This window comes from Paenibacillus sp. J22P51, assembly GCF_059692215.1.
In genome coordinates this window covers 1-115,343 of sequence record NZ_JCAUAZ010000003.1, presented here as the reverse complement: position 1 = coordinate 115,343, position 115,343 = coordinate 1, and the positions used below count along the sequence as shown (strand labels likewise).

Annotated in this window: 110 protein-coding genes and 1 other annotated feature (1 of these 111 running past the window's edge); of the genes, 26 read left to right on the top strand and 84 right to left on the bottom strand. The window is 45.5% G+C overall.

Features of this window, described 5'->3' with window-relative positions; translation table 11 throughout:
• From dnaK to gpr, 10 genes are all read right to left on the bottom strand, one after another.
• A protein-coding gene (gene dnaK / locus AC58QC_RS08690) for a molecular chaperone DnaK (RefSeq protein WP_497414798.1) crosses the window boundary here: on the bottom strand, positions 1-27 show its 5' end (the start). The gene continues 1,812 nt to the left of window position 1, outside the view; 27 of the gene's 1,839 nt are visible here — the first part of the coding sequence; it begins with the start codon at positions 25-27; the stop codon falls past the left edge of the window.
• A 63-nt stretch (positions 28-90) separates the two neighbouring features.
• A complete protein-coding gene (gene grpE / locus AC58QC_RS08685; RefSeq protein ID WP_497414797.1) occupies positions 91-666 on the bottom strand; it encodes a nucleotide exchange factor GrpE in 576 nt (191 codons plus the stop codon).
• Positions 667-723: 57 nt separating this feature from the next.
• Positions 724-2,247, bottom strand: a complete 1,524-nt coding sequence (locus AC58QC_RS08680; protein WP_497414796.1) for a TCP-1/cpn60 chaperonin family protein — start codon at positions 2,245-2,247, stop codon at positions 724-726.
• Positions 2,248-2,261: 14 nt separating this feature from the next.
• Positions 2,262-3,290, bottom strand: a complete 1,029-nt coding sequence (hrcA, locus tag AC58QC_RS08675; RefSeq protein ID WP_497414795.1) for a heat-inducible transcriptional repressor HrcA — start codon at positions 3,288-3,290, stop codon at positions 2,262-2,264.
• A gap of 109 nt (positions 3,291-3,399) precedes the next feature.
• Positions 3,400-3,873 (bottom strand): N-acetyltransferase, encoded by a 474-nt coding sequence (locus AC58QC_RS08670; RefSeq protein ID WP_497414794.1) that lies wholly within the window; start codon positions 3,871-3,873, stop codon positions 3,400-3,402.
• Positions 3,874-4,017: 144 nt separating this feature from the next.
• Complete coding sequence (hemW, locus tag AC58QC_RS08665) at positions 4,018-5,169, bottom strand: radical SAM family heme chaperone HemW (protein WP_497414793.1); 1,152 nt, start codon at positions 5,167-5,169, stop codon at positions 4,018-4,020.
• Positions 5,170-5,253: 84 nt separating this feature from the next.
• The gene (gene lepA, locus AC58QC_RS08660) at positions 5,254-7,068 is read right to left on the bottom strand and encodes a translation elongation factor 4 (protein WP_497414792.1); all 1,815 of its coding nucleotides are present in this window, start codon (positions 7,066-7,068) and stop codon (positions 5,254-5,256) included.
• A 73-nt stretch (positions 7,069-7,141) separates the two neighbouring features.
• Positions 7,142-7,558, bottom strand: a complete 417-nt coding sequence (locus AC58QC_RS08655) for a DUF3679 domain-containing protein (protein WP_497414791.1) — start codon at positions 7,556-7,558, stop codon at positions 7,142-7,144.
• 74 nt (positions 7,559-7,632) lie between these two features.
• Positions 7,633-8,862 carry a stage II sporulation protein P gene (gene spoIIP / locus AC58QC_RS08650; protein ID WP_497414790.1) on the bottom strand — a complete coding sequence of 410 codons (1,230 nt, stop codon included), beginning with the start codon at positions 8,860-8,862 and terminating at the stop codon, positions 7,633-7,635.
• A gap of 200 nt (positions 8,863-9,062) precedes the next feature.
• On the bottom strand, positions 9,063-10,067 hold the full coding sequence (gene gpr, locus AC58QC_RS08645; protein ID WP_497415157.1) for a GPR endopeptidase: 1,005 nt from the start codon (positions 10,065-10,067) through the stop codon (positions 9,063-9,065).
• Positions 10,068-10,261: 194 nt separating this feature from the next.
• Here gpr and rpsT point away from each other — a divergent pair, with 194 nt between their 5' ends.
• Positions 10,262-10,513: a 30S ribosomal protein S20 gene (gene rpsT, locus AC58QC_RS08640; RefSeq protein WP_065850436.1), complete on the top strand. Its 252-nt coding sequence runs from the start codon at positions 10,262-10,264 to the stop codon at positions 10,511-10,513.
• A 63-nt stretch (positions 10,514-10,576) separates the two neighbouring features.
• Here the strand turns inward: rpsT and holA are convergent, their stop codons facing one another.
• From holA to AC58QC_RS08605, 7 genes are all read right to left on the bottom strand, one after another.
• Positions 10,577-11,596: a DNA polymerase III subunit delta gene (gene holA / locus AC58QC_RS08635; RefSeq protein ID WP_497414789.1), complete on the bottom strand. Its 1,020-nt coding sequence runs from the start codon at positions 11,594-11,596 to the stop codon at positions 10,577-10,579.
• A 208-nt stretch (positions 11,597-11,804) separates the two neighbouring features.
• Positions 11,805-13,019 (bottom strand): anti-sigma factor, encoded by a 1,215-nt coding sequence (locus AC58QC_RS08630; RefSeq protein WP_497414788.1) that lies wholly within the window; start codon positions 13,017-13,019, stop codon positions 11,805-11,807.
• Positions 13,016-13,564, bottom strand: a complete 549-nt coding sequence (locus AC58QC_RS08625) for an RNA polymerase sigma factor (RefSeq protein WP_497254948.1) — start codon at positions 13,562-13,564, stop codon at positions 13,016-13,018. Before AC58QC_RS08625 ends, AC58QC_RS08630 begins: the two co-directional genes overlap by 4 nt.
• Before the next feature lie 243 nt (positions 13,565-13,807).
• Complete coding sequence (locus tag AC58QC_RS08620) at positions 13,808-15,901, bottom strand: methyl-accepting chemotaxis protein (RefSeq protein ID WP_497414787.1); 2,094 nt, start codon at positions 15,899-15,901, stop codon at positions 13,808-13,810.
• Positions 15,902-16,080: 179 nt separating this feature from the next.
• Positions 16,081-18,696, bottom strand: coding sequence for a DNA internalization-related competence protein ComEC/Rec2 (locus tag AC58QC_RS08615; RefSeq protein WP_497414786.1), 2,616 nt, complete (start codon positions 18,694-18,696; stop codon positions 16,081-16,083).
• A gap of 205 nt (positions 18,697-18,901) precedes the next feature.
• Positions 18,902-19,414 (bottom strand): deoxycytidylate deaminase, encoded by a 513-nt coding sequence (locus AC58QC_RS08610; RefSeq protein WP_497414785.1) that lies wholly within the window; start codon positions 19,412-19,414, stop codon positions 18,902-18,904.
• 116 nt (positions 19,415-19,530) lie between these two features.
• On the bottom strand, positions 19,531-20,175 hold the full coding sequence (locus tag AC58QC_RS08605) for a ComEA family DNA-binding protein (protein WP_497414784.1): 645 nt from the start codon (positions 20,173-20,175) through the stop codon (positions 19,531-19,533).
• Positions 20,176-20,370: 195 nt separating this feature from the next.
• On the opposite strand from AC58QC_RS08605, the gene comER reads away from it, so the two are divergent.
• Positions 20,371-21,204, top strand: coding sequence for a late competence protein ComER (comER, locus tag AC58QC_RS08600; RefSeq protein ID WP_497241897.1), 834 nt, complete (start codon positions 20,371-20,373; stop codon positions 21,202-21,204).
• Positions 21,205-21,231: 27 nt separating this feature from the next.
• On the opposite strand, the gene leuS is transcribed toward comER, so the two are convergent.
• From leuS to AC58QC_RS08510, 18 genes are all read right to left on the bottom strand, one after another.
• On the bottom strand, positions 21,232-23,691 hold the full coding sequence (gene leuS, locus AC58QC_RS08595) for a leucine--tRNA ligase (RefSeq protein WP_497414783.1): 2,460 nt from the start codon (positions 23,689-23,691) through the stop codon (positions 21,232-21,234).
• Between the two features lie 82 nt (positions 23,692-23,773).
• Positions 23,774-24,011, bottom strand: a binding site (T-box leader).
• Between the two features lie 71 nt (positions 24,012-24,082).
• Positions 24,083-24,844, bottom strand: coding sequence for a class I SAM-dependent DNA methyltransferase (locus AC58QC_RS08590; protein WP_497414782.1), 762 nt, complete (start codon positions 24,842-24,844; stop codon positions 24,083-24,085).
• Between the two features lies 1 nt (position 24,845).
• Positions 24,846-25,742 carry a CvfB family protein gene (locus tag AC58QC_RS08585; RefSeq protein ID WP_497414781.1) on the bottom strand — a complete coding sequence of 299 codons (897 nt, stop codon included), beginning with the start codon at positions 25,740-25,742 and terminating at the stop codon, positions 24,846-24,848.
• Entirely contained in the window at positions 25,739-26,086 is a 348-nt protein-coding gene (gene rsfS, locus AC58QC_RS08580) for a ribosome silencing factor (protein WP_028557974.1), read from the bottom strand. The genes AC58QC_RS08585 and rsfS overlap by 4 nt, the downstream gene beginning before the upstream one ends.
• Before the next feature lie 19 nt (positions 26,087-26,105).
• A complete protein-coding gene (gene yqeK, locus AC58QC_RS08575) occupies positions 26,106-26,678 on the bottom strand; it encodes a bis(5'-nucleosyl)-tetraphosphatase (symmetrical) YqeK (protein ID WP_497414780.1) in 573 nt (190 codons plus the stop codon).
• Complete coding sequence (gene nadD, locus AC58QC_RS08570) at positions 26,668-27,255, bottom strand: nicotinate-nucleotide adenylyltransferase (RefSeq protein ID WP_497414779.1); 588 nt, start codon at positions 27,253-27,255, stop codon at positions 26,668-26,670. Before nadD ends, yqeK begins: the two co-directional genes overlap by 11 nt.
• A 13-nt stretch (positions 27,256-27,268) precedes the next feature.
• A complete protein-coding gene (gene yhbY, locus AC58QC_RS08565; protein WP_497263838.1) occupies positions 27,269-27,562 on the bottom strand; it encodes a ribosome assembly RNA-binding protein YhbY in 294 nt (97 codons plus the stop codon).
• A gap of 20 nt (positions 27,563-27,582) precedes the next feature.
• A complete protein-coding gene (locus tag AC58QC_RS08560; RefSeq protein ID WP_497414778.1) occupies positions 27,583-28,443 on the bottom strand; it encodes a shikimate dehydrogenase in 861 nt (286 codons plus the stop codon).
• A gap of 108 nt (positions 28,444-28,551) precedes the next feature.
• Complete coding sequence (yqeH, locus tag AC58QC_RS08555; RefSeq protein ID WP_497414777.1) at positions 28,552-29,667, bottom strand: ribosome biogenesis GTPase YqeH; 1,116 nt, start codon at positions 29,665-29,667, stop codon at positions 28,552-28,554.
• An 8-nt stretch (positions 29,668-29,675) separates the two neighbouring features.
• Positions 29,676-30,170, bottom strand: a complete 495-nt coding sequence (locus AC58QC_RS08550) for a YqeG family HAD IIIA-type phosphatase (protein WP_497414776.1) — start codon at positions 30,168-30,170, stop codon at positions 29,676-29,678.
• Positions 30,171-30,261: 91 nt separating this feature from the next.
• The gene (locus tag AC58QC_RS08545) at positions 30,262-31,038 is read right to left on the bottom strand and encodes an alpha/beta hydrolase (protein WP_497414775.1); all 777 of its coding nucleotides are present in this window, start codon (positions 31,036-31,038) and stop codon (positions 30,262-30,264) included.
• 59 nt (positions 31,039-31,097) lie between these two features.
• On the bottom strand, positions 31,098-33,329 hold the full coding sequence (locus tag AC58QC_RS08540) for a transglutaminase TgpA family protein (RefSeq protein WP_497414774.1): 2,232 nt from the start codon (positions 33,327-33,329) through the stop codon (positions 31,098-31,100).
• On the bottom strand, positions 33,322-34,608 hold the full coding sequence (locus tag AC58QC_RS08535; RefSeq protein ID WP_497414773.1) for a DUF58 domain-containing protein: 1,287 nt from the start codon (positions 34,606-34,608) through the stop codon (positions 33,322-33,324). The genes AC58QC_RS08540 and AC58QC_RS08535 overlap by 8 nt, the downstream gene beginning before the upstream one ends.
• Before the next feature lie 4 nt (positions 34,609-34,612).
• On the bottom strand, positions 34,613-35,572 hold the full coding sequence (locus tag AC58QC_RS08530) for an AAA family ATPase (protein WP_497414772.1): 960 nt from the start codon (positions 35,570-35,572) through the stop codon (positions 34,613-34,615).
• Positions 35,573-36,419: 847 nt separating this feature from the next.
• Positions 36,420-36,770: a stage V sporulation protein AE gene (gene spoVAE, locus AC58QC_RS08525; protein WP_497414771.1), complete on the bottom strand. Its 351-nt coding sequence runs from the start codon at positions 36,768-36,770 to the stop codon at positions 36,420-36,422.
• Complete coding sequence (gene spoVAD / locus AC58QC_RS08520; RefSeq protein WP_497414770.1) at positions 36,767-37,786, bottom strand: stage V sporulation protein AD; 1,020 nt, start codon at positions 37,784-37,786, stop codon at positions 36,767-36,769. Before spoVAD ends, spoVAE begins: the two co-directional genes overlap by 4 nt.
• Positions 37,787-37,790: 4 nt before the next feature.
• The gene (spoVAC, locus tag AC58QC_RS08515; protein WP_497414769.1) at positions 37,791-38,261 is read right to left on the bottom strand and encodes a stage V sporulation protein AC; all 471 of its coding nucleotides are present in this window, start codon (positions 38,259-38,261) and stop codon (positions 37,791-37,793) included.
• A 24-nt stretch (positions 38,262-38,285) separates the two neighbouring features.
• Positions 38,286-39,194, bottom strand: coding sequence for a DUF421 domain-containing protein (locus tag AC58QC_RS08510; RefSeq protein ID WP_497414768.1), 909 nt, complete (start codon positions 39,192-39,194; stop codon positions 38,286-38,288).
• Between the two features lie 148 nt (positions 39,195-39,342).
• On the opposite strand from AC58QC_RS08510, the gene AC58QC_RS08505 reads away from it, so the two are divergent.
• Positions 39,343-39,549 (top strand): DUF1657 domain-containing protein, encoded by a 207-nt coding sequence (locus AC58QC_RS08505; protein ID WP_310226800.1) that lies wholly within the window; start codon positions 39,343-39,345, stop codon positions 39,547-39,549.
• A 176-nt stretch (positions 39,550-39,725) separates the two neighbouring features.
• Here AC58QC_RS08505 and AC58QC_RS08500 read toward each other — a convergent pair whose 3' ends face one another.
• From AC58QC_RS08500 to AC58QC_RS08470, 7 genes are all read right to left on the bottom strand, one after another.
• Complete coding sequence (locus AC58QC_RS08500; RefSeq protein WP_497241912.1) at positions 39,726-39,866, bottom strand: N-acetylmuramoyl-L-alanine amidase; 141 nt, start codon at positions 39,864-39,866, stop codon at positions 39,726-39,728.
• Positions 39,867-39,894: 28 nt separating this feature from the next.
• Complete coding sequence (locus AC58QC_RS08495; RefSeq protein ID WP_497414767.1) at positions 39,895-40,653, bottom strand: C1 family peptidase; 759 nt, start codon at positions 40,651-40,653, stop codon at positions 39,895-39,897.
• 121 nt (positions 40,654-40,774) lie between these two features.
• On the bottom strand, positions 40,775-41,503 hold the full coding sequence (locus tag AC58QC_RS08490; protein ID WP_497414766.1) for a DUF6081 family protein: 729 nt from the start codon (positions 41,501-41,503) through the stop codon (positions 40,775-40,777).
• A 28-nt stretch (positions 41,504-41,531) separates the two neighbouring features.
• A complete protein-coding gene (locus tag AC58QC_RS08485; RefSeq protein WP_497414765.1) occupies positions 41,532-42,461 on the bottom strand; it encodes a prenyltransferase in 930 nt (309 codons plus the stop codon).
• Between the two features lie 169 nt (positions 42,462-42,630).
• Positions 42,631-42,957, bottom strand: a complete 327-nt coding sequence (locus tag AC58QC_RS08480; protein WP_497414764.1) for an L-rhamnose mutarotase — start codon at positions 42,955-42,957, stop codon at positions 42,631-42,633.
• A 75-nt stretch (positions 42,958-43,032) separates the two neighbouring features.
• The gene (locus AC58QC_RS08475) at positions 43,033-43,680 is read right to left on the bottom strand and encodes a ThuA domain-containing protein (RefSeq protein WP_497414763.1); all 648 of its coding nucleotides are present in this window, start codon (positions 43,678-43,680) and stop codon (positions 43,033-43,035) included.
• A gap of 26 nt (positions 43,681-43,706) precedes the next feature.
• On the bottom strand, positions 43,707-44,450 hold the full coding sequence (locus AC58QC_RS08470; RefSeq protein WP_497414762.1) for an SDR family NAD(P)-dependent oxidoreductase: 744 nt from the start codon (positions 44,448-44,450) through the stop codon (positions 43,707-43,709).
• A gap of 148 nt (positions 44,451-44,598) precedes the next feature.
• Here AC58QC_RS08470 and AC58QC_RS08465 point away from each other — a divergent pair, with 148 nt between their 5' ends.
• Genes AC58QC_RS08465 through AC58QC_RS08455 form a run of 3 tightly spaced genes read left to right on the top strand, consistent with a single transcriptional unit; the run spans position 44,599 to position 47,468 of the window.
• A complete protein-coding gene (locus AC58QC_RS08465) occupies positions 44,599-45,102 on the top strand; it encodes a TRAP transporter small permease (protein WP_497414761.1) in 504 nt (167 codons plus the stop codon).
• The gene (locus AC58QC_RS08460) at positions 45,102-46,394 is read left to right on the top strand and encodes a TRAP transporter large permease (RefSeq protein ID WP_497414760.1); all 1,293 of its coding nucleotides are present in this window, start codon (positions 45,102-45,104) and stop codon (positions 46,392-46,394) included. The genes AC58QC_RS08465 and AC58QC_RS08460 overlap by 1 nt, the downstream gene beginning before the upstream one ends.
• Before the next feature lie 45 nt (positions 46,395-46,439).
• A complete protein-coding gene (locus AC58QC_RS08455; RefSeq protein WP_497414759.1) occupies positions 46,440-47,468 on the top strand; it encodes a TRAP transporter substrate-binding protein in 1,029 nt (342 codons plus the stop codon).
• A gap of 33 nt (positions 47,469-47,501) precedes the next feature.
• Here AC58QC_RS08455 and AC58QC_RS08450 read toward each other — a convergent pair whose 3' ends face one another.
• The 7 genes from AC58QC_RS08450 to AC58QC_RS08420 all read right to left on the bottom strand — a co-directional run bounded on the left by AC58QC_RS08450 (position 47,502) and on the right by AC58QC_RS08420 (position 53,441).
• Positions 47,502-47,783 (bottom strand): helix-turn-helix domain-containing protein, encoded by a 282-nt coding sequence (locus tag AC58QC_RS08450; protein WP_497414758.1) that lies wholly within the window; start codon positions 47,781-47,783, stop codon positions 47,502-47,504.
• 10 nt (positions 47,784-47,793) lie between these two features.
• Entirely contained in the window at positions 47,794-48,261 is a 468-nt protein-coding gene (locus AC58QC_RS08445; protein ID WP_497414757.1) for a response regulator, read from the bottom strand.
• Positions 48,254-50,107 carry a sensor histidine kinase gene (locus AC58QC_RS08440; protein WP_497414756.1) on the bottom strand — a complete coding sequence of 618 codons (1,854 nt, stop codon included), beginning with the start codon at positions 50,105-50,107 and terminating at the stop codon, positions 48,254-48,256. Before AC58QC_RS08440 ends, AC58QC_RS08445 begins: the two co-directional genes overlap by 8 nt.
• Before the next feature lie 72 nt (positions 50,108-50,179).
• Positions 50,180-50,497, bottom strand: a complete 318-nt coding sequence (locus tag AC58QC_RS08435; protein WP_056609861.1) for a cupin domain-containing protein — start codon at positions 50,495-50,497, stop codon at positions 50,180-50,182.
• A gap of 129 nt (positions 50,498-50,626) precedes the next feature.
• Positions 50,627-52,132, bottom strand: coding sequence for an alpha-glucosidase/alpha-galactosidase (locus AC58QC_RS08430; RefSeq protein WP_497414755.1), 1,506 nt, complete (start codon positions 52,130-52,132; stop codon positions 50,627-50,629).
• A 107-nt stretch (positions 52,133-52,239) separates the two neighbouring features.
• The gene (locus AC58QC_RS08425; protein WP_497414754.1) at positions 52,240-53,151 is read right to left on the bottom strand and encodes an AraC family transcriptional regulator; all 912 of its coding nucleotides are present in this window, start codon (positions 53,149-53,151) and stop codon (positions 52,240-52,242) included.
• Positions 53,152-53,276: 125 nt separating this feature from the next.
• Entirely contained in the window at positions 53,277-53,441 is a 165-nt protein-coding gene (locus tag AC58QC_RS08420; RefSeq protein ID WP_497414753.1) for a hypothetical protein, read from the bottom strand.
• A 206-nt stretch (positions 53,442-53,647) separates the two neighbouring features.
• Between AC58QC_RS08420 and kduI the strand changes: the two genes are divergently transcribed.
• The 4 genes from kduI to AC58QC_RS08400 are packed head-to-tail and all read left to right on the top strand — an operon-like array spanning position 53,648 to position 56,916.
• Positions 53,648-54,481 (top strand): 5-dehydro-4-deoxy-D-glucuronate isomerase, encoded by an 834-nt coding sequence (kduI, locus tag AC58QC_RS08415; RefSeq protein WP_497287853.1) that lies wholly within the window; start codon positions 53,648-53,650, stop codon positions 54,479-54,481.
• A 35-nt stretch (positions 54,482-54,516) separates the two neighbouring features.
• The gene (locus tag AC58QC_RS08410; RefSeq protein WP_497414752.1) at positions 54,517-55,272 is read left to right on the top strand and encodes a DeoR/GlpR family DNA-binding transcription regulator; all 756 of its coding nucleotides are present in this window, start codon (positions 54,517-54,519) and stop codon (positions 55,270-55,272) included.
• Positions 55,273-55,329: 57 nt separating this feature from the next.
• Positions 55,330-56,082, top strand: a complete 753-nt coding sequence (kduD, locus tag AC58QC_RS08405) for a 2-dehydro-3-deoxy-D-gluconate 5-dehydrogenase KduD (protein ID WP_276574892.1) — start codon at positions 55,330-55,332, stop codon at positions 56,080-56,082.
• On the top strand, positions 56,083-56,916 hold the full coding sequence (locus AC58QC_RS08400; RefSeq protein WP_497414751.1) for a sugar phosphate isomerase/epimerase family protein: 834 nt from the start codon (positions 56,083-56,085) through the stop codon (positions 56,914-56,916).
• Positions 56,917-56,960: 44 nt separating this feature from the next.
• Here AC58QC_RS08400 and AC58QC_RS08395 read toward each other — a convergent pair whose 3' ends face one another.
• The 3 genes from AC58QC_RS08395 to AC58QC_RS08385 form a co-directional block, all read right to left on the bottom strand.
• Positions 56,961-57,434 carry a GlcG/HbpS family heme-binding protein gene (locus AC58QC_RS08395; RefSeq protein ID WP_497414750.1) on the bottom strand — a complete coding sequence of 158 codons (474 nt, stop codon included), beginning with the start codon at positions 57,432-57,434 and terminating at the stop codon, positions 56,961-56,963.
• Between the two features lie 187 nt (positions 57,435-57,621).
• Positions 57,622-57,837, bottom strand: coding sequence for a hypothetical protein (locus AC58QC_RS08390; RefSeq protein ID WP_497414749.1), 216 nt, complete (start codon positions 57,835-57,837; stop codon positions 57,622-57,624).
• A gap of 371 nt (positions 57,838-58,208) precedes the next feature.
• Positions 58,209-59,210, bottom strand: coding sequence for an LLM class flavin-dependent oxidoreductase (locus tag AC58QC_RS08385; protein WP_497414748.1), 1,002 nt, complete (start codon positions 59,208-59,210; stop codon positions 58,209-58,211).
• A 212-nt stretch (positions 59,211-59,422) separates the two neighbouring features.
• Here AC58QC_RS08385 and AC58QC_RS08380 point away from each other — a divergent pair, with 212 nt between their 5' ends.
• The gene (locus AC58QC_RS08380) at positions 59,423-59,617 is read left to right on the top strand and encodes a hypothetical protein (protein WP_497414747.1); all 195 of its coding nucleotides are present in this window, start codon (positions 59,423-59,425) and stop codon (positions 59,615-59,617) included.
• A gap of 476 nt (positions 59,618-60,093) precedes the next feature.
• On the opposite strand, the gene AC58QC_RS08375 is transcribed toward AC58QC_RS08380, so the two are convergent.
• Positions 60,094-60,327, bottom strand: coding sequence for a hypothetical protein (locus AC58QC_RS08375; RefSeq protein ID WP_497414746.1), 234 nt, complete (start codon positions 60,325-60,327; stop codon positions 60,094-60,096).
• 195 nt (positions 60,328-60,522) lie between these two features.
• Between AC58QC_RS08375 and AC58QC_RS08370 the strand changes: the two genes are divergently transcribed.
• Together AC58QC_RS08370 and AC58QC_RS08365 are read left to right on the top strand one after the other, a co-directional pair.
• Positions 60,523-61,038 (top strand): AraC family ligand binding domain-containing protein, encoded by a 516-nt coding sequence (locus AC58QC_RS08370; protein ID WP_497415156.1) that lies wholly within the window; start codon positions 60,523-60,525, stop codon positions 61,036-61,038.
• A gap of 24 nt (positions 61,039-61,062) precedes the next feature.
• The gene (locus AC58QC_RS08365) at positions 61,063-61,323 is read left to right on the top strand and encodes a helix-turn-helix transcriptional regulator (protein WP_497414745.1); all 261 of its coding nucleotides are present in this window, start codon (positions 61,063-61,065) and stop codon (positions 61,321-61,323) included.
• Positions 61,324-61,372: 49 nt separating this feature from the next.
• On the opposite strand, the gene AC58QC_RS08360 is transcribed toward AC58QC_RS08365, so the two are convergent.
• The 7 genes from AC58QC_RS08360 to AC58QC_RS08330 all read right to left on the bottom strand — a co-directional run bounded on the left by AC58QC_RS08360 (position 61,373) and on the right by AC58QC_RS08330 (position 69,723).
• Positions 61,373-63,145 (bottom strand): cache domain-containing sensor histidine kinase, encoded by a 1,773-nt coding sequence (locus tag AC58QC_RS08360; protein ID WP_497414744.1) that lies wholly within the window; start codon positions 63,143-63,145, stop codon positions 61,373-61,375.
• 155 nt (positions 63,146-63,300) lie between these two features.
• Complete coding sequence (locus AC58QC_RS08355; protein ID WP_497414743.1) at positions 63,301-64,182, bottom strand: carbohydrate ABC transporter permease; 882 nt, start codon at positions 64,180-64,182, stop codon at positions 63,301-63,303.
• The gene (locus tag AC58QC_RS08350) at positions 64,179-65,090 is read right to left on the bottom strand and encodes a carbohydrate ABC transporter permease (RefSeq protein ID WP_497414742.1); all 912 of its coding nucleotides are present in this window, start codon (positions 65,088-65,090) and stop codon (positions 64,179-64,181) included. Before AC58QC_RS08350 ends, AC58QC_RS08355 begins: the two co-directional genes overlap by 4 nt.
• Before the next feature lie 68 nt (positions 65,091-65,158).
• Complete coding sequence (locus AC58QC_RS08345) at positions 65,159-66,586, bottom strand: ABC transporter substrate-binding protein (RefSeq protein WP_497414741.1); 1,428 nt, start codon at positions 66,584-66,586, stop codon at positions 65,159-65,161.
• Positions 66,587-66,695: 109 nt separating this feature from the next.
• Entirely contained in the window at positions 66,696-68,018 is a 1,323-nt protein-coding gene (locus AC58QC_RS08340) for a response regulator (protein ID WP_497414740.1), read from the bottom strand.
• Positions 68,019-68,463: 445 nt separating this feature from the next.
• Positions 68,464-69,132: a hypothetical protein gene (locus AC58QC_RS08335; protein WP_497414739.1), complete on the bottom strand. Its 669-nt coding sequence runs from the start codon at positions 69,130-69,132 to the stop codon at positions 68,464-68,466.
• Positions 69,133-69,270: 138 nt separating this feature from the next.
• A complete protein-coding gene (locus AC58QC_RS08330) occupies positions 69,271-69,723 on the bottom strand; it encodes a cupin domain-containing protein (protein WP_436239523.1) in 453 nt (150 codons plus the stop codon).
• Between the two features lie 158 nt (positions 69,724-69,881).
• On the opposite strand from AC58QC_RS08330, the gene AC58QC_RS08325 reads away from it, so the two are divergent.
• Entirely contained in the window at positions 69,882-70,832 is a 951-nt protein-coding gene (locus tag AC58QC_RS08325; protein WP_497414738.1) for a hypothetical protein, read from the top strand.
• Positions 70,833-70,969: 137 nt separating this feature from the next.
• Here AC58QC_RS08325 and AC58QC_RS08320 read toward each other — a convergent pair whose 3' ends face one another.
• From AC58QC_RS08320 to fucU, 3 genes are all read right to left on the bottom strand, one after another.
• Positions 70,970-73,672: a UxaA family hydrolase gene (locus AC58QC_RS08320; RefSeq protein ID WP_497414737.1), complete on the bottom strand. Its 2,703-nt coding sequence runs from the start codon at positions 73,670-73,672 to the stop codon at positions 70,970-70,972.
• Between the two features lie 32 nt (positions 73,673-73,704).
• Positions 73,705-74,673, bottom strand: coding sequence for an aldo/keto reductase (locus AC58QC_RS08315; protein ID WP_497414736.1), 969 nt, complete (start codon positions 74,671-74,673; stop codon positions 73,705-73,707).
• Between the two features lie 92 nt (positions 74,674-74,765).
• Positions 74,766-75,191, bottom strand: a complete 426-nt coding sequence (gene fucU / locus AC58QC_RS08310) for an L-fucose mutarotase (RefSeq protein WP_497414735.1) — start codon at positions 75,189-75,191, stop codon at positions 74,766-74,768.
• Between the two features lie 222 nt (positions 75,192-75,413).
• Between fucU and AC58QC_RS08305 the strand changes: the two genes are divergently transcribed.
• On the top strand, positions 75,414-76,433 hold the full coding sequence (locus AC58QC_RS08305) for a LacI family DNA-binding transcriptional regulator (RefSeq protein WP_497414734.1): 1,020 nt from the start codon (positions 75,414-75,416) through the stop codon (positions 76,431-76,433).
• A gap of 10 nt (positions 76,434-76,443) precedes the next feature.
• Here AC58QC_RS08305 and AC58QC_RS08300 read toward each other — a convergent pair whose 3' ends face one another.
• Complete coding sequence (locus AC58QC_RS08300) at positions 76,444-77,031, bottom strand: hypothetical protein (protein ID WP_497414733.1); 588 nt, start codon at positions 77,029-77,031, stop codon at positions 76,444-76,446.
• Positions 77,032-77,487: 456 nt separating this feature from the next.
• On the opposite strand from AC58QC_RS08300, the gene AC58QC_RS08295 reads away from it, so the two are divergent.
• The gene (locus AC58QC_RS08295) at positions 77,488-78,558 is read left to right on the top strand and encodes a bifunctional 3-deoxy-7-phosphoheptulonate synthase/chorismate mutase (protein ID WP_497414732.1); all 1,071 of its coding nucleotides are present in this window, start codon (positions 77,488-77,490) and stop codon (positions 78,556-78,558) included.
• Positions 78,559-78,687: 129 nt separating this feature from the next.
• Here the strand turns inward: AC58QC_RS08295 and AC58QC_RS08290 are convergent, their stop codons facing one another.
• From AC58QC_RS08290 to AC58QC_RS08265, 6 genes are all read right to left on the bottom strand, one after another.
• Complete coding sequence (locus AC58QC_RS08290) at positions 78,688-79,197, bottom strand: hypothetical protein (RefSeq protein ID WP_497414731.1); 510 nt, start codon at positions 79,195-79,197, stop codon at positions 78,688-78,690.
• Positions 79,198-79,322: 125 nt separating this feature from the next.
• Positions 79,323-81,122: a CBM96 family carbohydrate-binding protein gene (locus AC58QC_RS08285; protein WP_497414730.1), complete on the bottom strand. Its 1,800-nt coding sequence runs from the start codon at positions 81,120-81,122 to the stop codon at positions 79,323-79,325.
• Positions 81,123-81,234: 112 nt separating this feature from the next.
• Positions 81,235-82,080 carry a helix-turn-helix domain-containing protein gene (locus AC58QC_RS08280; protein WP_497414729.1) on the bottom strand — a complete coding sequence of 282 codons (846 nt, stop codon included), beginning with the start codon at positions 82,078-82,080 and terminating at the stop codon, positions 81,235-81,237.
• Positions 82,081-82,274: 194 nt separating this feature from the next.
• A complete protein-coding gene (gene tatA, locus AC58QC_RS08275) occupies positions 82,275-82,487 on the bottom strand; it encodes a twin-arginine translocase TatA/TatE family subunit (protein ID WP_497414728.1) in 213 nt (70 codons plus the stop codon).
• Positions 82,488-82,508: 21 nt separating this feature from the next.
• Entirely contained in the window at positions 82,509-83,072 is a 564-nt protein-coding gene (locus AC58QC_RS08270) for a RidA family protein (protein WP_497414727.1), read from the bottom strand.
• Positions 83,073-83,089: 17 nt separating this feature from the next.
• Complete coding sequence (locus AC58QC_RS08265) at positions 83,090-84,697, bottom strand: flavin monoamine oxidase family protein (protein ID WP_497414726.1); 1,608 nt, start codon at positions 84,695-84,697, stop codon at positions 83,090-83,092.
• A 220-nt stretch (positions 84,698-84,917) separates the two neighbouring features.
• Between AC58QC_RS08265 and AC58QC_RS08260 the strand changes: the two genes are divergently transcribed.
• The 4 genes from AC58QC_RS08260 (at position 84,918) to AC58QC_RS08245 (ending at position 87,840) form a co-directional block, all read left to right on the top strand.
• A complete protein-coding gene (locus AC58QC_RS08260; protein WP_497414725.1) occupies positions 84,918-85,148 on the top strand; it encodes a MerR family transcriptional regulator in 231 nt (76 codons plus the stop codon).
• A gap of 31 nt (positions 85,149-85,179) precedes the next feature.
• Positions 85,180-85,938 (top strand): twin-arginine translocase subunit TatC, encoded by a 759-nt coding sequence (gene tatC / locus AC58QC_RS08255; RefSeq protein WP_497414724.1) that lies wholly within the window; start codon positions 85,180-85,182, stop codon positions 85,936-85,938.
• 80 nt (positions 85,939-86,018) lie between these two features.
• Positions 86,019-86,906, top strand: coding sequence for a LysR family transcriptional regulator (locus AC58QC_RS08250; RefSeq protein ID WP_497414723.1), 888 nt, complete (start codon positions 86,019-86,021; stop codon positions 86,904-86,906).
• 448 nt (positions 86,907-87,354) lie between these two features.
• Positions 87,355-87,840, top strand: coding sequence for a phage lytic cycle repressor MrpR family protein (locus AC58QC_RS08245; protein WP_497415155.1), 486 nt, complete (start codon positions 87,355-87,357; stop codon positions 87,838-87,840).
• A gap of 87 nt (positions 87,841-87,927) precedes the next feature.
• On the opposite strand, the gene AC58QC_RS08240 is transcribed toward AC58QC_RS08245, so the two are convergent.
• The 4 genes from AC58QC_RS08240 to AC58QC_RS08225 form a co-directional block, all read right to left on the bottom strand.
• A complete protein-coding gene (locus tag AC58QC_RS08240) occupies positions 87,928-88,848 on the bottom strand; it encodes an EamA family transporter (protein ID WP_497414722.1) in 921 nt (306 codons plus the stop codon).
• Positions 88,845-90,014 carry an iron-containing alcohol dehydrogenase gene (locus tag AC58QC_RS08235; protein WP_497414721.1) on the bottom strand — a complete coding sequence of 390 codons (1,170 nt, stop codon included), beginning with the start codon at positions 90,012-90,014 and terminating at the stop codon, positions 88,845-88,847. The genes AC58QC_RS08240 and AC58QC_RS08235 overlap by 4 nt, the downstream gene beginning before the upstream one ends.
• A 146-nt stretch (positions 90,015-90,160) precedes the next feature.
• Entirely contained in the window at positions 90,161-95,350 is a 5,190-nt protein-coding gene (locus AC58QC_RS08230; RefSeq protein ID WP_497414720.1) for an AAA family ATPase, read from the bottom strand.
• Between the two features lie 37 nt (positions 95,351-95,387).
• A complete protein-coding gene (locus AC58QC_RS08225) occupies positions 95,388-97,034 on the bottom strand; it encodes a hydroxysqualene dehydroxylase (protein WP_497414719.1) in 1,647 nt (548 codons plus the stop codon).
• Between the two features lie 560 nt (positions 97,035-97,594).
• Here AC58QC_RS08225 and AC58QC_RS08220 point away from each other — a divergent pair.
• Entirely contained in the window at positions 97,595-98,809 is a 1,215-nt protein-coding gene (locus AC58QC_RS08220) for a PASTA domain-containing protein (protein ID WP_497414718.1), read from the top strand.
• 165 nt (positions 98,810-98,974) lie between these two features.
• On the opposite strand, the gene cysI is transcribed toward AC58QC_RS08220, so the two are convergent.
• The 6 genes from cysI to AC58QC_RS08190 all read right to left on the bottom strand — a co-directional run bounded on the left by cysI (position 98,975) and on the right by AC58QC_RS08190 (position 106,507).
• Entirely contained in the window at positions 98,975-100,696 is a 1,722-nt protein-coding gene (gene cysI, locus AC58QC_RS08215) for an assimilatory sulfite reductase (NADPH) hemoprotein subunit (protein WP_497414717.1), read from the bottom strand.
• Positions 100,697-100,734: 38 nt separating this feature from the next.
• Complete coding sequence (locus AC58QC_RS08210) at positions 100,735-102,561, bottom strand: assimilatory sulfite reductase (NADPH) flavoprotein subunit (RefSeq protein WP_497414716.1); 1,827 nt, start codon at positions 102,559-102,561, stop codon at positions 100,735-100,737.
• A 392-nt stretch (positions 102,562-102,953) separates the two neighbouring features.
• The gene (gene sda / locus AC58QC_RS08205) at positions 102,954-103,124 is read right to left on the bottom strand and encodes a sporulation histidine kinase inhibitor Sda (RefSeq protein WP_082595238.1); all 171 of its coding nucleotides are present in this window, start codon (positions 103,122-103,124) and stop codon (positions 102,954-102,956) included.
• Entirely contained in the window at positions 103,117-103,284 is a 168-nt protein-coding gene (locus AC58QC_RS08200; RefSeq protein ID WP_497263767.1) for a hypothetical protein, read from the bottom strand. Before AC58QC_RS08200 ends, sda begins: the two co-directional genes overlap by 8 nt.
• Before the next feature lie 198 nt (positions 103,285-103,482).
• Positions 103,483-103,752: a late competence development ComFB family protein gene (locus tag AC58QC_RS08195; protein WP_497414715.1), complete on the bottom strand. Its 270-nt coding sequence runs from the start codon at positions 103,750-103,752 to the stop codon at positions 103,483-103,485.
• A gap of 52 nt (positions 103,753-103,804) precedes the next feature.
• Positions 103,805-106,507: a family 78 glycoside hydrolase catalytic domain gene (locus AC58QC_RS08190; RefSeq protein ID WP_497414714.1), complete on the bottom strand. Its 2,703-nt coding sequence runs from the start codon at positions 106,505-106,507 to the stop codon at positions 103,805-103,807.
• Between the two features lie 229 nt (positions 106,508-106,736).
• Between AC58QC_RS08190 and AC58QC_RS08185 the strand changes: the two genes are divergently transcribed.
• Complete coding sequence (locus tag AC58QC_RS08185) at positions 106,737-107,246, top strand: metal-dependent hydrolase (protein ID WP_497414713.1); 510 nt, start codon at positions 106,737-106,739, stop codon at positions 107,244-107,246.
• A gap of 49 nt (positions 107,247-107,295) precedes the next feature.
• On the opposite strand, the gene AC58QC_RS08180 is transcribed toward AC58QC_RS08185, so the two are convergent.
• A complete protein-coding gene (locus AC58QC_RS08180) occupies positions 107,296-109,047 on the bottom strand; it encodes a sensor histidine kinase (RefSeq protein WP_497414712.1) in 1,752 nt (583 codons plus the stop codon).
• Positions 109,048-109,317: 270 nt separating this feature from the next.
• On the opposite strand from AC58QC_RS08180, the gene greA reads away from it, so the two are divergent.
• Positions 109,318-109,788, top strand: a complete 471-nt coding sequence (gene greA / locus AC58QC_RS08175; RefSeq protein ID WP_497414711.1) for a transcription elongation factor GreA — start codon at positions 109,318-109,320, stop codon at positions 109,786-109,788.
• Positions 109,789-109,869: 81 nt separating this feature from the next.
• Here greA and murI read toward each other — a convergent pair whose 3' ends face one another.
• The 3 genes from murI to AC58QC_RS08160 all read right to left on the bottom strand — a co-directional run bounded on the left by murI (position 109,870) and on the right by AC58QC_RS08160 (position 112,101).
• Positions 109,870-110,643: a glutamate racemase gene (gene murI / locus AC58QC_RS08170; protein WP_497414710.1), complete on the bottom strand. Its 774-nt coding sequence runs from the start codon at positions 110,641-110,643 to the stop codon at positions 109,870-109,872.
• Positions 110,644-110,673: 30 nt separating this feature from the next.
• A complete protein-coding gene (locus tag AC58QC_RS08165; protein ID WP_497414709.1) occupies positions 110,674-111,444 on the bottom strand; it encodes a Cof-type HAD-IIB family hydrolase in 771 nt (256 codons plus the stop codon).
• A gap of 126 nt (positions 111,445-111,570) precedes the next feature.
• On the bottom strand, positions 111,571-112,101 hold the full coding sequence (locus AC58QC_RS08160) for an ATP-dependent Clp protease proteolytic subunit (RefSeq protein ID WP_497414708.1): 531 nt from the start codon (positions 112,099-112,101) through the stop codon (positions 111,571-111,573).
• A gap of 556 nt (positions 112,102-112,657) precedes the next feature.
• Here AC58QC_RS08160 and AC58QC_RS08155 point away from each other — a divergent pair.
• From AC58QC_RS08155 to AC58QC_RS08145, 3 genes are all read left to right on the top strand, one after another.
• Positions 112,658-113,749, top strand: a complete 1,092-nt coding sequence (locus AC58QC_RS08155; protein WP_497414707.1) for a lactonase family protein — start codon at positions 112,658-112,660, stop codon at positions 113,747-113,749.
• Entirely contained in the window at positions 113,746-114,060 is a 315-nt protein-coding gene (locus AC58QC_RS08150; RefSeq protein WP_497415154.1) for an MGMT family protein, read from the top strand. The genes AC58QC_RS08155 and AC58QC_RS08150 overlap by 4 nt, the downstream gene beginning before the upstream one ends.
• A 181-nt stretch (positions 114,061-114,241) precedes the next feature.
• The gene (locus AC58QC_RS08145) at positions 114,242-114,886 is read left to right on the top strand and encodes a transcriptional regulator (protein WP_497414706.1); all 645 of its coding nucleotides are present in this window, start codon (positions 114,242-114,244) and stop codon (positions 114,884-114,886) included.
• Positions 114,887-115,343: the final 457 nt, after the last annotated feature.

Here is a 115,343-nt window from a genome sequence, read left to right as displayed (position 1 = left end):
TAAGTCAATACCAATTACTTTACTCATGTAAAGATGCCTCCTTATGTCCCATAGGAACTTCATTAGTTTATTTAAAAAAGATAATATCCCTTATACGCTAACTTTCACCATTGCAGGTCGGATGACCTTGTCTTTCAAGATATAGCCTTTTTGTAATTCTTCAACGACGATACCTTCTTCATGCTCCTCTGATTCCACTTGCATAACAGCTTGATGGAATTCTGGATTGAATGGTTGGCCAACTGCCTCGATAGGCTTAAGCCCTTCAGCAGTTAATAGTTGATCGATGCCGCGGTACGTCATATCTAAGCCTTTCACCAATGCGTCGAAATCCTTCGTCTCTTTGCTTGAAGACAGCGCGCGATCAAAGTTATCCACAATCGGTAATAGCTGTTCAATCAATTTTAGCGAAGCGTATTTCGCGAAATCTTCTTTCTCCGCTCTTGCACGGCGACGGAAGTTGTCGAAGTCCGCTTGAACGCGTAATAAACGCTGATAGTTTTCTTCGGCTTGCATACGCGCCTGTTCCAATTCGCTCGATACAGTAGCTTCCTCGGAAACTTCTACGTTGTCAACAACCTCAGCTTCTCCAGTCGTTGCTTCGTTGTCGGCTGCGTATGTAGTGTTAATGTCTTGTTCGACTGTTTTATTATCTCCAGTACTCAATTGTCCTTCACCTCCTAAACATAATACACGACTTATTTGGGTTTAGTTTGCCCATCTTTAGTTCTCTTCAAAAGGCTGCTTCATCTTAATCACTGTATGGATACGCAGTACCGCGGCAGCTACTTCACCAGCCGCTTGCAGCGCGTGAATTTTCACATCTGTCGGATCCATGATCCCCGCCTCCACGAAATCCGTGATCAGCCCCGTATCGCAATCGATCCCTAGGCTGTCCGTATCCTGTGCAAGCTGGGCTGCTTTCAGCTCTTCAACCTTCTCGAGCGGATTGTAGCCTGCGTTCACGACGATTTGTGACAATGGCTTGCGCAGTGCCCCCGCGACAGCGGCCACACCAAAGCCTTCCATGCCCTTCATCGTCTCGCGCACACGTTCTAGATCGTACGCGACGGCCATCTCCGCTGCGCCGCCGCCGGGCAAGTACCCGCCGCGCACGGCGGCTTGGACGGCTGACGCAGCATCCTTCGCGATGCGCGAGCGCTCATGCGCCGCTTCGCGCGTCGCGGCGCCGACAATCACGGTCACGTGCTGCTCACCGTGACCCTGCGCCACGCGCACGCGCTCTAACCGCTCGTCATACGCGGCATAGCCCGCGTGGCCGAGCGCAGCGCTCAGCTCCGGCGCGCTCTTGCGCAGCGCCGTGCGCCGCACCGGCCTAGCGCCGGTGTGCTCGCTCAGCAGCTGCAGGTCCCTGCGGGACAGCCGCTGCAGCACGAGAATGCCATGGTCGGAGCAGAACTGCTCCGCCTCAGGGTCAACCCCACGGTCTGATGCGATCAGACCGACGCCAAGCTCCAGCAGCGAGCCGAGGCTGCTGCGGAAAAGCTCCCTGAGCTGCATGTAGCGCTGGAAGCCTGCCTCGGTGACCAGCGATTCCTCGCTGACCGCCTCAGGCTCCAGAGCATCATGCAGCACGAGGATGCGAGCATCTCGGCGCTCATGCTCAAGATGCAGGTTCATCGGCTTCTGATTCAGCAGAATGCCGGTCCAGACCTCACTGCTCGCTTCTTCATGAGCGAGCACGCTGTCCGCGAATCGATAGCCTTCTTCGCGAAGTTTCTCTTCACCGACAGCTTCAGCCGCTTTAATGATAAGCTTAGCAATGTCTGTCTGTTCTCTTCCAGCCGTATAAGCAATCCGATGCAGCGCTCGATCCGCTAGGCTCACAATAGCACGACTGCGGTTCTGTAAACTCGCAACAGCTAATTCAATGCCTTGCAGCATGCCTGTGACAACTTTTGCTACTGGAACGCCTCTAGTAACCTGTGCAACGCCTTCCTGCACCATCGCACCGGCAAGGACAGTCGCCGTTGTAGTGCCATCGCCAATCTGGCGTTGTTGACTGCGAGCGACTTGAATCATCAGCCTGGCAGCAGGATGGGTAACATCCATCTTTTCTAATATGGTAACACCATCATTAGTAATAATGACATCGCCTTGGCCGCCGACCAGCATCGTATCTAGTCCTTTAGGACCTAGTGTTCCTTCAACGGCTGAACAGATCGCTCTTACAGCGGCCGCATTATTTACTAATGTGGAATAGCGTTCTTCACCTTCACCGTGCATAGGTTTGACTCCTGTCATTTGCCATACCAACGTCCTAGGACCAATTCCATATGCTTCGATAGATGCTCCATCAAACCGATAACTCTACCGTATTCCATCCGGGTAGGTCCCAAAATACCAATCGTACCAAGCGGCGTACCGCCAATGGAATAGGATGCGGTGATTAAGCTGCAATTCGATATCGCTTCAATACTATTTTCAGCACCAATTTTAATCTCAATGCCTTCATTTGACGGTGTAAATAATTTGATCAGGGTCGGTGCTTCTTCCAGCAGATCAAAAATGCTCTTCACTTTCTCCACATCTTTGAATTCCGGCTGAGTTAACATATTCGTCATCCCACTTAGGAAAACACGGTCCTTCTCATCACTTTGTAGTACACTCTCCACCAAACCAAGCAGCTCTTGATACCCAGTGACATATTTGCTTAATTCATTAGAAATCTCATTGTAAAGCTTCGACTTAAACTGAACTAATGGCACATTCTTAAGTCGTGTGTTCAAAATATTCACGACCTTCTCGATTTCCGACATCGGAATTCCGTCAGGTATCGTTACAGTCTTATTTTCAACATGTCCTGTATTCATCACTAGGATTGCAACAGCTGTTGTATCCGATATCGGGATGATTTGGATATGCTTTAAGGTCGTGCTAAAAACCTCAGGACCGAGCACAATAGACGTGTAATTCGTAAGACTTGATAGCATACCAGCAACGTGCTGGATAACACCTTCCATCTCTTGAATACGTTCTGCAAAAGCACCCTTCATGGAGTCCAAATCATGACTATGCAAGGAGCCGTGCTTCAACAAATGATCGACATAATAGCGATAACCTTTGTGTGAAGGAATACGACCTGCGGACGTATGAGGTTGCTCAAGATAGCCCATTTCTTCGAGATCAGACATTTCGTTACGTATCGTTGCTGGACTAAACCCAACATTCCCACGCTTCGAAATACTTCGCGAACCAATTGGCTCCGCTGAACGAACGTAATCATCAATGATTGCACTTAAAATCATGCGTTGGCGCTCTGTCAACATGAGTACCCCTCCTCCTCACTTCTCACTATTTGCCACTTCGTTAGCACTCGTATTTAGTGAGTGCTAAATCCTAATACAAAAATAACAGACCCTAAGGTCTGTTGTCAAGTCAATCCAAACGTTTAAGTACGGCGATTTCGTCGCAACAATACTGTTTTTTGCAATGCATACAGTCTCTCCAAACCTTCTCCGGAAAAATCTCCTTCGGAACGAGTGTAAAGCCGTTTTTTTGGAAAAATGCAACCTCGTAAGTAAGTGCCATAACTTTAATAATTCCTTGGCTTCTTGCCTCTTCAACTAAGAAATTTACGAGCTTGCCGCCGATTCCTTGACCCTTGTAGCCAGGCGTCATCCCCAGTGAGCGAATCTCAACAAGATCTGGACCCAACCTCGTCAACGAACCGCAGCCAATCAATAAGCCGTCAAATTCAGCGACAACAAAAGTATCAATTTGGTCTTGGAGCATTTCCCTGCTCCGCGGCAGCATGATGCCTTGCTTGGCATACCCCTGTATAATTTCAAAAAGCTTATCGATATCATCCACCGAAGCTTTTCTTACGGACACCGTAGTTGATGTATTCACGCTTCCCCACCCACCATTCGCACAAAAATGCATAAAAGCCACGCTAGCGCCCTGCGGCTTTCCGCTGTTTCGCTTGTGGATTCATGTATAAATATACAACAATACGTATAAATGCACAAGCGTTTTTTGCTCAAAGGTTCCGTCTTATGTCAGGAAAGAAGCGAACACTTCATTACCGAGTAGAATGCCATGTTTAGACAAACGATACCCTTCGTTTGTTTGTTCAAGCAGACCTTTTGTCAACCATCCCTGAAGCGTAGCTCCAAATTGAGATTCAATCGTAATCCCGAACTGATCCATGAAATCCTTATTGCGAACTCCCTCAAGCAAGCGCAAGCCAACCATCATAAAGTCTTCCATAGCTTCTTGCGGCGTAACTTCGAATTGCTCCATGATCGGTAACCCAAGCTTCGTTGCGTCAATGTAAGGTTGAATACCCTTCACATTCACATGGCGCTGACCATTCATATACCCGTGTGCCCCAGCACCTAGTCCATAGTAGGAGCGATTGCGCCAATACATCGTATTGTGTCGGCTCTCGCGACCTGGTTTAGCAAAATTACTGATTTCATATTGCTTATAACCAGCTCCCTCCAACCTACGCATGATGAGCTCATACATATCGACTTCCTCATCTTCACTTGGGAGAGGCAACTGATTTTTATTAAATAAGGTGTGGAACAAAGTGTTTTCTTCTACTTTCAAGCTATAAATTGAATAATGCTGCAAATCGAGTGACAGCGCCTCATCTAAAGTAGCTTGCATAATATCCACCGTTTGCTTCGGAAGCCCGAACATCAGGTCGATGGATAAATTATCGAAGCCTAGCTTCTTTGCATTAGCGATACTTCTGTGAACGTCATCTGTATTGTGAATGCGGCCGATCGCAGCCAGGATGTCATTGTTAAAAGATTGCACCCCAAAGCTTATGCGATTCACGCCGCCAGCTTTCATCACAGCCAGCTTATCTTCGTCCGTTGTCCCCGGATTGGCTTCCATCGAGAATTCGACTTCCGCACTGTCAGCTGGGAAATATGTGCGTACGATTCGCAAGAATCGTTCCATTTGATCGGGAAGCAGCACGGTTGGCGTTCCTCCGCCGACGAATATCGTCTCCACTTTCTGAGGTGGATGGTTACGTACCGTAAGCTCTATTTCGCGCTCAAGTGCGTCTAGATATTCCATAACGGGCTGACCTTTGAGCACGTACGAATTGAAATCGCAATAATGACATTTATTTGTACAAAAGGGGATATGAATGTACACCGCTGTAGGCGTTGTATAAGTTACTAACATAAGGGGTATTCCTTTCTATGGTTCACAATGGAGAAAAAGCCAAGGGACAGCGTACGCTGCCACCCCAGCTTTTCGTTCTAACATCTATTCGTCGATTTTCAGAACAGCCATGAACGCTTCTTGCGGTACTTCTACGCTGCCGACCTGCTTCATGCGTTTCTTACCTTCTTTTTGCTTGTCTAACAATTTACGCTTACGCGATATGTCCCCGCCGTAACACTTGGCAAGTACGTTTTTACGCATCGCTTTAACCGTCTCACGCGCCACAATCTTCTGTCCAATTGCCGCTTGAATCGGCACTTCAAACATTTGCCGCGGGATGAGTTCTTTCAGCTTATCACAAATAATTTTACCACGGTGATAGGCTGTATCTCTGTGAACGATGAAGGAAAGTGCATCCACTTGCTCTGAGTTGAGCAAGATATCCATTTTCACCAGATTGGATTTCTTGTAGCCGCTAACTTCATAGTCAAAGGAAGCATAGCCCTTCGTCCGTGATTTCAACATATCGAAGAAATCGTAGACGATCTCTGATAACGGAATCTCATACGTCAATGTTACGCGATTGGTATCCAAGTATTCCATGTTCAAGTATTCGCCGCGTTTACCTTGGCAAAGCTCCATTATCGTTCCAACATAATCGTTTGGTACGATAACCGAAGCTTTCACATAAGGCTCTTCAACAAAGTCAATACGCTGCGGATCCGGGTAATTCGATGGATTATCAATCTCCATCACATCGCCATTGGTTAATGTAATCCGATAAATAACGCTTGGCGCCGTTGTAATCAACGGAATGTTGAATTCACGCTCGATCCGTTCTTGAATGATCTCCATATGAAGAAGGCCTAAGAATCCACAACGGAAGCCGAAACCAAGAGCAGTTGATGTTTCAGGCTCAAAACGCAAGGATGCGTCATTCAGTTCAAGCTTTTGCAGAGCTTCACGAAGATCGTTGTAATCGGTGGTTTCAATCGGATACAATCCGCAGAACACCATTGGATTAATCCGACGGTAACCTGGCAATGCATCCGGTGAAGGACGGTCCGCTTCCGTAACGGTGTCACCGACACGGGTGTCTCCGACATTTTTAATACCGGCAACAATAAAACCTACATCGCCAACCTCAAGGGATGGAACAGACGACATCCTAGGTTTGAACGCACCAACCTCGATAACTTCAAACACTTTGTTCGTCGCCATCATTTTGATTTTGGAGCCTGCTTTGATCGAACCGTCCACAACACGCACATACACGATTACGCCTTTGTAGCTATCGTAATGGGAGTCGAAAATCAAGGCCTTGAGCGGTCCGTCAGGATTACCTTGAGGAGCCGGTACCTTCAAGCAAATTTGCTCAATGATCTCTTTAATACCAATACCCGCTTTGGCTGAAGCATGCACAGCATCACTAGCGTCAAGTCCGATCACATCTTCGATCTCTTGCTTTACTTTATCCGGGTCTGCACTTGGTAAATCGATTTTATTAATGACAGGTAATATTTCTAAATTATTTTCCAGTGCAAGATACACGTTCGCTAGTGTTTGAGCCTCAATCCCTTGGGCTGCATCTACAACCAATAATGCGCCTTCACAAGCAGCAAGGCTTCGTGATACCTCATAGGTAAAGTCTACGTGTCCTGGTGTATCAATCAAGTTTAGGATATAATCTACACCATCATCTGCGCGGTAAGCCAATCTCACCGCTTGAAGCTTGATGGTAATCCCCCGTTCGCGCTCCAAATCCATCTGGTCGAGAACTTGCTCTTGCATTTCGCGTGAAGACAATGCACCTGTATATTCCAGAATGCGATCAGCTAGTGTTGATTTACCGTGATCGATATGAGCGATAATTGAAAAGTTGCGAATTCTTTGTTGTCTTTCTCGAATGTCCGTCATGCTAAAGACTAACCCCCACTACATGCAAATAATTTTCATTATAGCAGTTGTGGGAAGTCGGAGCAATGCACACCTAGCCTTTGCCTAAAACAGCATCAAACAAGGAAATAAATAATCTAATGCCGTGATGCGCAGTTATCTGTAAAAGCTCGCCCAATTTATTCCCAACACGGTTTAATGAATTATCTTGAATTGCGACAGGATCAGCTTTCTGCTCAGCAGGTGGTTTGGCTTTAACGGTTGTATCTTTAACGGTTGTATCTTTAACAGCAGTGTTTTTCACGGCTGGCACAGGTGTTGCGTTCGCAACAGTTGTAGTTACTTTGCCTGGTGCTTTCGTTGGTGCCACTTGCAGAGTTGCTTTGGAGGAAGGCTGAGGACCTTCTATTCGTTCCATGCCGCTTGATGCCAGACTGACGCCGAATAAGATACAGAACAGCAGCAGTAAACCAAACAAACCAACCTTGATATAAAAGTGTCTCAGCCTCACCTTCCATGCCTCCTTAGCTTTATTCGTAGCTATTCATTAAGTTGCATTCATTTCATGGTTCAACGTAGTTGCCATTATGAATTCTTTGGCGGAACAGCAGGTGCATCTACTTTTTTCGCGTTCAAAATAACTTCCGAGATCGCTTCCGCCAGCCAGTCTGTCGTCCGATAGCATTCCTCTAGGGTGTTGTAAGGACCGCCAACCTCTATCAAAATGCTGTTAGGTGAAATGTTTTGGTTGTACAAGCCATTGCCCTCGCTTGCTTCTTTCGCATGAATCCCCTTCGATACGCCAGGGTGCTTTTCTTCAAGCACTTGGTGAATTTTGCTCGCAAATTCCTCGTTCTTTTTCCAGTTTGGGTTTTTTCCCCCAATTATAAAATACACCTGAGCAACATCTTTGCCATCAATGGTTGCAGTTGTTTTATTACGCGCTGCAGAGTCCCGATGAATATCGAAAAAGTATTGTAAATCCTTATGAGAAGCCATCGCTTCCTGCAGCGTTTTGGCAGAGTATTTGTACGAGTACGGATATTCAAAACCTTTGACAGTGCTAGGATAAACTGTAGAGGAATGCACAGCACCAATGCCGTCCCTTTCGAGGTTTTGAGCCAGCCGTTGACCAACCGAGATGATATTCACTTTATCACTGTAGGCCTTATCTGGGTCTGTCACACCTTTAAGCTCTGGTAGGAATGACTCATTACTATGTGTTTGATAAATAAATGCGATGTTATCTCCTGCTGTTTTCGGTGGTTGACCAGTAACACTTGGAGCTGGAGGTGTACTGCTGATAGGCGTTGGTTCCACAGATGGCGATGGGAGCGGAAATTTGGCTTCTGCCTCCAAATTATTAGATCCTGGATTCAGATCATAAGGAGCACTTGGATTCGAATCGCTGCCTTTCACCAACACCGTCGATTTATTCAAATCCATGCCAGGCACTTCACTTGCGACTAAACTTTTGGGATCACTTGGATTAATATCCGTCATCATTTGAAAAGCGAAGTGAAACACGTTGTGCTGGGAGAATGTGAACTTTTTCTGATCCTTATTTAAATGAGGGACTTCCATACCCAGCATATCGATGAAAAACTGATTCGTGACGGACGCGGCTAGACCTTTCATAGAAGAAACTGGTGAGGTGGTCATTAACTTACTTTGCAGGACGCCACCCAGCCCAATGAGAACGAAAAGAGCTAAGGTCGAGGTGCTGAGAACCATAAACGTTTTCCCGACGGAACTGGCGCTCTGAAAGGTTTTGCGAACTTGGCTGAAATTCCATGTGGCTGATGTCCATTTCATAGTCTCCATGCCTCCTAAACTATCTTAATACAATCTATGAAACGAGCCCGAACGATAGAACTAGTTTCGCTAGCTTTTTTTGATAGAGAAGAAATTAGGAGGATCGTTTGCTATGTTGATGTCTAAAGCTAATCTCGGGCAGGATGCTGAAACGGCAAAAAGAACTGCCCCACTTAGCGGACCAGTTCTGTTCCATGCATTTAATGCGTATAGGCAGCTACGTTATCGACATCCACCGCGTCATGTAAAGCTGCATTCAAGCCGCTGGCAATAATATTCGCTATGTCCTCAATGAACTGGTCGATTTCCTTCGGAGTAACGAGCAGATCGTGTCCTACAGGGTTTAGCACTTCTTTCACTAGCTGTAAACGCTCATCCTCATTGATATTGTCCAGAAGCCCAAATATTTGTCCCGTATTGCTCGTTTGACCGCTGAAATGCTTCTGCATAAGATCAAAAGCATTATTAACAATCGTTGAGGCATACACAACGGTTGGGACGCCAATCGCAATAACTGGAATACCCAGTTGCTCCTTCGTCAAGCCTTTGCGCTTGTTGCCGATACCAGATCCCGGGTGGATGCCCGTATCCGCAATTTGAATGGTCGTGTTAACACGATCCAAGGATCTTGAGGCAAGCGCATCGATGGCGATGATGAAATCAGGCTTAGACTTATCTACAATCCCTTGCACGATATCGCTGCTTTCAATCCCCGTTGTGCCTAGAACACCGGGAGCTACGGCACTCACAGCACGATATCCTGGGCTTACATCCTCAGGAACCAGCTCAAAGTAATGACGTGTCACCATAATATTCTCAACAACTAATGGGCCTAAGGCATCGGGAGTTACATTGCCATTACCCAGTCCAATAATAAGGGCTTTCGCATTCTTCGGAATACCGACTTGCCGCAAAAACTGCTCAAACTCCTGAGCTAACTTTGTCGCAACGCGATCTTGGAGTTGACTGTCTTTCTCCCTCAATGCAGGTACTTCAATGGTTATATAATGACCAAGCATCTTGCCAAGTGCCTTGGACCCTTCTTCGTTTAGGACGTTAATTTTGGTGACGCGGATGCCGTTCTCCCGTGTAAACTCCTGTTCAATCCCCGGAATCGGCTGTCCCTGATTGGCTGCGTGGACCATATCCCTTGCATCAAGTGCAAGATCGGTTTGTGTATTAAATGAGCCTAAGTCCATTGACAGTCCCCTTTCTCCAAATATAGAAATGATTTTGCTTATTGTGTGACAGATTACAACCCCTTATACAGAGAGGAAGACCACTGAAAACCTATTGACAGCTCTTGCATTTTGAAATATTGCGTGGTAGAATACTTAAAGTTGTCAGCAAACATACAAATGTAACGTTGAACGTGTTTTGTAAGTAGGAGGTGAATTTCATGCCAAACATTAAATCCGCTATTAAACGAGTAAAAGTTAGCGAAAAGCGTCGTCTTCGCAACGCTTCCCACAAGTCCGCTTTGCGTACTGCTGTGAAAGCTTTCGAAACAGCTTTAACCCCGGAAGCTCTAGTTTCTGCTTCTAAGAAATTAGACAAAGCTGCTTCTAAAGGTTTAATTCATAAAAATGCCGCTAACCGCAAGAAGTCCCGTCTAGCTAAAAAGCTAAACGCTCTTACGGCTCAAGCGTAATACACGGACATAAAGCAAAAGACTAATCCTCCTTGGAGAATTAGTCTTTTTTCATTTCACTTCTTAGGCAGCCAGCCTAAGAAGGAACAATTCCAACCCTAATACCTTATCGATTTTTCCTGTTTTCATTTGCAAATCGAGATCAGCCAGTTCGCCCATGATCCGGCTCAGCTTCTCCCCATCGTACTTCCGCGCTTGTCCTTCCGCCACTTTAACCGCAAAAGGATGCAAACCAATCTGTGAGGCCATCTGCTGCTGCGAGTAGCCTTGCTTCCCAAGCTCTTTGACCTGCAGCATGATTCTGAACTGTCTCGCAATGAGCGAAGCAATTTTGATCGGCTCCTCACGCTGCTTTAAGAGCTCCTCTAAAATCACGAATGCCCGTTCTAATCGCACATTCACGATATCCTCAATAAGGATAAATACGTTCTGTTCGGTGCTCCGAGCGACCAATTGATCAATAATGTCTGTCGTCGCTTCACCTGCGGCTCCAACATACAATGAAATCTTCTCTAACTCAGCTGATAACGATTGCAAATTTCCACTGGTGTACAGAATCAACTGATCTGCTGCGCCACCAGAGAACGTAAAACCTAGCGTACTAGCTTGTTTGGCTACCCATTGAGTCAGTTCCTCAGGGCTCAAGGAAAGGAACGGCACAGCGGCTTCCATGTCCTTCAACGCTTTTACAATCTTTTTACGCTCGTCCAATTTATCCGCATCCACTGTGAATACAACAACTGTATGCTCCGCGGGTGATTTCAAATAAGCAGTCAAGCGATCCAAATTGTGCTCCAGCTTCGTATTTTCCTTTGCTCCTGTGAAAAACAAAGCATTTTTGGCAATGACAAGCTTCTTTGGCACCATAAATGGCAAGGTTTCCGCATCATCTAACGCAGATGAAAGTGGCATTTCGCTCAAGTCGAATTTGCTCACAGCGAATTCCCGGTCTTCAGGACCCATTAATGAATCAGTTAAAATTTGAATAAATTCGCGCATTTTATATTTCTCAGGACCATAGCACAAATAAACGGGTGCTGGGCGGCCTGCTTGTATATCTTTTAATGCTCGTTTCGCATCCATCGCTGGCATTCACCCCTCACGTACATTTTACCAACAACAAAGGGATTACGTCAAAGTCCGAAGACCTTGAAGCAATCCCTTTGCCAGTCTATTTAAACACCGATTTAAGGCTCTAGAAACCTTAGCTCGTGTGGATGAATGAACTGTTCCTTGTTCTATACGTTAGTTTACGCATTCACAGCACTATTGGTGCATACAAATCTTACTTTTATTTATTGGCTTCTGTTTTCTCATTCACATCGATAAGAATAGTCTGCAGCGTTCCCTTACTAGTGACCTCATAAAACAGCTTGTCATCCTTCGCCCATTCCAGCAGCCTTATTTGATCATCTGCCTGCCAAAACTGTTTGGAAGCAAATACAATCTCATGTGTAAGGCTATTCCGAATCACAACATGAGCCTCTTCAACCGTAGCCTCATATTTGCCCGTTGTAGACTTCAGCATTGCGTCAACATGCGGCGAGGAAAATGCGAGAATACCTTGTGTACCATTTGTACCGTCTGTACTTGTAGGATCTGCGGAAGGAGCAGGACCGGTTTTCCTAGATGGGGTCTCCGTCGTCTTCGGTTCTATTGATGATTTAGGAACGGATAAGCCCGCCGCAGGGGTATTCGCATCATCATTATCCGATTTCGAAGGGGACGTGCCCCGATCATCAAGCTTTGCAGGAGCTGTGGTTGACGGAGAGGCTTGCCTCTCCAACGAATCGCCCCCCGCTGCTGGTGAGCTGTATTCACCTGGTTTCTCAAGTTTCGCATCAGTGGATGCCTTTGGCATGATACCACTGCCTACGGATGCATCAGCAGGATTAGGAGTACCTTTTGCAAATATATCTGCAACTGGTGCGTTTGGTAACCCCTGATTAGAATTTGCCGTTTCCTGTGATTTAGCTGTGTCATTGTTTCCTTGCGTCTGGTTCATCTCTGAAGCAGCAGTTGCTTGCTTTTCGGACGCGCTTTTCGATCCAGAGCTTGTATGAGAAATTAATCCGTCTGCATTGTCGATAACGGGATGCTGCATATTAAAAGCAAAGAATCCAATAATCAATCCCGCGGCCACCACGCCGCTTGCAAATTTCCACGAGAACTGTTCTTTCAATCGGCTCTTCCCTGAGTACTTAGGCTCTTCATCAGATTCTGTCCTAGCAGCAATTGGAGAGAAGGCAACGACATTGTCCATCTTTGGCATCTCTGATTGTTTATCCAATTCAAGCAATTGCGGCATAATCGCATCAACCAAACTGAAAGGCGGCTTAACCTTAGGAAGCTGGGACAATTCGTTCGACAATGCTTGCAGACGTTCAAACATCTGGGCGCAGTCCAAACAATGCATTAGGTGAGCATGCAGCTCATCTTCCTCTTTTGGATCTAAATCTCCATCTAGCTGTCTTTGCATGTACATCATCACCTCTTGACATTTCATCCCCGAACACCTCCTTTCTGATAATCTTGGAGTAGCGACTGTAAGGTGTGTCTAGCTCGGAATAAGTAAGACTTCACCGTATTGAGTGGTAAATTGAGTGATTCTGCAATTTCATGATACGAAAAGTCCTGCAAATAACGAAGAACAACCACAGTGCGATGGTGTTCGGGAAGCTTATCGATGGCTTCTCTAATATCCTGAGCTAGGTAGCCCGTCAATATTTCTTGTTCAACATTATTATCAGCTGTAAATGTCATCTCATGCTCATCCATTGAAACCGTTGGCTTCGCTCTGCGAAATTTATCGATGCAGATGTTCGTAACAATCCGCTGCACCCACGTTTTGAACAAAGCTTTTTCTTCGTAGGAATTAATTTTGGTATAAATCCGAAGAAGTGCTTCTTGCGAAGCATCAAGCGCATCCTGTTCATTATTCAAAATATAAAAAGCCGTCCGATAAACGTGAGACTCAATCTCTCGCAATAGGGTAATGAGCGCATCACGGTCACCGGCTTGTGCTGATTTTACCAGTTCGGGTGCTATCACTGGGATCCCTCCCCCTTGCAATCTTACTGACGCACTCGCATCTCATAAGGTTGCAATTTTTTTAGAATAAATATAATGGTAGCTTGCATCTATCAGAATAACAAATAATGAGCGATATAACACCTTTTAGACGTGAAAAACAAAAATTTGTTTCAAAATAGCTGAAAATTTATAAAAGAAAAAGCCTTAGAAGAACACGCCCACAAGGGGAATGCTGCCACTAAGACTAATATCTAGTAATTGTTATACTTTGAATTTAGATAAGGAATTTTGAAGTGCATGCGATAACTGCTCTAGTTTGGAAGACAGTCCGACTAATCCATCACTTATACGCAGCTGCTCCGAGCTTAGGGCTGCTACTTGTTCGGAAGTGGCAAGCGATTGCTGGGAAACGGCACTTACGTTCATCATCGCATCACTTAGCACGACCTGCGATTCTTCGAGCTTTAACACCGTTTGACTAACGGCTCCTAGTTGCGAAATGAAGTTCCCCATGCGCTCTTGCACCTGCTTGAACAGTAAATCCGCCTCTTTGACGGAATGAATTTGCTCCTGAAAAATCGGATACGCCTCCGATAATACCAAAACGGTATCTTCAATTTCTTTCTGAATCGTCTCCGTAATTTGTCCGACATAATCGATCGATTGCTTCGACTGATCTGCTAGCTTGCGAATTTCGTCTGCCACGACCATAAACCCCTTGCCTGCGCTGCCTGCCCTCGCTGCTTCAATGGCAGCATTGAGTGATAGAATATTCGTCTGCTTCGTCATCCCGCTTAATATATCAAGCACCTTCCGAATCGATTGCGTGCTGTCTTTCAGCTTATCAACCTTATTCACCATCGTATGGGTCATCTCTTCAGTTACATTCGTTTTCGCGATCAGCTCTTCCATATATCGAATGCCAGAGTGACTTGATTGCTGCACTTCCTCTGCCGATGCGCCCATTTCCTGATTAGCTTGCACAACACTCGCAATTTGCCCACCAATATGAATCGTTAATTCATTCCCCCGCTCTGCTTGCGTAGCTAATCCCGCCGCACCACCAGAAATTTCAGTCGTTGCGACAGCGATTTCTTTGGCTGCAGCTGCCGTATGCTGCGAAGAGCTCGAGATTTCTCCTGCTGTCTGCAGTACTTCCTCTGAGGAGAGATTCGTTTGTTTGAAAAGCTCTGTGATTTGTTGCATCATCGTATCAAAGCTATTGCTTAATTGACCTATCTCATCTCTGGATGTTGTCTGAACACGAATGCGCAGGTCACCGCCAGCTCCACCCTCCATTAAATTGCGAATATGCCCCAGCGGCTTACCGATCATTCTCGCAACGAAATAGCCAATACCCGCGGCTATGACTAAGGCACAGAGCGCAACAATTAACGTCAAATTATAGATGGAACTCATATCTTTCGTAAGGTCCCTCATAGGCATGGAACCTATCGTGAACCAATCTGTGACAGTCGACTTGGAGAAAACAATTTGCTTCGTGCCATCCTCGGACATAAGAATATCCTTTGGGGTTGAGTTGCTATTCACGCCATAAGAAGATTTGCCCCCCATCTCCGCCGCATCCTGACTATAAATGACCAGTCCAGAACTATCAATCACTTGAATAGATCCTGTATCGCCCATTTTAATATGTTCCAGCTGCTTCTTAACCACATCCAAGTTGATGTCAAAAAGGACTAGGAACACTTCATCCGATTTGGCCTGATGAATGACACTGCCAACAGAAATGACTGGGTTTAGGAGACGGTTTTCCTTCAGTTTGGTTGAAAACCAAACGGGTTCACCATCTTTTTCGATGACACTCTTAAACCAAGCTTGATCCGCGTAATTTTTATCCGACATCGAACTGGATTTCGTTTGAATGATATCTCCAGATTTCGTAAATATCTCAATCGACTGAATACTGTCATTGGCATGAAAATAGTTCGAGATCGTCGTATCCAGTGAAGAGAGGTTCGCCAGATAAGCCGTAGAATCCTTCGTTAGCTTGGTTGAATTGGCTACCTGCCCATGTAGTAAGTCATCCATAACAAGCTGAAGTGAAAACTTTTCAAATATGTCATATATATAATCAAGTTTCTGTCCTGCCTGCTCAATCGTTTGTAACGAGGCATCGCCGACCTTTTTTTGCATCACGTTTTTGGAAATTTGATACGAGGCAATCCCCATAAAGAGAACAAGGAACAAACTACTGACAATAATTGTGACGCTTAGCTTCACGCCAACTGATCGAAACCCTGTCTTGGAATCCTGCCTTTGGGGGACATCATGGCTCGGCTTAAATTGTTGCGAAAACGTCTTTTGGAGCAAATTCGTAGGGTTTTTCTTCATGTTATCTCCACCGCCATGTTGTAATATGTATTTTACGAAAATCTCCAATACAATTTCGACATTTTTTTTGAAAAGCCTTTTTATTTAATGATTGTCTCAATCAAAATTTTGCGGGAATTATTTCCATCTACCTATTTTTATAAGTCTGATGCCTTTTTACTTACTGATTTCCACGGTTTTTAGTTCCATAACTTCATTCGCGTGAAAATCCCCTCCTTCCGCACCTCCATTTGCACTTCACCCATCCGATCTGTACGTAGGATCCCCACTTTCGCATTGACTAAATGATCGATAATTTCTGGTGAAGGATGGCCGTATGTATTCATGGCACCTACCGAAATAACGGCCACAGCTGGCTTCCAGTAAGCCAACCACTCTGGTGTCGTTGAGGTTTTACTCCCATGGTGAGCAACTTTGAGAACATCGATTTTGTGCTCAGTGGTGGTGGTGTGTGTTGTAGCGACGAGGGAAGATGAAAAAGTTGATGATGATGAATTCAAAACCTTGTTTTCACTGGCTATTAATGCTGGGTGATCACGTAAGTAATCAAGCACAACGGCTTCGGATTCTTTCTCCATATCTCCCGTAAACAACCAACGGGTCCCTTGCATATCGAGCAAGAAAACGACCGATCTCGCATTCTGCTCTTTGACAATTTCAATCATTGTCTCATTCGTTTCAAGCGGATAAAGCACCTGCAATCTCGTAAGTGGATCAATGTCGATCCAATCTCCGACTTCTGCTGGCAATAAGGGTACTCGCTTTTGCAAAAGTGTGCGAAACATCGTTGTCATACTGCTACTCTCTTTAAAAGTCCCATTAAATAGAAATTGCTTCACAGGAATTTGTTCTAAAACAGCCTGCAGCCCGCCACTGTGATCGGCATCCTCGTGTGTAAGTACAACAAGATCCAAGTGATGTATACCTCGTTTTTTCAGGAGAGGAACAAGCAGCTTTTGACCCACCTCATAAGGATTCTTGCGGATTTTCCAATCATCACCCGGTTTACGAAACGTGAGCGTCCCTCCTCCATCCACTAAAATGTGACGTCCATAGGGGGTACGAATCAGAATGGCGTCACCTTGCCCAACATCAATAAACTGAACTAAACCTGTCTTTTGAAAGCGATTCGGCGAATAACCGATCCATAAGAGCATAAGAAAATTGCCAATTACAAGTAATAAACCAAACTTCACACTTATTTTCTTTGTGCTTTTCCTGCTGTTGAAGTCCAACATAATGGGAAGCTCGTCTGGAGAGCTAAAATGACTGCGATACCAGAGTACATAAATGAGAACCAGGAAACCGTAGTAAAAACAGATCCAAGGCATACTTGGAGATGGCCAAATCATTTTGAGATGAGGAATCTGCTGAAGTTGATCCGTTATCCAAAATATAGCTTGGTTCAACCAAGTGATCAGCGAGCCTAATCTTTGACCTAAGGGGATGAAGAGCAAGCCTAGTGCTAGCGCAACCAAACCTGCAGGAAATACGATCATGCTGATAACAGGAACTAGCACGGCATTTGCTAACCAAGACAACAACGAAAATTGATTGAAATAGTAAATCGAGACCGGGAAGGAGACGGCTTGAGAGACTAGCGTGATGGCGAGGGTGTTTTTGATGATTGGCGAAGTTATGTAAGGGGTAAGCAATTCACTCACTCTTTGCACACCAAGTATGAGTCCCAGTGTGACTAGGAATGAAAGTTGGAAACTTACATCGAGCAAAAAGTAGGGATCCCAAAGAAGCATCGCCCATGCGGCGGCAGCAAGTATGTGAAGGACCTCTTTCATTCCTCCACGCCTAGCTGCGTATAAAGCAATCATCGACATGAGGCCGGCTCTCACTATGGATGGGGAAGCGCCAGTGACCAGCACATAGAATGGAAGCAGGCACATGCAGATAAGCAGATAGGTCTCTTTGGCCATTTTAAAGCGGCGCATGATCCAAATGCACACACCTAGAAACACGGCAATATTTAATCCTGAGATGGCTAAAATATGGGTCAGCCCCAGCTCCGAAAATTGCTGGAATCGTTCAGGATCCAGATCGTCTGTCAAGCCGATCAGCATGCTCTTCATGAATCCCGCCTGCGACGCGGGAAAGATCACGTCCATCCGCCTGCTGAGCGCTGCGCGCAGCTCATCGTTCCAGCGCAGCAGCTGCACGACGCTAAGGCGCGCAGCCGCAGGCTGCACCTGCGCCTGATCCACCCCTTTGGCTGAAAGCAGCCAATGGATGTGGTGAAGGCGCAGGTATCGGCGGTAGTCGAAGCCGCCGAAGTTACGGGCCGGGGACGGGCTGCGCAGCGTCCCCGTTAGCGTCAAGGCGTCGCCACGGCGCCAGCCCGACGCCACGGCTTGCTGCGCCTGCTCCATCAGGCGCAGCGAGACCTGCACGCTTTCCCCGCCGAGCGGGAAAGCGGTGGTTTCGTTGAAGCGGACGGACTCCGCTTCAAGAGTGAAGCTAGCCTTGTCACCGTCAATGGTGACAGGGCTAGCAAAACGGCCGAGCAGCGTGACCTCGCTGCCGTCAGGGCTTATCTGCTGCTGCGCCAGCGGCAGGGCAGTGATGTTGCGCTGGTCGGTCCCTTGATAATAGCCGTAGGCTATTACGACCAGCAACAGGGCGCCCAGCGGCTGCCGCCCAGGCAGACGCAGCGCGTAGAGGATGACAAGCGCGGCTAACAGCAGCGCGCTCGTCATCCAGGACAGCCACGGGAGCTCGGTGTAGATTGCGAGCACATAACCACTTATCCACAGACAACATCCTTGAACAACTGGTCTTTTCATGGTGGGGGATCTCTCCTTTTTTATACGTGAATTTTGTTATATTTGACAATAAGCTCGATTTCCGTGCCTATCGCTCGGGGCGCTTCACTTTAAGCTCGATTTCCGTGCCATCAGAATCCCACTATTTCACAAACAAAAAACCTCCCCCTAGCGCACCCCAAAGGCTGCTTCTAGAGAGAGGTTCTTCCTCTCAAAAACTCGCTATTTAGTTCACAACCTCAGAAACTGTGCCTGACGGTGGTTCATATCCGGACATCTGACGGAACGAAATCCCTCTAGCCCCCATCAGCTGGCTAACCTTCTCATGATCCTTCGGATACCCCCGATGAAACACAATTTCAGTCACCCCACTATTAGCTAGCATGTTCGCACAGGTCCAGCATGGCTGATCAGTCACATAAACAGTTGAACCCTCGCGATCTTCGCGATCGGTAAACAACAGCAGGTTCTGCTCAGCATGAATAGTGCGTATACACCGATTCTTACGTACGACTTCCTCTACATCGGCAATGACCTTCAGCTCGATTTCTTCCACGAGCATGCAGCCAGCTTCCGTGCAATCCGGAACGCCCATCGGAGCACCGTTATAAGCTGTACCTAGCAGCTTTTTCCCCTGTACAAGCACAGCTCCAACATGTCTGCGATTACAACGCGAGCGTGTGGAGGCCATATAAGCGATATCTAGGAAATACGTATCCCAATCTTTCCGGATGCTCATGATGATTGACTCCCTCCTGATGACTCGGTTTTTTCATTACTTATTTTCGATACCAAAACTATTTCTAGTATTTTCTCATATTTCAATAGAAATGAAAAGATATGCTAGGTCTGAGGCTAGGATGGAGCTACAAACAATCGTCCCTTCAGCTTCTCGAACATTTTCTCACCAATGCCCTTTACATCCATCAGTTCTTCAATTCGCTTGAACCGTCCTTTTTTCGTACGGTACTCAAGAATGGCTTTGGCCTTGCTTTCGCCAATCCCTGGCAGCTGATCTAACTGTTCTAAAGTAGCAGTGTTCAAATCTAAACGTCCATTACTCGGATCAGTCGTTGGGGATGAAGCTTTTGATGGAGTTGTAGCGATAGCAGCAGATAAAGCAGGAGTCACAGAGTCAATCTGCGTTTGCGAGTTTGTTCCTATAGCTACTGACGGTGTTGTTAAAATCTCTGAAGATGGGGAAGTTGCATCTGAAGGAATTGTCGTCGTTGAAGGCCCCTTCGGAGAAGTCGCAGCTGAACTCGCCTTTGGCGTTACGGAAGCTTTTACTGTAGGAACTGGTGCCGTCTTGCCATTCCCCTCTTTTTTCTCATTGGCCTCTTGCATGAGTAACTCTTCCATCTGTGTATTGATCGGCATGAAGGCCGTCTGAATGGTCGATTGCCCCCCGCGGAGAAAGGGCCACACAACCCAAACAAAAAGAGAGACAATCCCAAGGATCAACAGAATTCTCTTTATTCTATTTCCAAATAAATCCACAGACTACCTTCTTTCTTTGCATATTTGCGAATGGGCGACCATATACATGAAAAAGCGTCCAAATGACTACACGAAGAGTCACCATTCTAATAAGCTGATGCTAAAACCTCTATAACAATGTATTTTATGGCTGAGAGACCGCGTTTATAGGTTGGTTTTCGTATAAAGACTGATTTTTTCGGGAGGGATCACTTGATGAAAGCTGGATTCATCGGTACTGGGAGTATGGGAAGTATTCTGATTGAAGCATTCATTCATTCCGGGGCATTCAATCCCGAGCAAATTATCGCTAGCAATCGAACATTACGTAAAGTTGAACTACTTGCGGAGAACTATCCTGGCCTGCAGGTGGCAGAAACGAATCGTGAAGTCGTGCGTGGAAGTGATTTGATTTTCCTATGTGTGAAACCATCTGAGTTTAAAAAGGTTATTGATGAAATCAAAGAGGACGTGCTTTCCTCTCAATTTATAATATCCATAACGAGCCCTATACTCATCAAACATCTGGAAGGTCTCTTGCCTGCTAAAATAAGTAAAATTATTCCAAGTATTACGAACTACGTGTTAAGCGGTGCGACGTTATGTATTCATGGGAATCGTATGCAGCCTGAAGATAAAGAATGGCTTGAAAATATTTTCACTCACATTTCCACACCAATCCGTGTGTCCGAGAATTATACAAGGATTTCATCTGATTTATCCAGTTGTGGTCCTGCTTTTCTTGCAAGCTTCATTCAAGCTTTTATTGATGCGGCTGTGGAAGAAACGGGTATTTCTGCTGAGGAGGCCACACTTCTGGCCAGTGAAATGACGTTGGGTACAGGAAAGCTGCTCACAACGGGAGGCTTCAACCCTGTTAGCTTGCAAAAGCGAGTATCTGTTCCGGGCGGTATTACTGCGGAAGGTTTACGTATTTTGGAAAAGGAGCTGTGCGGGGTTTTCTCTCAGGTTATTCGTGCCACTCATGCCAAATATGAAGAAGACATTGAGAAGGCTGAGCTGCTCTTTCCTTTGAAACAACAGCAGTAGCCTTCTCAACGTATAAACTTGAAGTTCTTATCCTACAACGATATTGACTAATTTACCCTTCACAACAATCAATTTGCGAACGGCCTTTCCGGCGGTCGCTTCTTTGACTTTGTCGAGTTCAAAAGCCATTTTCTCCATTGCAGCTTCATCTGTATCCTTGGAAATCATGACGCGGTCAACGATCTTTCCATTGATCTGCACGACAATTTCGATTTCATTATCCACGGTCCAAGCTTCATCATATGCTGGCCACGCTTCGTACGTAATGGATTCCACGCCGCCCAATTTCTCCCAAAGCTCTTCTGCTAAATGCGGAGCGATCGGGGAAAGCATTTGCACGAAGTTTTTCATCGCTTCTAGTGGTAGACGTTCTGTTTTGTAAGCTTCATTGACGAAAATCATCATTTGGCTGATCGCTGTATTGAAGCGAAGTGCTTCGAAATCCTCGGTAATTTTCTTGATCGAACGGTGCCATGTACGTTTGAAGGTATCGCTGCCCAGCGTTTCATCCCCGCTTATTCTCGCATTAACCTGACCGTTGTCATCAACGAACAGTCTCCACACGCGATTCAAGAAGCGGTAGATTCCATCTACACCCGTTGTATTCCACGGTTTTGTCGCTTCCAACGGTCCCATGAACATTTCATAAATACGAAGCGTATCCGCACCTTGATCGCTCACGATGTCATCCGGATTCACAACATTGCCGCGTGATTTACTCATTTTCTCCATGTTCTCGCCAAGAATCATCCCTTGGTTAACAAGCTTATGGAAAGGCTCTTTCGTATGAACAAAACCAAGATCGTAAAGCACTTTATGCCAGAAACGCGCATATAGCAAGTGAAGAACCGCATGCTCCGCTCCGCCAATGTAAAGATCAACCGGCAACCATTGCTTTTGCAGCTCATCCGAGCAGAATGCTTGATCATTCTTTGGATCGATGAAACGCAGGTAATACCAGCAGCTTCCCGCCCATTGCGGCATTGTATTCGTTTCGCGGCGAGCTTTCATGCCTGTTTCTGGATCAATCGTATTCACCCATTCAGATACATTGGCAAGCGGTGATTCGCCAGTACCCGAAGGTTTAATTTCATCCACTTGTGGCAGCAACAACGGCAGCTGATCCACAGGAACCGGCTTCATTGTGCCGTCCTCAAGGTGAAGAATCGGAATCGGCTCACCCCAGTAACGTTGACGGCTGAACAACCAGTCTCTCAAGCGATATGTCACTTTGCCGCGGCCTTTACCATTTTGCTCCAACCAAGCGATCATATGGCTGATCCCCTGCTCAATGTTCAACCCATCAATTGGACCGGAATTCACATGCTTGCCATCGCCTGCATAGGCTTCCTTCTCCACGTCTCCGCCTTGAACTACCTCGATAATTGGAAGGTCGAATTGCTTTGCAAACTCCCAGTCGCGTTGATCGTGACCTGGAACCGCCATAATAGCGCCCGTACCGTAACCGCCAAGGACATAATCTGCGATCCAAATTGGCACTTTCGTATCATTAACTGGATTGATTGCGTAGGCACCTGTGAACACACCGGATTTGTCTTTCGCCAAATCTGTACGCTCCAAGTCGCTCTTGCGTGAAGCTTTCTCTTGATATTCTTTAATCGCAGCAACTTGATCTTCTGTCATAATCTGCTGGACAAGCTCGTGCTCAGGCGCTAATACACAATAAGTTGCCCCGAAAAGTGTATCTGGACGTGTTGTGAAAACAGTTAGGCTTTTCTCAGCATGACCTTCAATCGCGAACTGAACCTCAGCTCCTGTTGATTTCCCAATCCAGTTGCGCTGCATATCCTTAATGCTTTCGGACCAATCGAGTTCCTCAAGATCTTCCAGCAAACGCTCCGCATACTCCGTAATTCTCAGGATCCACTGACGCATCGGTTTCCGAATAACCGGATGGTTACCACGTTCACTTAATCCGTCAATTACTTCCTCATTTGCAAGTACAGTTCCTAGCGCCGGACACCAGTTAACTGGCACTTCATCAACGTAAGCAAGTCCTTTATTGTACAGCTGGATGAAAATCCACTGCGTCCATTTGTAGTACTCTGGATCCGTCGTACTAATCTCCCGATCCCAATCGTATGAGAAACCGAGTGACTTAATTTGACGGCGGAAGGTATCGATATTTTTCTTCGTAAATTCTCGAGGGTCATTCCCTGTGTCCAGAGCGTATTGCTCAGCAGGAAGTCCGAACGCATCCCAACCCATTGGATGAAGTACGTTAAAGCCTCTCATCCGTTTGAAACGGGAGACGATATCTGTCGCTGTGTAGCCTTCTGGATGACCTACGTGCAAGCCTGCACCTGATGGGTATGGGAACATATCCAAGGCATAAAATTTCGGTTTATCCGAATTTTCCAGAACCTTAAATGTTTTCTTTGCATCCCAGTACGCCTGCCATTTGGGTTCAATCGCTTGCGGATTATAGCCTTGTTGTTCCTTCGTTTCTTTCAATTCCTGTGTCATGACTTATATGCCTCCTTCAAGTTGCTCTTTCGCTCATGTATGCAAATACGCACAAAAAAACCTCACATCGCTAGCGGATATCGCTAGGGACGAGAGGTATAATTCCCGTGGTACCACCCTAGTTAACACAAGGCGTTCTTCACCTGTGTTCACTCTGCCCCTTAACGCGGGTGAGACGATCCAGCTAGCGCCAACTGATCCGGCGGTTCACCTTCTAGCTCCGAGGCGAGTTCTCAAGACTAACATCTGCCGGCTCACACCCAAGCTCCGACTCTCTGAAAGATGCTGTACAAGGTACTATTCCTCATCTAAGCTTTCCATACAACTGATTAGCTTTGATTATATGTAAAATAATGCCGCACTGTCAAGCCGAGGGCGAATCCCTTTGATATTATTTTTTCGCAATAAAGAAAGCTCGCTCTGTCTTCTCCGTGGGCTTCTCCCATGTAAAGTCAGCAACTTGATGAACCTCGCGGAAGCCTACCTCGATTAGCATCTTTTCCAGCCAATCCAAGGGATACGCTCTTTGTTCATGCGTTTCATCAATACGGCGGAAGGTATCACTTGTGCCGCTGTCCCTGACGAAAATCGTTAAATCATGTTCAATCTGAAGGCGTTCCTCATCTATCTCACTAGTCCATATGTAAGCAACATCGTCTTCATTTAGAAAAAAGGGCTGAGAGTCCGCGTAGGCAAACAGTTGCTCTGGCGTATGTACATCGAAGAGGAATAACCCGCCTGGCTTGAGTCCCGCCAATGTTTGACGGAAAGCAACCACAATGTCCTCTTCCTCTAATAAATAATTAAAACTGTCGCAAAAGGAGATGGCTACATCGACTTCCTCGCCAAGTTCCCATTCGCGTATATCCTGTTGAATCCAGCGAATGGCACCGCCGCGAAGCTGACTCGGTTGTTCACTATGCTTTTGCTCTGCTACGGCTAACATATCCTCGGAGAGATCAATTCCTGTCACCTGCAAGCCTTCAGCAGCTAACGGAATGGTTAAATTGCCTGTCCCGCAGCCTAAATCAACGAGCGTTGTCGGCTTTATTTCAAAGCGTTCAAAGCATTCCCTCACAAACCGCAGCCAGTCTTCATACGGCATGTTGTTCATCAAGCGATCGTACGTATAGGCGAACTTTTCGTAACTCATCTCAGCCTTGCGTCTCCTCTTGTTTCAGATAGGTCCAATCTGCTTCCTGATAGATGAGCCCATCTTTCATTAGCTTTCCTAAAGCACGTTTGAACGCTGCCTTGCTTAGTCCAAATTTATCTTTAATGATATCAGCCTGCGTTTTATCCGAAAATGGCATCGCATTCCCCGGACGTTCACGGAGCACTTCTAGAATACGTTCCGCATCTTCATCGCGTCCTTTTTCCTTTGGAAGCCTCATCGATAGGTTAACTCGTCCATCTTCTTCACGGACGAATGCAATCCTTACATCAACTTGCTCACCTACGCGAAGTAACCGTGTCCGCTCTTGTGGGATGATAAGCCCGATGACACCATACCCAAGGACACCCGCTTCACAAATGACGAAAGTACCCATCTGAAGAGGGCGATAAACGCGTGCTTTGACCCATTGGTTTGTCCAGCTTGACGGAGCTCTTACACATAGCGGAGCCAAGTCTTCTTCAAGTGCCAGCTTCGCAATTAATCGACCTTGACGATCATGAGCAAGCGTCGCGAACACCTTGTCACCTACTTGTGGACGAAGTTCCTCAAGCTCAGGCACATGTCGGTAAGGTAATAGCAAATGCCGACCTAGACCCATCTCTAGGAAATAACCGAACCGCGGATGAATATCAACAACCTCTAGAAGCCCCACATGACCCATGGTCAGCAACGGTTTCTTCATGGTCGCCATGATCCGATCCTGCGTATCGTGGAATAAGAATACTTCCACTTGGTCTCCCGGACTAATTCGATTCCCTACGATTTCCGCATAAGGCAGCAGAAAATCCTGATAGCCATCACTCAGGAAAAAACCGTTAGGTGGAACTTCCCTTGCTACCTCTAGGGTAACAAGGGATCCTGCTTCCATTCTCATACGCGCTCCACAACTTTGGCATCAGACCAAAGTCTTTCGATATTATAGTATTCGCGGTCATCGCGATGGAAAACGTGGAGTACGACGTCCCCTAAATCAAGCAGTACCCATCTTGCCGTATCAACACCTTCAAAACCTCGAATATGAACGCCATGCTCATGTGCTTTTTTACGAGCCTCACCCGCAATAGCTTGAACTTGTGTTTCCGAATTCCCGTGACAAATAACAAAATAATCGGCGATTAGGGATACACCTTTCAAATTCAGGCTTACGATATCTGCCGCTTTTTTGTCTTCCGCTGCCTCAACAACGAATGCTAATATTTCTTCTGGGTTTTTACTCATGCAATCATCCTCCATGTCATTAGGTGTGTATTTGGATTTGTGCCAATAAATCGTTCCGTGTCAAAATTGTTAGTGGATAAATGCGCTTTCCTTTGGATAACAAGAAATGGATGGTGGAGTCAAAGCCGGCGATCAACGCGCGCTCTAGACTCGTCTTAGCGAGTTCACGAATAACCTCGACACCTGGGAAATCACGCCCCGGTTCCATATAGTCCGCCAAACAAACGATTTTGTCGAGCTGCGTCATCTGTTCACGTCCGGATGTATGATAGCGGATCGCATCCAAAATTTCCTCATCGTCGATACCAAACTGCGTCTTCGCGATAAAAGCGCCTGCATGTGAATGCCACAGCTCCTTATCGAAAGCTAACAAGTCTTGCGGTAAATCGTTCTCACGAATAATACTAGCTTGCTCCTGAATAGGCCAATACTTGCAATAGTCGTGCATAATCGCTGCGACATCTGCTTTGACCGCATCTCCGCCAAATCGTTCAGCCAGCATAACGCTCGTTTCCATCACACCAAGTGTGTGCTGCCAGCGCCGTTCAGGCATTTGCTCCTTCACCGCCGCCATAAGGTCTTCACGTTTCATATAAGCGATTCACCTCCATGAACTGCCCTACCTTATCTGGCACAAGATACCTGACGGGATCCTTAAGTTGCCTAAGCGCCCGAATAGCTGTCGAAGAAATCTCAACGAGTGGCATCGGTACCAACTTCACCCGATTACGAATACGCTCGGGAAGCTGCGTCAGATCCAGCTCATAACCAGGTCTGGCTAATCCAATAAAATGAATATGCCGCACGATGTCATCGATACGATGCCACTGCGGCAAATACTGGACCATATCGGCACCAATAATATAAGTGAACGCGATGTCCGGATACTGCGATTTCAACAGTTCGATCGTATCGATACTATAGGATACGCCGCCTTTGTTAATTTCGATATCGACAGGACGAAAAAAAGGATTGCCTTCCGCAGCAAGGCAAACCATCTCCCAACGCTGCTGGCTTGTTCCCTTTGGGGCATTAGGCTTATGAGGCGGAACGTTGGCAGGCATCAGCCACACCTCGTCCAAGCCCCCTTCTACCCTCGCACGTTCAGCTGCGATTAAATGACCGGTATGAATGGGATCGAATGTGCCTCCCATAATTCCGACAAGCATACATCCACCTCATTTAGCGCGGCAGTTCAATCTTCTTATTGTCACGCGATTCTTTGTATAGCACGACGATCTTCCCGATAACCTGAACAAGCTCTGCGCCAGATTTCTCGGATAATTCAGCTCCGACCTCTTGACGATCTTCACCACTGTTGTTAAGTACCGTAATTTTGATCAATTCACGAACTTCAATTGCTTCTTGGATGTGACGAATCAAATGCTCGTTCACGCCACCTTTACCTACTTGAAAAATTGGATCTACATGGTGCGCCAAAGAGCGCAAATATCTTTTCTGTTTGCCTGATAACATGGATGTCCCTCTATTCATTCTTATTCAGTTAACGACTGTTCTACCACCTGTCTCATCGCCTCAACCGGCGCAGGGGTACCCGTCCAATACTCGAAGGCATATGCGCCTTGATAAATAAACATGCCGAGCCCGCCATGAATGCGAGCCCCTATAGCTTCCGCTTCACGAAGAAATCTCGTGATGCGTGGATTGTAAATAAGATCACTTACTAGGTGGTGTGGTCGAAGCAGATGAAGCGGTAAAGGAAGCTCATCCACATTCGGATGCATACCAGCCGACGTGGTGTTGAGCACAAACTCAACGCTATCCACCACGTTGTCAAGCTCATCCATTCCTAAACCAACGGTTTCGGTGAATGCGCCTATTGTAGCAGCAAGCTCCACGGCACGCGCTTTGGTACGATTCGCAATATAAATACAGCTCACGCCTTCTTTGGCCAAGGCATAGGCCACACCTCGTGCTGCGCCGCCTGCGCCGAGAAGAAGAACGCGTTTCCCTTTGAGCTCAATGCCTGTCTCTTCCTTCAAGGATCGCACATAACCAATCCCATCGGTGTTGAAACCTTTGAGCTTGCCCTCTTCATTCACGATGGTATTGACAGCACCAACAATCATAGCCCCTTCATCGATCTCATCGAGGTAGTTCATAACATCTACTTTATGTGGAATAGTAACATTCACTCCGCGGTAACCTAGCGCCCTAATTCCCCGAACTGCGTCTCCAAGCTCTTCAGGCTTAACGTGAAAAGCGGCATAAACGCCATTAATCCCCGCTTCTTGAAAAGCGCGATTCAGCATGATCGGAGAACGGGAATGCCTAATTGGATCCCCGAATACCCCGTATAGTACCGTATGGCTGTCGATTGTCCGAAGTTTCTCCATGATCTCCCCATGTCTCCCCGAAATAAACGGCTACGAAGTCTGTAAAGGACGACGCGTTTATCAGAAATATAGCCGATTAATAATGTGAAACTTATTCTTTCTAATATTTTAAATCAATGACTCCCGTGTAATCACTTTAATACCTTTCGGAGCGTGAACAGCGAGCTGTGCACCAGCCAGGCTATTTACTTTAATCCAGCCTAAACCTGAGATCAGCACGTCCATCTGTTTCCCCTTCGGAATGTGCAGCGGATGTTTAACCAGCTTAGGTAGCTCGTCCAAATCCGCTTGTTGCGGCGGCGTCAGCATGACACCTTTGTGTTCTTCATACAAGTTATCCGCTCGATCCAGCTTCGTGCGATGAATTTGAATCGCATTCGACGTATAGCAAGTAAATGATTGATGCTCACCTTGGATAAAATCAAAGCGAACGAGCGCGCCAAAGAATAACGTCTGTGCTTCATTAAGTTGAAATACCATTGGTTTGAGCGGTTTATCCGGCATTAGCGGTGTTAAATCACGCTTCTTCACGACCTCAGTCAGACGATGCTTGTACACAATCCCAGGCGTGTCAATAATAAATTTGCCGTCATCAAGCGGTATTTTGACGAGATCGAGCGTAGTTCCCGGATATTGCGATGTCGTTAATTCCGCTTCCAAATCACTGTAATCACTGATAAGGCGATTAATTAACGTCGATTTCCCTACGTTCGTTGCGCCAACTACATACACGTCCATGTTGCCGCGGTACTCTTGTACAGCCGAAATAACTCGGTCGAAGCCCATGTTTTTCTTCGCGCTGCACAGCACGATATCAACAACCTTGAGGTTCTCTTCCTTGACTCTGCGCTGCACCCAGTTGATAATCTTGTTGGCATTCGTTACTTTCGGCAGTAAATCAATTTTGTTTACCACGAGCAGAACGGGATTATTGCCAATAAATCGGGCAAGCGAGCTAATCATACTGCCTTCAAAATCAAAAATATCCACGATTTTCACGACTAACGCCTTCGTTTGACCAACATGTCCTAATAATTTCAGGAAGTCGTCCTGTTGAAGGGTAATGCTCGAAGACTCATTATAATGCTTAATCCGATAACAGCGCTGGCAAATCAAAGGTTCCTTTTGCAAGGCAGCCTCTGGAATAAAGCCAAGCTTACTTTTGTCTTCTTTTTGCAGCTGAATGCCGCAACCCGCACAATGTTGTATTGTTTCTGTACTCATGAAACCTCCTATTTCTTCATCCTTGCTACTGCCCATTTCTCAATCAGACGATTCACTCGCGTGAACAAGCCTTCATCTTTTCTTGAGATAGGTTGAACTAGGATCGTGTATAGCCCCATTCGATTGCCGCCAAGTACATCTGTCAGCATTTGATCCCCGATAACAGTGGTCTGTCGCGCATTCGTTCCAAGCAGCTTCATCGCTTTATGGAAGGAAGCATTCGTCGGTTTTTTGGCACGGTGAATAAACGGAATGCCCAGCGGCTTTGCAAAGGTCGACACCCGGTTATGATGGTTGTTCGACACAATGACAACTTTGAAGCCGATCTGCTGCAAATGATTCAGCCATTCTATTAACTCTGGCGTCGCATGTGGATCGCGTGCACCGACAAGTGTATTATCAAGATCCGTTATAATTCCGCGAATACCGAATCCCCACAGGTGATTGGCATCAATATCATAAATTGTATGAACAGACTGTCTGGGTACAAGCTTTTTCAGCAAACAAATTCCCTCCAACTGCTTCCTTGACATATACGTGAAACTATACCATAGTGCCTCGTTTGTTGCAAAAAGAAAAGAACATATTTTCCCACTAGGTCCTCGCTGGCAATGGCAACCAGTCTAAAACGCTTTGAATTTTGCGATCCCAGTAGCCCCACTCATGTGTGGCAGACTCTTCTTCATAGGTGATTTGCAACCCCTGATTTCGGCAATGATCACGGAACCGAATATTATCCTCATACAGGAAGTCTTCCGTGCCACAGCATTGATAGAGCTGCGGTTTTTCTTGTTTACTAGCTACAAGCTGGTCTGTGAGATAAAACAAATCATTCGGGCTGTCTTTTATCGTAGATACGTCACTGAAAATCAATTGAAAATCAGCTGGAAAGGCAGTAGCTCTCCTAACAATATCAACCGCACCCGACAAGCTAGCCCCCGCTGCATATCGCTCGGGATGCGAAAGAGCTAGCTTCATGGCACCATATCCGCCCATCGAAAGGCCGGCTACATAGTTCAACTCTCGCGCTTCCGCTAAAGGAAAGAAGGATCTCGCTACTACAGGTAATTCTTCACTTATAAATTCCCAATACTTTGGACCTGAGGCCATATCAGCATAAAAGCTGCGGTTCACTGCTGGCATAACAACGGCAATACCGAGCCCAGAAGCATATCGCTCAATGGAGGTTCTACGCATCCAAATCGTATGGTCATCGGACAAGCCGTGAAGTAAAAACAATGTTGGGTGCTTCCCCCCATAAGCATGTGAAGCTAGTCCAATTTGGCTTTTGGCAGCTTGAGGCAAAATAACATGCATGGAAGCCGCAACACCAAGGGATTCTGAGTGAAAATGACAATCGATAAATGCCATAAAAAAGATCTCCTCTCATAGGAAACCACCCTCCTTATTTGGAGAGTGGCTTCGTTTTCTCATTTTATTTGTTCTTTTACACGAATAATTAATTGATTCGCTTGTTGATATTCGACTTCAGACACGGCTATTTGACTGTATTTCGCACGTTCAAACAGATCAATTAAAGCGTCCAACTCTTTCTTCAACCACTTACTCTGTGTTGACCATCTTGTTGTGGCTTCACGCACCGTTTCATATTCGTGTCTCGTGTAACCTTTTCGACGGCAGGCACGGAGCATTCTTTCAAATTCAACGATAATTTTCTGATTGAAATTCACGACCTGCAGCCGTTTCCTCCGAGCTCGCCAGTTCCTCCAGGCTTCACTTCTCATGAAGAAGAATACAGCGACTGCTAGAAGACCTACGACTACTACACTGCTCAGTGTCAGCCAGAGCCATGTGAAGCTCGGCGCTTCTGTCGTTTCTTCAGGCAATGTGCTCGTTTCGGTATCTGTTGTTAAGTCTTCGAGGACTGGTGCTGCTTCTGGGAATACATTGGGCAGCGTGAAGCCCGAGGTTGGTTCAAAGGATATCCAGCCAAAGCCATCAAAGTACACTTCTACCCATGAGTGGGCATCCGAGTTACGAATGGTATAGGCACCAGCACCATCCATATCAATTGTGGCTCCTAACGCACCTAAGATCCCCTGCTCCCGAATCTCATCGGTGATCGATGAGGCACCCGAGGAATAACCTTTCACCCAGCGCGTTGGCAACCCAATGGACCGCGTGAGCACAGCCATTGCTGTCGAATAGTAATCGCAATACCCTTGCTTCACTTCGAATAAGAAGCGATCTACAAAGTCCTTGCTTTTCCCCTTCGTCTCATCCGGCGTATTCGTATAAGGATACTGCTCGGATAAATACTTCTCGATCAGCTTCGCTTTATCGTAAGGATTCGTCGCTGACTTGGTAATATCAAGAGCAAGCTGCTTCACTCGCGCAGGCAAATCAGCAGGTACTTGTAAGTACTCCGCCCATTCAGGCTTGCTTGTATAGTCTTGCTCGGTTTGCCGAAGTAGATCTTCCTCAAGAATCGGCTCTTGTACAACAATCGAGTAGTCTTTGGGATAATTACTTCGTCCAGTGAAGCGAAGTTCAGATTGTCGCGGTGACCAAATGAAACGCTGGAATGGGTTTTCACCTTTATTAATATCTACGATTTTCTGAATGGCGTATCCCCCGAATAATACTGGGAACACCTCTTCACGATCCATCACTACACTTTGGGTGACTTCCTGCGTTTTTAATTGCGATACATTAAACCGTGGATCCAAAGGTAACGGATTCAAATTCACCCGATACACAGGTAATCTCTTCTCCGTAGGCCCGAGCTCCCATCCTTTCCCGTTATACATGGATCTGGTTTCACCACGGAAATAGGTGCGTTTACTCGATTCAACTGTCATCACCGGTGTGTAATCAAACCGAAAGCCACCGCCGAGTCGGGTATCATCACGGCTATAGCCCGATGAGGCATCAGCCGTCGAAGTCGCAATACTAACCCCTTTGCCAAGTAACGGCACCGTTTCCCCACGACTCACTTTCCAAGCTGTGTAAGGATCGGTCAGAATCGGATTTACCGTTGGAGCGAATACACCAGCCAAAGCAATTACGCCAACCAAAATGAGGATAGGAACGGTAAAAGAAGACGGATAATCGGAAATCGTCTCCCAAACATCTGGCGCTTTTTTCTTCAGCTGTGAAAAATGTCTCACAATGAGTAGGAGAAATCCGCAAAGCAGGATCATCGCCACTTGAGGCCATAGAAAAATCATACTGAACGAATCACGTACGGCAAAAAATAAAATGCTGACAAATATAAGAACGACAATCCGAAATTTCGATTGGACGGACCACATCGCGAACAAATAAATAATCCACGTGCCTATACTAAACCAAATGTACGGCTCAAGTTGACCCGCATTGAGGCCAATTAGGCGCAGCGCCTCTTTCCAGGTTGTGATATGAACAGGTTTGAATTCATAACCCATTCCCAAGCCATGAAACCAGATAATGAGTACGAATTGGAGAAACCCGCGCCAGCCCGTTTTAATTTTCGGAATACAATAAGTCGCCGTAATGAGGACCAGCGTCCATGTCACGAAGGAAACCGTTTCAGAAAGCCATAGGCCATCTTCTTTCATTATCCAAATCACAAACTGATAGAGGAAGATACCAATAAATATCGCTGACACGCGCAGCGCCCAATCCTTAAGAAGAAGTCTGCTCCACCATGTGTTAGGCATACCGTTTCGCCCCTCCCAGAAGGTTAGGCAAGTCTGTTAACTGACTTACCTCATACCCCATATAGCCTTGTGAGCGAATCGCTTTAATGTAATCCTCAGGCTTGGACATTGGTTCCACTTCCTGAGACCCAAATATTTGATCTGCCTGGGTATGAATCCAAATATGGCAGGGCTTCATTTGGAGAAGCGCCATTTGCTGAAACATTTGCAGCATGCTGCTTCCTTTTTGCGGAGAAATGAGCACAATTAAGCTGCCTGCGGGCCAATCCTGCGAGCGTTCCTTCAGGATCTGGCTAAGAGATTGAAAACCATCCGCATCTACGCCCACGAGATGTTTAACAACTTCCTTATAATGATGCTGCGTATGCTTCGGTTCAAAGTAAGTAAATTCCTTACCGATCGATAGTAAGCCCAGTGACATTTCGCGTCCTGTTCCATAACGGAACAAGGAAGCAGCAACCGACACGGCAAGTTCAAATTCAGCCTCATCTCGGTACGCACGCGCAGTTCGGTCTAGTAAAATAATGGTTTTCGGCAAGGATTCACGTTCGAACTCCTTCGACTTCCATGTTCCTGTCTTAGCCGTAGCATTCCAGTGAATGCGTGAAAGACGATCACCATAAATGTACTCACGAACACCATTAATTTGCGTTGTTTCCCGATGTGCACTAGTCGTCGTAGAGTTGTGCTGCATCCCTTTGAGCATTTGATGAAATTGCGCCCATTCACGGATTGTGACGGTTTGCGGATACACGGTAATTGGCTGCTGCAGATCCAAACGACTCTTATGCTGAAAAAAGCCGAAAATATCTTCCGTCAAGCACTCAGTCTCCCCGAAGCGGTAATAGCCTCTTCGGAGTGGTGGCGTGCTATAGGTGAACTCGCCTCGACGCTTCCAATCCGGCACGATAGATCCTTCGAATACAGATTCATCGCCATTTTGACGTATGAGCTGATCCGTGATCATCAGGTAAGGAACCGGCCAATACCCTGGTATTTGCACACCGATCTGAATTTGCAGGGATTGTCCTGCCTCGAGTTTAGCCTCTAAGCCTGTATTCGTAAGCTTGCGAGTCGCCTGCGTGCGTTTGATGCCGCTCCAATTCCCTGAAAGCAAATACACAGTTAGAAACGTCATCATAATGAATAACATGGAGGCCAGCTTTCCACCTTGAAAAAGCATGAAGAACAAGCTTGCCACCAAACAAGTTAAAAGTAGCCATAATGCTGCCGGGAACCGGGGAAGCTCCCCGAATCGTTTAAATACCGGTCGTTTCATAGGCTCACTTCTCCAATCTGACCGGAACCCGTACTTGCTCAAAAATTGTAGCGAGCACAGAAGCAATACTAATGCCATCCATACGCGCTTCCATTTGAAGGATCATACGGTGACCCAGTACAAAAGGAGCTAAATATTTAATATCATCCGGGATGACATAATCACGACCATGTAAGAAGGCATACGCTTTGGAGGCTAATACTAACGAGAGTGTAGCCCTCGGACTCGCCCCAAGGAAAACAGCGTGATGCTCCCTTGTTTTTCTCGAAATGGTAACTAAGTAATCCGCAACGGCTTCATCCATATGTACATGGCGAACCTGCTCTTGGATCTCAAGCACTTGCTTGGTATCGACAATGGCATGTAAGGCTTCCATGGGATGAACTTTGCTTTGGGATGCAATCATCATTTTCTCAGCAGCTTCACTTGGATAGCCTAAGCTCAGCTTGATCATAAAGCGATCTAATTGGGCCTCTGGTAATGTATATGTACCTTCAAAATCGATAGGATTCTGAGTTGCTAACATCAGGAACGGTGAAGGGAGTTCATGTAAATCACCATCTACCGTAATATGCTGCTCTTCCATCGCTTCAAGTAGGGCTGATTGTGTTTTCGTCGTTGCCCGATTGATTTCATCCACCAGCAAAATATTGGTCATAATCGGCCCCGAGCGGAATAGAAACTTCTCTTCTTTGGGGTGATATATAGATACGCCAGTGATATCCGTTGGCAATAAGTCCGGGTTACATTGAATACGGCGGAATTGCCCGTTTATGGATTTCGCTAGCGCTTTAATGAGCACCGTTTTACCTGTTCCTGGAACATCCTCTAGCAGAACATGACCACCGGCCAACATCGCAGTAAGCAACAATTCAATTTCAGCGCTTTTGCCAAGAATACATGATTCTAAATTTGCTTTCAGCCTAGCTAGTACTTCTACATGATGCTGAGTGGCAGTTTCCATGTGTTGATCCTCCTTAGAGTTTTCGAAGAAAACTTTCTTCGTAAGCGTGTACTGAGTTTTGCTGAGTATTCACGAAAAAACTTGTATGCGTAAACATTACCAATTTGGGTTTATACGCTTCATCTTCCGTTTGGCTCAGAAAGTGAGAAAAATGTATTAAATCTAGTTTACAGGAAAGTTTTTCGTCCGTATACTTGTAAATCCTCTAAAGTTATTTGTTAAAATTACCCACGCAAACGAGTGTGCGATGTATTCCAAAAAATAGGAAGATTAGATGGCGTTATATTTAAATAAAACGTCTAGGGATTGGATCCTACACGTAGGCCATTGCTGGCCCCGAATTAGTCGATTTCTTCGAGTTGCGCTACTCATTTTGCCTTGGTCGCCACCCGCAACTCGATTTTTTCGAGTTGCGCTACTCCTTTGGACATTTTCGCCACCCGTAACTCGATTTTCTCGACTTACGCTACTCCTTTGGCCATTCTCGCCACCCATAACTCGATTTTTTCGAGTTACGCTACTCCTTTGGCCATTCTCGCCACCCGTAACTCGATTTTTTCGAGTTGCGCTACTCTTTTGGCCATTCTCGCCACCCGTAACTCGATTTTTTCGACTTACGCTACTCATTTTGCCATTCTCGCCACCCGTAACTCGATTTTTTCGACTTACGCTACTCCTTTTGCCTTGGTCGCCACCCGCAAGTCGATTTTTTCGACTTTTCCTGCCCTGGATGTCTCGCGGGGCGCGAGTTAGTAGGTCTCGTTACCAAGGACGAGTGCAGTCAACAAAAAAAGACGCCAATATGGCGTCTTTTACACACATTATTCCAAGCGTTCTCAACCTAGCTTCACCCTTTGGGTTTCACAAACAAAGCAGCCAGAAACGAGAAAATAATCGCAGCCGATACACCCGCACTGGTCACTTTAAAAATACCTGTTATGATGCCTATGTAACCATCCTTATGGAGCTCCTCCAATGCCCCGTGAACAAGGGCATTTCCGAAGCTCGTGATGGGCACAGTTGCGCCTGCGCCAGCAAAGGCAATAAGTGGTTCATATAGATTGCAGCCATCGGCTATGGCACCAAGTACAACTAGCGTGCTCATCGTATGAGCTGGCGTTAATTTGCCAACGTCCATCATGAGCTGCCCAAGGACACAGATCGCCCCTCCAACAACAAAAGCCCAAAAAAAGCTCATACGTACAACCCTCCAGACTCTATGGAAACAGCATGTGCGATACAAGGAATACTTTCGCCCTGTTGGAATGAAAGTGGTGAAAGCAAGGCTCCTGTCGCTACAACGAGGATTCTCTTCAATTCCCCTTTGGCCATACGCTTCAGCAAGTGCCCATAGGTAACCGTAGCCGAGCAACCACAACCGCTCCCTCCCGATTGAACCGTTTGCGTCTCACGATCAAAGATCATTAATCCGCAATCGTTATAAGTTGTTTGCTCGATCGGGAACTGGTGCTTATGAAAGAGCTCACGAGCGATGCTTATCCCCACCGCGGCAAGGTCCCCTGTCACGATGAGATCGTAATAGGAAGGGTCGCGATTCAATTCGCGGCAATGCGTTTGGATTGTATCCACGGCGGCCGGAGCCATCGCCGCGCCCATATTAAACGGATCCGTGATCCCCATATCCACGATCCGACCGATTGTGGCGGCCGTGACGACAGGGCCTTCACCGGTTTTCCCGAGCACGGCGACTCCTGCGCCAGTTACCGTGTACTGCGCCGTTGGCGGCTTCTGAGAGCCATATTCCGTTGGATAACGGAACTGCTTCTCCGCCGTGCAGTTATGGCTGCAGGTGCCGGCCATGACATAGTTGGCAGCGCCAGAATCGACCAGTTGAGCGGCTAGCGCGAGTCCTTCCATTGAGGTAGAGCAAGCACCGAATATACCAAGGTAAGGTATATTAAGCGTGCGGGCAGCGAAAGTGTTGGAGATGATCTGATTCATCAGATCACCTCCAACATAGAACTGGATCTGGCCGTCGGTTAGACCGGCTTTCGCCAGCGCGTGATGCGCAGCTTCCTCCAGCAGCGCTTTCTCCGCTTTTTCCCACGTTTTTTGACCAAGTGTCAAATCACCATGAACGATATCAAAGTCTTCACTAATAGGCCCTTTTCCTTCATCAGGGCCAACAACAGTACCAGTCGAGAGAATCACGGGCCGATTTTCAAAAAGCCAGCTTTGGTGTCCCTTCAGCATATCGTCAGCCCCCCATGAAGATAAGATGTGCAATCCCTACAAAGAAGGCTGCAACAGTACCGAAAACGATAACTGAACCTGCTAATTTAAACATATTACCGCCAACGCCTAGCACAAGACCTTCAGCACGATGTTCAATCGCCGCCGAACAAAGTGAATTCGCAAAGCCAGTAACAGGGACGGAGCTTCCTCCGCCTGCAAATTGTGCGATTTTGTCGTAAATACCGAAACTGGTTAAAATAACTGAGATGATAATCATCACAGCTACGGTAGGATTGCCCGCTGTTTTCTCCGTAAATCCAAACCAATTAATGAACATGTGCATAAAGCATTCGCCGATCAGACAGATTGTCCCACCCACCAGAAAGGCTCTGCTGCAATTTTTGAGAACAGGTCTCTTGGGCTCTTGCTGCTTGGCTAACTTTTGGTACTCCTGCTGCGTCATCGTTAAATTTTTCTTCTTGTTGTTAGGCATGACTTACTCCTATTCCCTCAAAACCTAAGCTCTGAGAATCGTATGTAGCTGCTGAATAATTTGGGTTAATTGAATGGAACATGCTTCATACATTTGTTTGGCTTCCGTATTTTGTGTCGTGAGTGAGAACAACTCAAGGTCTGCTTCACATTTCTTTAAGCTCGCGAGTACCGCAGGACGCTCGGAAGGTGCAGGCACTTTTATTTTGTCATCAAAGAGGTCAAGCATTAATTCTCCATGCGTGTCTACCTGACCAAGAAAGACATTTTCCTTAGCAATACCCATCTTTTCAAGCTCCGTTTGCAGCCATCCTCTACTCTTACCAGCAGCAGCCAATGGCTCATTCTGAATCACACCATCCATTATGACAGCTTGCGTTGGCTTCTCCACGGGCAGCTTCATCCCTATATGTTTAGGTGTTAATGGTTGGTTCGCACTCTTCAGCAGTATACTCAAGTCACCACTTGACTCCAGCATCGCGAATTCCACATCTGCCACCCGAAAAACACCTTTGGTACGCAACTGTTCCAGCAATTCATCGCCTGTATAGCGTTCTTTTCTCAAATTCCCCTCAAGGATCTTGCCATCCTGAATGAGAACTCTGCCGTTACCTTCAAACCAGGCGCGAAGCGTCTTGCTCTTCAACGTCAGAATTTCCAACACTAACGGCACAAGAACCCACACCAAAATCGCAATAACACCGTGAACGTAATTCGCTTCAACATCGGTCGATATATTCCCAGCAAGATCCCCAAGCGTAATTCCGATCACATATTCAAAAAAAGTGAGCTGAGATATTTGCTTTTTACCTAGAATCCGCGTTAATACAAAGAGAAACATTAAGGTACCTAGTGCTCTAATAGCAATAAGTATCCAGTCTGGCACATCATTCCCCCTCCTTCTCCAACTTTCAATATCTACATTATGTGCCATTTGGGCACTAACTATTATTGCTCTAAATTGGACGTATTTGGTAACATGAGCTGCTTACATTGCGGGCATATTAACAACCGCAAACAGGAGAGTGCATATGGATCACCTTTGTTCTCATCCATTATCACAATAGAGGAGTGTTTACGAATTGACAGTAGCAGCACAAGTTAAAACCACCCTAGCATCATTAAAGAGTGCCCAGGCCAGTCTTGAAACCTTTGCCCTTAGCACACAGAATCAAGAGGCCAAGCAATTATATGAGACAGCTGCCCAATCTACTCAGCAAATCGTTGACCAAGTCTCCTCACGGGTCCAGCAATTAGAAAATGAAGAGCCGCAATACAAAGGATTCTAAATACTAAACAGCCGCTGCGACTGATCGCAACGGCTGTTTTTCACTTTTTTTATAGAAACAAACTAAGAAACAAGATTAGCAAAACATAAAGGATGAGAATAAGTAATATAAGCTTTTCCTTTGGCATGGGAGCCGCCCCTCGTTTCGTTGAAATTCCTATGGATGTGTTCAATTCATCACTGTAATGGCTGTCCTGAAGCCTTCCTCACTTCATTAGCTAAGCGATTAAATTCCTTCCTCGCTTCAGCATCCGAGGTAGCGAAATAGGCAGCGGATAAAAAAGCAATAATCTTGTTCGCATCTTCCACACTTAACATCGCTATATGCCTCCTTCAAATATTCGATTTATTTGCCAGTCCAGTAATCAAAGGTCAGCGATCTATTTTTGAATAAGGAATAAGGTATATAGCAATATCCTGCGTCACCCCATGCAGTTCCCCATGAGTTACGGGCAATGATGACACCCTTCCCCTTTACTTTACTATCCTTGTAACCAACTGCAAGCAAGGCATGACCGCCAAGCAGCTTTTCCTTTTTCTGATTCGGATAAGGAATTTTTCCTGTTTTTGAAGCCAACTTACTCTCAAATGAGTCATAGATCCAAATGCCAAATACAACAGGTGATCCATCGGCAAGTGCCGCCTTTATGCCCGCAAGATCATGAATCCGATGATACCCATCAATCCGATAATATCTAGCAATAGCTTCGGCTTCATGATTCGGCGTATTGCGAAAATTCGCAATCTCATAGGGCCATACTTCCTCTGGACATACACCCGTTTTCTGCAATACTTTCAACCCATCACGGATCGTAGCTCCTGCATCTTGATTAACTGTATTCTCTAGTTCCCGTTCGTGCCAATAATGAAAAAGACGTGATAATCGGGTCTGGTTCTGTTCTTCGGTTCGCAGCCAGAACTCTCGCAGTCCACTTACAATCGCATTCGAAGTGCAGGAACCTAACGAACCTTGGTTTACAACGGGAGAGAGCTTGCTGCGCAAATCGGTTTGGCCCGGCAATTGGGATTCCCGAATATAATTGACACTCCTGTATGAGAAATCACGGAAATCGCGAGGATCCTGTTTGACTGTATATTTGCGCATACCTGTACCTCCTAAGAAGCCTAATCGCTGAGTACTCCAGTGTATTCACCCATGGGCAGGAGCGTGCAAAAAAGAGCCCGACTTCACTGAATGAAGTCCGAGCTCTTTCGGTTTTTACGTTTTATTCGGTTACCGTAACGGTTACAGGCGACCATTCGCCAATAATCGTTTGACCATGTAAGGAGACACTTCCTTGTGGCGTCAAATCTTTCTCCGTCATCATGCCTAATGCAACTGTGAAGCGATTGAATTTGATCGGCACATTTTTTTCACGGCGTACTTCCTCACCGTTCACATAGAAAATAACTTCATCATTCCCACGGTGGTACGTAATTTTGTACGTGTTAAATTCGCGCGGCTGGAAATTCGTTTCCTCTTTGAAAATGCAGAAGAAGCGCGTCTTATCTGTCTCAGGCACCTGCACTCCTGGGAAAGGGAGCACCGCGTAAACACTCGCATATTTATCATTGCCAGCGAAGAAATCAAGAGCTGCGCCTGTTGTAAAGTCAAGCAAATTCAACGAAACGAATCCATCATATAAATCGTTAGGTTCTGTATTTTGGGTGCGTGCACGGATTTGTAGCTCGAACGAAATTTCTCCTTCTTCAGGCACTTCAACATCCTTAGCTGAATAATACATATGCTTTGCGTTATCTAGAAATTGTACATAATCATTTTTGCGGCTTAGCGGCGCACGCGCATATAGAATGCCGTTTCGAACAATAATCGTCGCATTCGGTTCTCTGAATTCCCAGAAAGAGCCATCTGGCATCGGGAAACCGCCTATTTTCCAAACTTCGCCTTCCGAAAGGATCGTGTGAAAATCACCAATTGTAAATTGCTTGCTCATGTATATGACCTCTCTTCGTCTGTAAATTTTAAGATTGAATGATAGCTTGTACGACTAAAGCTAGCATCATAATCAAGCCGCCTCTTATTGTAGCTTTGAGCGAAGCACCCATTAATGGCAGATAGGCCGGTGAAGGATTCTCTGACTTCAAATTACGATAGACCCGATAAAATGGAACGGCTGTTAGTAATGCAAGTAGGGCATAATAAGGGAACACGCCTATGATTACACACGCAATCAATGCTACGTAAGACAGTACGAATAGGAATTTGGAGAACACCAGCGCACGCTTTTCGCCCCAAACGACAACTAGCGTTCGCTTACCAGCGCTTTGATCCGCTTGCCAATGAAGGAAATGATGATTAAATAGAATCAATGTCGTCAATAAACCAATGGGTAAAGATAGTAAAATCGGTCGATAATCAACCTGCATCGTTTGCACATAATAACTGCCTAGCGTAGGTAAAACACCAAAAGACAGCAAAATAGCAATCTCGCTATAGCCTTTGCCGCGGTAACCAAATTTAATAGGCGGCGCCACATAGAAATACGCAATTAAGGCACCTACGCCTCCGAATAAAAGAACAAGCCAGCCACTGCTAATACTTAGTATAAGTCCACAAATAAGGGCAACAGCAAAGAGTGACCACGTTAGAAAACTAAATGTTCTTTCTGCTATGATGCCATTTGCTAGAAATCCTGAGTTCGTTGAAATCGTAGAGGCCGTTTCCTTGGCTGCCGTATCGATTCCATTTCGAAAATCCCATAAATCATTAATCATATTTGAGAATAGATGCGCTGCAATAGATCCAATGAAGGTCAGCACAAATAGCATTGGATGAAATGTATCGTTCCACACAATGGCTCCCAATCCACCTAATAGGACGGGAATGATCATGACTGGAATAACCCGAAATCGCGATGCTTTCATTAATAGAGTTAGGTTTAGGTTATTCATCTCTCACGTTCCTTTCAAAAATACTCTGCAACTCATACTATCCCAATCTAACTAGTACTTCAAGTGAGTTTCTATTCCCTTGGAACCACGGTCTGCCAGCTCTGGTAAATTGTCGAAGAAATAAAAAAAGGATACTAGAAATAACTCTAGTGATCCTTTAAATCTATTTTTATTTGAGATAAAATACTTCGCGCATCGGAGTAATCGGCACCGCTTCACGGAAATCGAATGAACCTACGACCATTTTGGACGTAATGGCATTCCACCGATTACATGCGTCGCTCTCAGCAAGATAAGTAAAAGCAGCTTCTAAATCATCACACAAGAATACATAGAAGAATTGCGCACCATTTTGAAAAATGGAGTAATCCCGTATGCCAGCTTTACTATGTTCTTCCATAATTTCTGGCCATGGAGCTAAATGCATCTCAACATACTCTTCTAGAACTTCCTCACGAATCGTCCATGTCCAAGCAAATTTCCCACTATTTTGCATCAGGTTCTACCCTTCCTTTTACCAAATGTTAGATTCCTAACTTCACTTTACTTTGCCACCTAATGGCAGTCAATGTTAATCTTCAGTCGTTACCTTCGTCAGCCAACGCACACTATTCAAGACAAGTCTTCTATAAGCCTCAGATTGAAAAGACGGAGCATGATGGCCAGGCTGTAAATAAACAACCCTTCCCAGACCATAACGATGTTCCCATGCAGCTGGGTACTGCACCCCTTCATACTCATAGGATAGAAACACATTTCTTGGTGTAACCGGATCAAAATCAAACATATAAGGCTCCTCATCCAGTTGAAAGTTGTCAACCCCCTCCAATAGTGGATGTTTCTCTATCGTCCGAACATAGTGAAGCAATTGATAGGGTGGGTGACTTGCAAACTTAGCCCCCATCATCTGTCTAAGCTCATAACTACGCTGAATAGAAATACCATTGTGGATGATTAACAGACTTCCGCCACCCGAAACGAACCTTATCAAACCCGCGGTTTGCGCTGCCGATAGATCTCGGTTCCAGCAGTCCGTATAGGACAAGCAAAGTGAGAATCTATCCTGCTCCAACGTTACAAATGCTTGATAATCCTGGGTTGCTTCAAGTTGAAATTCCGCCTGAAGAATTAACTCCAATTCCTTTCTCACAGGCTCTAGTGGATGCCAAGGCGCATCCGTCATATCACCAATCAATCGTACCCTCGTTTTCTCATTCATCAGATTCATGTCCTCCTCGTCACTTCTTACCAAGGCAATCGTTTACCAGTGTCTGCCTCCAAATAAATGGGCATGTCTTCGAGTTCATCCTTATACATATCAATCTTACTCAGGATGTGAGCTGCCGATTCCTCCGCTGTATAGGTGCCAGCGTCATTCCATGTTCCGCTCATGTACGTTTTAACCCACCCCGGATGAATGAGGAGAACCCGCCCACCTAGGGCTCGAATTTTGTTATGAATGATGGTGGAGCCCATGTTCAGTGCGGCCTTGGCCATACAATAACCGAACCATGCTTCGCGGTGGCTATTCGCAATGCTTCCAGCTTCTGATGTGATCATGACAATCAGTTTCCCGCCTTGCATGATTGGTTCGATTAGCTTATTCGACATCCGAATGGCACCAAGTGCAGATACATTATAAACACGCTGAATCTCATCAAAATCAAGCTCATCTTCAACCGTTTTCATCGTGTCGCCAAGGATTGCCGCGTTGTTGATTAACAGATCCAGCTTATTTGTCTTGCTTCGGATGAACGCAGCACCTTCCTGAACACTTTCGTCCGAGCCGACGTCCAAGTGGAAAGCATATAACTGACCAGGATACTCCTCGCCAAGCCGAGTCAGATCAACATTGTTCTTCTGAATGCCTCCTGCAAAAACAGTAACCCCCTCCCGCAATAAGAATTGCGTTAGAGCTAGACCTATTCCCCGATCCGTTCCTGTTACACAAGCGGTTTTGAGGGGCTGCTTGGATGCCATTTGTGTCATTTCGCTCACACTCTCCCAAATTAACAATTCTAAAAAAACTACAAAAAAAACTAAAAACTATGGCGTACCTGCCAAACAAATGGGTCGCTATACTTAAGACATCGCAAATGGAAGCACTTACAAATAGAGAAAGGAGGTCCGTTTCACTATGCGATTATTACGAAAAATAGCACTTGGTATCGATACATTCATCGAGTCGGCGTCTCTTATCGGATTACTAAGTATGATCATCATCGTCACAGCTCAGGTCATGACACGCAAGTTATTCAATTTCGTTTTCTTCTGGTCCGAAGAAGTCACCATGCTGCTGCTCATTTGGTTCTCATTCATGGGAATTGCGATTGGTTTTCGAGAAAAGCTTCATCTTGGGATTGATTCCTTCACCCATAAACTTCCAGCCCCAGTCAACAAAGCGCTTGATAAGATTATCGAACTCACTATTCTCGCATTTGGTATCTATCTCCTGCTATACGGTTGGGATTTCACAGTCATGATGCATGAATCCGAACTGCCAGCAACGGGTCTGCCCAACAGCACGTTGTATGTCATTATGCCAATCACCGGCGTCATGACTTGCGCTTATGCACTTTTGCAGCTCTTTGGAATTGAAACGAAACGGCATGTCAACATGCAGGAAGGAGGTACCCACTAATGGACTCGACCATTGCCATTCTCATCTTATGCGTCACCTTCGTTGGTCTGATCGTCCTGCGATTTCCGATCTCCTTAGCGTTGGCAGGCTCATCACTGCTTACCCTTGTTTACTTGAAGGTTCCACTTGCAACTGTCGGCCAAACCATGATTCAAGGTATGAACTCCTACTCCTTGTTAACGATCCCCTTCTTCATTCTTGCCGGCCAGATTATGAGTGAAGGACAAATGGCGCTTCGCCTAATTAATCTCGCGCAGGTTCTCGTTGGGGGCATACGTGGAGGCCTTGCCATGGTCAACTGTGTTGCATGTATGTTTTTTGGCAACATCTCAGGCTCCGCGATCGCCGATGTCTCGTCTATAGGCTCCGTCATGATCCCGATGATGAAAAAGAAAGGGTATGATACGGACTATGCCGTAGGCGTTACCGTTTCGGCAGCTATCCAAGGTGTCGTTGTTCCACCGAGTCACAACCTTGTCCTTTATTCCCTTGCAGCAGGCGGCGGCATCTCCATTGCCTCTTTATTCCTCGCAGGAATAGTCCCTGGTTTGATTCTCTGTGTATCCCTTATGGTTACTAGCTATATCATCGCGATCAAACGCGGTTATACCAAGAGTGAAACGGTACCTTTACGTGATATTCCAAAAATCGTCCGCGACGGTCTTCTGTCGCTTCTGACTGCGGTCATCATTTTAGGCGGCATTTTCACGGGATGGTTTACAGCAACGGAAAGCGGTGCGCTAGCTTGTTTATATGCTTTCATCTTAACGTTTCTCGTCTATCGGGATATTCCAATTAGCCGTATGTGGATCATCCTTAAACGAACCTTTCGAACGGTATCCATGGTCCTATTCTTAATTGCAGCCTCGGCTACCTTTAGCTATGTGCTTGCATTCCTCAAGGTTCCTGGCATGTTAACGGATTGGATGCTTGGCGTGACAGAAAATCCTATCATTATCTTATTAATTATAAATGTACTTCTATTAGTACTAGGCGCTCCGATGGATATGGCACCGCTCATTCTCATTATGACACCTATTTTGCTCCCAGTCGTGACTGCCCTTGGCATGGATCCTGTTCACTTCGGCATCATTATGATGTTAAACTTAGGCATTGGACTTCTAACTCCGCCTGTCGGCACCGTCCTGTTTGTTGGATCGGCGATAGGCAACATTTCGATTTCTGAAGGCACGAAGGCTATGATGCCATTCTTCTACGTCATGTGTGTCGTGCTAATGATTCTGACCTATATACCAGGCCTCGTCATGTGGCTGCCTAATCTTCTGAAATAGCTTAAAAAGATCTACCAAACTTTTCGATAAAGGGTGATAACCGAAATGAATATAAAAAGAAAATATTTATCCATCCTCAGCACTGTCATTGGTACAAGTCTATTACTCACAGCTTGCGGCAGCACAACGACAACCAGCTCAACTTCAGCAACGAAAAAAAGCGATGGACCTAAATTGAATTTCCGTTTAGCTGAAACACATCCAGCGGATTACCCTACCACGATTGGCGATAAGAAATTCGCAGAGCTCGTCAATCAAGCGTCAGATGGTCGCATCAAAATCGATGTATTCCCAGCTTCTCAGCTAGGAGAAGAGAAAGCGGTAATCGAGCAAGTTCAACTCGGAGCCATCGAATTTACGCGAGTCAGCACAGGAGCACTTGGCGGCTTCAACAAACAATATGAAGTGTTCAGCTTGCCCTATATTTTCGACAATGACGCTCATCAATGGAAATTCTTAGAGAGTGAGCAAGGTACGAAGCTGCTGGATAGTTTGGAGACCTCCCGCATGAAGGGGCTTGCTTATTATAGCTCTGGAGCGCGTCACTTCTACTCCAAGAAGCCGATCAAAACATTGGCCGATCTTAAAGGACTAAAAATCCGTGTCATTCAAAATAAAGTAAATATCGATCTTATGGCCGCACTTGGCGCAAATGCAACACCAATGCCATATGGTGATGTCTTCAACGCCCTGCAAACTGGCATTATCGATGCCGCAGAGAACAATTATCCAAGCTATTTCTCTTCGAATCATTTCCAGCAAGCGAAAAATCTCATTCTCGACCAGCATCAACGTGTACCAGAGGTTTTACTCATTTCCAAAGTAGCGTGGGATAAGCTTTCTACAGAAGATAAAGATCTGATTAAGAAAGCAGCGCAGGAATCCGTCAAAACACAAAAAGCAGAATGGGAAAAATTCGAGAAGGATTCCGAAGCTAAAGTGAAAGCAGCCGGCGTTACGATTACGGATGTTTCAGACCTGAAGCCTTGGCAGGATGCCGTGAAGCCTGTTATAGAGAAATATCGCAGTGAATATAAAGAAACGCTAGAAGCGATCGAGAAAGCGAAGAAGTAACCAGAAAAGGACACATGAGAGGTGAAATTCTCCTCACAAGTGTCCTTTTTCTTTTGGCATTCCGCCACTTTTCCGATATTCTAAGGGTGAAAACGAGGTTATCTTCTTAAACGTGGTACTGAAGTAAGAAATATCCGTATACCCCAGTCTTTCCGAAATTTCTGAAACACGGAGAGAAGTCTTCATAAGCAGCCTCTTCGCCTCTTCCATCCGCATTTCAATCACAAAATCAACGAACTTACCTCCGGTTTGCTGCTTAAACAGCTGGCTTAAATAGCTAGGATTAAGATGAACTAGCGTCGCCGCATCGGTCAATGAAATCTCTTTATGAACATTGGCAACGACAAATTGCTGCACGCGAGCTATGGCAGATAGTTCTTCCGAATCTACGGTCGAAGGCTTCTCCCCGAGCAACCTCTTCCTGCATCTCTCGTGCTTGAATCCATCTCCGCAAACAATCATCCATCGCTTCCGTTTCCACAGGCTTCAGCAGAAAATCCTTGACCCCATACCGGATCGCTTTCTGAGCATATTGAAAATCATCATACCCACTAACTAAAATCAGGCTCACTGACTTGAGCGCCAATTGCTCCGCCAAACCAATCCCATCCATGATCGGCATTTTGATATCTGAAATAACCAGATCTGCTTGATGATGATGAAGTGCATCTAATGCCTCTAAACCATTTCCGCATTCCTGCATGATGGCCACTGGCAGCTTGGTTTGTTCAACGGCTTTGCGCAGCACAACACGTACCCATTTCTCATCATCAACTAGAATGATTTTATACATCACTGACTCCTCCCCTACCCTGTAGCTTCAGCGGCAGCTTAATCCTAACTGTGGTTCCAGCTCCTACACTGCTTTCCAGTTCAAGGCCAGCCTCATCCCCGAATAGATAAGAAATTCGTCGATGTACATTCACTATGCCGATTTGTGACACCGCAGTAACCATATCCTTTTGGCGTAAATCGAGCTGTAGAGATCTCAGTCTATCTGCGGGTATACCTGTTCCAGTATCTGTTATTTCTATTACAAAATGCTGATCATCATAACGTTTCGTAGAAATATCAATATGTACGGGCTTATCACTTGTCTCCATGCCATGAATGACACAATTCTCAACCAGAGGCTGGAGAGCAAACTTGGCAATCAACTGAGTCTCCGCCCATGCTGGTGTTTGAAACGAATAGGTGAGTTTATCCTGGAACCGATAACGTTGGATGCGTAAGTACATGTCACAGATATGAATTTCTTGTTGAACTGAAATGGTAGCGCCAGCATGATTTAAATTGTAGCGTAAAAGTCGAGCGAGCGAAGCAACCAACACGGAAATATCCGTCATATCCCGCTCCAACGCCATACCTCTCACGGTCTCTAACGCATTCATCAAAAAATGTGGATTCACTTGTGATTGCAGTACTTTCAGCTCGGTTTCTTTCTGTCGAAGCTGAAGATCCTTCTCACGAAGCTCCGAATAGTAAATTTCATCCATGAGGATTTGCAGCTTTTCGACCATTTTATTAAAATCATTCGTTAATTGCCCTATTTCATCTTTGGATTCAATATCTACACGAGACCCAAATTCACCTTCTTTTACTTTTTTCATGAAATACTGAAGTGATCTGATCGGTCGAACAATACTTGTAGCAAACCCAATGGCGATTAAATAGGCGATGAGAAGCGTCACGACAACCGTCCACCAAATGGTTTGCCTAATAAATTGCGTGCCATGCGTTAATTCGGATTCTGGGATCATCGTTACTAATCGCCAATTCAGATAAGACGACTTGCTCCACGTATAGAACGGTTTATCTCCTGTCGCCGCTTGGTAGGAGCCATTTTCTTGTGTGAGAATGATCGGTAATTGTTCAAGCTCAGCCAGTTGTCCGATCTCCTCGTAGTCTGGAGAATACATATAGTGACCTGTTGGATCGATGATAGAAAGATAACCGGTACGACCAACCGTAACACGATCAGCAATTTCTTGAATGCGTTTGAAATTCACTTCCATGATCAAGGTTGCAACAGGCTCCAACGTATTCGGACTAACTAGCCTCTTCACGATTGAGAGTACAGGCACATACTCAAGCTCATAACGAGGCGAAGGCGGACGGATGATGAGTCGAATATCACTATTGGCAGGAACGTTGGAAAACCAAGGCTCTTGCATTAATTCGATGGCTGGTGTTACGTTTTTGTTAAAGCTTGTATCTAATACAGCCTTATCCTCCATGACAAGCATGATACGAGAAATATCCGAGCGAGAATACGCGGTATCGTGAAATAACTGCATCAACGGTTCGCGGATACGGGATTCGTTCACTTCTTGCTCACTTGTCATCCTCAGAAACTGCTGCATCGCCGGATGGTTCTGCATACGAATCGAGTCAATTTCGAAATCACGTATGTAATATTCTATGTGGAGCTTTACCTGTTCAATAATTTGTTCATTGCTTAAATTTGCTTCTTCTCGAAGCACCTCTGACGATTTCTGATAGGAGATAAATCCAACCACACACAGCGGAATCACAACCAACATGGCTGAATACACGAGTAATTTAACCGTCAGTGGACGATCACGTAAAAATAAGCTTCGGTAAAACCAAATCCAAGCTCTTCGGCCTCTTTTTCGCATAATCAGCCCCTCAGCTTCCCATGTAATCGCATTCATTTCGGGTAAAGGAAAACCAGTTGCATAAGCAACTGGTTATCTCTTCACCAAATCTTCACGAATCGGTGTAAATACATCTAAAAGTGCAGAGTCTTCTAATGCTGTAACGCCATGCTTAGCGCCACTAGGTATGTAAACCGTTTGGCCTTGTTCAATAACCGTAACGACGCCATCGATTGTAAATTCGATTTTACCCTTCAAGCAATACGACATTTGTTCATGCACATGGCTGTGCTGATAACCAATGGCACCAGGTTCAAAGTGAACCTCCATCATCATTAAACCTACCTCAGCTTTCAAAATACAGCGTGTAACTCCTGGTTCTGCTGCTTCCCATACGCCAATATTAGACATCTGACTTTCCCCTTTCGTCATTCAAACGCTTCCTGAGAATAAAAAAGAAGGACCGCAAGCGGCCCTTCACTTACCCACTAATTATACCTGAAAAGCACCCAAATGAACATACTTGAAAATAAATGAACCTTACGCGGTAGTTGCCGCTCGGTCCTTACCTTTATCAGCTTCCCCTGCGTTCTTGTTGGCTGCTTCACGGTCCTGCTGCATATCAGCGACTGTTTTCACTTTCACACGGGCAGCCCCTTCATAGTCACGTGTTGGAATGAGGTTCCCAGCTGCAAGCCGCTGTTTGGCCTCAGCAATCGCTGCACCATATTGTGGCAGCCAAGCCTCTTGGGCAACTAACATTTCATCAACCATTTGCCAAATTTCCTTCGGATTGCAGACAGCTCCAACGAGAGGATCCATCATAAAGGCTTGACGCAGCAGCTTATCATCCCCGTGAACAGCCGCTTCTACCGCTAAGCGTTGAACGGAGATGCTGACATTGCACACCGCCGCTGGGCCAAGAGGCAGATCACCAACATGCGGCATCGAAACGCCGTTGCGATCGACATAGCCTGGCGCTTCGATAATAGCGTCAGCTGGCAGATTCGAGATCACACCTTGATTAACAAGGTTGAAATGTCCACGGTAGACGCGACCTGTTTCCAGACCCTCAATGATATAAGAGCCATGCTCTTCACTGCGCTTCTCGCTCGCATATACAAATGCCGGATCCTTCATCCAGTTCGGGAAATCCGTCTCAAACCATCGACGTCCCTCCGTGCACACACGCAAGTAACCACCCGTTTCGCCATTAATCCAGGACCCCATATCGATCCAATCTTGAATTTCACTGGCCCGTTTCCGATACCAAGGTACATATTCACTCAAATGTCCATTAGACTCCGTGCTATAGTAGCCAAAGCGGCGCAGCATATCAATTCGAACCTTCTCTGTTCGTGCATACTCGGCATGATTTTCAAATGCTTCTAGCAGCCCTGCGGTCAAATCTTTCCCATTATGGGAAGCTTGGATGTACCACGTTTGATGATTAATTCCTGCGCAAATAATGTCCACATCTTTCTTATCCAACCCGTAAACATCCGCGATTTGATGATGGCCATGCTGAACACCGTGACAGAGGCCAATCGTGCGCACGCCGCCGTACTTGTTGCAAGCCCAAGTTAACATAGCCATTGGGTTCGCGTAATTCAACAGTGTGACATCAGGTGCAGCGACCTCGCGAATATCTTGACAAATGCGCAGCATTTCGGAGATTCCACGCTGTCCATACATAATACCACCTGCACATAATGTATCGCCCACGCATTGGTCCACACCATATTTTAAGGGAATATCCACATCAGTTGCAAAAGCCTCGAGACCACCAACACGTATCGTACAGAGCACGTATTTCGCGCCCTCTAACGCTTCCCTGCGATCCGTCGTCGCTTGAATCTGAATCGCTAAGCCATTCTCGTGGATATCTCTTTGGCAGAGCTCCGTCACCATTTCTAAATTGTGAGGATTAATGTCTGTAAAAGCCACTTGGATGTTATGAAATTCAGGAACAGCTAGTAAATCTCGTAGAAGTCCACGTGTGAACCCGATACTTCCTGCGCCAATGAATGCTACCTTAAATGCCATATATATCGCCCTCTCTATCACTTCGTCTATGTTTTACATTGTACCAAGCAGACGAGAGAAAACGTTATCAAATTTCTAACCTCATTGTTTACCATGTGTCAAAAATCCTAACTTCCTTCTGGATACATATGCTTGTGCGTGTTCATCGATTTCCGATAATCCGTTGGCGTTAGATGCGTATGTGCTTTAAATAACATGTGAAAATACTGTCTGCTGCCCACCCCGATATAATCCGAAATATCTGCTATCGGAATGTCTGTTTCGAGCAGCAGCATTTGTGCTTTTTCCATCCTTATTTCGGTTAAATACGCCATCAGGGTTTGCCCTGTAACCGTTTTGAATATGCGTTGTAAATAGCCTGGATGTAAATTCACAGCCCTAGCAATATCCTTCACTTGGATCTCGCGATCGTAATTTTGATGCATATAATCCATGCTTTGTTTCACATACCATTCGCTTTGTACCGAACTACTGCTTACGGTTTCACGGCGCAAACGAGCAATTCGGATCAGCAGCTGGGCAATCAACAATTGAATCATCGTCTCACTTTTGTCAGTCGGCTTATCTAACTCTAGCACTAGACTTTTCATCACATGATAAACTTCATCCGGATCGCGCAACACTAAATATGACGTCTGGACCTCCAATAAGGAGGATAATTGCTTCTCATCCGCGGCTAGTTGTTGAATAGAGGGCATCACACCCTTATGCGCAATAAAGCGGAATTCCACATTGAGCATGCGACATGGCTCATCGTCTTCCACGATAAGTCGATGGGCGATATTCGCATTAAGCAGGATGAACTCTCCTTTTTTCAATCTCACCCTTTCGGTTCGAGCGGGAGACAACTGGATCTCGACCTCGCAAAAGCCTTGTATGGTGTACATAATCTCTGTAGCATCATGTCGGTGAAAGGGCATATGAAAGCCTTGCCATTGTTTAAAATAATAAGCAACCACCTGCGGGTGGCAGGGATGATCCGTCCATAAAGCTGGAAACAGACTACTCGTTTGAGGCATCGGGAGCTCCTTCCCATCCATTCTTATGGTCATTGTACTGCGCTGTCGTCAAAAAGAAAATCCCTTCCTAGAGGAAGGGATTAGATCGCTTTGAATAGTTAGTAAGTCTACAACTGTGAATCATTTTAGTCTCGATCCGTGTGATCATCCTCCGAAAATGGATGACTTATATTATCCATAATCTCTTCAACAGCCTCACTTAACATATCCGTCGGAGTTGTATCTTCTTCATCCGGTAGGGTTGGAATTGTATCGTTACATACACGATCAAAATAGTGACTTTTGTCCATTTAAATACGCCTCCTATTTCTTGCTCTCATATTAAACTTCGCTCGTTTGTTTGTTTTGTACATATTTCGCTGACTTTATTCACAACTTCCCAATTTTCCGAAAAAGTACACAAGATCTCCTTGCCTAAATCGTCGATATGAAGTAAATTAAACCTATATGAACGTATATCAACATAAATAAACCGACTCTAAGGAGAGATTAATCCATGGATATCCGCTATGCCTCACACCCGAATGAAGTTAAACAATTTGATACTGAACGTCTTCAAGCTGAGTTTCAAATTCAGTCCTTATTTAAAGAAAACCAAGTGACATTAGTCTACTCACACGTTGACCGTTTCATTATTGGCGGCGTCCTGCCAACTACGGAAACACTTCAATTAGAAGCTGATCGCAAAGAAATGGCTGCAGACTACTTCCTAGAGCGCCGTGAGATCGGTATTATCAATGTTGGAGCAAGAGGTACAATCACTGTTGATGGAACAGCATACACGATGGATTCCAAAGACTGTATCTACATCGGTCTTGGCTCCAAAGAAATTTCCTTTGCCAGCGATGATGCAGCAAACCCAGCTAAGTTCTACTTCAACTCCACACCTGCTCACACAACATACCCAACTGTTAAAGTTGCAATTAGTGAAGCAACGCCTGCACACCTAGGCAGCATCAACACTTCCAATGAGCGTACGATTTATAAATACATCCACTTGGATGGCATTCAAAGCTGCCAACTTGTTATGGGTATGACGCTATTGAAGCCAGGCAACATGTGGAATACAATGCCAACTCATACGCACAACCGTCGTTCTGAGGTTTATTTCTATTTTGACATGCCAGAAGATGCAGTTGTCTTCCACATGATGGGTGAACCGCAACAAACGCGTCACGTTGTTATGCGTAATGAGCAAGCTGTCATTTCACCAAGCTGGTCTATCCACAGTGGTGTTGGAACGAACAACTACACATTCATTTGGGGTATGGCTGGCGAAAACCAAATGTTCAACGATATGGACGCCGTAGCTATGCAAGATCTAAAATAATCGGTAATCCCCTCTAAAGAACGGATGAAACTAGGGTGAATCCTTTACGTAGATATGAAACGATTATGGAAGTTCTACTCGCTCAGAAAGAAGTCACCGTGAATGAGCTGAGTGAACGACTGGAAGTAACAGGAAAAACCATTCGCGAGGATTTAGCCAAGCTGGAGGAAAAGGGTCTGCTCATCCGCATTCATGGCGGTGCCATGCTAGCTCAAAGTGATCAGCTTGGCATACTTTCCGTGAAAGAACCGAATATCAAGCATACGGACAAAAAATCGGAGATTGCATCCCTCGCACTCCGATACATCCAGCCTCGCGATATCATCGCACTGGATGGCGGCTCTACAACGCTTGAAATCGCTAGGCGGCTGGAAAATCAGCCGCTTACGGTTGTAACTAACGATCTCTACATCATTTCCGAGCTTGTCCATAAAGATGAAATTCGACTTGTCGTGCCTGGCGGCTATCGATTGCGCAACATGCTTGCTGGCCCAGAAGCCGTCAATTATGTCCGAGACCTCAACATTCAGAAATCGTTTATTTCCGCCACTGGCGTGCATTTACAGCACGGCTTTACGATTTATACGAATGATCTTGTTGAATATAAGCGTGCTTTGATAGGTTCTAGCGCAACCGTTTATGGCGTTATCGATCATTTCAAATTTGGACAATGTGCGTTGCGAACCTTCGCATCCCTTTCCGAAGTGGCCATGATTTTGACCGATAGCGGGTTGACAGAAGAAACAGCTCGGCAGTTCCGCGAAACGGGCATTCAAATTGAGACACTTTAAGTAAGTAGAAGCTACACAAATGAAACCTATAATCTCTTTTTTGAAAAGGAGTACGTCATGACACTTTTTAATCTCTCCGGAAAAACAGCATTCGTTACAGGTGCTTCAGGCGGCCTAGGCCAAGCCATGGCAATTGGACTTGCAGAAGCAGGCGCGAACGTAATTGCGGTATCCTCATCTGAAAGCGTACAAACCGTTGAAGCGATCCGCGCATTAGGCGGTAAAGCTGAGCTTATCGCAGCAGATCTTAGCAACGAAGACATCCTTGAAGATGTTGTTGCTAGAGCTATTGGTATTTACGGCAGCATCGATATCCTAGTTAACAATGCAGGCATTATCCGTCGTACACCAGCGGTTGATCACGCACGTCAAGATTGGCACGATGTTATTGACCTGAACCTGAACTCCGCATTCTTCCTTTGCCAGCTGATTGGTCGTCATATGATCGAACGCGGCAGCGGTAAAATCGTGAATATTGCTTCCATGCTGACGTACCAAGGCGGAATTAATGTACCTGGTTACACAGCTAGTAAGCATGCCATTGCAGGTGTGACGAAAGCATTAGCGAACGAATGGGCTGGAAAAGGCATCCAAATTAATGCCATTGCCCCGGGCTATATGACGACGAATAACACGGCTCCTATTCTCAAAGATGAGAAACGCACGGCTTCTATTACTGAGCGTATTCCAGCAGGTCGATGGGGTTCACCAGAGGATTTGAAAGGTCCTGTTGTCTTCTTGTCTTCGGGCGCTTCCGATTATATGAACGGACACGTGCTCTGCGTGGACGGCGGATGGATGGCTCGATAGATGGGTATCGGTACACTCGCTCATACCGTCGGTCATCTGCCCTTGAAGGAACTGACTGCGAAGCTAAGCGGTCGAGGCATCGACTTCGTTCAGTTAGCGCTCAGTAAAGCGATTAGCGATTATGATTTAAGTCTCGGGAAACTAAGTCCAGCTCTTGCTAATCATATTGCCGAGCAATTTCATCGCGCAGGTGTTCGGATTGGCGTATTAGGTTGCTACATCAACCCTATTCATCCTGATCCGCAGCAACGTCGTTATGAAATCGATAGATTCAAAGAGCATTTGCGATATGCCAGAGACTTCGGTACATCCATTGTGGCGACTGAAACGGGAGATCTGACAACGTATCTCTCACAAGATGCTGAAGGCTACGAGGCTATTGGCTGGAACATCTTTAGGCAGACTGTTGAGGAATTAGCTGAAGAAGCCGAGCGTTGGGGCGTTCATATCGGATTAGAGCCTGTTTTCACACATACACTGTCAAGTACAGAGAAGATGGCTCGAATTTTGGAAGAAGTACCTTCCAGCACGCTGGGTGTCGTTTTCGATCCGGTTAATCTTCTTCCTCCAACTGTGGTTGAGCCGCAAGATCAAGAAGCTTTTTTGGATCATGCCTTCGCAACTTTTGGCAGCCGAATAGTACTGACTCATTTGAAGGATTATGTAGTGAAAAATGGTCAAAAGAATGAAATTGAGTCTGGTAAAGGAATATTCGAGACAGCTTCCTTCCTAGCAAAGCTTCACTCGCATAAGCCTGGTGTCGACATTTCGTTAGAACGGCTCCAAGATCACACGATCGAAGAAACGTTCTCATACGTTAGAAGCTTGTTGTAAGAAAGAACCCCGATTTCTCTCTATGGAGAGTTGTCGGGGTTTTCTCATTTCTTAATATCCGCATCAGTAACCACCTCGAATTTATCGCCGAGGTGCTGCTGAAGCGCCTTCAATGTCGCTACGCCAACGGCAATATCCTCGTCGCCGGCCCCTCCGCTGACGCCTACTCCGCCAATGACTTGACCGTTCACCACGATGGGAAATCCGCCTACGAAAATCGCAAACTTCCCCGGCATCATCGCATGAATCCCAAAGGCTTCACCGTGAATTGTCGCCGGACCGCCAGGCTTATTGAATAGATGCGTCGACCGTCTATGTCCACTCGCCGTGAATGCCTTCGCAATCGCCAGCTCTGGACTCGTATTGCGTGCGCCATTCATCCGCTCTAACGCTAACAGATATCCGCCTTCGTCGACAATACAGATCGTTTCTGCTGCCTTCGCTTCCTGGGCAGCTTGAATACCAGCAGCAATCATCACCTTCGCTTCCACAATTTCTAGCTTCAAAACGGATCTCATGATGAAAGTCCTCCTTTGTCGAATCCGCATCCGTTTACTACTTCAAACCTACTCTCGGCACATTTTCCATTTATATGGGGCACTGAGCGAAAAAAGTCGTATGAATTCCTGGCTGGCGAGAATTTTGACGTTAAAAAAGCCTAACTAGTCTCCATGGTTGGAGACTAGTTAGGCTTTTGGGGATTACTTATTTATTGGGCTGCTGTTGTCGAGCAGGTCTGGTTGGTCGTTCTACCCAATTCTCACGACTCATGCGCTTCACTTGATTAATCGGATTAGATTGATCAATAACCTCCGCTTTAAACGGCTGTTCTGCGGCAAGCTTCTCTTTATACCCAGTTCCAGGTGCTGGGCCACCTCCACCATTCCGTTTCCCCTTGTTCCATACGCGATTCTTGCTCATGCCACCACTCCACCGTTTTTTGTTTAAGTGTAATGGCAGTTACCAAAAAACGCAAATGCAGGTTTCACGACTTAGCCAGATTTCCCGGCATGAAGTACCTACAACGACGCTCTTGGCAAATTTAAATGGAAAACTCGAAGTTAAATTCACTCAAAATCGCGGATTTCAGAGAATAACTGGATAACCTACAGTTAATTTACAAGTTTTCGCTGAAAATTGACCAAATTGCCAAAATTAACTACATAAAACCCAGTTATTTCTCAAATTTACGCAAATCAGCAGAAATTAGCTGTATATTCTCCAGTTATTCCACGCCTCGAATTTTGCAGGTTACACAGTAACCGTGCTCCAGGTCACCCTCGCACATAACACTACAGCTCGAACGCCTTCGCTAGCAATCGATACGAGTGCAATCGCGCCTCGATGTTATGGATCGGCGAGACGACCATGATTTCATCGGCTTGATATGCCTCATTCAGCTTCAATATCTCTTCTTTCACTTGCTTCGGCGTGCCGACAATACGTTTATGGCGGCCGCTTCGAATTGTTGCGTAGTCATTTTCCGTATACGGATAATTGAGCGCTGTATGCACTGAAGGGAACGACGGCAGCAGCATTCCTCGACCTAATGACAGGAAAAATAAGTCCGTGCTCAGTGCCAGTTGATTCGCTTCTTCCTCCGTGTCCGCACAGATGACTAACACCGCTGCAAGCGAGTGCGGCTTCTCATTCAAGATAGACGGTGTGAAATGCTCGCGATAAATACGGAGCGCCTGCTCACAATCCGCGTTTCCAAAAAACTGCGCAAAGCCGAAAGCAGCCCCTTGATCAGCAGCAATTCTTGCGCTGTCATAGGAAGAACCGAGCAGCCAAATTTCCGGCGCCGTCGGTATTATCGGCGACGCATGCAGCGCGGCGAACCGATGGTTATCCGGCAATAAATCATATAAATAACCCGTCAAATCAGCGATTTGCTGCGGGTATTGGTCAACGCTTGTATATTTCCCCTCTTGCAGCGCCCGCGTGGATATGGGCATTCCGCCTGGGGCACGACCTAGGCCTACGTCTATACGCCCCGGATGCAGCGCCTCCAGCAAGCGGAAGTTTTCAGCTACTTTATATGCGCTATAGTGAGGCATCATGATGCCTCCAGAGCCTAGTCGGATTCGCTCGGTTTTGGCGGCCAAATGTGCGATCAGCACCTCGGGACTCGAATGCGCCAACGCTTGCGAGGCATGATGCTCTGACACCCAGAAGCGGCTATAACCAATGCGATCAGCTTCTTGAGCAAGCTCAGTCGTCTCAGCCAACGTTTGCGCCGCATTACGACCCTCTCCAATTTGTGATTGATCCAAAATACTTAATTTCAACACAATTAATCACCTCTCACCAACTGTAACATAAATAAGCACAGAATAGCAAAAAACACGATTCATTCTCCAACTAGCCTCTCCATCCCACACAAATTAACGAGAAAATCACTTCTTCATTCATAATTTGACAGAATCTCTTATTTTACACCTCTACCAAACTTACCCATAAGATGGTATTTTATTATATACATCCTAGCGAGGGAGAGATTGTAATGAAAACCATTTACGAGAATTATAGAGGATTCAAAATTAACAAAGCTGACAGTACTTATAACGCTATTCACTCGGATCGTATTATTTTTGCTCAATCGCCGCTTAGTCAGGTGCTAGATTCGATCGATCATTACATCGATGTGACGGAAAACTCCGATTCAGCCGAAGAGACGTCACCCTTACCGCAAAACTAAATAGCTACGCGTTTCCGCGAATGTGGATAAATGAACCATATGGACTTCTCCACGACAAAAAATAACTCCAGCACCCGCTAGCATCTGGTTGAAGTGAGCAATGCCGTGGTAAACCTACGGCTAATTACCGTGGATGCAAAAAACGCAACCGTCCTTTTGGGACGGTTGCGTTTTTTCTTCTGTTCTCTGCACTAGCGCGAGTTAGTCGGTCCGATTTTTCCGACTAACTCGTGGCGGATTACTCCTCCGGCACGTCAGTTAGTCGATTTTTTCGACTAACTCGGGGCGGATTGCTCCTCCAGCACGCAAGTTAGTCGATTTTTTCGACTAACTTGAGGCGGATTGCTCCCTCGGCACGTCAGTTAGTCGATTTTTTCGACTAACTCGGGGCGCCTTGCTCCTCTGGCACGTCAGTTAGTCGATTTTTTCGACTAACTCGGGGCGGATTGCTCCTCCGGCACGTCAGTTAGTCGGTTTTATCGACTAACTCGAGGCAGCCATTCGCCTGCCTTCCGCCCTTCTCCTTCCGTATCGACAAGCCCATAGTAAAATACGTCTGCCCAGGCCGACATTCGTTGCTCAATGAAACGACCGTACTCTTCCAATCGCTCTTTTAAGCCAGGGAACTGCTCCCAATACGCTCGAAGTCCTACGGAGTACAACCCGATACGCGGCTTAAGGCTTGCTTTAATTGCTAGATATATGGACATAGATACATCTCCCATTCATTATAAATAATAACTTTATAGAACTATTGTAATGGCTTACAATTGAGATATCATCCAAGGATCTTGGTTTAAAATAATAAAATCTTGTGATTTAAGGAGAGGCATTCCTTGTATGAAAGAAACTTTTACAACCGCATGGTCGGAGGACTCTATTCAGTTCATCTCTAGCCCCTCTACATCGCCAAAACGAACCTGTATTACGTTCAAGAAATCGGTCATTCCCATACCCTGCCTGGTTATTTCACAGAACGGGAAGGACTTGATTCCTATTTGATCGTCTACATTCTTAAAGGCAGTGGCCTGCTGACTTATCAAGACAGGAGCTATTCCTTAAGCGCCCATCAGACCTTTTATATTTATTGTGATAGCTATCACCATTACGCAACCAATCCTCAGGAACCACTAGAGCTTCTGTGGGTTCATTTACACGGGAGTGCTACATCAGCCTACTACGAGCATTTTGAAGCGTCACATGAGCCAGTTCTACAGCTGTCGAACGACTCCTCAGTTTCTTCATTACTACGTCAAACACTGCAGATCCAACAACAAAAAAGCGCTGCCACGGAGCTCCTCACATCCAAGCTGCTAGTTGATCTACTGACCAAGATCGTCCTAACAGCGCAGGAAAAAGGCTTGTTCGAGTCGGACAAGCCTGGGTACATTGATGATATTTGCCAAACGCTGGAGTCCTGATTCACGGAATCTATTTCGCTAGACGTGCTTGCACACGAACACGCCGTCAGCAAGTATCATATGGCCAAACGCTTTAAGCAGTATTCAGGCTTCTCGCCGCACGAATACTTGATTGGCATCCGAATGACCCATGCAAAGGAACGCTTGAAGTATTCTGAGATGCCCGTATCCCAGATTGCAGCCGCAGTTGGCATTGACAATGTCAGCCACTTTATCAATCTGTTCAAAGACCGTACTGGCGACACGCCATTGGTCTACCGTAAGAAATGGCAGCGACCCCGATAAACGGACAAGGTTTGGGGGCGGGGAATGGGATCCCAAGCCCTGTTCCTCCCTACTTCCAATCCGACTCATCCAACACCGCAGGGATTTCAATCCAAGCCCGTACCCCCTGATCCTCCCTGAGCGCATACTGCAAGCCATACCCTTCACCGAAATGCAGCTGAATCCGCTTCTGTACATTAATAACCCCAAACCCTTTATTGCTCTCTTTCCCCTGCAAAATCGCATTCAACATCGCGATATCCGCTGGTCGATAGCCGTTATCCTCCACGCTGATGATGATTTTCCCATCATTGTGCTTCACCTTGATCCATAATTCCCCGTCTTGGCTCATATTTTTGATTCCATGAAGGATGGCATTCTCGATAATTGGCTGCAGGACCACCTTCGGCATGAGGAAGCGCTTGGCCTCTTCTTCAATTTCCCAATGCGCCTTAAACGCATACTCATAGCGGAACAGCTGGAGCCGCACATACGCCTCAGCATGATTGATTTCTTCCATAACGGGAATGAGCAGCTTGCCTTTACTAAGTCCAATTCGCATAATGAGCGACAAATCCTTAATCATTTCAGCAGATTCCGCCGCCCCCTCCATTAAGGTATGCCAGTAGACGGACTCCAACGTGTTATAGAGGAGATGCGGATTGATTTGTGTATGCAATATCGACAATTCAACTTCTTTATGTTTTAATTCAAGTTCATATTGATCATAAATCGTCTGATTCAATCGATTCGTCATGCGAATGAAATGATTGCTAAGCAGCACGATTTCATTTTTACTCTCTGCATGCATGGTAATGGCTAAAGGTTTTCCTGGGTGGTAGGAATTCGTGATGCGAGCCAGCCTGGAGATCGGCTTCAAAATCGATTGAATAAAGTACATACTCGCCAAGATCAAGATCAGGAAATAAATCAACATAATCCAATCCACTAGGCGCTGAACGCTAATATGATCGATAATTATCGATTGAACCGGAACGCGCATAAGCAGCTTCGTCCCCGTAAATTCACTCGTATGAATGACCGACATGATTTCATTTCCATTCTCGATTTGCTTATAAACCCCTTCTTCCTTCCCCTCGGGAACAGCAATCTTCGAGCCTATGCCGAAGGCTTCCGTATTCGTAGCTAATACCGTATTATCAGGATCGAGCAGCAGGATTTGCGCATCTTTATACTTGTCGAAAGGGACGAAATCCATCTGCAACGGGGTCTCAATGCCCGACACAACCAAGTAGCCGATGACCGTTTCGCCGTTATAAATGCTGTTTAACTGCCTCAAATAAGCGACAGTTTGTGTGTTATTCGGGTTGTATCCAAATTTATCAATAACACGAATAATGCCCTTCCCTTTCGCATCACTAACCGCCTTATACCACGATAGGTCGGTCATATCCGTCGAATAAAACACCCCATTATTCAACAGGTCTGAATTGGGAACGAAGGAGTACAGTTTGTCTTTGTCCGAGAAAAATAATGAATACCTGACGGCATTGGTTGAATAATTGTTCAAATATTTATCTAACGTTTTGAAAATCTCAAAGCGCTCATATTCCGAGGATGAGGGAACACTTACTAATTGTTGGATTTCTTGTGAAATCATAATTTTTTCTGTTTTTTCCTCAAAATCGCTGCTTTCCCGATCTAGTGTTAAATGACTTCCGCGAACTAATTGAAGCAGCGCCGTCCCTACCTGTTCCTCTGTAATAGATTCCAGCTTCTTGGCAACGACCAAATCCAAGACGAGCGTTGGAATCACAACGAAGACGATAAGAAGTAGGATCAGCTTTTTCATCAACTTCATATTTTGCAGCATTTTGCGCATACCTGCTTATCATCCTTTCAAAAGCTTTCCGCCTAAGCCGCCATGAACAGCACCTCTGCACATTAGCTAACAGTAGGTTCGCTATGCCTGAAGGAATCTCCTTTAAAACAACAAGAAAACGCCTTCAGAATTCGCATTCTGATGGGCGTTTCCCCCTAACCTTTCACGCTGGACACCGATAATCCACGAATCATAAACTTTTGGAAAATCAAGAAGAAGAGCACTGGCGGCAGCATGGCCATTGTCAACACCGCGAAGCGTACACTCCATGGAATCACAGAGTTTGAGTACACAACATAGCGATAAATACCTGTGGCGAGCGGGTACATGCTTTTATCCGTCATCACGATACTCGGCCAGTAGAAATCATTCCACGTTGTCGAGAACGACAGCATGAGCAAGGTTCCGATGATCGGAGTCGAAAGCGGAACGGCAATCCGAAGAAAAGACGTGAATTCACTCGCGCCATCGATACGCGCAGCTTCTAGTACTTCCTTGTGAATGCCATCGAAGAAATTTTTGAGCAGCAGCATGAAATACGCATTTGCCGCCGCTGGCAGCCAGAACGCCCAGTAGGTGTTGATCATCCCTAAGCTTTTCAAATTCAGAAAGTTGGGTACGATGTACGTTGCCGGCGGAATCAGAAGCGTCGAGAAAAAGAAAAGTGTCAGCCAACGCTTGAAAGGTACTTTCAAATGGGATAACGCGTAGGCGGCAAGCCCAATAAATAAGAGGGAGAAGGCCACATTCCCAACATAAATCACTAGCGTATTTTTCAAAAACGTCAATAACGGAAGGTCAAAACTATTGAAAGCATCATCATAATTTTTCCAAATCCAGTGCTTCGGGAAAAAAGTTGGTGGAAAGGTGAAAAACTCTTCCCGCGTTTTCAGTGAGCCAAAAAAAGTATTCAGGAATGGATAGATGGTCGTAACCGCAATCGCCAGCACGAGCAGTACCATGAAGGTGTAACCGAGTTTGACGGAACCTTTTTTGAAATCATGTTGGGATATTAACCCGCGTTCGCCTTGCTTCATGCTTTCTCACTCCTACGCTGCATGACGTTGTAAAGGATGGTCATTCCAATGAGAACGAAGAACATCAAGCTGCCCATGGCGCTTGCTTTGCCAAATTCCAGATCACGGAACGCCGTATGGTTGAGCCATAATAAGTACGTCAGCGTTGCATTATTAGGACCGCCGTCCGTCATCGATAACTGCGCTTGGAAGCCTTGTGAGGTCGTGATCAATTGGAGCACAAGCAACAGCCCCATTAACGTTTTGATACTAGGCAAAATAATATAACGAACTCGCTGCCACACACTGGCACCATCGATTTCTGCCGCTTCGTATAAATCCTTCGGAATCCCCACAATAGCTGCTATGTAGATTAACGTAGCCGCCCCAAAGCTTTGCCATGTTTCTAGAATAACAATCGAAGCCATCGCTAATTTCGGACTGAAAAAGGAAACTTGCCCTATGCCTACCTTCTGCAACAGGCTGTTAATTGGGCCAACGGCATCAAAGAACCACATCCACATCCCATATAAAACAATGGCAGGTACCGCACTTGGTAGATAACTAATGATACGTGCAGCGCCTTGAAACCGCCGAAGCTCCGACACTGCTATTGCCACCAATGGTGGGATCCAGAAGCCAAGAATAATACCTAACGCCATATAGATCAATGTATTCTTGATCGAAATCCATAGCAGATCATCCTTAAGAATACTCACATAATTTCCCAATCCAGCAAACTCATTACCATCCACAAAATCAATGTTAAAGAAGCTATAGAAAATGCCTTTGAAAATAGGCACCCACAGAAAGATAATGAATAGCACGACTTCCGGTAAGATAAACAGCGTCCCCCATAAGTACCAGTTTATTTTCTTCTTCGAAACCTTGCTTGCGACGACAGGTTGTGCGCTCAGCTCTGCATCCATCCTAAACACTCCTTATGAGAAAATCGGATCTAAACCATAAACGGTTTAGATCCGGGGATTAGGCTTGCCTATTCGACCTTCACTTTGTCAAACGTTTCCGTTTGCACTTTGGTCGCGGCTTCAGACAGCGCTTTTTTCAAATCCACATCTTTCGTCGTAAATACTTTTTGAATGACATTTGCCATTTCCGTATAATATTTTTGAGCTTCGTATTGCGCTTCTGGCTTACCATCCCAGATTGCTAGCAATTGCGGATCGTATTTGAACACGTTATCATACTTCGTCAATAGATCTGTATACTTTTTACCGAAATCGGAGGAATCTTTCCAGTAGTTGATTGGTTGTGGAATGTACACACGGTTTTTGGCTTTGCGATCTTCGATTTCTTTTTTCGTGGAATTCAAGAAATCGTCTGTGAAATACTCATCCGTAATCCATTTGAACGCCATTTCTTGTTGATCTTTATCACTCTTCGGATTAATCACGCGATAGTTACCGCCAAGTACGCCTGTATGCTTGCCGCCTTTGGTAAAGGAAGGCATTGGATATACAACGAGATCATCTTTGCTGATGCCGCCTTCGTTGATTGCTGTATCGGCAGCGTTACCACTACCACACATCACCATCGCGCCACGGCCTTGAGCAAAGGCATTCAACGCATCACCATAACCAAGTGCCCAGTTTTGCGGGATCAAGTTCTCATCCTTCAGCTTTTTGTAGAATTCAAGCGCTTGCAAGCCAGCCTCTGAATTGAATACACCTACCACTTTCCCATTTTCCAGCTTCTGAACATCGCCGCCCGCTGCATAGAGGAAATTCGTCCAGTTCCAGCCTGCTTCCGGTCCTTTACCCATTGGAATAAAGCCTGCGATCCCTTTGGCTGGATCATTGATTTTTCTCGCTGCGGCTAGCAGATCGTCCCATGTCCAATCCATTGGAGGAAGCTCTACACCTTTATCTTTGAACAACTTTTTATTCAATGTAATCGTCATGACGTAACCATCGATCGGCACACCGTAGGTTTTGCCGTTCACAACAAATGGTTTGGAGAGCAGATCGTTCATATCCTTGGCATGATCCCATGAACTCATGGAATCAGTAATATCTGCTACCCACTTCTTATCAACAAGTACCTTCCCTTCCGTTGCATACGTTGTATACTCGGTTGGTGCACTGTTCGATGCCATTTTGATCCCGATCTCAAGCGGATTGTACTGCCAGTCGTCCTTTTTGAAATCGACATTTGGAAATTTCGTTTTAAAACGCGTAATACGCTGATCCAGTTGATCATTTTTTTCTTTTTGATCTGCTTTAAAGCTCTGTGCAGTGAGCGTTACTTTCTTCGCAGCTGGTGTTGCCGTTGCAGCAGCAGTTGTGGATTCCTTGGCCGCTGGGGCTGGACTCGCCGTGCTCATTGTCCCGTTGCTTGAACTACACCCTGCAAGCAATACGGTTAGTGCAATCGCACTCATTGTAGACGCTTTCTTTGCTTTCATGTTTGGTTCCCCTTTCGAATCGCTTCTCACTTGTGGTTGCTACAGTTTTGATTATAAAGGGAGAGCCATCCATGAGCGATGTGTCGTATTACGCTAAGTATGTCGTATCTTACGTACCTGCTTGCTTCACTTCGGAGATATTGATCCCGAAATGCTTTTTGAATATTTTGCTAAAATGCTCCGGTGATTCATAACCGATTTCTTCAGAAATCTCATAGCGTCGTTTATCGGTTGTCAGGATGAGGCGCTTCCCTTCTTCCATACGCAGCTTCGTGACGTAGTCCCAAATGTTCGTTCCCATCACTTTTTTAAACAAAAAACTTAAATAATTAGGACTCAAATGCACTGCATCCGCAATTTCCTGCAGCTTCAACCCTTTATCGCAAAAATGTCCCTCAATATACACTTTCGTATCGTAAACAATCCGGTGATTCACCTCATCCACACCTGCAACTGTTAAGTTCGGGTTTTGTGTGATGCTGTCTTTATCTTCGATATAGAACATGTAGTGACCCTTATTCGTTTCACAACAGGTTAAGCTCTCGAGCGCTTCCTTATACAACACCGGCCATTGCGTAATACCTTCACGAATGCGGCTAATGCCGATCTGACTCTTCACATTCAAATATTTCAGCAAATTCGTATGAATCATTTGAGCCACCATCAACAGTTGATTCACCCTCATTGAGCCCCTGCTCTCTTCTTCCGTTATTTGCAACAGCAAGGTGAAGGTGGAATTGTGATTATTGAAAACAAGATGGTTCCACTGACTCGCGGTTTCTTCCATGATGTTCAGAGCAGCGTATTTCAACAAACTGCGGTCCTTCAACGTGGATATTTCCTGATCATGAATCCCGCCTCGTTCGAGTGATAATTTGATGGTCAGCATGCTAAAATACGTACCATTCATTCGATGATCCAGCGTCTCTAGAATAGAAGGCACCTCGGACTCATGGATCGTCCCTGTCACCAACTCATTCAAAAAGTAATTCGTTTCATGCGACATATGCCCCGGCAACGTGCGAGAGCCTTCCCAGTTGGCGAAACGTTGTCCCTTCTCTTCCTTTTCCTGCAACAGCTTGGTCACAACCGAAATGAGATGCGGCGGCGTAATCGGCTTAACCAGATACTCCTTCGCTCCAAAACGGATCGCTTTCTGGGCATACTCAAACTCACCATGCGCCGACAAAATCACAATCGGAATGGAGGGGTCTTCCAAGAAAATGTTCTCGATCAACTCAATCCCATTCATTTTCTCCATCTGAATATCCGTAAACACCAGATCTATTTTCTCCAAATGTATAAAATCTAGGGCCTCAAACCCGTTATACGCTATGAAGACCTCGTTAATGTCCAACTTGGACTGCTTCAAAATCGTCGCAACACCCTTACAAATCATCGGCTCGTCATCGACAACTAAAATATTAACCATACTGCCACCTCGTTCAGTTACTTGCCATAACTCCATTTTATTGTACAACAGTCGGCGTGAATATGTGTTTTATTACGTTTATTGTGTGGGATGTGTGGTTGCTCGCAGTACGCGCTTAAATCGATTTCTTCCACTTACGCTACTCCTAATGCCATTCTCGCCACACGTAACTCGATTTTTTCGACTTACACTACTCCTATTGCCATTCTCGCCACGCGTAACTCGATTTTTTCGACTTACGCTACTCCTTTTGGCATGGTCGCCGCGCGTAACTCGATTTTTTCGACTTACGCTACTCCTATTGGCATTCTCGCCACGCGTAACTCGATTTTTTCGACTTACGCTACTCCTTTTGGCATGGTTGCCGCGCGTAAGCCGATTTTTTCGACTTACACTACTCCTATTGCCATTCTCGCCACGCGTAACTCGATTTTTTCGACTTATGCTACTTGTTACGATGCAAGAGACCCATCGCTTTTTCAGTAATCATGAATTTATGACTTCTAATCGTTCCTCTACCAATTGGATAAAGCAAACCTTTTGCTTCCAAATCTCGCAATACTTTTCTGCAAGTCTCACTTTTAAGCTGAAGCCATGTGCATACGTCCGTCAATCGAAAAGGTTTATTACCTAGCAACGAAAACCTCAAAACTTCCCGTTCATAAACAGGTAGCTGGAGCAAACCTACACCCTCCGCGTTTCCGATTCGGCCGATCAATTCATACAGGTTTCTTTGACAGAAACTCGGCTTTTTCTCTAGTTCATCTCGGCTATATGGAAAGTAAGTGTAACCTAATATCGCAACTGATCGTGCACGCGCCCTCTCGAATGAGAAACGGTCCCTCGTGATTTTCTCAGCATGGGTGACGAAGCTGTCCTCCTCGAACACGGTCCGTAACTTGGGGTGAAAAACGTCACCGTATATCTTCACACCTGACAAGCTCATCATTTCATATTCAAGCACCAAACCCTCTAAAGTCCCCAAAACAGGCAGTAACACTTCTTCCAAAAGCTTCTTCGTTCCTGTCAGGTCTCTCTGCAACATTTCCAGCCTCTGACCGCTTGCATTCCTTACTTGGTCTTCCCAAAAGATTTCATACTCCTTCTCAAACACAACTACCACCTCCTTAAAAAAACAAAACGCCGCTAGGCTCCGAAAAAAGAGCTAGCGACGTGTGCTTCACGCGTAAAATCATTCTTATCTTCACGATACCAAAATACTTGACACTTAGCAAAATATATTTATTTCTCATTATCTCTTAATTAATTTGAAGTCATCATAATGGAAACCCGGTGCAACTACACAGGAAACCAAAACAGGTTCATCGCCCAGCGGTCGCGCCATTTGCCATACATGCGCTGGAACAAGAGCCTGTGGATGCTGACCGTTCAGCACATCAGGACCTAGAATTATTTCCTGTGTCGCTTTAGGTTGCTCACTCGTCCCTCCTAATGTAAGCACGATCGGGCTTCCAGAGTGCCATAACCATAACTCGTCGGACAAAACGGTGTGCCATTCCGAAAATTCATCTGGATGAAGCAGGAAATAGATCGAAGTCGCTGCGTATCGCGAACCAGAGTATGCTTCATTGAGTACTTCTTTTGGGATTTCGAATGAGGCTTTCCATAGCTCCTTGTACCATCCACCCTCAGGGTGCGGCTTCAAATCTAGTGTTTGAACAAGTGGTGAAAGTTGTTTGGTGATCATATGATTTCTCCTATTTCTCTCTAAATTTACAAAGTATGAATTATACCATAGGGAAGTCACATATTGTATATGTAAGAATTTCCGAAACCACCAACCGATAAGCACGTATAGAAAAAGTGATCCATCTAACAAATGCTGGGAAACGAGGGATGAATATGCCAGATAATCTAAACCTTCAATTGAGGGTAGCGAAAGAACGGATGTTTCGGCTGCACAAAGCAGAACGCAAAAGAGAAGATCTTCTGAATAGAGTATATGAGCAGGAACGTCTCATACAACGGCTTGAGTTACAGCTTGAATCGGAGCAGGCAGATGTAGATCGATTGACGCGATTGTCACTTGTGAATCTATTCCACACGATTCTTCGCAGTAAATCCGAGCAACTTGAGATGGAACGGCAACAAGTCCTCACCGCTGCACTTCAATTAGAAAATGCCAAGCAGGCGCTTCTGGATGCACAGAATGCTTTGATTCAAGTCGGTGATGACCTCGCCAACTATCAACGTGCAGAAGACGACTATAAGAAGCTAATGGTTGTGAAGGAATCCGCACTCTTAAACGCACCTCTATTATCAAGTGAGCTTGAAAGAATGGACGACAACATCGACGATCAAAAGCTTTTGGTAAAAGAGCTGCAAGAAGCGCTTACTGCTGGAAAGCTTGTACTAGCTTCCTTAGCAGATGCGTCCAATAGCTTGGAGAAAGCAGAGAATTGGGGGAAATGGGACTTATGGGGCGGCGGCGGTATGATCAGCACCCATGCAAAGCACACCCATGTGGACGATGCCAAACGGTTTATTCATCGGGCTAATCACCAGATCCTGAATTTCCGTGACGAACTGACCGACCTGAATCGGAGTTTTCATATTGAGATTGATATCAGCGACACGTTGAAAATGGCAGACTATTGGTTTGACGGCCTCATTGCGGACTGGATTGTACAAGGTCGAATCACGAACTCGCAAAGCCAAACACTCTCTGCAATGAATAAAATTCGTCCTGTCGTTACTCAGCTGCAAAAAGAATATTCAGCCGCAGATGCGACTCTATCTGGTCTGATTACCAAACGGATTAACTGGATCGAAGAGTCTAATTTGGACAGTTGACAAAAAGAGCCACTCCCAACCAACGTTGAGAGTGGCTCTTTCCGTACCACAGCATCTATTTCTTCTTTCTTTGTACTCTTCCTCGGTCAGTGTACAGGGGATCACCCTGCTCACTCCTTTTTCAAATAGAAATTAACTCACAACGAAATACCCAAGAAGCCACGTGTTAATTGGAAATCAACATTACCCTGCTGGTAGAGACGGGGTGTATAGGTATGCTCAATGACTTGCTTTACGCGTTCTAGAATCCTGTTCGTCCAAGCATTCGGATCTCCACTGAGCAGCAAATCCAGATCCTTGTCATAGTTTTGCAGCATTCCCGTTTCCGATGCTATTTGCAGCATAGGAACGAACGGATGCGTCTGCATCGGACGACTACCGACTAGCGCGATAATTAACTCTACACCCGTGGCAGCTAGGCCCGTAACTGTCTCCACCCAATGCTCGGTCGGGGTCTCCATGATGTGGAAGCCATTGCGGCGGACATGCTCACCATAGGCAATTGACGGCAGGACATTGGACGAAGTGATTATATTTTGGCTATAAGAGCCCGTGGAAAGTAGACCGCTGTTCTCAGGAACAACCACTAAGCCGCCAGCGCCCACAACCATTTTGGTCAGCTTCGCCAGCTGCTCTCCTTCATCGTCGTAGATGGGACCATCGCTTATGATGCCAATACGCAGGCCTTCCAGACCGACTGACTCCTTCTCAGCTGCTCCAGCTGCTGCCACTTGATCGGCAAACCATGCTTCTACTTTCTGCGTCACCTTCGTAATTCCGCCGTCCAGCTGAATGCTGGCAAAGCCAAGTCGACTCGCGTCGACACCGCTCTCTTCCATCTGATGGCGCATGAAGTCGTTGTGGGTTTTCTCGCAGCCATGCTCCAGCAGCAAACAATGCTTCACCATTGGATGAGTGATATAGCCGATCATCGTTCGAGCAAGCATCTGTTCGGCTTGCCCCCCCGAATTCCCGCAGCCTTCCGTGTGAGCCAATGCCACGAATCGCGAAAGCTCGGGTTGCCCGACACCCTGTGTATTCAGCCGTTGCGTAATCAAATTGGCCACCTGTCCGGCGCAAAGACTGGTTGGCAGGATCAAGCCTATGTTGTCGCTGGCCGTGCGATCTTGATGCCGAGTGAGGTTGAATTGGATGAGGCCAGCCGTCGCTTCCGCATCCTCTTGGATTTCAATAGGCTCTCCCGTCGGCACAGGGGGATGAAGCAAAGTCTCCAGCTGGCTCGCATCGTTTTGCTGCCAATTGCGCCAGATCTGCACCTGAGCATGACCCGCCTTCTCTCCAACACTCCGCTGACCGGAAGCGATTTGGATGGTGAGTTCGAAAACCTCCTTGCCGAGCTCATCCATAGACTTGCCTTCCAGATACTGCCCCGCGTTGACATCCATATCATTGGACAGCAATTGGAAGCGGCGTGTCGTCGTCACAACCTTGACTGTCGGCAAATAAGGGAAATTGGTGATGGAGCCGTTGCCCGTCGTAAAGAAAATCATGTTGCAGCCTGCAGCAACCTGTCCGGCGATGCTCTCGAGGTCGTTGCCTGGGCTATCCATGAAATAAAACCCGCCCTCTTTCATAAGCTCCCCATACTCTGTGGCATAATCGAGGCGAGTGATCGGATCTTTCTTCTGGGCAGCGCCGATGGATTTGAGATAAATGTTATAAAGGCCGCGGTACATGTTGCCGCCGGATGGATTTCCTTCCGCACTGGCGCCATGCCAGGACGTGCGCTCCCTGAAACGCTGCACCATCTCCAAAAACTTGCGGGCGGTTTCCACGTTGCGCACCTTCGAGAGGACAAAAGGCTCCGCGCCAATCAATTCATCGGTTTCCGCCAGACTGGCAGCGCCGCCGTAACGCACTAACTCTTCTGAAATCCAACCCAACAGCGGGTTCGCGGAAATGCCGGAAAAAGCGTCCGAGCCGCCGCACTGTAGGCCGATCCTGAGATGGCTAATGGATTCAGGCGTCCGCTGCATCGCATTAACGGTAGGCAGCCACTCTCGTACAATCGCTTCGCATTGGACCAGATTTTCTTCAAAGCCGCCTTGGAGCGACACAAACTTGTGCAGCACATCATCGATCGGGTAGTTGTGCTCGCGCAAATACGCTTCCAACATCTTGTTGGTTACCGGTTCAATGCCATAATCGACAGCCAGAACCGCACCGACGTTAGGGTTTACCATAAATCCGGCGAGCGTCCGCAGCAGCAAGTCCAGGTTGTTCGGCTTTTCCGTGCCACCCTCCGTGTGCGCCGCTGGGACAATCCCTTCGACATTAGGGTAGTTCTTCAGCTCGCCTTGCAGACGAGCGGCAAGCTGCTTCACATAGCTGCCCGTGCGGGAGGTGGTGCCGAGCAGGACGATGTGATTGCGGGTACCCACTCCGCGGACTTCATCGCGGCGATACCCCATAAAGGTGCGAGTTTCCGAGTAAGCGGGCGGTGCCGGAGCGGGCTGAAAGTTTGCCTCGGCGAGAATATACGGATGAACTTGATCCGCAAAATTGGGCTTAGCAGGCAAAGTAAATTTCAGCTGACGCACTCTAAGTGCGTCCAATACCGCCTCGTTTATTACATAGTGACCGGGCTGAATCACTTGCAGAGCCACACCAAACGGCATTTCCCAAGAAAGCAGTTCTACACCGGGATCAATTGTCTTCACAGCAAAACGATGACCTTCCATAACAGTATAATCTATGATCAAGGTTTGGCCATCATAATGAATGACGGTGCCAGCGTCTAAATTACGAGTCGCAACGGCGCAGTTATCCCCAGGCAATGGAAGTCTAGCAATTTCATCAAATTGGTAAATTTCGTTCATCGATACCTATCTCCTTTTTGCGCTCAACAATTTTATGAAAATCTCTCTGATTCGGGATCATCAGTAGAATATCCAATGTCGTCCAGTGCAGGCCAAAGCTCTGAAGGAATTGGATAATTGGCAAGCTCCAACGTCTGTGCTACTCGTTCCGGCTTGCTCATGCCAACAACAGTACTCGAGACGCGGGAGTCACGCATGGAGAATTGGAGTGCAGCAGCGGCTAGGGGTACATTCCATGCCTGGCAGACTTTCATTAAAGATCTTGCACGTTCAAGCAACAAAGGAGGTGCATCACTATACGCATAACGTGCGTAGGCATCCGGACCTTTTGCCAATATCCCGCTGCCGTAAGGTGCTGCGTTAATTACGGCAACCCCCATTTGATTGGCGATATCAAGCAAAGGCTCAGCTGATCGATTGAGCAGTGTATAGCGGTTATGGGTCTCAACGGCGCTAAACTCCCCTGTCTCTACATAACGAATAAGCAAGTCGATAGGCCCACCAGATATTCCAATGTGATCTATGACCCCCTGATCCTTGAAATTTTTCAGCACCTCAAGCGGCCCACCTGCCCCCATAACATTTTCAAAGGTGGAATGTTCCGGGTCATGGATATAGACATATTGCAGACGATCTAGCCCTAACCGGGTTAGACTTCCTTCGATGGATCTTTTTATTTGATCCCCGCTGAAGTCGCCAGTCCGTAAACACCGGTCTGCTTTGGTGGCGAGCACAAAACCCGATGGGAGTCCTCCGTTCTCTTTAATTACCTTGCCAATGCGACGCTCACTCTCGCCTTCACCATATGCCGCAGCAGTATCGAGGAAGTTAATCGGGCTTGCGAAGGCAGCGCGAATTGTTTCCAGCGCGGTTTCTTCTGGTGCACTAAAATTAAAGGTTTCCGGCATATCACCAAATGGAGCTCCACCAACACAAAGAGCAGAGACAAGCAGGCCAGTTCTACCAATTGGTCGTTTCGAGTAAAGGGATGTAGTTGACATAAAGTCGCCTCGCTTCTTATTGAGTATTAATAAGGTTTTAATAAATAATCTGCACTTAAATATATAACTTCTCAGAGTTACCGATAATTCATTTACTCGCTAATAACGCCTTTTCTTAAAATTATATTGGCATACAGCGCCTTTTCACTTGTCGCCACAATGGCATATGCTTTCTTCGCTCGCTCATAAAATGCGAATCGTTCCACGTACTCAATAGCCGGAGTTGCATGTTCACGAATGATCCCCTCATACTCGACCCAGATCGGTGTTTGGGCAGGATCTCCAGGAACGACAGCCATAAGCGCAACAGGCTGATCGCTGTATGTATCAAGTGGATACAAGGATAATACCGCTTTCAACAATTCCGGTACCCCATGACCATCACAACGTATTAGACGGTTCGTATGACTGGCTGCCGGGAAATTCCCGTCTGCCAAGATGATTTCATCCCCATGCCCCATCTCCATTAGCACTTTGAGCAATTCAGGCGAAAGAATGGAAGGTATCCCTTTTAACATCATCAACATCTCCTATAAAAGTTTGTGTTATCGATAACTCAAAATTAACAATTTTACGTCTTGCTGTCAATCCTTTATTTCTATACAATATGAAATGAACGGCTGCATCGTCCTCTTAGGACGAGTGCGTTTTATCAAAAATATAACCCATGTAATGTGTGAAACATATACTTTCTACTATTTCAAATTAAACGATATTAGGCTGGCAAAGGAGATTAACACGTGATAACAATCTATGACATCGCCGAGAAGGCCGGTGTTTCCGCGATGACGGTTTCCCGAGTAATCAATAACACGGGCCGTATAAGCGAAGAGACGCGCAAGCGAGTGCGGAAAGTCATGGAAGAGCTCCACTACATTCCGAATGCATTGGCACGCAGTTTAGTTTCCCAGAAAACACATCTCATTTCTCTGCTCATTACGGACATTACCAATCCGTTCTATACCACGTTAGCACGAGGCGCTGAGGATGCAGCCAAGAATGCGGGGTATCGCTTGCTTTTTGCCAATAGTGATGAGAACTATGCGAAAGAAAAAGATTATGTCGATATGATTCTATCCACACGCGTGGATGGTGTTTTATTCGCGCCAGCTGGCGATCATTCCCAAGAAAACTTACTTCAATTGCAGAAGCATCAGATTCCGTTCGTTGTGCTGGATCGTGAAATCCCCGGGATTGATGCGGATGTAGTCCTTGGTGACAGCAAAGAAGGTGCCCGCAATCTGGTCGAGCATCTGATCGCACTTGGGCATCAGCGTATAGCCTTAGTTAACGGTTCACAGGATGTTTCAACAGCACGATTACGATACTTAGGCTATAACGAGGCACATCGTCTGAACGGACTAGCCCTCGATGAATCACTCGTCGTCCATCTGGGTTACCGCGATTTCCACGATGATTTAGCTCTCGATGGGTTACTCCAACTTGAAGAACCACCTACCGCTATTTTTGCAGCCAATAATATGCTGGCCGTTGGAGTCATCCAATCCCTGCGCCAACGTGGCCTACAAGTGCCAGAGGACATGTCTGTCGTTTGCTTCGACGACTTCGGACCCGCTGGCGCCATCAATCCGTTCCTCACCGTTGCCGCACAGCCTGCTTATCAATTTGGGCAACTTGGGATGCAGCTGCTAATTGAACGCATTGAAAGCGAATCTAGTGTTGCGTCACGCAGAATCATACTACCCTCTGAGCTCATCGTTCGCTCGTCAACACAACTTCTCTATCAGCCTGGCTTGTAGAGGTAGCAGGCTATTGTTCGTCCCATTTATGAACAATAGCCGCAATGATTTCTTCCTTCGTCTTCTCGGATAACCCATTCCGAAGCTCCGTTATAAACTCAATAAATAGCAGGGATAACAGCTCATTCAACTCCATATTCAAAGGATGATGATGCTTCCAATTCATATCATCGAAAAATACACGCATCCGATTTACCTCGGCTGGGTGTAATCTCACGTTAAGTGTTAGATAAGGAGTCCCTTCTGAATGACCCTCCTGAAAGGATAACCCCCACTGAAAGCCAGGAACACTTCCCGCGGTCGGTCGCTCATTCGTATTTACACTTGCTATAACACCGCCAAATTTTGTTCTTAGCTGCAGTATATAGGTATATAGATCCTTGCCTTTACGTACGTGATCCATGAAATTATCAAATAAAAGCTTAACAAGAAAGGTTTTGTTAATCCCGCTAAGCTCATCTTGTGATGTGTACACAATATCCTCCAAGAACGCATCTGCACGGTCGAAATAGTCGCGAGGCGCCCGTACTTTGACTGTATGATAGATGTCTGTCGTTCCCTTTTGAAATAAGCCCGTCCATGATTTTAATGAGAGCATCCCGTATTCCCCCTTCTTCTCCCCTCTTAAACTACTATTCCAAATCTAGCAAAAAAATGACTACAACACGTCACCTTGTAAAAATAGATGGCTGCTCACAAGCGGATTCTGATCTCACTGCATATATTACGTTGAATGATACCCAAGAAGCGATGATGGAAAGAGTAAGCGAGATTCATTCCTTGCCAGGGACGCTGTGCCATTGACTGAGAGCACACGATCGAATGCTTCGCCCAAGTTCACTCCTGAGCTGGTACCTGAACAGCATTAGATATTCACTCTAGCGCTCATAAGGAAACCCGTAATCCCTGCGATAAAGGGCTGAAAGTAAGAAGCTGTCTACGTCTAGTGGAAAGGGCACTTCTAAATAAGGGTGGTACCACGGCTCTTCGTCCCTTGCGACGGGGGCTTTTTGCTGTTTGGTTTGAGCAACTAATTTGAAAGGGTGGAAATGGGATGGAACATACGAGGTTAGATGCACTGCGAAGTCGAATCGACGAAATTAATCAAAGACTCTTGGAGCTGCTCTCCGAGCGAGCACAGATCGTCCAAGAAATCGGGTTGGAGAAGGAGAAACAAGGCGTGCCGAAGTTCGACCCGCTTCGCGAGAGAAGCATGTTGGAGTCCTTGGTCGCACGGAATACAGGCCCTTTCGAGCATGATACGATTCGTCACTTGTTCAAGCAAATTTTCCAAGCGTCACTCTCCTTACAACAAACGGATCATAAGAAGCAACTGCTCGTTAGTCGAAAAAGACAGCAAGAAAATACCATCATTCAGCTTGGCCCTGCTGCCATCGGAGGGAATAAACCGATCATGATCGCGGGTCCCTGTTCGGTCGAGAGCTTTGAGCAAGTTCGCACGGTTGCCGCTGCTTTGAAAAGCGCTGGCGTGACCGTTTTGCGCGGAGGCGCCTTCAAGCCTCGCACATCCCCTTATGATTTCCAGGGGCTAGGCCTGGAAGGATTACGAATTCTCAAAGAAGTAGCCGATGAATTCGGACTCCAGACCATCAGCGAAATCGTGGATCCCGCACATATTGAAATTGCAGGTCAGTACATTGATGTGATCCAAATTGGCGCAAGAAACATGCACAATTTTGAACTACTGAAGGCGGCTGGGGAAGTTCGTATTCCGATACTGTTGAAGCGCGGCTTATCCGCTACGATCGATGAATTCCTGCATGCTGCCGAATACATCCTATCTCGTGGAAATACGCAGGTTATGTTGATCGAACGCGGCATCCGAACCTATGAGCGGGCAACGCGGAACACGCTCGACATTTCCGCTGTTCCGATTCTGAAGCAAGAAAGCCATTTACCCGTCCTAGTCGATGTGACCCATTCCACGGGACGCAAGGACATCTTCGTCCCTTGTGCTAAAGCTGCCTTAGCCGCAGGAGCGGACGGGATTATGGTCGAAGTCCATCCGAATCCGGCCACAGCCCTTTCTGATGCACAGCAGCAGCTAACGATTGAGGAGTTCAACCAATTCTATGCGGCTATTCAGCGATCCGGACTGTTTTAGTTCCGAAAGTATTATTCGGAAATATCGGACTAACGTAGCTTTCTCTTCGGTGAAGAGCTAACATGATCATTCAAAAAGCCTCCAACACCACATCATACACGTGGAATTGGAGGCTCTATCTCGTGATAATTAGACCGTTTTATCTACAAAGGAAATTTTATTATGCTCAGCAAATTTTTTCAGCTTAGTCGCCATAGCTTCGATATCAAAACGGTTCAACGTTTTGTTATATACCCAACGAGGAGACTTACCGGTAAGCTCAATGATAATTTGACCTGGCGCGTGGACAATCTCTTTAATATTTTCCCCACCGAGCACTAATTCTCTGGCTAGACCTCTCTTCGAGAGATTCGTTTTGGTCACTCGCAAGTACGGTCTCCGCACAAAATAAATAAGTACGCCAACGACCAAATAGCTAAGCGTTGTATACCAGTACATCTTGTCCCCTTCGGTTTTCGTCAACGTAAACAACAAGAAGAGCGAAACCACGATGAAAAACGCGGCTAATAGAATGCTTCTTCCCTTAAATACGACAGGACGATCCGGATCCGTCGAAATAGGCGCCTTCCCTTGCTTGGTACGGGTCAGGTTTGCCTTTTTCGTATTTTTACTTACCATTCTTTCCCACTTGCGTGACATGCCTTTCACTCCCTGCGTAATAGTTACCAAACTCTTCTCCTCATAATCCCATACTTACGGCAGAATGTCGATATTTAGCTTGGACGCATAAGCAAAAGGAGCCCTCACGGGCTCCCTCCAATACATTATTCGTTCACATTCGAATTATACAGATATCCTCCGCCTGTACGCACATCGTTCGCCGCTGTGGTTCCTGTTGCTGCACTTGTTGCATAGACGACATAGCCCGTCGAGCTATCCAAATTTACGGTATTATTGTTAAAAGAATTATTTATGCCTGTCGCATATTCCGTACCATGCGTACGGACTTGGAATGCGTCTACAATGTTAGAGTTGCCATTCCGATACCCTTGATTATAGCGGACAATCGTATTCACTCCTTTTACGTCAATGAAGCTGTCTGCGCTATTCGCTCCACTAATACCGGTACCATTAAACGTGCAGTACTCGATAATCGTTCCGCTCGCGCCTTCCTTCACATCGATATGCTCTGCTGTAATACCGCCATCGAAATTTGTATGACTAATCACATTTCCTGTAACAACGTGCTCATATGGCGAGCTGGAATCGGAACCAACATAAGCACCTTCCCCATATCCCGCTTGATATAACCCCGTATCGTAAATTAGCGAGTACGACAATGTATTGTAGGAGCTGCCATCCCGGAAATGAACACCCTCATCGCCAACATAATAAACATCTACATTGTTCAGTAGATTGTTATTGCCGTTATCAATGATAATCCCTTTCTGCGCATTCGTGATTTCGACATCGCGGATCTCCCAGTAGTTTCCAGTCAGGTGAATACCATAGGAGCCATCGTTCACATTCACGCCTTTGAGAATGGCTGGATTAGCTGCATCACAGCTCTTCAGAACAATGGGACTGGAAGCTGTACCGCTTTGATCCGAGTAGAATAATCCTTGCCCGCCCGGATCGCCGCTGGTTAATCGATCACCAACATAATTGCCAGGGGCAAGCAGAATGACGGACCCCGCTGTCGCATTTTTCATGGCATTCTGAATCGCAGCCGTTGTTGTCAGTGCATTCGTACAGCCAGTTGGCGGTGTTCCCGCAGAGGTAGTTACATTGATCGTGCTGCTTTGACTCGAAACATTCCCAGCCGCGTCCTTTGTTTTGACATAGTAGCTATACAAGGTAGACGCCGTTAAACCAATATCACTCGTGGAAGTGCCCGTTACGGTCTTGAGGAATGAGCCATTCCGATACACATCATATCCCGTTACACCTATATTATCTGTAGATGCACTCCAACTTAGATTGATTTGACTGCTGGAAGCTGCTGTACCGTTGAATCCACTAGGAGCTGTCGGCGCTTGGGTATCCCCTCCCGTTCCACCGCCGCTATCAACAACAAGCTGTGGCTTATTCGAGGCATTCTCATTACTATTCAGCGTGGTGTATTTACCCACACTTTCTTGCAGTGCAAATGAAACAACACCATCTCCTGCTGCTTGAGCAGTCACATAAGCTGTAACATCGATCTCGTTGTACGTCATGGTCGTATTGATTGCAACACTACCTGCCGAGCTGCCGACCACTGGTTTTGTGCTCCAGGTAATCGCGGATTGCGTCCAGCTGTCGGTCGTTTGATACGCGGATAAAACCGTTGACGCGGATGCGCTGCCATAAATGCGGAGCTTGGCACTCGTTACGCCCGAAAGGCCAGAGAGACTGTATTTGAGATACGTGTACCGAGATGCACCTGGGTCGTTTTTCACATACAACGAAGTGGCAGTTCCATAATTGCTTGTTGGATTACCTTCATGCACATAGGAATCATCAGAAGGGCTTAGTGTGGTTGTCGCTGCTCCTGCCACTGCTGGAATTGCAAGCAGCACAACGGTTGACAGCATGGCAATAACCCCTATCTTACCTTTCCATGCCTTGAAAATCTTGCTCATTATTATTCCTCCTCAGTCTCCAATAGATAGCGCTTACAAATAGAATTATAAGAGATCGTCAGATACGAATGTTTCCCGCTATTGTTCAGAACTTGCACTGTGTTGCTGTCTTTTATACCTGCATGCGATACGACTTCGGCGTCGTTCCAAGAACGGTCTTGAACACACGCGAAAAGTAAGAACCATTCTGAAAGCCCACCTCCTGAGCGATAAAGCTAGCAGACTTCGACGTGGTTTCAAGCAAGAGACATGCTTCCTTTAATCTGCGGGAAATAATAAATTCCGTTATGGTGCGCCCCGTTGACTGTCGGAAAATATGAGATAAATAAAAGGTGGATAGATGTAAATCCTCCGACATCCGTTGTAGGTCAAATTTATCCTTGTAATGCCTTTCGATCCATTCCGTGATCTGCCCAGCCGTATGATTACTGCTCAGCTTCAGCTTCTCCTTCTGAGCCTGGCAAATTTCACTTTCATAAGGCTCAAGCTGCTGAAGCATGGATAATAAGCATAAGACAAATTCTTCTTGCTGTTTATGTGTCGAAACACGACTTAGTTTGCTATGTAAATGCTCATAAAATTTGGCTAGATGCTGCTGCCGAGGGATCACATGACTGGTTAACGCATGCTTCCAAAGCATATTAAACCAGGTGCGAATCCCGCTAAACGCACGCAGCGCTGTATCCAATCTGTATGGATCAAACATAAGGACAGATCGAACAAAGGGACCTTGGATTTGAATGCGATGCAATTGAAAAGGCTGGAAAATCAGAAGGCTTCCTGGCTCAATGCTGTACCAGCGTTTGTTCACTTCCACACGGCCGACTCCTTCATATACATAGAGGAATTCCATACAAGAATGGGCATGATAGACCTCCCAATTCTGCTTCGAACTTGATTTTTCATGATTCAGATGAAAGGGTTCTTTGGTGACATCAACACTTGTGCTAAGTTTCAACAGCTATCCCTCCCGAGTTTGGAAATAGTTGGACACTATGAGCGTGAGCACAATCTATCACATTCTTGTACAAAACAATTGTACAAATTCTAGGAATTCCTGTGTTTTGTTTAGGTGTGATTCTCGTACACAAAAAACAGATCCTGCAATTTTCCCCTGAGAGAAAATCTACAAGATCTGTTTACATGATCAACCTATGCGTTGACCTTATCTGTACGTTTTTCTGGCGCTTCCAGATGCTCAGGGGCTTCTTTCCCTTCACCCACGAGCTCCCTAGCTGAATTTTTAAATTCATGCAGCGTACGCCCTACGGCACGACCGAGTTCTGGCAGCTTAGATGGTCCAAACAAGACTAAAACAACCAATAAAATTAACATGAGTCCAGGTAATCCAATATTTTGCAGCATACGCACATCATCTCCGTTTCATTAGTCTTGGTTATGGTGCTTTGGATACACAGCTACAGCTTCAATTTCAATCAGCCAATCGGCGCTAACGAGGCTTGCAATACCAACCGTAGAACGTGCTGGCTTCACAGGATTAGCTTCTGTACCAAAAAATTGCGCATAAGCGTCAAACCAGCCTTGATAATCAAATTTGCCTTCTTTGGCTGCATCTGGTGTCACATACACACGTAGATAAGCGACATCTGCAAGGGTGAGGCCTTTATCCTTTAATTGCGTTTCAATGGCCTTTAGAATGCCAATACCCTGTGTTTTCGTATCCCCATAGCGCTCATATACCGTCTTGCCTTCTTTATTAATAACGGGCGGCACTGTTCCACTTGTGAATAAATAGGAGGATCCGGCAGGGACCGACACACCTGCAGCAATGGAAGAAGCAGGATTCCCATAAAATTCGACTTCGTTAATAGGCTCTGCATTGTATTTACTTGATTTCTCTGTCCCAGCCGCATAAGCACTTACACAAATCAGGCATGAACCAACGGTAGCTGCTACGATCGTCTTCCACTTTTTCGTTATAATCATCATGATTCACTCCTTCTCCTCTACTCTTTCATTACACGCTCATGAATTTCGGTAACAACTTTCCGCGCGGACTCAATAGCTCCGGCCTGCCAAGCGGTGATATAACTGATGTGCTCCCCTGCCAAATAAATGCGTCCATCGGGTTTGCATAGGGTTGGATAGTAGTTCTTACGATCGTCAGCTGTGTACGAAGCCCAGCCGCCGAGATTATATTTAATCTTCTTCCAGTCCACAGAGAAAGAGGTTTCAAACTCTTTATGGTATTGCGGATGAATCTTTGCACCTTGGCTTAAAGCATAATCCTCTCGGGCAGCAAGTGACATATTACCAAGCTTATCTGCATTTCCTCCGAATGAATAATAGCCTAATAGAATTCCTTTTTTGGAAAAATAGTCATTCGGCGGGTAATAGATATTGGCAATATCCATATTCGTCAATGAGCTTCCGCCATAAATCATCTCATCTTCTTCCCAGAAGCGACGTTTGAATTGAAGACCGATTTTGCCTGCAGACGCATAGCTAATCTTAGCTATTGCTGTTGACATTTCGGGAGAGAAGTCTGCTTTAATGTCCTTGAGGACTGGGAGCGGGATGGTACAGATGCAGAAATCACCAGCAACCTCTTTATTTGCGCCGCTATTCAAGTCCTTATACAAAATACGAACGCCATCGGAAGACTGCTTAATTTCGTGAACTTCCGAATTGAATTGAATCTTGTCGCCTACGCGTTTCTCGAACGCCTTAGCAATCATATCCATCCCGCCTACAGGGTGGAACATCATCATTTGCTGATCATAACCATACTCACTGCTGAGAAATTGACCAAAACCAGAATTAATAATTGCTTTTAAGCTAAATGGATCCTTGCGAACACCAGCGTCAAATTTACCGCCCGGCTCCTCCACATATCCAGCTCTGCTTGAGCCTTTATAGAACAGATCCGCATTCAAATCTCCTTCGCTTTTCAAATAGGCAACGAGTTTCGTTTTTTCTTCTGTCGTCAAAGGTAGATCTAACGCTTTCTGATTAACAGCCTTGGCCAGCATTTCTGCGACATAACCGCGTACATCGGCTTTTGCCTGCCGCTTAGGAACTTTCACACCTGACAACTCGCCTACATTTTCATTATAGTAGTACCCGCTCTCGTTCACATTGTTAAAGGGTTCTATGGCAACTCCAAATTTACGGGCATAATCCAGCGTTACATGAAATTGGGGAATTCGCATCGGCCCTGCATTGAAATACATGCCATTGTCGAAGCGAGCCACCTGTTTCGTGCCACCAATCTCCGTAACCGTCGTCCCTCTGCGCACTGACCATGCTCGTCCGCCGGAACGCGCTCTAGCTTCTAGTATTGTGCATTGATAGCCTGCCATTCCAAGCTCATACGCCGCTGTCATCCCGGCAATCCCACCACCTAAGATGATGACTTTCTTTCCATTGCGATTCGTCGATGTAAGATCCCTTCCCGATGGCGGTGTGTAATCTGCGGCTTTCATCGTTTCCGGGGAGAGCAGCCCTAAAGTACCCATCACACTGAATATTGCGGCTGACCCTCCTAATTTGCCGACTGATGTTAAAAATTGTCTGCGTGTAATTTGATCTTCTTGGATCGGTGTCTTCTCCATGCTTCCATCTCCTCGTGTTTAAGTTTGGCTATCCGCTACTTAAACGTAACAGCGAGATGATGAATAGTCATTATTTTATGTAAGATAACATGACATAAATTTTAGTTATACTAAGATAACCAACGTTTATTTGATCGTTTTTCCATAAAATGATAGAGTTTCATTAATTAGTGTCACATATAAGTTAATTTACCTTACATTAAAATGGAGGGATAGGCTGATGATGACAAAGAAAAAAGTAATTCAAATTGGTGTCGTAAGTGAACTGACGGGGTTAACAGAGAGGCAAATTCGATACTACGAGGACCGCAAGCTTATTTTTCCAGACAGAAGCAAGGGAGGCGTTCGCAAATATTCCTTCGAGGACATTCAAACCATTATGGATATTCACTCGAAGCTAACTGAGGGCTTTCATACGGTAGAATTAAGACGAATACTTACCGGTTCCTAGCACCTTTAACCAATTAGACTGGAGGGCTACTATGCAGATCAAAGAAATGATGTCACTTGTCGAACATCTAACTGAACTACGTATGCGCATTATTCGTGTTCTCATTGCAGTAATCCTTACCTTAATCATTGGATTCATTTTCGCTCAGCAGATATTACTTTACCTTAAACACAGTTCAACGGCATCCGGCATCACATGGCATGTATTTTCACCGATGGATGGCATTCGCATTTATATGCTCATCGCATTCGCTGTTTCACTCACACTCACACTGCCATTTATCCTTTATCAAATATGGGCTTTTGTCAAAAAAGGACTTACCCAAGAAGAGCAAGTCGCCACACTGAGGTACATCCCCTATACATTTTTATGCTTCTTGATTGGTTTAACTTTTGGTTATTTCGTCGTATTCCCTATGTGCATGAGGTTTACTGTGGGAATAACCGAAAATCTTGGCCTAACACAAACCTATGGCGTGGCTCAATATTTTAGCTTTATGCTCAATATTATGATTCCGTTGTCTCTAGCCTTCGAACTCCCGATTGTCGTTATGTTTCTAACGAAGCTGAAGCTGCTGAATCCTAAATTACTTAACAAAGTTCGCAGATACGCCTATCTGATTCTGATTATTACAGCCAGCCTGATCTCTCCGCCTGATTTAATCTCTCATCTGATGGTAGCCATCCCTTTATTCGCTCTATATGAGATCAGCATTCTATTATCTCGCTTCGTTTATAACGGACAACTGCGAGAAGAGAGTCTCAGACAAGTCGAATACGGAGTCTCCTAAAATAGTGCTTCTCACATATTGTCCAGCTTCATCAATTCGGATATAGTTACTTCATAACTGGCACTCAGAAAAGGTGAATTATGCGAATTGAACAACTCATCTATATCATTGAAATTAATCAAACTGGTTCCATTTCTTTAGCAGCTGAAAAGCTTCACGTTTCCCAGCCGAACATCTCTCAAGCGATCGTAAGCTTAGAGGAAGAGCTTGGCGTGAAGCTTTTCAAGCGTTCACGGACTGGAGCCGTACCTACCGAAGACGGCAAATTAATTATTAGCAAAGCGATCGAGATTATGAATAAAGTCGAGGAGCTTCGCGAGACAGCCGGCTTTCAATTCAATCGATTATCAGGCTCTCTCTCTATTGCCTCCGTACCCAGTCTATGTTTAAGTGTACTGCCTCCGACATTAGCTATCTTCAAAGCTAAGCACACTGATGTAGATCTGATTATGATGGAGTTGAACTATCCACAGATTATCCAAGAGGTTCTAAATGGACAAGTCGATTTAGGACTCATCGCTGTCTCAAGAAATTATCATAGCCCCCATGCTCAGCTAATCACGGAACATCTGATGGATTGCCGAATTATGGCCTATGTGGGTAAAAAATCCCCTTTATCGCACCGAACTAGTATCTCCATCGAAGAACTCCTTCAAGAACCTCTTTTGATTTCCTCTGATTTCCTGATGAACATATTCAAACAGCATGGAGAGCCTAACATCTTATTTAAGCTGGGGAATTCCGAAGCAGCTAAACGGATTATTGCGGAAGGAATTGCGATTGGCTTCTATACGGAGACGGGGATGCGATATGATCCTTATTTAGAAACGGGGAGTATTGTTGCACTAGAAGTTACAGGTGTGGATTTAGGGGTTTCCTTCCGTTCCATACGCCTGAAAGGCCGACATCTTTCCTTACCTTCCAAAGAATTCACCAAGGAACTCAAAACAATCATTGCGACAATGTAATATAATGGAAAGTATGCGAGCACCGACCCTTTGCCCTATAGCAATACCAATTGCATCTCGCAGCCCTAAATTTTTTGAAATTTCTCTATTTCATTCCCCTTGCTCACCCAACCCCCCTAACTTTGATACCCTTCATTTCTGCGAAAACCAGGAATTCCCTTTCTCATACCCAAAAAAGGACTATCTTACCAGTCAAATCTAGCGGCTTTTCTTTTAATCGAGACAAAATGTATCAAACAATACGACGAATATGTCGAAATTAGACTAACATTATTTAGGGCTTTTCCCTCATTGTTCCTCATAGTACTTTCAGCTATAGTTACCTCATATCAAGTTTCTAGGCATAGTTACTCCACCCATCTCATATCATGTATAGTTGCTTATTTCTGAAAACCAAATGTAATTTTGCAGAAAACTAAGTTCAAACTTGAAGGGATGTTGATTTCGTATTCTTACTCTAGAGAAAATTCAATTTATCGAGACACAATGTATCAATCCACAAGATGCCATCATTATTCGTCTGCTTATTGAAGGTGTTGCTCCGCACGAAATTGTTTATTTAAAAAGTAATTCCTTAGATGAAAAAAAACAAATACTTACTGTGTCTGATGCCACGGGGGGCAAAAGGTACATCCAAGTCTCCAAAATCTGTGTCGAACGGTTTCAAGCCGCGTTGAAGCAAACCAAATATCTGATGATCATGGGCAACCCGCTTCAGCCAAGGAAATATTCCGATCTAAGAAATAGTCCTTTCCTGATTAAAATGAGCATGTCCGACTACATCGCAAATCGAGCGATGATTACAGAATTGGATTCTGTTATTCTGCGCACCATTTATATGCGACTTCGCCGATTAGCCGAATACTACTCCCTTCCAGAGATTACTCACTTAACAACCGTGAAGTTGGAAATGAAACAACTCGCAATTGTATAGCTGTAATCGTTGTTAGTACAGAAAAAAGCTACCCCGACATTGATTTCAATGTTCGGGGTAGCTTTCATTGTGCTATTGTATCTTATTTCATTCGGTTTGAAGCCGATGAACGCGTTGTCTACGTTTCAATAACTCTGGCAACGCAATGCCTAACATCGTAATCAATACACCTAACCACTGAAGCCCACTTACGGACTCATGCAGGACGATAAAGGACATGATCACAGCCGTTGGCAGCTCCGCCGCACTCATGATCGTTGCCATGCCGCCGCCAATTCGCGGTACACCAATCGCGAAAAACAATGGAGGGATCACGACCCCGAACAGGGCTAGCAGTAAGGCCCAAGGCAATAATGATTCATGCAAAGATCCGTTCCATAAGAAATGAGGCGGGAAAATCAACATAACAATGATGAATGAACCTGTTTGCATGACAGCGCCTCGTGTGATGGGCGCAATTTGCTTCGCAACCTTACCACTCATGGCAATAAACAACGCATACGTCAATGCTGAAAGCAATCCTAAGCCCACTCCAAGCCACGAAGGTGCCTCGAGATTGCCTTTTAGATAACCACTTGCCATAATAATTCCGATGAATAAGAAAATAAGTGCGATGAGCTTATCCTTGCTGGGACGCTTCCGATCTATGATAGCTTCCAGAACAATGCCGATCCAAGTAAATTGAAACAATAAGAGAATAGCAAAGGATGCAGAAACATATTGCAAAGCTGCATAATAAAATATCCCGGTTAAGCCTGAGCTTGTTCCAACTAACATAAGCAGAAGTGCTTGACGTGGCGACACACGGAACGTTTTGGCCTGTGCCGAACCTTGCTTAGCTGATTTGGCAGTTACAAACGCCATGATCCACATCATGATTAAACCAAAGAAAATTTGACTGCCAACCACTTCACCCACATGAAAACCAGACTCATAAGCCTTCTTCACGAAAGTCGACAATAATCCGAAGCTGCAGGCGCCAGCTAGTACGTAAACATAATATTTCATGCTAACGACCTCATCAGAATATCTCTGACGGTGTCCCTTGTCATCATTTTGTATTGCCCAATGCTAGGCTTCATGAATGATTTATGCACCAATTCCTCGATTCGCTGATCATCAATTCCGTAATAACCTAGTCGATTGGGTGCGCCAAGTGAATCCCAGAATAGACGTAAAGCATGAATGCCTTCAAAGGCAACCTCGTGATCGGTTTTACCGGAGTCGTCAATTCCGAAAATAGCCATGGCCAGCTTCTTCATGCGCGAAGGATCATCCTCTGCACAGTGTGTCATCCAGTTAGGGAATACAATGGCAAGTCCACCCCCGTGAGGGATGTCGTAAACGGCGGATAAGCCATGCTCAATCTGATGAGATGCCCAATCCCCTCCGTCTGTCCCACTAGACAGCAAGCCATTAAAAGCCGTTGTTCCAGCGTACATAATCGTAGCTCTATGATTAACATCCTGCAGATTTGATAATAGCTTAGGAGCAGCTTCCATAACGGTCAGCAGAACAGCCTCCATGAAGCGATCGATCATTGGGGTATGCTCAGTACGGTGGAAATATTGCTCCAGCACATGTGACATCATATCCACAATCCCATATACGGTCTGATCCAAGGGTACCGACGTTGTATAGGCGGGATCCAAAATAGAAAAAACCGGATAAGCCAATGGACTGCTCCAGCCGCGCTTTTCATTGCTATCCCATTTCGTAATAACTGAGATGTTATTCATCTCCGAGCCTGTCGCGGCGAGTGTTAATACCGTTCCCAGTGGAAGCGCCCTCTGTGGCACAGCCTTCCTCGTGATGATATCCCACACATCTCCTTCATAGTAAACGCCTACGGAGATGGCTTTGGCACAATCGATGACGCTCCCTCCACCAACAGCGAGGATGAGATCAATTTGCTCCTTACGGCATAGCTCAATGCCTCTATTCACCGTTGTCAGCCTTGGGTTAGGCTCTACCCCTGGCATTTCAACGACTGTTGCTTGCATATCTAGAAGCTGCTTCAAGACAGCATCGTATACACCATTTGCCCGGATACTTCCTCCACCGTAAACAAGTAATACGCGTTTCCCGGTCTCTCCTAGCTCCTGCTGCAATTGCTTGATCTGACCTTCGCCAAACCATAACTTGGTTGGATTATACTGAATAAATGATTGCATATGTGTGTAAACTCCTTCGATGACTAATATCTACAGAAGTATATCACAAGTCCAATTCAATAGCATTGGTAACACCTTAGGTATGGACATGTCCTTTCTACGTAAAAAACCGTACATCTATTAGTAAGATGTACGGATTAGTGCACTTATATGCGGTGCAAGGGCAGCGAGAATGAAATGCTGCAGCCATGTCCCAAGCGGCTCTCCGCCCAAATTTGCCCGCCATGGTACTGTACAATTTCTTTCGCAATCGCAAGTCCTAAACCGCTTCCGCCAGAGTTGCTGCGCGATTTGGACACCTTATAGAAACGTTCGAAAATATGTGGAAGATCTTCTTCACTAATCCCGACACCCGTATCAGACACCCGAATAACGAGTTCATACGGTTCTTCACTAACTTCTACTCGAACATCAATGGAACAGCCGCTAGTCGAGAATTTAATGGCATTGTAAATAAGATTGGCATATACCTGTTCAATCCGATCCGTATCTACGGTTAGCATGAGTCCATCCATCTGTTCCATATAGAGCGTATAGGCAATACCCGCATTTAGCGCATCTAATTCATACTTGGCAAAAAGCTGACGAACCATGGCCACACATGATGTTGGTGCAAGCTGGAAATGGAACTGCTTGGTTTCAAGTCGGCTCAGTTGATACAAATCCGTAATCAATCGTTGAATCCCGACAATGCGCATGTGTACCACGGACAAGTATTTCTTCTGCTCTTCTGGCTCCTGAATTACACCATCCAGAATCGCTTCCACATAGCCTTGGATTGATGTAAGCGGAGTCCCTAGATCATGGGAAATATTCGATAACAGATCTCGCCGCGAAGTCTCCATCAGTATTAACTCGTTCGTTCTTTCTTTCACTTTGGATTCGAGATCATTGTAAAGCCTAGCATTTTCAATGGAAATCGCGGCTTGCGCCGATAATAATTTGATCACATCTAAGCGATCTGATGTGAATGCGTTGCGAATCAAATTATTTTCCAAATAAAAGACTCCGACTAAGTTACCTTGATGCAGAATCGGTTCGCAAAAGATGGATTTACTCTCGGCTTGACGTATGTAGGGATCGTTAATGAAAAAACCAGTCTTCTCAGCATCATCCAACACGATGCCTTCCTTCATGCGCGCAACATACTGGATAACCGCTTGGGGAAGATTCTCACGTGATTCCAGTAAGACAGAATTAACTGTACAGGAATCCTTCCCTGCACTTGCGAGCATCTCTGCTTCAACATATAATCTTTCCTTATCCTTGAGAACGAGAATACTCCTCTCCGCACCCGAGGAATACGTAACGATTTCCATCAGACGTTTGATCAACTGCTCCAAATTCACTTCACTTGATAGTGAACGGGACGTGTTCATAATCGTTTTGAAATCAATAGCTTGTAAGGAGTAGTCACTGATTTTGGTTGTTGTCCAGTCTGAGGACTCATGCAGGCTGGTTAGATAGCCCGGGTACCGTAAGATGAGATCATCCGCTTTCGCTTTAGCGCCCCAGCTTACATAACCAAAATAAGCATCCATGAAATAAGTCTTTGCGATTTTGTCGCGTCCAGCTTGTTTATAATATTTCCCAGCCAATTCCGTTGCGATAGCTTCGTGATGGATAAAGCCCTGCTCCCGCGCTTGCCGAATCGCATTCTCATACCCTTGTTCCGCCTTCTGCGTATGCCCTGTAACACGATCCCACTCCGCATGCATTAACAGATTCAGATGCAGGAAATTTTCCGGGCAATTCGCCGTCCATTTTGCCATTTTCTTCAGCATCTTTTTCACTTGCTTCGTATACCATTTCTGCTCATTGCTCGATGCAGCATGGAAATTAGCTGTGATGGACAAGACAAAGTAGAAATAATTCTCTGGCATATGAAACAATCCAAAGGATGCAGATTGGCGTGGCTCTGCTGCCTTTCCAAATTTCACAGCTTCCACATATTGACCAAACAAAAAATGCAGCATCATTTTCTTCACTGAATACACGTGAATAATCACTTGATTCGGGTGAATCTCAAGTTTACGAACAAATTCTTCCTCTTCAGCCTCATGATCTCCGATCAGCACGGGATTCTGTGTCTTTCCTTCAACGTTCATGATAACTTTGCGAAGCATTTCCATCATCAGAAGTGTATCGTGATGATTAGTCTGTTCCAGAATCCGATAATTCGTAGCTAAATCATCATGCACCTCGGCAAGTGCAACTCCTTGAAAATCCTTCACTAGAACCTGATAAGTGAGTGCATACCCCGCAAATACCAAGTCACCATCTTCAATTCCACTTCGGAACGATTCCTTAATAAGCTCAAGGCTGCTCGTGAGTGGTTTCACCCAAGGTGTGACGAACACTCCGAACGAGAAATAACTTTTGCTGCGAAATTGATGGGATTGAAATCGCTCATTCATACGGTTGCTTAGTTGACCATATCGGTAGCCACTTTGATAGTCTCCGAATCCAGAGCCTAGAATGAGTCCATACGAACCATACACATACGCCATTGCTGGCGAATTCCCATATTTCAAAGCGAGCTTCGTCATGTTAAGCATAAACAACACATATAAGTTTGGGTTCACGAAATAAGCCGATATCGCAACGCTCATCATTAGGTTCATTAATTTGGAGCGATAAGCATCTTCCATGATCGGTAAATCGTAGAGCTCGAGCGTATTCTTTCTGCCAATTCTTCTCTTCACATCTAAATAAGCCAGTAAGATATTCGCGCTTGTCGGCTCTCCCGGCAGACGAATCCCATGCTCCGCCAAGACTTTCAAGCCTAACTTAACGCTCTGAGACTGCTTCCCTACATTGGTGTAAAGGACAACTTGCAAGTTATAGAGCTCCAATCTTTGTTCAGCTGATTTCGCCTCTTGAAGGAGCTGCTCGTACGAAGTCTCGGCTTCCTCTGCCTGGCCGTTCAAATATAGAGTCTCAGCCTTCTCCAAACGAATGGTGTAAGCTAACTCCTCTAATTCCATGCCCTTGATTTGTTTCAGTACAAGCAAGCCTTTATTGTAGTATTGGAGCGCCGACCGATAAGCATTGGAAGACTTCGCTTTGCGCGCCGCACTCATATTCATCTCTAGAAGCTGGATTTGCGCTGTACGGTCTGTGAGCAATTCGGAACCTATATTCATGTGGATGACAATTTCAAATAGTCGACGTTCAATCTTAGGTTCTGATAAAGCGGCCAGCAACAATTGAGCAATGTTGGCGTGCATCTCAGTGCGCCTAGCCTCTTCGACAGAACCATAAATCGCTTCTTGAATAGAATCGTGAACAAACATAAATCGGATTTCGCGCGCTGCAGACTCACCTTGCAAGTCATTATAAAATTTGTAGTCCAACCCTACTGGGATAATCAAACCGCTCTGAATGGAGACTTCTAGCTCATGCAGTACATCAACGAAGGAGGTATTCATAATAATGCCTAGTGCCTCTAAGTCAAAGGAAGCACCTAGGCAGGCAGCCAATCGCATAATATGCTGTGATCTAGAGGGCATGCGCTCCAGCTTCTCTGCTAGAAGGAACATTAAGTTATCAGTAATTCGAAGCTTTTGAATCTTGTTCATATCCCAGAACCAACGATTGACATCATAATTGAACATTAACAACTCTTGTTCATGCAAGGCCGTTATGAATTGTTTGACGAAAAAAGGATTGCCTCCCGTTTTTTGAACAACGAGTTCAGCAAGCTCTTCCACTTCGTTCTGCTCGGATTTCAATGACTCGGCGATTAACTGCTTGACATCTTGAATTTCAAGCGCCTTCAGTGTAATCCGTTCCGCAACAAGTCGTGGAGGCAGCTTATCCAAAAACTGAATATGCATGGCAGACAACCGATTGCTCTCATATTCACTGCGATAGGAGCCAATAAACAAGAAATATTTCAATTGTGAGTCATTTAAAAGCAGGTCCAACATCTGTAAGGACGCCGCGTCCGCCCATTGTAAATCATCCAGAAACATGACGATCGGCCGATTCTTGGCGCAAAATAGCAACAAAAATTGCTGCAGCAAAAAGTGAAGACGATTTTGTGTTTCATGCGGGGGAAGTTGCTTCGCCGCCCTCTGTTCGCCAATTAATAATTTCAGCTCAGGTACGAGATCAGTCAATACTTGTCCGTTCGATCCCAGCATCCTTAGCAAACGCGTACGATACTCTTCCAACTGCTGATCCTTCTCGGTCAAAAGCTGTCGGACTAACTCTCGCAATGCCTTTGCGATAGCATGATAGGAAATATGCTGTTTATTAGGCTCGAAACGTCCTGATAGAAACCATCCGCTTTCCTTCATGATCGTTTTCATGGTTTCCGCAATTAGGAATGACTTTCCAAATCCAGACTCCCCTGTGACCCACACCGCTTCCAAAGAGCCATGCACAGCATAGTTATACACGTGCAGAAGTCGATTAATTTCGTTAGAACGTCCGTATAACCCTTGAGGGATCTGAAACATATCGGTCATATCATAGCTGCCTACAATGAAATCCCGCATCTCTTCACCAGAATTCATTAACAGCATGACCTGCTCCAAGTCTTGAACGATCCCATAGGCACTTTGGTAACGGTCCTCAGCGTCCTTGGAAAGCAGCTTCATAATAATATCGGATAGTGACTGTGGTATACCCAATCGCAAGCTATGCGGCGATTTCGGCGTTACAGCAAAATGACAATGCAGCAGCTCCACTGGATCTTCCGTTTGAAATGGCAGTTGTCCTGTAAGCATTTCGTAGAACGTGACCCCTAATGAGTAATAATCTGTCCGATAATCGATATTCCGGTTCATACGCCCTGTCTGTTCAGGAGACATATAGCTGAGCGTCCCTTCTAATAAAGAAGGATCCAGCATCTCTTGACGCTCTCTCGTAAACGACGAGATACTAAAATCACCCAACTTCATAATCTGCTTGTGGCGATTCATAATAATATTGCTAGGTTTGATATCCTTATGTATGACGTAGCGTTGATGAACCTCGCCTACAATTCTGGCTAATTGTATAGCTGCTTGCAAGAACGCTTGAAGCGATTGGCGAAACAAAGGAAAATAGGTAGAAAGTGTTTCCCCATCAAAGTCCTCCATCACCATGGCTACGCTGTTTTGATATTTGGGCAATGAAAGCGGCTTAACAATACCAGGAGTATCCAGTATTTTCCCAATTTCATATTCACGCTTTAATCTAGCAATATCCGCGACAATCGGGAAGTCGGAGCGCAGTGTCTTAATGATCACCTTCTCGCCTGTTTGCTTATCAATGGCACGATACAAGACCGTTCGTTCACCTTGATAGATTTGTCTGATCATTTCATAGTCTGGCAAAATTAACATGTTATCCTCCTAGTAAATCTCGCTGCTAGAAATGGAATTAAAGCAGCTTACCATCCCATGGTAACCCTCTCTCATACCGTCTCTTATCGTGAATATGATATATTTTCAATACATCGATATGGCCCAATTCAAAGGTATACATCTCCCAAATCTTACAAGGCTCCTCCTCTGAGCCATCACGTTCCAATATGGCATTCACAGCCCGACGCGCTGCCTCATTCGCACCTTCCATGGTTGCTAGGTTCGTGTTGGTACGAACATAATCTGAAGCTAGGAATAAATTCGGGATACCGGTAAATGCTTCAGGACGGTCATTCCAAGTCCCCACACGGTTAATGAGCAACGGTTCCATATTCGTGCACGCATGCTCTGGATTTTCGAATTGAATATCCGTATCCAAGAACCAAGAATGAAGAACATCATCTTCAAGAATTACCGTTCCATCTACGTTAAGGCTTAGCTTCATTTGCGCCCAAACCTCAGCTTTAATTTCTTCGGCAGTACAGTGTGTTGCCGTTTTACCGAATAGGATACCAGGTGAATCCCAATCCGAGATATCAACAGATAGGATGCCTTTCACTGTTCCATCGCCATATTCACTCAAATTCACGTCCGGCCAGAATTGCTTCTGCGAAACCGAAGTTAATGACCAAGGGGCGTCCAAATAAATCACATGTCCATGTGTGATCGGTACATCTTCCTTCAAGTAATACTGAATACCGTTCATCCAAGCAACAGAATCAACGAGTTTCTGAACGCCATGAAGGGACGGGTCTGCTTCCAGCATGGAATCCGTGATCATTTTTCCCATGACCTCGACCGGGAAGGCTGCAATATAGTAATCCGCTTCTACATCAAACGTTTCACCATTTTTTGTAATTGTTGCGCTGTTAATTTGACCATCAACACAATGAATTCTTTCTACTTTCGCATCCAAATGATAGTCAACACCTTGATCCTGAAGAAATGTCAACCAAGGGTAGATCCATTTGTCATTCGTTGGACCATTCAATAGCCTTACAAAACTCGTGCCAGGCGTTGTAATATCTAGTGTCATCTGAACGGCCACGGGCCCAACCGTTTGTGTATTCGCAATCTTGGACTGACAGGCAACGAGCGTTTTCGTGAATCCAGCAAAAATTTTCTGAAAAGCGGGTGATTGCTGATCCGCCTCGATGAATTCCCACCAATCTATTAAATTATATTCTTCACGAATACGTTCCTCGCAACTTGTCATCACCTGCCACAACTTCCGTCCATATTGCTCCATGTCCTCCATGGTAAGTCCTAATCCATTATCAAAGAGATCCTTTATGAGCACCAACAAATTGTCCAAACTGAACTCAATTTTGGCTAACAAAGGCAATAACGGCGCGGTATAAGTAGCGATATCTAGTCGTGTGACTTCAGTTAAATTATCGTAAACCGTTCCATTCTCATAAGGAATCCGTTTCAAGGTATCAATCACATGGCGATAGAATCGTGGAAATAATCGAAACCCGTGCTCCCCAGGCAAATCCCTTCGTCCACCAGTTCCGCTGCCAACAAAGGGCATACTTCTGGCCTTTCCGCCAGGTATATGCTTAAACTCGTAAACGGACACCTCATAGCCTCTTACTATAAGTTCATGAGCAGCACTCAAACCAGCGACTCCTCCACCTAAAATTGCGACCTTCTTCAACACAAATCCCCCTCGTTTTGGCGTTTTTTGTAAAATTATCTGGTCCTTCTATCATATCATTTAGGTCATTTGAATCATAGAAAAATCCTAGTAGTTTTCTGATAGAATCCTAGAAATACTAGTTAAGAAAAACCCTTCTAAATCTGAGTTTTTCAGCATAGAAAGGGTAATCAGATACGCCGTATTCCAAAATGCAGGAAAAAGATGTACAGTAAAGTTTATGAAGGTGTTACTCCCCTTCCTTTTGGTCCAAGTAAGGCTAAGCCCTTTGTTCAACGACATGTATGAGCTGAATGATATTTTGTTCCATTTGCGCTTGCTTAGCAGGAGCTTGGACCCCGTCTGTTGAAGGTAAGCTTATCCGAATTGATCCAAGCTAACGTGCAGTTCACCAATCCTAATTCCATTCAAACGGACAATTCGTACTATTTTGATAAAATCCCACAAATTCCGCATGCGTATATGTTATTTTTTATAACGACTACTCCTAAATTCCTAATCGCTTTCGAATCATTTATAATAAAGTGTAAGCACTCTTACATGCCAGAGAGGATGGTTATTCCATGCCCGATCGAATAGGTACACGATACGTGCCAAGTACACAAATCGTCTCTTTCCCTCATGGTACTCTCCATTATGGTGATGATGTATTCTTAACTCGCAAAGTACTGCTCTATCGCAAAACGCTTCGTCACAATCAACTTGGTGTCGATTACATAAGCTCTCTCCAGGATAAAGCGGCGTTTATTCACGACGGATTTCATCACATGCTGGATACGTCCATCGCAGAGGATGCTGTCACCATAATTTTGCAAGCGAAGCCAGGCTCGCTATTCATCAATCACATCAACAAGCGCCAATGGTCATTCCAGGCGGTCGTGTCGATGATGAGCGACTTAGGTGTTTCCTTGCTCGATGCCATGGAGGAAAAGATTACAGGCTTTTCCGTACGCCCTGATAATTTATGGTTAACCGAGCAGAATAAGCTCTCCGTTATCAACTACTGGGAGGAAGATGAATCAGAGGAACAAGGGGCCGTTGGTCTTTGCCGCTTAATGATTCAGCTGCTTACGGGGAGCGAAACGATTACCGATACGTTCGAGGTTATGCACACAAGTCTGGAGCGAGCTTCAATACCGAGTGCTACCACAGAGCAAAAATTAGCCTTAATTCGTCTTATTAAATTTATATGCCATGGGCAATCCTCACTCTCTTCGTTCGTATTCGGGTTGCGGAGTTTACCACCATCCGTCCCTAATAACAAGAGTGTGAAGATTGCTGCACCAATTGTAGCGGTAGAAGTTGAACCCTCCAGTGAAGTCCCACCTGAACCGTATCGTTCCCGTTCTGCAAGTGAGAGCCTCACCCGTTCGACGCGTTCAGCTAAGCTGATTGCCCTTGGCGCCGTCTCGGCACTAGTTATTGGAATCGTCGGCGTATGGTCGTATTGGCCCGAGCCAAAGGTTGTAGAAACCTTCGTCATCATCTCGCCTACACCAACAAGTACGCCTATCACAACCGTAAGTCCAACCGCTACAGCCAATACCAAGCTAACGAGTACGAAGGAAACCTCAGAGACGACAGTCGTACCTAATTTGGTAGGTCAAACACAACAGGCTGCAGAAAAGATGGCCCTTGAAGCCGGACTACACTATAACTTTCTGATCGAGACCAGTACGCAGGCGAAAGGCATCGTCACGAAACAAGATCCTAAAGCCGGAACAAGCGGCATGCAAGGCGATAATGTGACATTCTGGGTGAGTAAGGGGGCGCAGTAGATGGTGAGGATAAGGCTATACTATTGCCTACCGTTTGGAGCCCCAGCTCAGATTTAACTGGAAAATTACAGTTAATTTATTGGATTTCCGTTAAAAATTAGAATTAGATGGAAAAATGAAAAAGAGCAGTTAAAGTAGTCATCTACTTTAACTGCTCTTTCTTGTTTATGCGTGGAAATCTTGACCCGAACGAACTTCTTTCACATAGCCAGCGCGGATGACGAAGTCACCGAAGTGCTCTTCACCTTGACGCTCTTTCGCATAGTGAGGAATGATCGTTTGCAAGGAATCCAAGATTTCGGATTCACCGATGTTTTCTTTGTACAATTTATTCAAGCGGTTTCCTGCGAATCCGCCTCCTAGGTACATGTTGTACTTCCCAGCAGCTTTACCAATGAATGCAAGCTCAGCCAGCATAGGTCGTGCGCAACCATTCGGACAGCCTGTCATCCGAATCGTAATTTCCTGCTCGCGAAGGCCTACACCTTCAAGAATAGCCTCGACTTTCGTAATCAAGGAAGGCAAGTAACGTTCTGATTCCGCCATCGCAAGTCCGCAAGTCGGGAAAGCCACACAAGCCATCGAATTTCTACGAAGCGCGGAGTAGTGAAGACCATCCGTAATCCCGTGCTCTTTGATCAGCTCTTCGATTTTCTTCTTTTTCTGAGCGCTTACGTTGCCGATGATCAAGTTCTGATTCGACGTGAGTCGGAAATCACCACTTTGTGTCTTAGCGATTTCACGAAGGCCCGTCATCAAACGGTAGTCCCCATCATCCATGACGCGGCCGTTCTGAATGAACATCGTGAAGTGCCATTTGCCGTCGCTTCCCTTCACCCAACCATAACGATCTCCGTTGGACTCGAAATGGAACGAACGTGCTGGCTCAAGATTCCAACCTAGACGCGTTTGAAGCTCATTCACGAACCACTCAATCCCGCGATCATCGATTGTGTATTTGAAACGAGCATGCTTACGAACAGAACGATCGCCGTAATCGCGTTGAATCATAACCGTTTTCTCAGCTAGATCAACAGCTTGTTCTGGCTTAATGAAGCCAATCACTTGACCAACCTGCGGATACGTTTTGACATCGCCATGAGACATCCCCATACCGCCACCGACGGAAACGTTAAAGCCCACCAAGCGGCCTTCTTCAATAATCGCGATGTAGCCAAGATCCTGCGAGTAGACATCTACATCGTTGGATGGTGGAACCGCGATACCGATTTTGAACTTCCGTGGCAAATACACAGGTCCGTAAATCGGCTCTTGCTCTTCTGCGTCACGGCTATCCACGATTTTCTCACCGTCTAGCCAAATCTCGTGATAAGCTCTCGTACGTGGATCCAAGTGATTCGAGATACGGTTCGCCCACTCATACACTTCACCATGAACCTCGGATTGGTATGGATTTGGGTTGCACATCACGTTACGATTCACGTCTCCACAAGCAGCAAGCGTACTTAGCATGGATGCGTTCACTTCTTGGATCGTTTTCTTCATGTTCCATTTGATGACACCATGCAATTGAAAGGATTGACGCGTCGTAAGACGAATCGTCCCATTCGCATACTTCTGTGCAACGCGATCCATCATCAACCATTGGTCAGATGTGACAATCCCGCCCGCAGCACGAACACGCAGCATGAACTGATACGCAGGCTCTAGCTTCTGCTTCGCACGCTCATTGCGCAAATCACGGTCATCCTGCATGTAGCTGCCGTGGAACTTCATTAATCGGTTATCATCCTCGGGGATGGAACCTGTGATGCGATTTTCAAGCGTTTCTTCTAGACTGCCGCGCAAATAATTACTGCGGATCTTAATTTGTTCAACATCACTATGTGGTGCACTATTCTTCGATAGTAAGTTATTATCTGACATCTTGAGCTTTCTCCTCTCGCGATCGCGGGGATCCCGGTTTAATAAACATCCCGTTGATAACGTTTTTGCTGTTGCATGTTAGCCAAATATTGCACGGCTTCTTCGTTGCTTAATCCGCCCTCTTGCTCAAGAATCGTGAGCAGCGCAGCATTCACATCGTGAGCCATTTTCTTCTCATCACCGCAAATATAAACAACAGCGCCTTCTTGCAGCCATTGATAAACCTCGCGGCTCTTCTCTATCATGCGGTTCTGTACGTATACTTTCTGATCCGTATCACGGGAGAAGGCTACGTCTAATTTCGTAAGAACGCCATCTTTCAACCAACGCTGCCATTCAACTTGATACAAGAAGTCTGTAGCGAAGTGTTGATCCCCATAGAATAACCACGTTTTCCCATCTGCACCCGTCTCTTCTCTTTCTGCAAGGAAAGAACGGAATGGCGCTACGCCAGTACCAGGTCCAACCATGATGATAGCCGTTTCTGGGTTCTCAGGCAGCTTGAAGTTCGGGTTGCTTTGAATGTACACCGGCAACGCTGCACCCGATTGTGCGCGCTCAGCAAGGTGAACGGAGCAAACACCATAACGATTGCGTCCATTGGCTTCATAGCGCACGGCACGAACAGTGATGTGCACTTCATCCGGTGAAGCTTTGGATGAGCTCGCAATCGAGTACAATCGTGCAGGCAATCTACGAAGCACGGCTACGAATTGGCTAGCAGACACACCTTGTAAGGAGAAATCTTGCACCAAATCAAGTAAGTCCCGACCTGCAATGTATGATTTCAATTCGGATTCATTACCTGCAGCAACTAAAGCATGTAATTTATCGTTTGAAGTAAGCTTTGCAACTTGCTCTAACAAAGGTTTCGTCAATGTAGTGATTTCGTAGTAACGAGTAAGCGCTTCTTGTAACGGACGTTCTTCGCCATTTTTGTTAATAGCAACTGGCGTGCTTGCATTCCAATCCATCGCCTGAATCAATTCATTGACAAGACGCGGATGATTTTCCGGGAAAACACCAAGGCTATCGCCCGGTTCATATTGCAGATTGGAGCCCTCTAAAGAGATTTCCACATGGCGTGTCTCACGATCTGAGCCACGGCCATTCAAATTCAAGTTCTCCAGCACTTCAGCTTGGAACGGATTCGTTCTGGAATATTCCGACTCGGAAGAAACTGCACTTCCAACTACAGCAGCTGCGCCACCAACAGAAGCACTAGCCGATGAAGCGTTCAGAGCACCCAGTACACTAGACACCCAAGCCGCAGCAGGTTCATCAAAATCAACATCACAATCCACACGTTCAGTTAATGACTTCGCGCCAAGCTCTTGCAGACGCTTATCAAAATCCTTACCCGTTTGACAGAAGAATTCATAAGATGTATCGCCCAAGGAAAGAACAGCGTATCGAAGCTCTTCTAATTGAGGCGCTCTTTTACTATGAAGGAATTCGTAGAATGAGATCGCATTATCAGGCGGATCGCCTTCACCGTGTGTGCTTACAACCATGAGTAGGTTTTGTATCTTTTTCAGATTGTTCGGTTTGAAGTCGCTCATCGAGGAAAGCGTCACTTGGAACGCTTGCTCTTCTAGTTTTTTGGCTAGCTTTTTAGCTAATCCGTGGGAATTACCCGTTTGTGATCCGAATAGCACTGTAACTTCTTTAGAATTAGCCGGTTGACTAGCTACAGCCGTTGGTACGGAAGCAGCAGGAGCTGTCGCAGAAGTTGCCGAGCCTTGTTGAGCTGTTAGATAGCCGCTCAACCAAATACGTTGAGTATCCGTTAACGTTGGCAGGACACGGTTGAGCAATTCAACTTGCTCTTGGTTAAAAGGACTGTTTAAGACTTGTAGTTCCAACAAAATCCACCTCGTCAGCATGTATTGATAAGCTTTGCTATTTTTCGCACTATTTTTACTCTCCATTGAAACCTATCATAGTGCGCACTATAGGTCAATTAGAATCATCTTATGAGACTTATAAGGGGAATTGATATATGGTTAATTGCGCACTTTTCATGCAAAAAATGACCCCATTTCGGGGTCATTTTAACAATTCCTTACATATTTAGCCTTTTTACCGCTGCCCCTACGGTCATCGCCTATTCGACTTGTTCACTAAAGAGGACATAAACTAGTACATGTTCGTTCCGAAAACAAAAGATCCCCTACCGTGCAACGTCAGGAGCTACCTGTCCGTTACATTGTAAAGGATTCATACCTTTTTTTAAAATCACTACACACAGAGAATATTAACTCGTGCTTTCTAAACTGTTTTCACGGAATAAGCTAATCTGTCTAGCTTGAATTTCTAAAAGTAAAAACATGAGAAATTCCTTACTTAGCTTCATCCGGCTTGCATTTATATACGCATCAACAAGTGTGTCATTGGAGATGGCTTTCAGATTATCACGATCATTCATTGTGCATCAACCATTTCGGGTTTTCTTCAAGCATCGACATCATTTTTTTCATCGATTGTTGGATTTGTTCATCGGAGGGCAAGCATATATTGCCATAAGATTGCTGTACAACATCTGTTAACACCGAATCAAAAATGCCATTAAACTGCTCTGAATTCACTGGAACCCCTCCTGTTTTTCATTTATTTGGAAATTCTTATTTCTATCTTATCTTGAAGTACGCAAGAATACAGCGCATTTTTTTTTGCATCTCTTACCTGTTTTTTTTCTATAATATGTAATTTTATTTGCATTCAAGGAAAAAAGGCATGGAAAAAAACCAGCAACTTCACAAGAAGCTGCTGGTTTCACTAATCAGTTATTCACGATGATGCTTGTTACACTCAACAAAACTAGATGCTTCCATCAGTTCACGCATGACGTCAGAACGCAACTGTTGATTCGTAAATTCACCTTTTACAAATAGGTGCCCCTTCTCACTGGAGGTATACCGTGGCGGAACTCGGTTCAGCACGATTGCCAAGATATCTTCTTGGCACGTTGTACAATTACATTTCAATTCATAGTTTCTCCGAAACTCATCAAACAAGTGAGTAACCACGGTTTCCATCGCGTTGATGACAGCCATCTTGTAACTCTCCTTCTAGGAACCTTCTTTAGGTCTATTATACTCGATAAACCTAGAATGACAAAGAGTAGGAGGTAGAAGCATGAACTCGCATTTGATAGATACCTGAGCCAAGCTCGATAGATACATGACCTTCTGACTCGCTAACCGCTTCAATGCCTGATACTGTTTCTAGCATTTGACCATTGCAGGTCACAGACGATAAAGCCGTCTCACATAAGATCACTTCTCCGCTAGTATTCGATGGCAGCTGGAACGTATAACTGACGGCGCCATCCTCTTCAATTGTCCACTCACTGCGAACCACACCATAATTCGTGATGAGAGATGCCTTGGCATACGTGAGGCCAGAATCTGGGCGAGGTCGGAAGATCACGCGTTTGTATCCTGGCTCCTGATCATCCGAATCCAAGCCCGCTACTTTCCGATATAGCCAATCGCCAATGGAACCGTAGGCATAATGATTGTAAGAATTCATATCGTCACTCCAGAACGTACCATCCGGCTTGATGCCGTCCCAGTGCTCCCAAATTGTCGTAGCCCCTTGATGAATGGGGTACAGCCATGAAGGATAGTCTTCTTGCTGAACAAGCTTTACTGCCACGTCATGATAGCCACTCTCCGATAGTACATGACACAGATATGGTGTGCCGACAAAGCCTGTGGTCAGATGGTACTTTTGCTCCTTCACATACTCAGCGAGGGTCGCCGCTAAGCGTTCACGTGATCTCCCCGTTACAAGTCCGAACATCAGCGGAAGCACATGGGCTGTCTGCGTATGTCCAGCTAACCTGCCGCTTGGTGTCACAAACTCAGCTGTAAAAGCTTCCACAATGCGTTCATAGAGCGCTGAGAACTCAGCGACATCCGCTTCGCGTCCTAGTACTTCCGCTGTTTTGACAAACAATGAAGTCGAATACGCATAGAAGCAAGTCGCAATCAAGTCTTTAGGTGTAGCACCGATATAACTACCCTCTTTGGCATCCAGGCCTAGCCAATCGCCAAAATGGAAGCCCGTTTGCCACAAGAATTCATTCTCTCCTTGCTGACGCATGTAGGTAACCCATCCCTTCATACTGTCATACTGCTCTTCTAGAACTCGTTTATCCCCGTAAACCTGATAGAGTGTCCATGGGCAAATAACCGCCGCATCGCCCCACGCTGCTGAGGAATGGTCTTTCTCATTCAGGACGTGCGGGATTACGAAGGGAACACCTCCATCCTCGCGTTGGTCCGCTTTCAGATCCCGTAACCATTTGCTGAAAAAGAGAGCCACATCATAGTTAAAAGCAGCAGTACGTATAAACACCTGTGCATCCCCAGTCCAACCCAACCTCTCGTCACGCTGCGGGCAGTCTGTCGGCACATCAAGGAAATTACCCCGCTGTCCCCACACAATATTACTTTGCAGCTGATTCAGCAGCGGATGAGAACATTCAAACGTCCCCTTGGCCGCCATATCCGTATGAATAACCAGCCCTGTGAAGCATGCAGCGTCGAAAGCTGCATCCTGAGGCCATCCCACAACTTTGACATAGCGAAAACCTTGGAAAGAGAAATGCGGCGCATAGAACTCCTCACCTTGACCTTTACACACATAGGTAATCGTTTGTTTCGCCTTACGCAAGTTCCCAATATAGAAATTGCCTTGAGCGTCAAGCACTTCAGCATGAAGCAAATCGATGCGTGTACCCGTAGGTAGGGTTACTTGCATCCGTACTTTCCCTACCATATTTTGACCAAAATCAAGCACAGTTTCGCCTAACGGGGTTTTAATTACAGCAACAGGCTTCAGCTGCTCAGTCACACGAGAAGGCTCATTCTCCTGCATAACGAGCGTTTCCTTTCCATAGTTCAATTCAACTACAGGAACCCATGCCTGATCCTCATAATTAGGCAGGCTCCAGCCCGAAATTTCTAATCCAGCATCGTAGATTTCACCATGATATAGCTCTGACATCCGGACAGGTCCGAGAGAAGCTCGCCAAGAGGAATCACTCGTCACGACCTCTTCAGATCCGTCCTCGTAGACGATATGCATTTGCATGAGAAGCGCTCTTACGCTTCCAAAAATATGCCTCTGATTTTCCCATGCAAGGTTCCCTTTATACCAACCATTCGCAAGCACTGCGCCAATTGTCTGAATCCCTCGCGTCAGCCTATCTGTAACATCGTAAGACTGAACCTGCAAGCGATGCTTGTAGCTAGTCCAGCCAGGTGTAAGCTCCCAATCGCCAACTCGAACACCATTTAGCTCCAGCTCGTATACACCGTGACATGTGGCATAGATCATCGCCTTGCGGATCGGCTTGCTCAAATGGAAGTCTTTACGAAGATAGTAGGCTTCTTCCGCATCTGGATCTAAGCTCGCTGGATCAGGTGTGATCCATTGCGCTTGCCAATCCGCAGCCTGAAGCTGCCCCATTTCCCAGTAAGCGATTTCACTCCAAGCTGATTCAAGGCCGGACTTGCTCCAAACTTTAACTCGATAGTAATAACGGGTTCGCGGCAGAAGCTCAGGACCTTCGTAAGTAATAAGTACGGATTGATTCGAAGCGATTCGAGCGGTATCCCAAACCAAGTTCCCTTGTTCGAAGTTACTTGATTGTGTGCTCACCTGAATACGATATGCATCTTGAAGAGTAGCGTTGGCATCAGCTTCTAGCTGCCATGTAAAGCGTGGCTGGAGAGTGTCCAAGCCGACTGGGTTGACTCGGTATTCACAATACATAGCTGAAATTTGAATAGAACTCATGGGCTTCTCCTCCTAGAGACACAGACCATCGTGTGTATGTGCGTACAGCTTTTTTTGCACCTTTACGTTCTATTGTAAAGTATCCCGCCCGTTCATTTTATGGTGTATGCTGACATTTACACAGGGCAAATACGACATTTACTAATTTATTTGGCGATACCCTTAATTTCCAAGATCAAATCGAATAGTATAAAGTTATATCGAACTCATAGATAGGAAGGCGTTAATAATGCTGCAAAAAACACACAGTGTTGCTGGAATGATTGCTGCCGAGCTCGTACTCATTCATGGCGACATCAGCTTTTTCACTTGGGATGCCGCTGGCTCTCTTTTACTCGGTTGCTTGGCAGGCACTTTAGCCGATGTCGATAAGCCTGGTTCAACCATGGCAAAAGTTCTTTTCCCTTTATCTGCTCTCCTGCATGTTTTGAAAATCAAACATCGTACATTGACACACTCTCTGTTATTTATGGGGTTGCTTGCTATGATCAGCATACATCTAAGCCCTTTATATTTCTGGGTATTCATCCTAGCCTACGCCTCACATGCTCTCATCGATCTGTTGAATGATCGAGGCGTACAGCTCTTCTGGCCAATCCCGCTCAAAATCCGACTACTCCCCAAATGGATGGCCATCGACACAGGCTCTGCGAGTGAAACCGTATTTCGTTGGTTTTTATTAGTCGCATGTCTCGCTCTTCCCTTCTGGAACTATGTATTGCCGTACTTGCCTTACTAAACAAACAAAAAAATCGCTTATTTGGCTGTCCAAATAGCGATTTTTCTTATTATTGCATAGGTATCGTCAGCAGGAAGCAGATGAAACCTTCCTCCACCTTAACCTCAATCGTTCCCCGATAATACTCTACACGTTCCTTGACCACAGGAAGACCAAGCCCTTGATGTTCGCCATCCCCTTTGGTGCTATAGCCGATTGTGAACAATTGCGCATCATCCTCGAGATTAAAAGTAGGATTCACCCGATTCTTCACAGAAATCTTCACATCGTTCGATTCCTTCCACCCACGGACGGAAACTTCTCGCTCTTCAATTGGAAATTGGTTAGCCTCATCAAATGCATTATCAAGGAGATTCCCAATAATCTTCACTAGATCTACCGATTTAACCCCTAGCGATAACCCATCAAGTCCCGTGAATTCATAGGTAAAAGCAATTTTGGTTCGCATGGCGAGCGTAAGTTTCGATTGAATCAATGCCGCGATAGCTGGCTGCCCAATCCGAATAATATCATTGACTTCATTAATTTCCTCAATCAATTCTTCCATGTATCGCATTTGATCTTCTTTATTACCTTTGGACAAAAGCGCGTACATTGTTTGCACATGATTTAGGAAATCATGACGTTGGCTTCGAATCGTTGCAAACATGAGGTCAACATTCTGAATATACATCTCTTGCGTGGTCTGGACTGCCGACTCTCGTGATTTTGTAATGAATCCAAATACCAAAAAGACGAGTATACAACTGAATACAGTAAACAAAATGATGATAATTAGGACGCGAATGAGTTGGCCATTTAATGTGTTTTGAATGGCATGATAGTCTGTAACTATGGTAATCACATAGGGAACTTCTCGCTGAACTTCGGTAGATTCCTCTCTAACAGGCACATAAACAAATGTCTTTAGAATTGGATTGCCATTGTAGTTTTCAACCACACTTATAGGCTTATTACCCTCAATAGACTGTTTGTAATGAGTCAAATCGCTCACATTAATGATGCTATAGCTGCCAAATAGAAGCGGACGATCATACACGGAGATGTAGGTTCCACCGTCAGATCGCTTATATTCCTTCGGCTTTGTGCCAAAGGTTACCCCATTTAGCCCTGAAATTTCCATGATATCGGGATTGGCCGCAATTATTTTTTTCACAATCGTGTCTGTCCCGACAATATCCTTAAATTTCTGAATCTTATCGGCATTCACAAACACACAGATAATATAATTGGTAGTTCCATCGTAATAATAACCAAATTTACTCACATCACTAGAACCAGAAGCAGGCACTTCATAAATTCCTGTCCAGAAATTCGGAAGACTCTTTCCTTCAGGAATGATCACATTCTGGTATTTTAGAAGTTGATCAAAAGCGGTGAACCAATATCCAAATGATATTGTGCTTGTTAAAGTAAGTTCCTTGGGCTCCGAAGATTTAGCAACCATGATATCATTGCCTATGCCACTTCGTTTCATGAGCGATATACCGTCAACACCTGTTAATTTGGCAAGTGAAACGAGTTGTTCATTCGAAACTTTGTCTATATCTGGGTTCAGGCCGCTTTTGGCAATGAGAGCGGCAGAGCGCAATTGCTCCCCGATCATATCCTCCACGAAAAAGGCTCCCACTTCAGACTGCTCTATGGAAGTTCGGATTTGATTCGCCGTAGACGCCATTCGATCTGACAGCGCCTGCGTTAACAGCGTTTTGGTAAACCAATAATAAGACGTATTGTTCGTAACTAATAACAATATAACAATAGTTAAAGTGATATAAATGACTCTTATGTTAATTCTCATGAAGTTTTTCACACTTTCCCTATATTGTAAGATGGAAATTACAAGTGAAATTAAATTTTTTTGATTTCAGTTTAACCTATCTCGCAGAAATTGCTCCCACGTTATGTTAGTATAGTAGCTGAAGTAAGTGTTGTCCATCAATTATTATGCAGACTTTCTTTCATTTGGTAATATTGGGTAATCATAATTAATTGCTTATGTCAATTGCTTTACTTGTCTCAAGGACTTTAGTAGTATAGCTAATATCGAATGAAACGAGGTGCTTTACTTTTGTCCAATGATGAAATCATTTTGACCCCTGAGGGTTTGCGCAGTTTAGAGCTAGAACTTGAAGATTTGAAAACAGTGAAGCGTAAAGAATTAGCAGAACGTATCAAATTAGCAATCTCCTACGGCGATCTAAAGGAGAACAGCGAATATCATTCTGCGAAGAACGACCAGTCTTTCATGGAAACACGTATTCTTACGATTGAACGGATGCTCAAAAAGGCGAAGGTCGTGAAGAATACCGGCACATCCAAAGTACAAGTTGGCTCCACTGTTATATTGAATGATGTGGAATTTGCCGAGAAAATCGAGTACAAAATTGTTGGTTCTCAAGAAGCAAATGTCAACGAAAATAAAATTTCGTATGAAAGCCCGCTTGGGATCTCCCTCATGAATAAGTCGGTTGGCGATGTGATCAGTGTGAACGCACCAATGGGCGTTATTAGCTACGAGTTGCTCGAAATTCGGTTATAAACAACGATAAAATTGAACAGTCACGCAGCAAATTAAAAAGCAGTCAGTAACTAGAAGCTCTAGTTACTGACTGCTTTTCTTTTACTTTGCGGCTTGGAGGAAGGCTAACGCCTTTTCCATCTTCTGTATGTACACAGAATTCGAGCTGGAGCACATCCATTTCACATGCGCATTCCCCGTTTCGAGCAGCTGGTCGGCATCCTCAAGTACCTTCATTAAGCGATTTACGGTACCTTTACTTCCATCTACAATTTGAATGTGACTAGGTAGTATTTCACTTAAAATCCCACTATAAAATGGATAATGTGTACAGCCAAGCACGACTGTCCCGTAGGCGCTTAGATCAAATGGAGCCAATTTGGCCTTGAAATAGTCAATCACCTGCGGGCCTTCAAGGATGAGATTTTCACAAAATTCCACTAGCTCCGGCAGAGGAACTGAATCTACCATCCCCATATCATCAATACGGGATACTAGCTCTCTGTATTTCGCTTGCTGAAGCGTGAGCTGCGTAGCGAATACAAGCACTCTTTTGCCTGATGACCGATTCATCTCCAGGGCTGGCTTCACTGCAGGCTCCATCCCAATGATGGGGAGCTTGTAGGTTTTCCGCAACTCTGCAATCGCGATACTCGTTGCTGTATTACAGGCGATCACTAGCGCCTTAATTTCATCTTGAATAATGGCATCAACCGATTGTTTGACGAAGGTTAGAACCTCATCTTTCGATTTAATACCATAAGGTACATGCGCTGTATCTGCAAAATAAATATAATCCTCATGAGGCATTCTCTTCATGGCTTCATTCAGAACCGTGATTCCACCTAGACCTGAATCAAAAAATGCAATTTTCATCCTATTCACCCTGTTTAGTATCGTTCTGTCTTAAAGAAGTCCTGCCGTGATAAGACCGTTGCGTACGCCTTCTTCATCCACATGTGTTGTCACATGATCAGCATAAGGCAATAGATCTTTGTGCGAATTGCCCATCGCAATGCCGAAACCGACATAGGATAGCATCTCCAAATCATTCAAACCGTCTCCGAAAGCTACGGCATCTTCTGGCTTCAAGCCTACCAACTCCAGCATCGCGGCGATGCCTTGTGCCTTGGACCCGCCAGCAGGCAACACATCCATCGCATGTTCGTGCCAACGAATCAGTTTAAAATCCGAAAGCAGCCCCTCATACAAATGCTCATCCTTCGCTTCACAGTGTAGGAAGATCTGATAAATATCGTTTGACTTCCAGAAATGCGGATCATAGCTTGGTAAATCTACCTTCAACGAGGATACGGAGCTGTTCACAAAAGGATGATCCTCTGCATCCGTCGCAAACGCGTGCTCGCCTTCAAATACGAGAGAATGCTGGTGAGTTGCTGCCAGCTCAACTAGCGCTTCAATCGCGCTTTTCGCAATTACGCGGTGGTAAAGCGGCTCGCCTTTGTAGACCGCATATCCGCCATTTAAACATACATAGGAATCAATGCCCAGCAGCTCAGCTAGTGGCTTAATGAAATAAGGAGCTCGTCCCGTTGCAATAACGGGTTCGATCCCGCTTTGTTTCAGTTGGTGAATGGCCTTAACAGTGCTTGCCGGCACCTGCTTGTCCTCATTGATTAACGTGCCGTCAATATCAAAAAATACAATTTTGTACACAGTAGGGTTCTCCTTTTCATTCGGGGCAGCACCTGCCGCTCCTTCTCTCTTTCTCTCAATTAAACACCAAATGCCGAGAAAAAACAAAGAAAAAAGAGAATCCCTGCGGCTTCTCTCCAACCTTGCCTATACGATACTGTCAATGATGCCAAAGGTCAACGCCTCTTCCGGGCTCATATACCAGTTCCGTTGATGCTCCTTCACACGAGCCAGCTCTTCGGCTTGCAGATTCGTTTTGGACAAAATACATTCATCATAGATGTCTTGCAGACGCTGTGTTTCATCCACTCGATTCTTCAAATGCTCCAAATGTCCATCAATATGTGTGGAAACGGAGTGATACATAAAAGTGCTCAATCTACCAGCGTGCCGTTTGTGTCCGCTAACAGCGATCAATAGGCTCATACTTGCTGCAAGTCCGTACACATAAGTGTGAACAGGCGTTTTGCTGTTCTCAATCACATTGATAAGACCAAAGCCATCATATACGCTGCCTCCGTTACTATTAATGATCAGATCAATGGGCAGGCGTTTAAAGTCCTTTTCCTTCTTATCTTTGTCATCATCAAATTGATTAATTTTTATAATTTGCTCGACAATCAGTTTCACTGAGGTCTTATTGATGCCATCGAATAGATAAAGGGTTCTGTCAATCATAACATGCCTCCTGTCCGTATGGCCTTGTATTACAGTAGTCTATTCTAAGTTTTTAAACTTTGTAACTCTTTGAGCGCTGTTTTCAGATTTTTGGGCGAAACGGGTTGGTAACGGAGCGGTAATATCCCACCGCTCACTAGAAGCTAACCACACGACGCCACACGAACCAGGCTTGAAAAAACTACTTGATTGGCAACGCACCATTTGCATTCGAGTAGTTAACGGAACGTCGTTCCGCTATTTAGGGGAATTTGAGTGATTTCGCCGAGTTACGGAACGTCGTTCCGCTAATCTCGTGAAATCCGGGTCAAACGGGCAAATACGGAGAAATAGCGGACTATCGTTCCGTTTCTCAACGAAAATACGCGTTTTCGTGGAAATAGCGGAACTACGTTCCTTATGAGAGTTCATTCGCCAATATCACACCTCTACCCACCACTAGCTAATTTATCTAGATCTAGTCACATCCTTCCCCATCATCCCCCAAACAGTTGCCCATACGATACGGATTTGAGATAATGCTCATAGTGAAATTAGATGAATGGGAGTGACATCCGTGGACAAGCAGCAACAGACGAAACAAACTTTAGCCTTTATTGGATCTTACGCCGATGCGAAGAATCCGGGGGTGTATACGGCTCAATATGATGCAGAAACGGGAAGTTTAGCGCTTACCCACAACGTATCTGGACTGCAAAATCCAACCTTTCTTGCTGTCGATGCAGTTAATTCCAGACTATACGCATTAGGTGAAGGTGTTGGTGCGGAGGGTCAAAAATGTGGAGCAGCATTTGCTTATACGATCCAGCCCGAAACAGGTGAATTAACGCTGCTTAATCAGGAAAACACCTTGCCTGCAACAACATGCCATATCCAGTTAGACAACACGAATCAAGTTGTGATGGTGACTAGCTATCATGGTGGTATGGTTGGCTTATCCCCAATTCTGGCAGATGGTCATCTGGGGACAACTTCGGATATCCAACAGCATCACGGTTCAAGTCTGCTTCCGGTACAGGATCGCCCGCGTGCACACTCTGTTTTCGTAGATCGTGCAAATCGCTACATTGGTGCCTGTGATTTAGGACTTGATAAAATTATCTTATACAAGCTTGATCTTGCTGCTAAACGCCTTGTACCACATGGGGAAGTATCTGTTACACCTGGTTCAGGGCCTCGTCATTTTGTCTTCCACCCGTCCTACAAATACGGATATGTGATTAACGAACTTGGTTCTACGGTTACAGCCTTCAGCTATGATGAGGAACAAGGTAAACTGACAGAAATCCAAACCATTCCAACACTGCCAACCTCCTACAATGGCGAAAATAATGGGTGCGCAGACATCCATGTCTCACCAGACGGACGTTACCTTTATGGTTCCAACCGTGGACACGATAGCATCGTGGTTTATGCTATTGACGAGCAAACAGGCAAACTCACAGTCGTGGAACATGCTCCAACCCTTGGGAAACATCCACGTAATTTTGGGATTTCGCCTGATGGACGATTCGTCCTTGTTGCGAATAAAGACTCCGATAACATCGTTAGCTTTGCGCGCGACGAAGCTACTGGAAAGCTAGTCCCAACAGGCAGTGTGCTTGAGATGTCGCAACCAGTGTGCATCAAGTTCCTTCCAGTACAATGACGCCTTTTACGGAGAGGGCTCTCCAAGTCATACGATCCATACCCGAAGGAAAAGTGATGACATATGGACAGGTCGCGAGGCAAGCTGGAAGCCCAAGGGCAGCGAGGCAGGTTGTTCGAATACTGCATGCGATGAGCAAAAAGCACCGTCTCCCCTGGCACAGAGTCCTTAACGTCCGTGGCGAAATCGCGATTCAGGATGATGAGGGTGCGCAGCTGCAGCGGTTTTTGTTGGAATCTGAGGGTGTTCATGTTTCGGATGAGCAGACTGTTTCTCTAGTAGAGTTTCAGCTTCAAACGGATGAAGAATGAAGGTTTCTCAACATCTTTTTCTGGTAGCACAATCAGCCCCATTCAAGTATACTAGTGTAAAATAATCAGGTCGTGAAGCACACGCCGCTTTCATCATGGTTTCTGAGGGGACATTCCTTTCAGAGACCTTGATGAGAGCGGCGTTTTGTTTTGGGAGTAGCAAATGGAGGGTTAGAATACGATGAAGTTTGAGCAAGCATTTGAAGCTTTTATGGCCAAACAAATTGAAAATGAGACTAACAAGCGTAGACGGGAACGATTAGAACGTGGGTTGGGACATGCTGAAACCGAATTTCTTCGATCCATATGGTATCCAGCCGTTGGAAACTTCAACGACTTATACCCAGAATGGGAGGTTCGTGACTTTGCGAACGGCTACCGTTACATCGACTTTGCTTATATGCCAGGGAATGCCCAAGGCTCAATCGAGATACAGGGCTATGGCACGCACGCGCGAGATCTAGAGCTTTGGAGATTCAAAGATCTTTGCATCCGCCACTCCCACCTAGCACTAGACGGCTGGCTAGTTCTCCCTATTGCGTATCCCTCCATAGTTGAGTCCCCGAAACAGTGCCAGCAGCTCATTCTTTCACTTATTGGCAAATTCATCTCAACAGACGTCCCTTCGACGCTCCCCTGGCTAGAAAGCGAAATTATTCGCTTCGTTAGAAGAAAGCTCCGCCCCATTAACGCTTCAGAGGTATCCGAACATCTGAAAATCAGCACCAAGCACACGAGAACACTCTTACACCAATTGACGGATCAGCAGCTTTTAAAAGTAGCTAGCGGAAATGTGAGATTGCGCAGCTATCAGCTAAATTTGTAATTTCTAGAGGCCAGCACCGCGACAGTTTGAAATACTCAACCGAGATACGGAACGTAGTTCCCTTATTTGGCTTCAAAAGCACAAAAGCAGAAAGTTACGGAACGTAGTTCCGTTATTTACATGATTAATGGATGAATCACTGCATTTTCCGCGAAATAGCGTCCTCTCGTTCCGCAATTTCCCTGGAATCGGACAAAATGATCAAATAGCGGAACCACGTTCCGTTTCTCAGCGGGCAAGGCTGGGCATAGTGGGAAATTGAGTAACTAGCTTGTTCAAGTGACTAGTGGCAATGTGAGATTGCGCAGCTATCAGCTAAATTTGTAATTTCTAGAGGCCAGCACCTGAGATACGGAACGTAGTTCCCTTATTTGGCTTCAAAAGCACAAAAGCAGAAAGTTACGGAACGTAGTTCCGTTATTTACATGATTAATGGATGAATCACTGCATTTTCCGC

Excerpts from the sequence above, each read along its gene's own strand:
- AC58QC_RS08360 (WP_497414744.1), bottom strand. The coding sequence starts at position 63,145 with ATGCGCAAAATGCTGCAAAATATGAAGTTGATGAAAAAGCTGATCCTA.
- AC58QC_RS08350 (WP_497414742.1), bottom strand. The coding sequence starts at position 65,090 with ATGGATGCAGAGCTGAGCGCACAACCTGTCGTCGCAAGCAAGGTTTCG.
- AC58QC_RS08475 (WP_497414763.1), bottom strand. The coding sequence starts at position 43,680 with ATGAATGAGAAAACGAGGGTACGATTGATTGGTGATATGACGGATGCG.
- AC58QC_RS08465 (WP_497414761.1), top strand. The coding sequence starts at position 44,599 with ATGCGATTATTACGAAAAATAGCACTTGGTATCGATACATTCATCGAG.
- AC58QC_RS08530 (WP_497414772.1), bottom strand. The coding sequence starts at position 35,572 with ATGGAAACTGCCACTCAGCATCATGTAGAAGTACTAGCTAGGCTGAAA.
- AC58QC_RS08430 (WP_497414755.1), bottom strand. The coding sequence starts at position 52,132 with ATGGCATTTAAGGTAGCATTCATTGGCGCAGGAAGTATCGGGTTCACA.
- tatA (WP_497414728.1), bottom strand. The coding sequence starts at position 82,487 with ATGCTGCAAAATATTGGATTACCTGGACTCATGTTAATTTTATTGGTT.
- holA (WP_497414789.1), bottom strand. The coding sequence starts at position 11,596 with ATGGATGCGAAACGAGCATTAAAAGATATACAAGCAGGCCGCCCAGCA.
- murI (WP_497414710.1), bottom strand. The coding sequence starts at position 110,643 with ATGAAAATTGCATTTTTTGATTCAGGTCTAGGTGGAATCACGGTTCTG.
- AC58QC_RS08445 (WP_497414757.1), bottom strand. The coding sequence starts at position 48,261 with ATGTATAAAATCATTCTAGTTGATGATGAGAAATGGGTACGTGTTGTG.
- AC58QC_RS08630 (WP_497414788.1), bottom strand. The coding sequence starts at position 13,019 with ATGAAATGTCAAGAGGTGATGATGTACATGCAAAGACAGCTAGATGGA.
- kduD (WP_276574892.1), top strand. The coding sequence starts at position 55,330 with ATGACACTTTTTAATCTCTCCGGAAAAACAGCATTCGTTACAGGTGCT.
- AC58QC_RS08510 (WP_497414768.1), bottom strand. The coding sequence starts at position 39,194 with ATGGCACATAATGTAGATATTGAAAGTTGGAGAAGGAGGGGGAATGAT.
- AC58QC_RS08590 (WP_497414782.1), bottom strand. The coding sequence starts at position 24,844 with ATGAGTTACGAAAAGTTCGCCTATACGTACGATCGCTTGATGAACAAC.
- fucU (WP_497414735.1), bottom strand. The coding sequence starts at position 75,191 with ATGTTAAAAGGGATACCTTCCATTCTTTCGCCTGAATTGCTCAAAGTG.
- AC58QC_RS08495 (WP_497414767.1), bottom strand. The coding sequence starts at position 40,653 with ATGCGCAAATATACAGTCAAACAGGATCCTCGCGATTTCCGTGATTTC.
- AC58QC_RS08435 (WP_056609861.1), bottom strand. The coding sequence starts at position 50,497 with ATGTCTAATATTGGCGTATGGGAAGCAGCAGAACCAGGAGTTACACGC.
- AC58QC_RS08615 (WP_497414786.1), bottom strand. The coding sequence starts at position 18,696 with ATGAAAAGACCAGTTGTTCAAGGATGTTGTCTGTGGATAAGTGGTTAT.
- AC58QC_RS08490 (WP_497414766.1), bottom strand. The coding sequence starts at position 41,503 with ATGAGCAAGCAATTTACAATTGGTGATTTTCACACGATCCTTTCGGAA.
- AC58QC_RS08270 (WP_497414727.1), bottom strand. The coding sequence starts at position 83,072 with ATGATGATTATAACGAAAAAGTGGAAGACGATCGTAGCAGCTACCGTT.
- AC58QC_RS08300 (WP_497414733.1), bottom strand. The coding sequence starts at position 77,031 with ATGCTCTCATTAAAATCATGGACGGGCTTATTTCAAAAGGGAACGACA.
- AC58QC_RS08320 (WP_497414737.1), bottom strand. The coding sequence starts at position 73,672 with ATGAACGAAATTTACCAATTTGATGAAATTGCTAGACTTCCATTGCCT.
- AC58QC_RS08380 (WP_497414747.1), top strand. The coding sequence starts at position 59,423 with ATGAAAACCATTTACGAGAATTATAGAGGATTCAAAATTAACAAAGCT.
- rpsT (WP_065850436.1), top strand. The coding sequence starts at position 10,262 with ATGCCAAACATTAAATCCGCTATTAAACGAGTAAAAGTTAGCGAAAAG.
- AC58QC_RS08150 (WP_497415154.1), top strand. The coding sequence starts at position 113,746 with ATGACGCCTTTTACGGAGAGGGCTCTCCAAGTCATACGATCCATACCC.
- AC58QC_RS08480 (WP_497414764.1), bottom strand. The coding sequence starts at position 42,957 with ATGCAAAATAGTGGGAAATTTGCTTGGACATGGACGATTCGTGAGGAA.
- tatC (WP_497414724.1), top strand. The coding sequence starts at position 85,180 with ATGCAGATCAAAGAAATGATGTCACTTGTCGAACATCTAACTGAACTA.
- AC58QC_RS08455 (WP_497414759.1), top strand. The coding sequence starts at position 46,440 with ATGAATATAAAAAGAAAATATTTATCCATCCTCAGCACTGTCATTGGT.
- spoVAC (WP_497414769.1), bottom strand. The coding sequence starts at position 38,261 with ATGCCTAACAACAAGAAGAAAAATTTAACGATGACGCAGCAGGAGTAC.
- AC58QC_RS08420 (WP_497414753.1), bottom strand. The coding sequence starts at position 53,441 with ATGGACAAAAGTCACTATTTTGATCGTGTATGTAACGATACAATTCCA.
- AC58QC_RS08680 (WP_497414796.1), bottom strand. The coding sequence starts at position 2,247 with ATGCACGGTGAAGGTGAAGAACGCTATTCCACATTAGTAAATAATGCG.
- rsfS (WP_028557974.1), bottom strand. The coding sequence starts at position 26,086 with ATGAGTAAAAACCCAGAAGAAATATTAGCATTCGTTGTTGAGGCAGCG.
- AC58QC_RS08160 (WP_497414708.1), bottom strand. The coding sequence starts at position 112,101 with ATGATTGACAGAACCCTTTATCTATTCGATGGCATCAATAAGACCTCA.
- cysI (WP_497414717.1), bottom strand. The coding sequence starts at position 100,696 with ATGTCAGATAATAACTTACTATCGAAGAATAGTGCACCACATAGTGAT.
- AC58QC_RS08325 (WP_497414738.1), top strand. The coding sequence starts at position 69,882 with ATGCCAGATAATCTAAACCTTCAATTGAGGGTAGCGAAAGAACGGATG.
- AC58QC_RS08470 (WP_497414762.1), bottom strand. The coding sequence starts at position 44,450 with ATGACACAAATGGCATCCAAGCAGCCCCTCAAAACCGCTTGTGTAACA.
- AC58QC_RS08540 (WP_497414774.1), bottom strand. The coding sequence starts at position 33,329 with ATGCCTAACACATGGTGGAGCAGACTTCTTCTTAAGGATTGGGCGCTG.
- AC58QC_RS08185 (WP_497414713.1), top strand. The coding sequence starts at position 106,737 with ATGCTGCAAAAAACACACAGTGTTGCTGGAATGATTGCTGCCGAGCTC.
- sda (WP_082595238.1), bottom strand. The coding sequence starts at position 103,124 with ATGAATGATCGTGATAATCTGAAAGCCATCTCCAATGACACACTTGTT.
- AC58QC_RS08620 (WP_497414787.1), bottom strand. The coding sequence starts at position 15,901 with ATGAAGAAAAACCCTACGAATTTGCTCCAAAAGACGTTTTCGCAACAA.
- AC58QC_RS08290 (WP_497414731.1), bottom strand. The coding sequence starts at position 79,197 with ATGTCACGCAAGTGGGAAAGAATGGTAAGTAAAAATACGAAAAAGGCA.
- AC58QC_RS08535 (WP_497414773.1), bottom strand. The coding sequence starts at position 34,608 with ATGAAACGACCGGTATTTAAACGATTCGGGGAGCTTCCCCGGTTCCCG.
- yqeK (WP_497414780.1), bottom strand. The coding sequence starts at position 26,678 with ATGAAACGTGAAGACCTTATGGCGGCGGTGAAGGAGCAAATGCCTGAA.
- AC58QC_RS08195 (WP_497414715.1), bottom strand. The coding sequence starts at position 103,752 with ATGGCTGTCATCAACGCGATGGAAACCGTGGTTACTCACTTGTTTGAT.
- leuS (WP_497414783.1), bottom strand. The coding sequence starts at position 23,691 with ATGACACAGGAATTGAAAGAAACGAAGGAACAACAAGGCTATAATCCG.
- AC58QC_RS08375 (WP_497414746.1), bottom strand. The coding sequence starts at position 60,327 with ATGTCCATATATCTAGCAATTAAAGCAAGCCTTAAGCCGCGTATCGGG.
- AC58QC_RS08240 (WP_497414722.1), bottom strand. The coding sequence starts at position 88,848 with ATGAAATATTATGTTTACGTACTAGCTGGCGCCTGCAGCTTCGGATTA.
- AC58QC_RS08355 (WP_497414743.1), bottom strand. The coding sequence starts at position 64,182 with ATGAAGCAAGGCGAACGCGGGTTAATATCCCAACATGATTTCAAAAAA.
- AC58QC_RS08610 (WP_497414785.1), bottom strand. The coding sequence starts at position 19,414 with ATGAGCATCCGGAAAGATTGGGATACGTATTTCCTAGATATCGCTTAT.
- hemW (WP_497414793.1), bottom strand. The coding sequence starts at position 5,169 with ATGTTAGTAACTTATACAACGCCTACAGCGGTGTACATTCATATCCCC.
- spoIIP (WP_497414790.1), bottom strand. The coding sequence starts at position 8,862 with ATGAAATGGACATCAGCCACATGGAATTTCAGCCAAGTTCGCAAAACC.
- AC58QC_RS08500 (WP_497241912.1), bottom strand. The coding sequence starts at position 39,866 with ATGTTAAGTGTGGAAGATGCGAACAAGATTATTGCTTTTTTATCCGCT.
- AC58QC_RS08295 (WP_497414732.1), top strand. The coding sequence starts at position 77,488 with ATGGAACATACGAGGTTAGATGCACTGCGAAGTCGAATCGACGAAATT.
- AC58QC_RS08260 (WP_497414725.1), top strand. The coding sequence starts at position 84,918 with ATGATGACAAAGAAAAAAGTAATTCAAATTGGTGTCGTAAGTGAACTG.
- lepA (WP_497414792.1), bottom strand. The coding sequence starts at position 7,068 with ATGACGGACATTCGAGAAAGACAACAAAGAATTCGCAACTTTTCAATT.
- yhbY (WP_497263838.1), bottom strand. The coding sequence starts at position 27,562 with ATGTTATCAGGCAAACAGAAAAGATATTTGCGCTCTTTGGCGCACCAT.
- AC58QC_RS08145 (WP_497414706.1), top strand. The coding sequence starts at position 114,242 with ATGAAGTTTGAGCAAGCATTTGAAGCTTTTATGGCCAAACAAATTGAA.
- AC58QC_RS08190 (WP_497414714.1), bottom strand. The coding sequence starts at position 106,507 with ATGAGTTCTATTCAAATTTCAGCTATGTATTGTGAATACCGAGTCAAC.
- AC58QC_RS08285 (WP_497414730.1), bottom strand. The coding sequence starts at position 81,122 with ATGAGCAAGATTTTCAAGGCATGGAAAGGTAAGATAGGGGTTATTGCC.
- AC58QC_RS08585 (WP_497414781.1), bottom strand. The coding sequence starts at position 25,742 with ATGAGAATGGAAGCAGGATCCCTTGTTACCCTAGAGGTAGCAAGGGAA.
- AC58QC_RS08425 (WP_497414754.1), bottom strand. The coding sequence starts at position 53,151 with ATGCCTCAAACGAGTAGTCTGTTTCCAGCTTTATGGACGGATCATCCC.
- AC58QC_RS08390 (WP_497414749.1), bottom strand. The coding sequence starts at position 57,837 with ATGAGCAAGAATCGCGTATGGAACAAGGGGAAACGGAATGGTGGAGGT.
- comER (WP_497241897.1), top strand. The coding sequence starts at position 20,371 with ATGAAAGCTGGATTCATCGGTACTGGGAGTATGGGAAGTATTCTGATT.
- AC58QC_RS08440 (WP_497414756.1), bottom strand. The coding sequence starts at position 50,107 with ATGCGAAAAAGAGGCCGAAGAGCTTGGATTTGGTTTTACCGAAGCTTA.
- kduI (WP_497287853.1), top strand. The coding sequence starts at position 53,648 with ATGGATATCCGCTATGCCTCACACCCGAATGAAGTTAAACAATTTGAT.
- AC58QC_RS08265 (WP_497414726.1), bottom strand. The coding sequence starts at position 84,697 with ATGGAGAAGACACCGATCCAAGAAGATCAAATTACACGCAGACAATTT.
- AC58QC_RS08180 (WP_497414712.1), bottom strand. The coding sequence starts at position 109,047 with ATGAGAATTAACATAAGAGTCATTTATATCACTTTAACTATTGTTATA.
- nadD (WP_497414779.1), bottom strand. The coding sequence starts at position 27,255 with ATGCTTGTCGGAATTATGGGAGGCACATTCGATCCCATTCATACCGGT.
- spoVAD (WP_497414770.1), bottom strand. The coding sequence starts at position 37,786 with ATGCTGAAGGGACACCAAAGCTGGCTTTTTGAAAATCGGCCCGTGATT.
- AC58QC_RS08345 (WP_497414741.1), bottom strand. The coding sequence starts at position 66,586 with ATGAAAGCAAAGAAAGCGTCTACAATGAGTGCGATTGCACTAACCGTA.
- spoVAE (WP_497414771.1), bottom strand. The coding sequence starts at position 36,770 with ATGAGCTTTTTTTGGGCTTTTGTTGTTGGAGGGGCGATCTGTGTCCTT.
- AC58QC_RS08235 (WP_497414721.1), bottom strand. The coding sequence starts at position 90,014 with ATGCAATCATTTATTCAGTATAATCCAACCAAGTTATGGTTTGGCGAA.
- AC58QC_RS08395 (WP_497414750.1), bottom strand. The coding sequence starts at position 57,434 with ATGAGATCCGTTTTGAAGCTAGAAATTGTGGAAGCGAAGGTGATGATT.
- AC58QC_RS08560 (WP_497414778.1), bottom strand. The coding sequence starts at position 28,443 with ATGGAGAAACTTCGGACAATCGACAGCCATACGGTACTATACGGGGTA.
- AC58QC_RS08400 (WP_497414751.1), top strand. The coding sequence starts at position 56,083 with ATGGGTATCGGTACACTCGCTCATACCGTCGGTCATCTGCCCTTGAAG.
- AC58QC_RS08485 (WP_497414765.1), bottom strand. The coding sequence starts at position 42,461 with ATGAATAACCTAAACCTAACTCTATTAATGAAAGCATCGCGATTTCGG.
- yqeH (WP_497414777.1), bottom strand. The coding sequence starts at position 29,667 with ATGAGTACAGAAACAATACAACATTGTGCGGGTTGCGGCATTCAGCTG.
- AC58QC_RS08220 (WP_497414718.1), top strand. The coding sequence starts at position 97,595 with ATGCCCGATCGAATAGGTACACGATACGTGCCAAGTACACAAATCGTC.
- AC58QC_RS08340 (WP_497414740.1), bottom strand. The coding sequence starts at position 68,018 with ATGGTTAATATTTTAGTTGTCGATGACGAGCCGATGATTTGTAAGGGT.
- AC58QC_RS08545 (WP_497414775.1), bottom strand. The coding sequence starts at position 31,038 with ATGGCATTTATCGATTGTCATTTTCACTCAGAATCCCTTGGTGTTGCG.
- AC58QC_RS08230 (WP_497414720.1), bottom strand. The coding sequence starts at position 95,350 with ATGTTAATTTTGCCAGACTATGAAATGATCAGACAAATCTATCAAGGT.
- AC58QC_RS08250 (WP_497414723.1), top strand. The coding sequence starts at position 86,019 with ATGCGAATTGAACAACTCATCTATATCATTGAAATTAATCAAACTGGT.
- AC58QC_RS08315 (WP_497414736.1), bottom strand. The coding sequence starts at position 74,673 with ATGTCAACTACATCCCTTTACTCGAAACGACCAATTGGTAGAACTGGC.
- hrcA (WP_497414795.1), bottom strand. The coding sequence starts at position 3,290 with ATGTTGACAGAGCGCCAACGCATGATTTTAAGTGCAATCATTGATGAT.
- AC58QC_RS08460 (WP_497414760.1), top strand. The coding sequence starts at position 45,102 with ATGGACTCGACCATTGCCATTCTCATCTTATGCGTCACCTTCGTTGGT.